The 115343-nt window shown below is 34.6% G+C and carries 105 protein-coding genes, 1 tRNA gene, 1 pseudogene and 1 riboswitch (2 of these 108 running past the window's edge); of the genes and pseudogenes, 18 read left to right on the top strand and 89 right to left on the bottom strand.

The genetic code is table 11. The annotated features are described in order from the left end of the window. On the bottom strand, window positions 1-1374 hold the 5' portion of the coding sequence (locus tag ACYSNW_RS04480; RefSeq protein ID WP_461743257.1) for a CTP synthase. The gene continues 228 nt to the left of window position 1, outside the view; 1374 of the gene's 1602 nt are visible here — the first part of the coding sequence; the start codon lies at window positions 1372-1374; its stop codon lies beyond the left edge, outside the window. 419 nt (window positions 1375-1793) lie between these two features. Here ACYSNW_RS04480 and ACYSNW_RS04475 point away from each other — a divergent pair, with 419 nt between their 5' ends. Beyond that, window positions 1794-3089 carry an ISL3 family transposase gene (locus tag ACYSNW_RS04475; RefSeq protein ID WP_461743256.1) on the top strand — a complete coding sequence of 432 codons (1296 nt, stop codon included), beginning with the start codon at window positions 1794-1796 and terminating at the stop codon, window positions 3087-3089. A 150-nt stretch (window positions 3090-3239) separates the two neighbouring features. On the opposite strand, the gene rpoE is transcribed toward ACYSNW_RS04475, so the two are convergent. The 5 genes from rpoE to ACYSNW_RS04450 all read right to left on the bottom strand — a co-directional run bounded on the left by rpoE (window position 3240) and on the right by ACYSNW_RS04450 (window position 7296). Further along, window positions 3240-3851, bottom strand: a complete 612-nt coding sequence (gene rpoE, locus ACYSNW_RS04470) for a DNA-directed RNA polymerase subunit delta (protein WP_461743255.1) — start codon at window positions 3849-3851, stop codon at window positions 3240-3242. Window positions 3852-3925: 74 nt separating this feature from the next. Next, the gene (locus ACYSNW_RS04465) at window positions 3926-4360 is read right to left on the bottom strand and encodes a YwiB family protein (RefSeq protein WP_461743254.1); all 435 of its coding nucleotides are present in this window, start codon (window positions 4358-4360) and stop codon (window positions 3926-3928) included. A gap of 17 nt (window positions 4361-4377) precedes the next feature. Then, on the bottom strand, window positions 4378-5319 hold the full coding sequence (locus tag ACYSNW_RS04460; protein ID WP_461743253.1) for a sugar-binding transcriptional regulator: 942 nt from the start codon (window positions 5317-5319) through the stop codon (window positions 4378-4380). Beyond that, window positions 5306-6301, bottom strand: coding sequence for an alpha-ketoacid dehydrogenase subunit beta (locus ACYSNW_RS04455; RefSeq protein WP_461743252.1), 996 nt, complete (start codon window positions 6299-6301; stop codon window positions 5306-5308). Before ACYSNW_RS04455 ends, ACYSNW_RS04460 begins: the two co-directional genes overlap by 14 nt. Further along, on the bottom strand, window positions 6298-7296 hold the full coding sequence (locus tag ACYSNW_RS04450; RefSeq protein WP_461743251.1) for a thiamine pyrophosphate-dependent dehydrogenase E1 component subunit alpha: 999 nt from the start codon (window positions 7294-7296) through the stop codon (window positions 6298-6300). The genes ACYSNW_RS04455 and ACYSNW_RS04450 overlap by 4 nt, the downstream gene beginning before the upstream one ends. Before the next feature lie 182 nt (window positions 7297-7478). Here ACYSNW_RS04450 and ACYSNW_RS04445 point away from each other — a divergent pair, with 182 nt between their 5' ends. The 4 genes from ACYSNW_RS04445 (at window position 7479) to yidA (ending at window position 11704) form a co-directional block, all read left to right on the top strand. Then, window positions 7479-7844 (top strand): hypothetical protein, encoded by a 366-nt coding sequence (locus ACYSNW_RS04445; protein ID WP_461743250.1) that lies wholly within the window; start codon window positions 7479-7481, stop codon window positions 7842-7844. Further along, window positions 7837-8688, top strand: coding sequence for a lipoate--protein ligase family protein (locus tag ACYSNW_RS04440; RefSeq protein WP_461743249.1), 852 nt, complete (start codon window positions 7837-7839; stop codon window positions 8686-8688). Before ACYSNW_RS04445 ends, ACYSNW_RS04440 begins: the two co-directional genes overlap by 8 nt. Before the next feature lie 820 nt (window positions 8689-9508). After that, window positions 9509-10873, top strand: coding sequence for an HD domain-containing protein (locus ACYSNW_RS04435; RefSeq protein ID WP_461743248.1), 1365 nt, complete (start codon window positions 9509-9511; stop codon window positions 10871-10873). A gap of 21 nt (window positions 10874-10894) precedes the next feature. Next, the gene (gene yidA, locus ACYSNW_RS04430; protein WP_461743247.1) at window positions 10895-11704 is read left to right on the top strand and encodes a sugar-phosphatase; all 810 of its coding nucleotides are present in this window, start codon (window positions 10895-10897) and stop codon (window positions 11702-11704) included. Between the two features lie 93 nt (window positions 11705-11797). Here yidA and ACYSNW_RS04425 read toward each other — a convergent pair whose 3' ends face one another. From ACYSNW_RS04425 to ACYSNW_RS04390, 8 genes are all read right to left on the bottom strand, one after another. Further along, complete coding sequence (locus ACYSNW_RS04425; RefSeq protein ID WP_461743246.1) at window positions 11798-13861, bottom strand: BglG family transcription antiterminator; 2064 nt, start codon at window positions 13859-13861, stop codon at window positions 11798-11800. Window positions 13862-13910: 49 nt separating this feature from the next. Beyond that, window positions 13911-14537, bottom strand: a complete 627-nt coding sequence (locus ACYSNW_RS04420; RefSeq protein WP_461743245.1) for a beta/alpha barrel domain-containing protein — start codon at window positions 14535-14537, stop codon at window positions 13911-13913. A 19-nt stretch (window positions 14538-14556) separates the two neighbouring features. Next, complete coding sequence (dapA, locus tag ACYSNW_RS04415) at window positions 14557-15450, bottom strand: 4-hydroxy-tetrahydrodipicolinate synthase (RefSeq protein ID WP_461743244.1); 894 nt, start codon at window positions 15448-15450, stop codon at window positions 14557-14559. A gap of 9 nt (window positions 15451-15459) precedes the next feature. Then, window positions 15460-16074, bottom strand: coding sequence for a KpsF/GutQ family sugar-phosphate isomerase (locus ACYSNW_RS04410; RefSeq protein ID WP_461743243.1), 615 nt, complete (start codon window positions 16072-16074; stop codon window positions 15460-15462). 151 nt (window positions 16075-16225) lie between these two features. Then, window positions 16226-17485: a PTS ascorbate transporter subunit IIC gene (locus ACYSNW_RS04405; RefSeq protein ID WP_461743242.1), complete on the bottom strand. Its 1260-nt coding sequence runs from the start codon at window positions 17483-17485 to the stop codon at window positions 16226-16228. A 40-nt stretch (window positions 17486-17525) separates the two neighbouring features. Next, complete coding sequence (locus tag ACYSNW_RS04400) at window positions 17526-17804, bottom strand: PTS sugar transporter subunit IIB (RefSeq protein WP_461743241.1); 279 nt, start codon at window positions 17802-17804, stop codon at window positions 17526-17528. Beyond that, entirely contained in the window at window positions 17797-18261 is a 465-nt protein-coding gene (locus ACYSNW_RS04395) for a PTS sugar transporter subunit IIA (protein ID WP_461743240.1), read from the bottom strand. Before ACYSNW_RS04395 ends, ACYSNW_RS04400 begins: the two co-directional genes overlap by 8 nt. A gap of 564 nt (window positions 18262-18825) precedes the next feature. Beyond that, on the bottom strand, window positions 18826-19296 hold the full coding sequence (locus ACYSNW_RS04390; RefSeq protein WP_461743239.1) for an NUDIX hydrolase: 471 nt from the start codon (window positions 19294-19296) through the stop codon (window positions 18826-18828). Between the two features lie 178 nt (window positions 19297-19474). Here ACYSNW_RS04390 and gloA point away from each other — a divergent pair, with 178 nt between their 5' ends. Next, complete coding sequence (gene gloA, locus ACYSNW_RS04385; RefSeq protein WP_461743238.1) at window positions 19475-19849, top strand: lactoylglutathione lyase; 375 nt, start codon at window positions 19475-19477, stop codon at window positions 19847-19849. A 109-nt stretch (window positions 19850-19958) separates the two neighbouring features. On the opposite strand, the gene ACYSNW_RS04380 is transcribed toward gloA, so the two are convergent. The 15 genes from ACYSNW_RS04380 to ACYSNW_RS04310 all read right to left on the bottom strand — a co-directional run bounded on the left by ACYSNW_RS04380 (window position 19959) and on the right by ACYSNW_RS04310 (window position 40294). Further along, the gene (locus tag ACYSNW_RS04380) at window positions 19959-20783 is read right to left on the bottom strand and encodes an aldo/keto reductase (RefSeq protein ID WP_461743237.1); all 825 of its coding nucleotides are present in this window, start codon (window positions 20781-20783) and stop codon (window positions 19959-19961) included. A gap of 451 nt (window positions 20784-21234) precedes the next feature. Further along, window positions 21235-25584 (bottom strand): PolC-type DNA polymerase III, encoded by a 4350-nt coding sequence (locus tag ACYSNW_RS04375; RefSeq protein ID WP_461743235.1) that lies wholly within the window; start codon window positions 25582-25584, stop codon window positions 21235-21237. Between the two features lie 168 nt (window positions 25585-25752). Next, the gene (locus ACYSNW_RS04370; protein ID WP_461743234.1) at window positions 25753-27465 is read right to left on the bottom strand and encodes a proline--tRNA ligase; all 1713 of its coding nucleotides are present in this window, start codon (window positions 27463-27465) and stop codon (window positions 25753-25755) included. A gap of 91 nt (window positions 27466-27556) precedes the next feature. Beyond that, window positions 27557-28825 carry an RIP metalloprotease RseP gene (gene rseP / locus ACYSNW_RS04365; RefSeq protein WP_461743233.1) on the bottom strand — a complete coding sequence of 423 codons (1269 nt, stop codon included), beginning with the start codon at window positions 28823-28825 and terminating at the stop codon, window positions 27557-27559. Then, the gene (locus ACYSNW_RS04360) at window positions 28825-29982 is read right to left on the bottom strand and encodes a 1-deoxy-D-xylulose-5-phosphate reductoisomerase (protein ID WP_461743232.1); all 1158 of its coding nucleotides are present in this window, start codon (window positions 29980-29982) and stop codon (window positions 28825-28827) included. Before ACYSNW_RS04360 ends, rseP begins: the two co-directional genes overlap by 1 nt. Before the next feature lie 223 nt (window positions 29983-30205). Next, entirely contained in the window at window positions 30206-31006 is an 801-nt protein-coding gene (locus tag ACYSNW_RS04355) for a phosphatidate cytidylyltransferase (protein WP_461743231.1), read from the bottom strand. Beyond that, entirely contained in the window at window positions 31003-31815 is an 813-nt protein-coding gene (locus tag ACYSNW_RS04350) for an isoprenyl transferase (protein WP_461743230.1), read from the bottom strand. Before ACYSNW_RS04350 ends, ACYSNW_RS04355 begins: the two co-directional genes overlap by 4 nt. 342 nt (window positions 31816-32157) lie before the next feature. Next, the gene (locus ACYSNW_RS04345) at window positions 32158-33705 is read right to left on the bottom strand and encodes a PASTA domain-containing protein (RefSeq protein ID WP_461743229.1); all 1548 of its coding nucleotides are present in this window, start codon (window positions 33703-33705) and stop codon (window positions 32158-32160) included. Then, window positions 33698-34372, bottom strand: coding sequence for an ABC transporter ATP-binding protein (locus ACYSNW_RS04340; RefSeq protein ID WP_461743228.1), 675 nt, complete (start codon window positions 34370-34372; stop codon window positions 33698-33700). The genes ACYSNW_RS04345 and ACYSNW_RS04340 overlap by 8 nt, the downstream gene beginning before the upstream one ends. 12 nt (window positions 34373-34384) lie before the next feature. Beyond that, window positions 34385-35857, bottom strand: coding sequence for an ABC transporter permease (locus ACYSNW_RS04335; protein WP_461743227.1), 1473 nt, complete (start codon window positions 35855-35857; stop codon window positions 34385-34387). Between the two features lie 189 nt (window positions 35858-36046). Next, entirely contained in the window at window positions 36047-36604 is a 558-nt protein-coding gene (gene frr, locus ACYSNW_RS04330) for a ribosome recycling factor (protein WP_461743226.1), read from the bottom strand. Window position 36605: 1 nt separating this feature from the next. Next, window positions 36606-37328: a UMP kinase gene (pyrH, locus tag ACYSNW_RS04325; RefSeq protein ID WP_461743225.1), complete on the bottom strand. Its 723-nt coding sequence runs from the start codon at window positions 37326-37328 to the stop codon at window positions 36606-36608. Window positions 37329-37531: 203 nt separating this feature from the next. After that, complete coding sequence (tsf, locus tag ACYSNW_RS04320; RefSeq protein ID WP_461743224.1) at window positions 37532-38413, bottom strand: translation elongation factor Ts; 882 nt, start codon at window positions 38411-38413, stop codon at window positions 37532-37534. 147 nt (window positions 38414-38560) lie between these two features. Then, a complete protein-coding gene (gene rpsB, locus ACYSNW_RS04315; protein WP_461743223.1) occupies window positions 38561-39352 on the bottom strand; it encodes a 30S ribosomal protein S2 in 792 nt (263 codons plus the stop codon). A gap of 177 nt (window positions 39353-39529) precedes the next feature. After that, window positions 39530-40294, bottom strand: a complete 765-nt coding sequence (locus ACYSNW_RS04310; protein WP_461743222.1) for a TrmH family RNA methyltransferase — start codon at window positions 40292-40294, stop codon at window positions 39530-39532. A gap of 125 nt (window positions 40295-40419) precedes the next feature. On the opposite strand from ACYSNW_RS04310, the gene ACYSNW_RS04305 reads away from it, so the two are divergent. The 3 genes from ACYSNW_RS04305 to yidC all read left to right on the top strand — a co-directional run bounded on the left by ACYSNW_RS04305 (window position 40420) and on the right by yidC (window position 42686). After that, the gene (locus ACYSNW_RS04305) at window positions 40420-40695 is read left to right on the top strand and encodes an acylphosphatase (protein WP_461743221.1); all 276 of its coding nucleotides are present in this window, start codon (window positions 40420-40422) and stop codon (window positions 40693-40695) included. Window positions 40696-40738: 43 nt separating this feature from the next. Beyond that, window positions 40739-41200: a GNAT family N-acetyltransferase gene (locus ACYSNW_RS04300; protein ID WP_461743220.1), complete on the top strand. Its 462-nt coding sequence runs from the start codon at window positions 40739-40741 to the stop codon at window positions 41198-41200. Window positions 41201-41759: 559 nt separating this feature from the next. After that, the gene (gene yidC, locus ACYSNW_RS04295; protein ID WP_461743219.1) at window positions 41760-42686 is read left to right on the top strand and encodes a membrane protein insertase YidC; all 927 of its coding nucleotides are present in this window, start codon (window positions 41760-41762) and stop codon (window positions 42684-42686) included. 65 nt (window positions 42687-42751) lie between these two features. Here the strand turns inward: yidC and ACYSNW_RS04290 are convergent, their stop codons facing one another. The 12 genes from ACYSNW_RS04290 to ACYSNW_RS04235 form a co-directional block, all read right to left on the bottom strand. Further along, a complete protein-coding gene (locus ACYSNW_RS04290; protein WP_461743218.1) occupies window positions 42752-43555 on the bottom strand; it encodes a tryptophan-rich sensory protein in 804 nt (267 codons plus the stop codon). Window positions 43556-43682: 127 nt separating this feature from the next. Beyond that, window positions 43683-45767: a glycine--tRNA ligase subunit beta gene (gene glyS, locus ACYSNW_RS04285; protein WP_461743217.1), complete on the bottom strand. Its 2085-nt coding sequence runs from the start codon at window positions 45765-45767 to the stop codon at window positions 43683-43685. Between the two features lie 2 nt (window positions 45768-45769). After that, a complete protein-coding gene (glyQ, locus tag ACYSNW_RS04280; RefSeq protein WP_461743215.1) occupies window positions 45770-46678 on the bottom strand; it encodes a glycine--tRNA ligase subunit alpha in 909 nt (302 codons plus the stop codon). A gap of 296 nt (window positions 46679-46974) precedes the next feature. Further along, entirely contained in the window at window positions 46975-47772 is a 798-nt protein-coding gene (gene recO / locus ACYSNW_RS04275; RefSeq protein ID WP_461743214.1) for a DNA repair protein RecO, read from the bottom strand. Between the two features lie 211 nt (window positions 47773-47983). After that, window positions 47984-48886: a GTPase Era gene (gene era / locus ACYSNW_RS04270; RefSeq protein ID WP_461743213.1), complete on the bottom strand. Its 903-nt coding sequence runs from the start codon at window positions 48884-48886 to the stop codon at window positions 47984-47986. Window positions 48887-48898: 12 nt separating this feature from the next. After that, window positions 48899-49303, bottom strand: coding sequence for a diacylglycerol kinase family protein (locus ACYSNW_RS04265; RefSeq protein ID WP_461743440.1), 405 nt, complete (start codon window positions 49301-49303; stop codon window positions 48899-48901). Continuing rightward, complete coding sequence (gene ybeY / locus ACYSNW_RS04260; protein WP_461743212.1) at window positions 49287-49763, bottom strand: rRNA maturation RNase YbeY; 477 nt, start codon at window positions 49761-49763, stop codon at window positions 49287-49289. Before ybeY ends, ACYSNW_RS04265 begins: the two co-directional genes overlap by 17 nt. Then, window positions 49763-51961: an HD family phosphohydrolase gene (locus tag ACYSNW_RS04255; RefSeq protein WP_461743210.1), complete on the bottom strand. Its 2199-nt coding sequence runs from the start codon at window positions 51959-51961 to the stop codon at window positions 49763-49765. The genes ybeY and ACYSNW_RS04255 overlap by 1 nt, the downstream gene beginning before the upstream one ends. A 36-nt stretch (window positions 51962-51997) precedes the next feature. Next, window positions 51998-52957 (bottom strand): PhoH family protein, encoded by a 960-nt coding sequence (locus ACYSNW_RS04250; protein ID WP_461743209.1) that lies wholly within the window; start codon window positions 52955-52957, stop codon window positions 51998-52000. 170 nt (window positions 52958-53127) lie between these two features. Next, window positions 53128-53580: a GatB/YqeY domain-containing protein gene (locus tag ACYSNW_RS04245; RefSeq protein ID WP_461743208.1), complete on the bottom strand. Its 453-nt coding sequence runs from the start codon at window positions 53578-53580 to the stop codon at window positions 53128-53130. A gap of 27 nt (window positions 53581-53607) precedes the next feature. Further along, window positions 53608-53784, bottom strand: a complete 177-nt coding sequence (gene rpsU, locus ACYSNW_RS04240) for a 30S ribosomal protein S21 (protein WP_002356740.1) — start codon at window positions 53782-53784, stop codon at window positions 53608-53610. Between the two features lie 251 nt (window positions 53785-54035). Continuing rightward, on the bottom strand, window positions 54036-54473 hold the full coding sequence (locus ACYSNW_RS04235; protein ID WP_461743207.1) for a Fur family transcriptional regulator: 438 nt from the start codon (window positions 54471-54473) through the stop codon (window positions 54036-54038). Between the two features lie 99 nt (window positions 54474-54572). Between ACYSNW_RS04235 and ACYSNW_RS04230 the strand changes: the two genes are divergently transcribed. Next, entirely contained in the window at window positions 54573-55430 is an 858-nt protein-coding gene (locus ACYSNW_RS04230) for a pyruvate, water dikinase regulatory protein (RefSeq protein WP_461743206.1), read from the top strand. Window positions 55431-55579: 149 nt separating this feature from the next. Here the strand turns inward: ACYSNW_RS04230 and thrB are convergent, their stop codons facing one another. The 13 genes from thrB to purC form a co-directional block, all read right to left on the bottom strand. After that, complete coding sequence (gene thrB, locus ACYSNW_RS04225) at window positions 55580-56443, bottom strand: homoserine kinase (protein WP_461743205.1); 864 nt, start codon at window positions 56441-56443, stop codon at window positions 55580-55582. Then, on the bottom strand, window positions 56440-57498 hold the full coding sequence (gene thrC, locus ACYSNW_RS04220; protein ID WP_461743204.1) for a threonine synthase: 1059 nt from the start codon (window positions 57496-57498) through the stop codon (window positions 56440-56442). The genes thrB and thrC overlap by 4 nt, the downstream gene beginning before the upstream one ends. 3 nt (window positions 57499-57501) lie before the next feature. After that, the gene (locus tag ACYSNW_RS04215) at window positions 57502-58791 is read right to left on the bottom strand and encodes a homoserine dehydrogenase (protein WP_461743203.1); all 1290 of its coding nucleotides are present in this window, start codon (window positions 58789-58791) and stop codon (window positions 57502-57504) included. Window positions 58792-58922: 131 nt separating this feature from the next. Then, window positions 58923-59210: an ArsR/SmtB family transcription factor gene (locus ACYSNW_RS04210; RefSeq protein ID WP_461743202.1), complete on the bottom strand. Its 288-nt coding sequence runs from the start codon at window positions 59208-59210 to the stop codon at window positions 58923-58925. A 524-nt stretch (window positions 59211-59734) separates the two neighbouring features. Further along, a complete protein-coding gene (gene purD, locus ACYSNW_RS04205; RefSeq protein ID WP_461743201.1) occupies window positions 59735-61000 on the bottom strand; it encodes a phosphoribosylamine--glycine ligase in 1266 nt (421 codons plus the stop codon). Window positions 61001-61012: 12 nt separating this feature from the next. Continuing rightward, on the bottom strand, window positions 61013-62554 hold the full coding sequence (purH, locus tag ACYSNW_RS04200) for a bifunctional phosphoribosylaminoimidazolecarboxamide formyltransferase/IMP cyclohydrolase (RefSeq protein WP_461743200.1): 1542 nt from the start codon (window positions 62552-62554) through the stop codon (window positions 61013-61015). Between the two features lie 35 nt (window positions 62555-62589). Further along, the gene (gene purN, locus ACYSNW_RS04195; RefSeq protein ID WP_461743199.1) at window positions 62590-63150 is read right to left on the bottom strand and encodes a phosphoribosylglycinamide formyltransferase; all 561 of its coding nucleotides are present in this window, start codon (window positions 63148-63150) and stop codon (window positions 62590-62592) included. A gap of 3 nt (window positions 63151-63153) precedes the next feature. Beyond that, window positions 63154-64191 (bottom strand): phosphoribosylformylglycinamidine cyclo-ligase, encoded by a 1038-nt coding sequence (purM, locus tag ACYSNW_RS04190; protein ID WP_461743198.1) that lies wholly within the window; start codon window positions 64189-64191, stop codon window positions 63154-63156. Between the two features lie 15 nt (window positions 64192-64206). Beyond that, entirely contained in the window at window positions 64207-65652 is a 1446-nt protein-coding gene (gene purF, locus ACYSNW_RS04185; protein ID WP_461743197.1) for an amidophosphoribosyltransferase, read from the bottom strand. Continuing rightward, window positions 65637-67859 (bottom strand): phosphoribosylformylglycinamidine synthase subunit PurL, encoded by a 2223-nt coding sequence (purL, locus tag ACYSNW_RS04180; protein ID WP_461743196.1) that lies wholly within the window; start codon window positions 67857-67859, stop codon window positions 65637-65639. The genes purF and purL overlap by 16 nt, the downstream gene beginning before the upstream one ends. Then, entirely contained in the window at window positions 67856-68539 is a 684-nt protein-coding gene (gene purQ / locus ACYSNW_RS04175) for a phosphoribosylformylglycinamidine synthase subunit PurQ (RefSeq protein ID WP_461743195.1), read from the bottom strand. The genes purL and purQ overlap by 4 nt, the downstream gene beginning before the upstream one ends. A 1-nt stretch (window position 68540) precedes the next feature. Next, complete coding sequence (purS, locus tag ACYSNW_RS04170) at window positions 68541-68789, bottom strand: phosphoribosylformylglycinamidine synthase subunit PurS (protein WP_461743194.1); 249 nt, start codon at window positions 68787-68789, stop codon at window positions 68541-68543. A 20-nt stretch (window positions 68790-68809) separates the two neighbouring features. Beyond that, complete coding sequence (purC, locus tag ACYSNW_RS04165; protein ID WP_461743193.1) at window positions 68810-69526, bottom strand: phosphoribosylaminoimidazolesuccinocarboxamide synthase; 717 nt, start codon at window positions 69524-69526, stop codon at window positions 68810-68812. A 298-nt stretch (window positions 69527-69824) separates the two neighbouring features. Between purC and ACYSNW_RS04160 the strand changes: the two genes are divergently transcribed. Further along, on the top strand, window positions 69825-70211 hold the full coding sequence (locus tag ACYSNW_RS04160; protein ID WP_461743192.1) for a hypothetical protein: 387 nt from the start codon (window positions 69825-69827) through the stop codon (window positions 70209-70211). 60 nt (window positions 70212-70271) lie between these two features. Here the strand turns inward: ACYSNW_RS04160 and purB are convergent, their stop codons facing one another. The 9 genes from purB to ACYSNW_RS04115 form a co-directional block, all read right to left on the bottom strand. Further along, a complete protein-coding gene (gene purB, locus ACYSNW_RS04155; RefSeq protein ID WP_461743191.1) occupies window positions 70272-71570 on the bottom strand; it encodes an adenylosuccinate lyase in 1299 nt (432 codons plus the stop codon). A 16-nt stretch (window positions 71571-71586) separates the two neighbouring features. Then, window positions 71587-72717, bottom strand: coding sequence for a 5-(carboxyamino)imidazole ribonucleotide synthase (gene purK / locus ACYSNW_RS04150; protein ID WP_461743190.1), 1131 nt, complete (start codon window positions 72715-72717; stop codon window positions 71587-71589). After that, complete coding sequence (purE, locus tag ACYSNW_RS04145; protein ID WP_461743439.1) at window positions 72701-73165, bottom strand: 5-(carboxyamino)imidazole ribonucleotide mutase; 465 nt, start codon at window positions 73163-73165, stop codon at window positions 72701-72703. Before purE ends, purK begins: the two co-directional genes overlap by 17 nt. A 550-nt stretch (window positions 73166-73715) precedes the next feature. Then, window positions 73716-75032 (bottom strand): nucleobase:cation symporter-2 family protein, encoded by a 1317-nt coding sequence (locus ACYSNW_RS04140; RefSeq protein WP_461743189.1) that lies wholly within the window; start codon window positions 75030-75032, stop codon window positions 73716-73718. A 4-nt stretch (window positions 75033-75036) separates the two neighbouring features. Further along, window positions 75037-75618 (bottom strand): xanthine phosphoribosyltransferase, encoded by a 582-nt coding sequence (locus tag ACYSNW_RS04135; protein WP_461743188.1) that lies wholly within the window; start codon window positions 75616-75618, stop codon window positions 75037-75039. Window positions 75619-75692: 74 nt separating this feature from the next. Further along, window positions 75693-75790: riboswitch (purine riboswitch) on the bottom strand. Between the two features lie 88 nt (window positions 75791-75878). Continuing rightward, window positions 75879-76556, bottom strand: a complete 678-nt coding sequence (locus tag ACYSNW_RS04130; RefSeq protein WP_461743187.1) for a beta/alpha barrel domain-containing protein — start codon at window positions 76554-76556, stop codon at window positions 75879-75881. Between the two features lie 29 nt (window positions 76557-76585). Then, entirely contained in the window at window positions 76586-77212 is a 627-nt protein-coding gene (locus ACYSNW_RS04125) for a glycoside hydrolase family 73 protein (RefSeq protein WP_461743186.1), read from the bottom strand. 90 nt (window positions 77213-77302) lie between these two features. Next, window positions 77303-77512 (bottom strand): hypothetical protein, encoded by a 210-nt coding sequence (locus tag ACYSNW_RS04120; protein ID WP_461743185.1) that lies wholly within the window; start codon window positions 77510-77512, stop codon window positions 77303-77305. A gap of 19 nt (window positions 77513-77531) precedes the next feature. Further along, window positions 77532-78050 carry a hypothetical protein gene (locus ACYSNW_RS04115; protein WP_461743438.1) on the bottom strand — a complete coding sequence of 173 codons (519 nt, stop codon included), beginning with the start codon at window positions 78048-78050 and terminating at the stop codon, window positions 77532-77534. A 192-nt stretch (window positions 78051-78242) separates the two neighbouring features. Here ACYSNW_RS04115 and ACYSNW_RS04110 point away from each other — a divergent pair, with 192 nt between their 5' ends. Next, on the top strand, window positions 78243-79202 hold the full coding sequence (locus tag ACYSNW_RS04110; RefSeq protein WP_461743184.1) for a Gfo/Idh/MocA family protein: 960 nt from the start codon (window positions 78243-78245) through the stop codon (window positions 79200-79202). A 171-nt stretch (window positions 79203-79373) separates the two neighbouring features. Here the strand turns inward: ACYSNW_RS04110 and ACYSNW_RS04105 are convergent, their stop codons facing one another. The 7 genes from ACYSNW_RS04105 to ACYSNW_RS04075 all read right to left on the bottom strand — a co-directional run bounded on the left by ACYSNW_RS04105 (window position 79374) and on the right by ACYSNW_RS04075 (window position 88840). After that, the gene (locus ACYSNW_RS04105) at window positions 79374-80480 is read right to left on the bottom strand and encodes a DUF916 and DUF3324 domain-containing protein (protein ID WP_461743183.1); all 1107 of its coding nucleotides are present in this window, start codon (window positions 80478-80480) and stop codon (window positions 79374-79376) included. 689 nt (window positions 80481-81169) lie between these two features. Then, window positions 81170-82006 carry a WxL domain-containing protein gene (locus ACYSNW_RS04100; protein WP_461743182.1) on the bottom strand — a complete coding sequence of 279 codons (837 nt, stop codon included), beginning with the start codon at window positions 82004-82006 and terminating at the stop codon, window positions 81170-81172. Between the two features lie 16 nt (window positions 82007-82022). After that, a complete protein-coding gene (locus ACYSNW_RS04095; RefSeq protein WP_461743181.1) occupies window positions 82023-82751 on the bottom strand; it encodes a WxL domain-containing protein in 729 nt (242 codons plus the stop codon). 166 nt (window positions 82752-82917) lie between these two features. Continuing rightward, a complete protein-coding gene (locus ACYSNW_RS04090) occupies window positions 82918-83745 on the bottom strand; it encodes a WxL domain-containing protein (RefSeq protein ID WP_461743180.1) in 828 nt (275 codons plus the stop codon). Window positions 83746-83768: 23 nt separating this feature from the next. Continuing rightward, window positions 83769-84074, bottom strand: a complete 306-nt coding sequence (locus ACYSNW_RS04085) for a hypothetical protein (RefSeq protein ID WP_461743179.1) — start codon at window positions 84072-84074, stop codon at window positions 83769-83771. A gap of 12 nt (window positions 84075-84086) precedes the next feature. Next, entirely contained in the window at window positions 84087-87389 is a 3303-nt protein-coding gene (locus tag ACYSNW_RS04080; protein WP_461743178.1) for a hypothetical protein, read from the bottom strand. A 491-nt stretch (window positions 87390-87880) separates the two neighbouring features. After that, the gene (locus ACYSNW_RS04075) at window positions 87881-88840 is read right to left on the bottom strand and encodes an aromatic acid exporter family protein (protein WP_461743177.1); all 960 of its coding nucleotides are present in this window, start codon (window positions 88838-88840) and stop codon (window positions 87881-87883) included. Window positions 88841-88957: 117 nt separating this feature from the next. Between ACYSNW_RS04075 and ACYSNW_RS04070 the strand changes: the two genes are divergently transcribed. Further along, complete coding sequence (locus tag ACYSNW_RS04070; protein WP_461743176.1) at window positions 88958-89578, top strand: FUSC family protein; 621 nt, start codon at window positions 88958-88960, stop codon at window positions 89576-89578. 128 nt (window positions 89579-89706) lie between these two features. Here the strand turns inward: ACYSNW_RS04070 and ACYSNW_RS04065 are convergent, their stop codons facing one another. The 4 genes from ACYSNW_RS04065 to ACYSNW_RS04050 all read right to left on the bottom strand — a co-directional run bounded on the left by ACYSNW_RS04065 (window position 89707) and on the right by ACYSNW_RS04050 (window position 96255). Then, window positions 89707-91182: a flotillin family protein gene (locus ACYSNW_RS04065; protein ID WP_461743175.1), complete on the bottom strand. Its 1476-nt coding sequence runs from the start codon at window positions 91180-91182 to the stop codon at window positions 89707-89709. Window positions 91183-91198: 16 nt separating this feature from the next. Next, on the bottom strand, window positions 91199-91723 hold the full coding sequence (locus ACYSNW_RS04060) for a hypothetical protein (protein WP_461743174.1): 525 nt from the start codon (window positions 91721-91723) through the stop codon (window positions 91199-91201). 394 nt (window positions 91724-92117) lie between these two features. Further along, window positions 92118-95543 carry an FtsX-like permease family protein gene (locus ACYSNW_RS04055; protein ID WP_461743173.1) on the bottom strand — a complete coding sequence of 1142 codons (3426 nt, stop codon included), beginning with the start codon at window positions 95541-95543 and terminating at the stop codon, window positions 92118-92120. A 10-nt stretch (window positions 95544-95553) separates the two neighbouring features. Continuing rightward, complete coding sequence (locus ACYSNW_RS04050; RefSeq protein ID WP_461743172.1) at window positions 95554-96255, bottom strand: ABC transporter ATP-binding protein; 702 nt, start codon at window positions 96253-96255, stop codon at window positions 95554-95556. A gap of 472 nt (window positions 96256-96727) precedes the next feature. Between ACYSNW_RS04050 and ACYSNW_RS04045 the strand changes: the two genes are divergently transcribed. Continuing rightward, entirely contained in the window at window positions 96728-97387 is a 660-nt protein-coding gene (locus ACYSNW_RS04045; protein WP_461743171.1) for a DNA/RNA non-specific endonuclease, read from the top strand. Window positions 97388-97401: 14 nt separating this feature from the next. Then, entirely contained in the window at window positions 97402-97782 is a 381-nt protein-coding gene (locus tag ACYSNW_RS04040) for a hypothetical protein (protein WP_461743170.1), read from the top strand. Between the two features lie 70 nt (window positions 97783-97852). On the opposite strand, the gene nagA is transcribed toward ACYSNW_RS04040, so the two are convergent. Together nagA and ACYSNW_RS04030 are read right to left on the bottom strand one after the other, a co-directional pair. After that, window positions 97853-99007, bottom strand: coding sequence for an N-acetylglucosamine-6-phosphate deacetylase (nagA, locus tag ACYSNW_RS04035; protein ID WP_461743169.1), 1155 nt, complete (start codon window positions 99005-99007; stop codon window positions 97853-97855). Between the two features lie 416 nt (window positions 99008-99423). After that, window positions 99424-100251, bottom strand: a complete 828-nt coding sequence (locus tag ACYSNW_RS04030; protein ID WP_461743168.1) for a helix-turn-helix domain-containing protein — start codon at window positions 100249-100251, stop codon at window positions 99424-99426. A gap of 191 nt (window positions 100252-100442) precedes the next feature. On the opposite strand from ACYSNW_RS04030, the gene ACYSNW_RS04025 reads away from it, so the two are divergent. Then, window positions 100443-100622 carry a hypothetical protein gene (locus ACYSNW_RS04025; RefSeq protein ID WP_461743167.1) on the top strand — a complete coding sequence of 60 codons (180 nt, stop codon included), beginning with the start codon at window positions 100443-100445 and terminating at the stop codon, window positions 100620-100622. 75 nt (window positions 100623-100697) lie between these two features. On the opposite strand, the gene ACYSNW_RS04020 is transcribed toward ACYSNW_RS04025, so the two are convergent. Continuing rightward, window positions 100698-101915, bottom strand: coding sequence for a pyridoxal phosphate-dependent aminotransferase (locus ACYSNW_RS04020; RefSeq protein WP_461743166.1), 1218 nt, complete (start codon window positions 101913-101915; stop codon window positions 100698-100700). A gap of 248 nt (window positions 101916-102163) precedes the next feature. On the opposite strand from ACYSNW_RS04020, the gene ACYSNW_RS04015 reads away from it, so the two are divergent. Further along, window positions 102164-102820 carry a DUF1361 domain-containing protein gene (locus ACYSNW_RS04015; protein WP_461743165.1) on the top strand — a complete coding sequence of 219 codons (657 nt, stop codon included), beginning with the start codon at window positions 102164-102166 and terminating at the stop codon, window positions 102818-102820. 100 nt (window positions 102821-102920) lie between these two features. Here the strand turns inward: ACYSNW_RS04015 and ACYSNW_RS04010 are convergent. The 7 genes from ACYSNW_RS04010 to licT form a co-directional block, all read right to left on the bottom strand. Beyond that, a tRNA-Leu gene (locus tag ACYSNW_RS04010) sits at window positions 102921-103002 on the bottom strand. Window positions 103003-103421: 419 nt separating this feature from the next. Then, window positions 103422-103547, bottom strand: a complete 126-nt coding sequence (locus ACYSNW_RS04005) for a hypothetical protein (protein WP_461743164.1) — start codon at window positions 103545-103547, stop codon at window positions 103422-103424. A 27-nt stretch (window positions 103548-103574) separates the two neighbouring features. Next, window positions 103575-103811 carry a hypothetical protein gene (locus ACYSNW_RS04000; RefSeq protein WP_461743163.1) on the bottom strand — a complete coding sequence of 79 codons (237 nt, stop codon included), beginning with the start codon at window positions 103809-103811 and terminating at the stop codon, window positions 103575-103577. A 296-nt stretch (window positions 103812-104107) separates the two neighbouring features. Further along, window positions 104108-105145: an FUSC family protein gene (locus ACYSNW_RS03995; RefSeq protein WP_461743162.1), complete on the bottom strand. Its 1038-nt coding sequence runs from the start codon at window positions 105143-105145 to the stop codon at window positions 104108-104110. A gap of 249 nt (window positions 105146-105394) precedes the next feature. After that, window positions 105395-106822, bottom strand: a complete 1428-nt coding sequence (locus tag ACYSNW_RS03990) for a 6-phospho-beta-glucosidase (protein WP_461743161.1) — start codon at window positions 106820-106822, stop codon at window positions 105395-105397. A gap of 30 nt (window positions 106823-106852) precedes the next feature. After that, window positions 106853-108733, bottom strand: coding sequence for a beta-glucoside-specific PTS transporter subunit IIABC (locus tag ACYSNW_RS03985; RefSeq protein ID WP_461743160.1), 1881 nt, complete (start codon window positions 108731-108733; stop codon window positions 106853-106855). 116 nt (window positions 108734-108849) lie between these two features. Further along, window positions 108850-109686, bottom strand: coding sequence for a BglG family transcription antiterminator LicT (gene licT, locus ACYSNW_RS03980; protein WP_461743159.1), 837 nt, complete (start codon window positions 109684-109686; stop codon window positions 108850-108852). A 274-nt stretch (window positions 109687-109960) separates the two neighbouring features. On the opposite strand from licT, the pseudogene ACYSNW_RS03975 reads away from it, so the two are divergent. Beyond that, a pseudogene (locus ACYSNW_RS03975) lies at window positions 109961-110196 on the top strand (transposase); the annotation flags it as partial. A 157-nt stretch (window positions 110197-110353) separates the two neighbouring features. On the opposite strand, the gene ACYSNW_RS03970 reads toward ACYSNW_RS03975, so the two are convergent. The 5 genes from ACYSNW_RS03970 to ACYSNW_RS03950 all read right to left on the bottom strand — a co-directional run. Beyond that, window positions 110354-110818, bottom strand: a complete 465-nt coding sequence (locus tag ACYSNW_RS03970) for a SprT family protein (RefSeq protein WP_461743437.1) — start codon at window positions 110816-110818, stop codon at window positions 110354-110356. Window positions 110819-110862: 44 nt separating this feature from the next. Next, window positions 110863-113055 carry a Tex family protein gene (locus ACYSNW_RS03965; protein WP_461743158.1) on the bottom strand — a complete coding sequence of 731 codons (2193 nt, stop codon included), beginning with the start codon at window positions 113053-113055 and terminating at the stop codon, window positions 110863-110865. A 127-nt stretch (window positions 113056-113182) separates the two neighbouring features. Next, entirely contained in the window at window positions 113183-113917 is a 735-nt protein-coding gene (locus ACYSNW_RS03960; RefSeq protein WP_461743157.1) for a metallophosphoesterase, read from the bottom strand. Between the two features lie 132 nt (window positions 113918-114049). Next, the gene (locus ACYSNW_RS03955; RefSeq protein ID WP_461743156.1) at window positions 114050-115033 is read right to left on the bottom strand and encodes an alpha/beta hydrolase family protein; all 984 of its coding nucleotides are present in this window, start codon (window positions 115031-115033) and stop codon (window positions 114050-114052) included. Window position 115034: 1 nt separating this feature from the next. After that, window positions 115035-115343, bottom strand: partial view of a GNAT family N-acetyltransferase gene (locus ACYSNW_RS03950; RefSeq protein ID WP_461743155.1) — the 3' portion only. It continues 288 nt past the right edge of the window; the window shows 309 of its 597 coding nt (coding positions 289-597); its start codon lies off the right edge, out of view — the gene reads right to left on this strand; it ends in the stop codon at window positions 115035-115037.

The raw sequence follows: 115343 nt of genomic DNA, 5'->3' as shown, positions 1-115343 counted from the left end.
TTCTTGAACGACTTCTTCTCCTAAATAAGCTTCAGCCGTCGTTGTATTTTTCTTAATTTTACATGGATATAATCCTAAACGTAACGTTCCCCCAAGGTTTTCAATATTTTCTTGATCTGCCATTAAATCGATAATATTATTGGTAATTTCAGGATTATTTTCAGCAGAGCCTGCATCTTCTAACCCTACTACATTGCGAGCAAATTCAACACAAGCCATTTGCATTCCTAAACAAATACCTAAGAAAGGCACATCATTTTCACGAGCAAAACGAATAGCTTCGATTTTCCCTTCAATTCCTCGATCACCAAAGCCACCAGGAACTAAAATGCCATCTGCATCCCCTAAAATGCTTGCTACATTTTCAGCAGTCAATTTTTGAGAATCAATCCAATCAATATCAATATCTGAATCAAAGGCAAATCCAGCGTGTTTTAATGCTTCAACAACTGAAAGATATGCATCTGGTAACTCAACATATTTTCCAACAAGAGCAATTTTAGTTTTATTTTTAAGACTCAATACTTTTTCTTCTAACGCACGCCATTCTGTCATATCCGCAACAGGCACATCTAATTTCAAATGATCACAGACAATTTGATCCATATTTTGAGCTTGAAGCGCTAATGGAATAGAATACAATGTTTCCACATCACGAGATTCAATTACTGCTTCAGGCGCTACATCACAGAATTGAGCCAATTTATTTTTAGTTCCTTGAGAAACAGGTAATTCAGTACGAACAACTAAAATGTTTGGCTGAATTCCTAAACTACGTAACTCTTTTACACTATGTTGCGTTGGTTTAGTCTTCATTTCACCCGCAGCTTTTAGATAAGGAATTAACGTTGTATGAATATACATGACATTATCCGCACCAACATCAGCTTTCATTTGTCTTAGAGCTTCTAAAAATGGCAAGGATTCGATATCTCCTACGGTTCCACCCACTTCAGTGATAATGATATCTGAATCTGTCATTTTCGCTGCACGCATGATTTTTTCTTTGATTTCATTTGTAATATGAGGAATTACTTGGACTGTTGCGCCTAAATATTCCCCTTTTCTTTCTTTTCTCAATACTTCAGAATAAATTTTACCTGTCGTAACATTTGAGTATTTGTTTAAATTAATATCGATAAAACGCTCATAATGTCCTAAATCCAAGTCTGTTTCGGCACCATCATCTGTGACAAACACTTCTCCGTGTTGATATGGACTCATCGTTCCTGGATCCACATTGATATAGGGATCAAATTTTTGAATCGTTACTTTTAAGCCTCGATTTTTCAATAAACGTCCTAATGATGCTGCGACGATTCCTTTTCCGATGGATGAAACCACGCCACCTGTAACAAAGATGTATTTTGTCATAATATAAAAAAACCCTTTCCTATAATATATTTTTAGAGAGAAGTTCCTTTTTCTATAAAAAAAGAAAAAGCCCCTATCCAAAATGAATAGGGAGCTGGAATTCAACTTAAAACTTCTGACCTGTTCAAAGGTGCCCAAGTAGTATAATACAAGCAAATGAGATTCAGGTCAAGTGTTTCTATTGAAAGAAAAAAATAAATTAGTATTCTATTCATTTTACAGACAAAATAAAATGGGAGAAAAAACAAGACAAACTATATAACAATCAATCAGCTGATTTTTATGGCTCTATAATTTATGGGACTGATGAATCAGAAATGATTCTTCAGTCCCATTTTTCATATTAAGTAAAAAAAACATATCGTTCTCATGTATGATTAATCTACGACAAAAAACAAACAGAGAGGACGATATGCTCTATGTCAAATGATATCAAAAAAATGCTAAGAATTACAGATAAAAATCTAGTAATTGATGATGTTTCTTACGAAACCTTCCATAAACAAAAAACTTTAGTAATCCATGCCAGTTTATCTTCTGCACCTTGTATCTGTAAAAATTGCGGTTCTACTAGCTATGATTCGCAAGGAAAAAAAAGAATTGTCAAGAATGGAAAAAAGTTAGTTACAGTAAGACTTGAGCAATACAACCATATGCCGACAATTATGAAACTAAAAAAACAACGAGTTACCTGTAAAAATTGTCGCACTCATTGGACTGCCCAAAGTTACTTTATACGACCGAAACAATCGATTGCTAATCAGGTCAGATTCAAGGTCATTGCCTTGCTCAAAGAAAAGGTTTCTCTTACCTTTATCGCAAAATTAGCCAATATTTCGATTACTACTGTTATTCGTATATTGAAAGAACTCAAAACTTATTTACCTAATACAAGAAAAACGACTCTTCCTAGAGTCTTAATGGTCGATGAATTCCGTTCACATGCTAGTGCTGAAGACAAAATGAGTTTTATCTGTGCGGATGGTGAAACGGGACAATTAATCGATATCCTACCTTCTAGAAAATTATCAAAGTTAACCACTCACTTTAAACAATTTTCTACTACAGAAAAGGTCGAATTTCTAGTGACCGATATGAACGCCGCTTATTTCCAACTACTCAAGCACGTGTTCCCAAATGCACAATTAGTCGTTGATCGCTTCCATATCATTAAACATTTAAATAAAGCATTTCAAGACTTTCGTATAAGAGAAATGAAGCGATTAAAGCAGGAGTATCACCTTGAAGCCTATCGAAAAATCAAAGCCAATTGGCGTTTTCTTACTAAAAATAGAATGAACATTACTCACTCTGAATATAAAAGCTGGAGGAGCTTTCGCTCCCCTAAATATCCTTACTTAACTGAAGCTATGATGATTTATCGCTTATTAGACTATTCTAAACCTTTAAAAGAAGCCTACGATAGTTTTCACAACTTGACTGATACGTTTAGAACAAAAGATCCTGATGAATTTTTTACATTACTTAACGAGCTTCCAACTACTTTAGATGATGAGTTTCGAAAGAAACTACAAACCCTTTTTAAGTTTGAAGAAGGGATTCGCAATGCCATGATTTATCCATACTCTAACGGTAAATTAGAAGCAAAAAATACACATATTAAAACCCTTAAGCGCATTTCCTATGGATTTAAATCATTTGAGAACATGAAAATACGAATTTTTCTGATTAACGGTTTGATTGAGATAACATAACAAAAAAATCAGAATGAAAGAGTCGTTCCTCCATTCTGATTTTCAATTAATCTTGCTTATCAGTCCTAGTTGACAAAGAGCCATTTTTATATAGATTCTCTTGTTTAAAATGGTTGACTCTTAAATTAATTTCTCATTTTAGTAAAAAACTTATTCTTCTTCATCCAAGTATTCATCATCATACTCATCGTCATCAACATCATCGTCATCAATAATGGTTAAGTCCTCTTCGATACCTGGCAATTCTTCCTCTTCATCATCACTATCAGCGCCGATTTCTTGCAAGTCAGAATTGTATGCTTTGATTTCTTCATCTTCATCGTCATCATCTTCATACATTTCATCATCTTCTGTTAATTCAGCGTCTTCTGGATCATCGTCATTGTAATCAATCACGTCTTCATCATTTGCATCAATAATAAATGCATTGACTTTCTTACGTTTTCTGCGACGTGGTTTATCTTCCTCGTCATCTTCTAAACCATGAGTAACTTCTTCATCAATAGAATCGATTGGATACCATGAACGTAAGCCCCAGCGATTATCTCCTAATGAGATAAAACTTCCATCAATATTTAAATCAGTATAAAATTGGGCCAAGGAATCACGAATTTCGCTGTCAGATTTCCCAAGATAGTTTTGAATTTGGTTTACTAAATCAGAGAAGTCCATCACATCTTCACGTTGTTCTAAAATTGCATGTGCAACTTCAATCATGGATAATTCAGCTTTATTTAACCCATCAAATGCATTAATTTCCAAACGGTACACGTCCTTTCACAGTCTACTCTTTATCATACAAAAACCTGCCGAAAAAATCAATTAATTCTTAAAATTTAAGCGGTAAATTCTAATTCTAAATGATATTCACCGATTTTTTCATTTTGAGAAAACAAATCATAGTCAATCAAGATTGAACCAGAAACAGGTTGATCTTTCAAACTAAAACGTAAATTTTTTGTGAATGTAGTAATTTGAAATAAGCCATACGGCGTTTTATAGGTTGTTTCTAACCGTTCTTGGTACCCAAATTTCAAGCGCATCCTTAATTCTCCAGCTCGAATTAATTGAATTTTCCCATCTGGTTCTACCTTAATCGTAACAGCCGCAGGACTACCTTCCTCTAATTCTTCTTTATAACGAATATAAAGAGTATCTCCCATTTTAACGATTTGACCAGTCAAATCAAAGAAAAATTCTTTTTTTTCGTCTTCTTGACTCACTATTGTTTTTAATTGAATCGAAACAGTCGTTCCTTGTGATAAGTCCATCAGAAATACTCCTTTATTTATATTAACGCTTCAGCTAGTAGTTGATCAACGACAAGAATCGAACAGCAATGACCAATCAATAATGGTAAAATACTCGCTGCTTTTTCTTGTCCTGAGCCAATAATCATCACATCAGGAATTTCTGTTAAATCTTCTACTTTGATTCCAAGCATTCTTTTACTAATCTCATTGTTCACTGTTTTGCCATTTTTGTCAAATAAGGACGCTACCGCATCTCCTTTGACTTTCGTATTGGCAATGATTTTCATATCTTGTTCATCCATGTACCCCAGTTGTCTCCAGGTAGAGTGTTCATTCGGATTCCCTACTCCAATAATAGCCAAATCAACTTTTTTAGCAGCCTCAATAGCCGTTCCAATCAGTTTAGTTTTAGCTAATATTTCAGCAAGTTCAATCGACTCAGCTAGTGCTGGTGCGTAAAAATAACGACAGCGGCTATTCATTTTTTCTGCTAACTGAAAAACTAAGTGGTTTGTATCAAAATAAAGATGTTCATTTGAGACACCCCCGACTAAAGGACAAACCTCTATTTGTGGAAAAGAAGAATAAGGAATCGCTTCAATCATATCAGCTAACGTCGTTCCCCAAGATAAGCCAATTTTCATTTCTTGTTTTAATTGTTCATTAAGATAGTAAGCAGCAGCTTGGCTAACAACTTGTTGGGTTCGTCGACTATCCTCCGTTTCTTTTGAAGGAACAACAATTACCTCTTTTAAATCATACTTTCTTTCTATTTGGAGAGCTAAATTAGTTGTATACGCTGATTCATCCTTTATAGAAATAGAGACGACCCCTGTTTCTTTTGCTTGTTGTAAAATTTTAGAAACGACTGGACGTGAAATACCCATTTTTTTAGCAACTTCCGATTGAGTAAGTCCTTGCTCATAATACATTGTAACAATTTTCAACATTTTACGATGATTTTCACTTGTCTTCATTAGTTACACTCATCAATTTGCGGGCTGTTTCAACCAACGTTTCGACTTGGGGAATTGCTAAGTATTCTAAATGTTTTTCAGCTGGCATTGGGACAAATGCTCCGCCTAATCGAGCGATTGGTTTCTTTAGTTCTGTCATAATCTTATCTTCTGCAATAATCGCTGCTAATTCACCACTAAAACCGCTGTTTTTCACCGCTTCTGTTACGATAATCACTCGTTTAGTTTTTCGAACAGAAGACAAAATCGTTTCTGTATCCAAAGGGACTAATGTTCTTGGATCAACGACTTCTATAGAAATATTTTCTTTTTGCAATAAGTTAGCAGCTTCAATTGCTTTGGCAACCATAATTCCAGTAGCTACAATTGTAATATCCGCACCTTGACGCTTAATATCCGCTTTTCCGATTGGTAGCACATATGAATCTTCTGGAACAGACATTTTTGTTTTATAAAGTAATTTGTGTTCATAAAACATCACTGGATTGTTATCTGTAATCGCAGCATGCAACAAACCTTTGGCATCATAGGCATTAGACGGCTGAATCACTTTAAGACCAGGAATATGAGCCAGCCAATTTTCTAAACTTTGAGAATGTTGAGCTCCTGCCCCTGTTCCAGAACCGCCTGCCGTTCTCATTACCATTGGTACACTTGCTTTTCCAGCATACATATAATGAATTTTGGCGGCTTGATTCACTAGTTGATCTATTGCTACTGTAATAAAATCTGAAAATTGCAATTCCATAATTGGACGCATCCCAGTCATCGCAGCACCTACTGCAATTCCTGTGATTCCGCTCTCTGAAATTGGTGTATCTCTAACACGAGATTCACCATATTTTTCTTGCAAGCCTTTCGTTGCTCCAAATCCACCACCATAGATGCCAATATCTTCTCCCAATAAAAAAACTTTCGGATCCGCAGCTAAGGCTTCATCTAACGCTTCATTAATGGCCTGTAAATAACTTATTTCTCTCATTTAGCATCCTCCGCATAAACATGATTGAATAACTCTTCTTCCGCCGGAGTATCATCTAACTGAACACTTTCAGCAATATCCTCAATTTCTTGACGTAAGGATTGTTCTAGCACTCGAAAATCAGATTCTGTCATAATTCCTTGATCAATCAACTGCGCCTCTAGTCGATAAATAGGATCATTATTTTCTTGCCAATTTTGACATTCCTTTTCTGAACGATACAAAAGTGAATCGGATTTCGAATGTCCTTTGTGACGATACGTTAAGGCTTCAATTAGCGTAGGACCTTGATTATTACGCGCTTTTTCAACAGCATAAGCTACTGTCGAAGAAACTAACGCAAGATCATTACCATCAATTGTAATTCCTTCAATGCCATAGCTGGAACCGCGATCAGATAATTTTTCAATCGCCACCATTTCTTTAATAGAACTACTCATTCCGTATTGATTATTTTCAATAAAGTAAACCACAGGTAAGTTCCAGATTGCAGCTAAGTTAAGGGCTTCATGGAAACTCCCTTCATTTGTAGCGCCATCACCTGCATAACAAAGAACAACTTGACCAGTCTCTTCCATTTGAGCGGTTAATGCTGCGCCAGCTGCAATGGGAAACCCTGCACCTACAATACCATTAGAGCCTAAATTACCAACGGATAAATCAGCAATATGCATACTGCCGCCCTTTCCTTCATTGGTTCCTGTTTTTTTGCCTAACATTTCAGCCATCATACTACGAATATCGGTTCCCTTTGCAATACAATGACCATGATTTCTATGAGTTGAAATGATTAGATCTGTTTCTTTTAAAGCACTCGCACTTCCCACGGCAGTTGCTTCTTGACCAATACATAAATGCATAGTTCCATAGAGCGCTCCTTCGTCAAATAACGCTTGAAGTTTTTCTTCAAAAGCACGAATGCGCCACATTTGCTTTAATGATTCTATCAGATTTAAAGAATTCGAAGTTGGCACATTCTCTATTTTTTGGTTCACATTACTATCCCCTTTACATTTGTTCGCTACTAAATCATATGTAAACATTTTAGCTTTTTCAACTATTTATAGCAAGAATTAATCAAAACTTTCTCTTTTTTATAAAATTTTTCCAGAAATCAGTCAACACAAGCATTTTTTTCTAATCAAATCGTATATAATAGAAAATGGAGGTGGAACAGATGTTATTTCACGATGAAGAAGCGATGCTTTTTTGCATGCATTGTCAAAAGGAAACACTTCATGATATTGAATACATGGACAAAATCATTTCAAATATTGAATGTGAAAGTTGTCATAACCGAATGAGCATTGATATTGATGCAATGAACCAGTTTTATCATTATTTATATGAACGATTAATTTCAAAACCTGGTCGCTTATCTGAAGAAGCACGACAAGATTTCAATAAATTTCTATCCACTATGCCAATGAGGATCATTAGTAAGCCCGTTCGTTTCACAAGCGAATATAATCAAATGAATAAAGAAGTTAAAGATTATGTGTTGCGATCAAAGCATAATCATGAGGATGAATATGATGAATGATTTCAAAAAACTTGTTTCAGCTGAACAGTCTATTTATTTAGTTGATCAAGGTGTATTAACTGCTCAACAACATTTTGATCCTTTTATTCTGACAGATATTTTTACAGAACTAGCAGGAAACCAAAAAAAAATCATTCTTCATTTTTGGCAACTTAGTCAGACAATGATTTTAGGAATGAAGGATACACGTGTCCTTGATTTAAAAAAAGGATTACTTTCGTTAAAAAATAATCATTATGATGTGGTTGTCCGTAATGCTGGCGGTTTAGGTGTGATTGCCGATTCAGGCATTTTGAACGTATCACTTATTCTTCCTAATTCAGAAGATCATAAACATTCAATCGATCATGCCTATCTTCTTATGCTAGAGTGGATTAAACTTGCTTTCCAAGATTTCCCAATAAAAATCGAAGCCTTCGAAATTCCAACATCTTATTGTCCTGGAACTTATGATTTAAGTATTAACGGGAAAAAATTCGCTGGTATCGCTCAGCGTCGTGTAAAAAATGGTTTAGCTGTTATGATTTATTTGAGTATTACTGGAAATCAATTTGCCCGTGGCGAAACGGTTAAGGCTTTTTATAAAGATAGTTTAGGCGCTCAATTTGGAGAAAACGGCTATCCAGCAGTTGATCCAGATAGCATGGCGAATTTGGAAGATCTTTTACACACAACACTTACTATTGCTGAAGTTAAAAATCGTTTAAAAAATGCAATTGATCAGATTAATCATGAGTCACTGGACACAACTACTCTATTAAAGGAAATCAGTCGTGATTGGTTTAAAAATGAGAAAAAAAGACAATTTGACCGAATGGTACAAAGAAATGAGCTTATTGAATGAGATTGGGACAAAAGCGATTAGCTTTGAGAACCGAGTAAGTATTGTGCAACCTCAGCTCATTTCATTCTCTGTGTTTTACAACAATTTCGGCTTATTTTATAAGAAAGTGAGCGATTCACTTTCTTAGTTGAGATTGCCAGTTGTATGACTGGCTGATTGTTTCTGAAGCCTTTAATTCTTAGAGCTTTAGCTCTTAGAAATTGTTGTGATCGAAGCGTAGCGTACTTTTGCACCACCGTTTATCAGGTCATAAAACAATCGTTTAGAATCGAGCAATTGGACGAACTAGCAGTTATTGCGTTCTTGGCAATGAATGATGGTTTGGAAATTGCCGAGATTCTGATTGTTTTCTGCCGTTTATTCAGGTCATAAAACAATCGCTTAAAATCGAGCAATTGGACGAACTAGCAGTTATTGCGTTCTTGGCAATGAATGATGGTTTGGAAATTGCCGAGATTCTGATTGTTTTCTGCCGTTTATTCAGGTCATAAAACAATCGCTTAGAATCGAGCAATTGGACGAACTAGCAGTTATTGCGTTCTTGGCAATGAATGATGGTTTGGAAATTGCCGAGATTCTGATTGTTTTCTGCCGTTTATTCAGGTCATAAAACAATCGCTTAAAATCGAGCAATTGGACGAACTAGCAGTTATTGCGTTCTTGGCAATGAATGATGGTTTGGAAATTGCCGAGATTCTGATTGTTTTCTGCCGTTTGTTCGGTTTTAAGAAATCAATCAAACGTGGTCTTTACTTTTGTCTCATCCACTATTCGTTAAACGTTAATAAAAAAATACTATAGATAGGAGGTCGTGCTATTCATGTTATACAAAAATCAATTATTGCCTATTGAAAAAGTCTTTAGAGATCCTGTGCATAATTATATCCATGTTCAACATCAAGTAATTTTAGACTTGATTAATTCAGCAGAAGTACAACGTTTGAGAAGAATCAAACAACTCGGTACGTCCTCCTTTACTTTTCATGGGGCAGAACATAGTCGTTTCTCTCATTCCTTAGGTGTCTATGAAATCACTAGACGAATTTGCGATATTTTCCAAAGAAACTATTCTTGTGAAAAACTAAATGAGGATGGGTGGAACGATGATGAACGTTTGGTTGCCCTATGTGCAGCCTTGCTTCATGATATTGGACACGGTCCCTATTCCCATACATTTGAACAAATTTTTAAAACAAACCATGAAGAATTAACAGTTGAAATTATTACCTCACCACAAACTGAAGTATTTCAGATTTTAAATCGTGTCTCAGAAGATTTTCCGTTTAAAGTTGCTAGTGTAATTACTAAAGAATATCCTAATCCACAAGTTGTCCAAATGATTTCTAGTCAAATTGATGCTGACCGTATGGATTATCTATTGAGAGATGCATACTTTACTGGTACAGAATACGGTACTTTTGATTTAACAAGGATTTTAAGGGTTATTCGACCGTACAGAGGTGGGATTGCTTTTGCGATGAATGGGATGCATGCAGTTGAAGATTATATTGTTAGTCGTTATCAAATGTATGTACAAGTATATTTTCATCCTGTTTCTCGTGGGATGGAAGTTATTTTAGACCATCTACTTCATCGAGCAAAAGAACTCTACCATTATTCTAAGGAAACACAAGATTTAAACGCCCAATTCCTAACGCCTTTTTTTAATGGTCATTTCACACTTGATGAATACTTAAAATTAGATGATGGTGTTTTGAATACCTACTTTACTCAATGGATTGATTTACCTGATTCGATTCTTAGTGACTTATCAAACCGCTTTTTATTTAGAAAACCATTAAAATCGGCAACTTTTTCTGGTAATGAGAACGCGCCATTGATTCATTATCTAAAATCTCTGATTGAAAAAGTTGGTTTTAATACAAAATACTATACAGCAATCAATTCAAGTTTTGACTTACCTTACGATTTCTATCGACCTGAAAAAAATAGTCACCGAACACAAATAGAAATCATGCAAAAAGACGGAACATTGATTGAATTATCAAAAGTTAGTCCATTAGTTTCCGCTCTTGCTGGTCAAAGTCAAGGAGACGAACGTTTTTATTTTCCAAAAGAAATGGTTGACCCAACGCAACAACACCATTATGATTTATTTGATGATACCTATCGTGAATTTGCAGCTCATATTCATAATGGGGCATTAGTCGAAAATATAAAGTAATTGGATTTTTAGGAGGAAACTATGTCAATCAAATTAGTAGCAATCGATATTGATGGAACCTTACTTAATTCTGCTCATCAAATCAGTCCTAAAGTTAAAGAAACAATAAAAAAAGCAAATAGCCAAGGCGTTTCTATTGTTTTATGTACAGGTAGACCTTTATTGGGTGTGACTGAGCAACTAAAAGAATTAAATTTGTACGGAGACAATGATTATGTCATCACTTACAATGGTTCGCTTGTTCAGGCAACGAAATCAAAAGAAGTCATCTCAAAATATACCTTAAGTTATGAAGATTTCTTGGACATTGAATTTATGTCACGCAAAATCGGTACACATTTACACACAACAGATGAACATGCTCTTTATACTGCGAATCGTGATATTAGTAAATACTCCGTTTATGAGGCTTTCTTAGTAGATATGCCTTTAAAATATCGTACCATCGATGAAATGACCCCTGATATGAGTATTATCAAAATGATGTTTATTGATGAACCAGCGATTTTAGATGAAGCAATCACTAAAATTCCAGCTAGTTTTAAAGAAAAATATACAACGGTTAAAAGCTCGGATTTCTTTTTCGAAATTCTTAACAAAGAAGTTAGCAAAGGAAATGCTCTCGCTCGTTTAGCAAATCATTTAGGAATTGATCAATCAGAAACAATGGCAATTGGTGATAATGAAAATGATATTTCTATGATTGAATATGCAGGTGTGGGTGTAGCAATGGGAAATGCTACAGCAAATGTAAAAAATATTGCTAATGAAATCACCACAACAAATGATGAAGACGGTGTTGCAGTCGTAATCAACAAATATTTAGCTTAAATCAAATAATAAAAATCATGTATACCTCGCAGCAAAACGTTTTTTGATTCAACGTTTTGCAGTGAGGTTCTTTTGCATAACGATATCGATTTTTTACGCCAGTTTCATTTTCAAGTAATCATAAATTTGCTTTGGATCTTTACTACTATCAAGCAAATGATAAAATTGGGAATCATCTAAAAGTTGCACTAGTTCCGCCATTGCATTTAAATGGCGATTTTCTTCTGTAGCTGCTAAACAAAAAATATATTTTACCGGGTCGTTCTCCTTATTGCCAAAAACGATCGGAACACTAAGTGTCGCAATACTAATCCCTAATTCATTAACTCCATCAATTGGCCTCGCATGTGGTAAAGCAACATGTTTAGTAATTACCATATATGCGCCTTCCACTTTTGCTGTTTCAATAATTGTCTCAATGTAACTTCGAGTTATCTTACCCTTTCTTAGTAGCGGCGCAGCAGAAATTCGAATCGCTTCCTCCCAATTATTTGCTCGAACATTTAACTGAATCAAATCTGGCTCTGTAATTTCAAACAAAGAAGGCCCTTCATCCCCTCGTTGCTCGTCCTCTTGCTTATGAATCAAATAATCATATAATTCATTTTCCAAGGAAAGAGAATCAGTAATTGCCGTATGTTTCGCAACAATCTCTAAAATTTTTGCTACACTAGGCAATTTAAAGTTTAGCGTACCAATTTGACTGTATACGTCACTGATTAATCGATATTTTTCACTCGTATTCATAATTGGACTAACCACATAAACTGGTTTTTTAGTATAAAAGAGCCGAATATTTGGAACTGTTGAAAAAATCAAATCGTATGAATTTTCAAGCGCAGCAATCCCTTTTGTTTCTACTGGACCTAAAAAAGAAAATTCTGGAAATAAATTTTTTAATTCCGTATAGACAATAGAGGAACTTCCAATACCATTTGGACAAACAATCAAAGCGACTTTTTGTGGAATTGTATATTCGTCGAAACGTGAGCACAAAGAAGCGAAATGCATTGTTAAGAAGGCAACCTCATCTTCTGGAACATTATGATCAAATAAAGAAGAAATCGGTTTTAACGTCTCTTCCACAATATTATAAAGATCCGAATATTCTGTGCGAATTTTTTTGTGTAACGGATTAACAATCGGAAGCCTGAAATATAAGCGATAATAGGCAGGTCTAAAATGAGCGTATAATTGATGAATTACAACATCCCTATTGTTAAAGCGAATGCCTGAAATTGTCTCAAAACGAATTAAAATTCGTTTAACTAATTCCATAATGGTTTCAAAATCTTTTGTCACTGGATCTGGATCACCTAATGATAATCCTAAAATCCAAGCACAAAGATAAATCGCAGCTGAATAATCATCAATTTTATATTCAGTTAACAAAGCCCGCGAAAACTGGAATTCTTTCATGGTAATCAATATCGATTGATTGTATTTATTTTCAAAGACAGTCGTCGTTTGGTAGAGACGCTGCTTCAAGAAAATAAACGTATAAATGAATTCTCTTAACCGATTTTCCACAAATGAAATGTTATAACTTAAACAAAAATGTAGAACAACTTTTTTAGTTTCATCAAAATCATTTAGTTGATTTTTCTGAATAAAATAATCATAAATAAAAGTTGTATTATTTTCAGCTGTATCAAAAATAATCATTTTCATTAAAAAGTAACGAATTTCTGCTTCATCTCCAGATAAATGATACCCACTTTTTCTAGAATAAGAAATTGAAATATCAAACGTTTCAAGTTGAACGGCTAGGCTTTTTAAATCATTTAAAATAGTGGTTTTCCCCACACCAAAAGCGTCAATAAAATGATTGATTGAAAGATAGTCATCTACATAATAAAACATTAATAAATACAAGTATTTGAGCCGTTCAGAAGCATTCATCACGTAATTTTTGGTCATTGATTTATCAACTAATAGATCAATCAATTGGTCTTTGGTATTATTTTTTAAAACTAGTCGATTATTTTCAATCACTATTTTTTGAACGGCTTCTTGCTCTAACTCTTCATTTATCTTTTCCAAAGTATAATCCAATTGTCTGCGACTCAAATTCGTCTGATTTTCTAAATCTTTTATCTCATGAATTTGTCGTTCAACTAAACGTTTCATTACAATTCTTGACCGTTCATCTATCATAACGTCAACTTCATCTCCCTACGTTTGAATGAGTCTAATTACTTGTCTATTATAAGCGAGCAGCGATGATTTCCGTCAACTTTCTAGCATTTTCAGTGATCATTTCTTTGGAACCTTTTGTTAATAATGTTCCAATCCCGATACAATCGACTCCAGCATCTAACCATTCATCAATATTTTCGATTGTTGCTCCGCCTGACGACATCACAGGTAAATATGGTAATGGTGTTTTAAAGGTTGATACTAAACTTGGACCATAATAATTAGAAATCGGAAAAGCTTTTACCATAGCAGCACCATTTTCAATTGCAGTAATCGCTTCGGTCACACTTGTACAACCCGGCATGTAAGGAATTTGATATCGATTGCATAATTTTGCTACATCTTCTGAATAATTAGGTGCAATGACAAATTTAGCCCCTGCTAAAATCGCTAGACGAGCGGTTTCACTGTCTAAAATAGTTCCCGCACCAATCAATAGTTGATCACCATAGGATTCGCTTAAAAATTGAATCATCTCTCCTGCGTTAGAAAGTGTATAACTGATTTCTAAACAATCTACCCCACCTTCTAAACAGCCTTGAGCAATTTCAAGGGCACGGTCTTTTGTTTCTACTCGAACGATAGCCATAATTTTTGTTTTTTCAATTCGATTTAAAATATCATTTTTAAACATCTTTTTCCACCTTTCGAGTTTATAAATCACTAAATAAGTTTCGGTAATTTTCAATAACTGTTTTAATTTCTTTTTTATGTTCAATTGACAGCTGACTGACAGGCAATCTCGCTTGTCCGACATTGATTCCTTCTAAACAAATAGCTTCTTTCAAAACTGAAGGAATTGTACCAAATTTTAAAACACGTCTAAATTCTTCAATGCTCGCTTGACTGACTTGAGCAGCTTCAATATTTCCTTCATTAAAATAATTTATGATTGAGCCATCAATTGTGGTTAGTACATTGGATGTAGCTGCGACTGCTCCTTTTGCTCCAATCTTCAACCCCTCTAAAATTAATGAGTCAGAGCCAGATAGGACATTAAACGCTTTATCTTTTGTCTTCTCAATATACTCTTTCATATTTGTTAAATCTCCACTACTATCTTTAATCCCAATAATATTTTCATGATCTGCTAAATAGTCAACAGTACTTAAACTAATATTAATTCCAGTATTTTTGGGAATATTGTATAACATAATCGGAACTGATACCGCATCTGCAATCATCCAATAATGTCGTTTCAATTCTTCCTCCGTTGGTGTCACAAAATAAGGTGTAATAACTGATAAAGCATCTGCACCAAGCAAACTCATTTCCTTTGATAATTCAATAACATGATCTGTACTATTTCCACCCGTTCCTACATAAACTGGGACTCGACCCGCTGTTTCGTTGATCACTATTTCAGCAAATTCAAGTTTTTCTTTTATAGTAAGTACATGGAATTCTCCATTTGTACCAAGAATAAATAAACCGTCAATTTTTTTCCCAATTAATTTATTAACCAATTGTTTGGTTGCCTCTACATTTATTTTTCCTTTTGCATCAAATGGGGTTACCATTGCTGTAATTAATCCTTTAACTTCCATATTCATTCCTCACTTTTGATTATTGATCGATTTTCCTAAAGATCCGCCAGGATGCCATTTTACATACTCGTTGGGCGTTAATTTTTTTTCTTCTTGCAGTAAAACACTTAGGGACTGTAAAATCAACAGTTCAGCTAAAATTGATGCACGTGGCGGTTTATTTAGAGAATCCCCTTCTTTATCCACTCCAGCAAATAGAAAACAATCACTATTTTGAGATAACCACGAATTTTCTGCTCCAGTAACCGAGATAATTTTAGCGCCATTATTTTTCAATGTTTGTACCGTTTTAATCAGTTCTTCAGTTTCACCGCTATTGGATATTGAAATAACCACATCATTAGATCGAACCTGTCCTGCTGAACCATGAATAGCTTCAGTTCCGTCTAAAAAATAAGCAGGGGTTCCTGTAGATGAAAATAGGGAAGCCATATATTCAGCAACATGACCTGGTTTCCCTATACCTGTAACATGAACACGACCACCTATTTTTTCTGATTCAATAATCAAATTTTTTGCTTTTTGTAAGGCATCAACAGAAATCGTTCGCATAAATTTTTCAAGCTCTTCTGATGTATTAGTACAAAATGTGGTTAAAATTCTTTTTGTTTGTTGTTCACTCATCCTATTCCTCCTGATTAATTTTATAGAATCTATTAATAGTCAGACTAAAAAGGCAAGTGGAAATCATAGAATTGAAAAACCTTTTAATGCTATGATTTCTAACTCAAATATTTTGATTTCAACTATCTGACTCACCTTTTTAGCAAATATATTAAGAGAAAAGACTTAATATTTTTTCTAGTAGTATGCCAATGACATTATAATCAATATTTGGGAAAGTAGATCCTTCTAATCCCATACTTCCATAAACTGGATATAAAATGGTTGGCAAAAATGCTAACAACAAGCCCACAACGAATGATCCAGCAACGGCTCCACGCCAACCACCTGTTGAATTTCCAAACACCCCTGCTGTTCCTCCTGAAAAGAAACAGATATGAGCCGCTGGAATAATGACTACTGGAAATTTAAAAATCACCATCACAGCTACACCAACCAAGCCTGCTGCATAAGCGGATATAAAACCAACAATAACGGCAGTTGGTGCATATGGAAATACTGTCGGAACGTCTAAGGCAGGACGAGAATTCGGAATAAATTTTTCTGATATCGAAACAAAAGCAGCCGTAATTTCCGCTAAGAACATTCGAACACCTGTCATTAAAATGGACATACCAGCCGTAAAGGTAAAGGCTTGAATCATCGGGAAAACTAACCAGTGTGTTGAACCAGCAAGTTCTTCAGTTACTGCACGCCCCGCTTTTAATGCAGATACATAAAAGAGAATTAACATTATAACAGCTACACCCATTAGAAAATCTCTAAAGAAAGAAAGCCATTTAGGAAAGTTAATATCCTCAGTGTTTTTGTCTTCGTATTTACTAAATAATTTCCCGATATAACCAGATAATGAATAGCCAATCATATTAAAATGACCGATTGCTACATCATCACTTCCAATGATTTTACGCATAAACGGTTGACATAATTGTGGTAAGGCAGCTGAACAAAATCCTAAAATCGTTCCACCCAAAATAATAGCTGCTACATCAGATAGTCCATGTGATTTAATAATCAACGACAACACGCATGCAAAGAATAAACTATGCCCAGTTGTAAAAAATATATTTTTCATCGGTGTAATTCTTGCAAAAACTAAGTTCATTAAAAATCCTAGAATCAATGTACAAGAGGTTACTAACGCATATTTTTCTTGTGCTAGGGCTGTTGCAGCTTCTGGTGATGCCACAACGCCTACAATATTAAAGCCAGTTTGAAATAGTTTATTAAAGTTTTGTAAGGCACCCGTCATTAAACCACCACCAGCACTAAAAACCATAAAACCAATAATTGTTTTAAAGGTTCCAGTCAATACCTCTGTTCCTGTTTTCTTTTGTGCTACCAAACCTACAAACGCAACAATCCCAAGTAAAATTGCTGGTGTACTTAAAAAACTAATAATAAAATCCACTCAATTCATCTCCTTTGTCACATAATCACTTCTTCAGTTCTTAACTATTTAAAAAATCACTTAATTTATTTTTTATCTCTTCTTTATCAACAATATTATTGATGCCAATAATTGTTTGAGTCAATCCTTTACTTTCTAGTTCCTTAGCTACATCTGACAAGGTAATTAGTAAGTCACCATCAAATCCTGGAACTGCATCCAACGACGAATGTTCGATTTGAATAGGAAATCCATTTTCTTTAACTACTTGCTCCGTTTTTATTTTCAACATTAAACTTGAACCAACTCCTGCTCTACAGGCTACTAGTGCTTTATGCATAATTATCTGCTCCTTCTTTTGTTTGAATATACGCTAATATTTCATTCGCATCCTTTGCATGATCTAGAAGATCATAAAATTCTGGATTACTTAATAATTCGACCAATTCAGCCATCGAATCTAAATGTGTTTGACTGTCTTTGGCACTCATACAAAATAAATATTTAACAGGATCATTCACTTCATTTCCTGATAGTACCGGCTCTTTCAATATAGTGATGCCCATCGCTAAATCTAGCGCTCCATATTGAGAGGGTGCATGTGGTAAAGCTACATGTTTAGTCACAACCATATAGGGCCCAGTTGTTTTTGTTGTTTCAATAATTTTATTAATATATTCTTCTGTAACTTTGCCGTCTTCTAATAAAGGTTCTGCAGATTTTCTAATCGCATCTTCCCAATTATCAGCTTCAACACTTAGTTGAATAAATTCTTTTTTTATCATTTCGCTTAACAATATGCAACACCTCTTCTTTTTTTCCAAGCGTACGACTTGTTGTTTTCGATCACAATTTCAATATAAGTGTTTTAGTAAGGGTTTTCAATCTAATTTGATTCCTACTTTTGTATAGAGCTTAAACAAAAAGTGTTCTGAAAAATGAATTAACTAGTCACTCACTATAAAAAGTAAATGTATCATTTTTCTGATTAATGTTTAAGTCTCATATGTGTAGCATCTTCCATGTTGTGGGTGGGATAAAAGCAGCGCCTTAGGAAATAAGTCGAAATTTACAGCTCGCTGAAATCGAAGACAAACAAAAAAAGCCTAACTTTAGAAAGGATTTGAAAACGATAGTGGCGAATATTTTTGTAATTCAGCTAGAATTCATGATCATAAAGCCCCGCTTATGACAATGAGTCTCAGCTGAATTTCCAAAAAATTCGAATTCCTCAATCGTTTTCAGACACTCCCTAGTTACGACTTAATTTTATTCATTATATTTATTAATCAACCAAAATAAAACAATCAAATCTTCGTACTTTTTTTCTATAAAAACGAAACAAAAATTGGTTAGTTTTCTCACTTAATTTTATTTTTCCGTCCTAGCGAAAGATATTTTTTCCACTCTTTGACTGCCCATTTGTGACTACCTCTTTTTAATAACTCAATTCCTGCATCTACCGTTACCCAATGCAATTGATTGGTCTTTTCCAAAGGATCTCCTACTTGCTTCCAATCATCTGCTACATAAAAATAGCCTGGATTAAAATAATCTGTACTGCGATGTCTTGAATGGAAAAACTCATTCGCTTGGCCTAAATAACGACCGATAACAACTTCTACTCCTAGTTCTTCTAGCATTTCTCGATCAATTGCTGCTTCTTTCGTTTCCCCTGCTTCTATCTCCCCACTAGGTAAAAAATAAGATCCGTTTGGTGCTTGAACTAAAATAATCTGTTGTCCATCGTCTCTACTTACGATAATATAGGCACCTATTCTTTTTTTATAGGTAACATTTTCTAATTTTTCTCCAAATGTTGGTTTCTCCACGCAAACAACTCCTTTTCATTTAAACTAATTTTACATGAGAAATTCCTCATAAACAAGTTTGATCTTATCATTTTATTCACAATTTTATTTTCATCTATGCTACTATAAAGTCATACCTCATTCACTAGACTATTTGAGTTTAGATTTTAAATGAGGAAAAGAAAGGAAGTTGATCCAAATGAAAATGGCTCACACTTGTGTCCGTGTAAAAGATTTAGAAGCATCTTTAGATTTTTATCAAAAAGCTTTTCATTTTGAAGAAAGTCGTCGTCGTGATTTTCCAGAAAATAAATTTACCTTAGTTTATTTGACACTTCCTGGAGATAGTTATGAGCTAGAATTAACTTATAATTATGACCATGAAGCATATAATTTAGGAGATGGCTATGGACATATTGCTATCAGTTCTGATGACATCGAAGGCTTGCATAAAGAACAAGAAGCAGCTGGTTTTAATGTAACAGATATGAAGGGGTTACCAGGTACACCTCCATCTTACTATTTTATTACTGACCCAGATGGTTATAAGGTTGAAGTGATTAGAGCAAGATAAGAGTCGATAATTCTATAAAACCAAATAATCAGTATAAAAAATCCTCTGAACGTTTTTAAACGGAAATCATCCGTAAAATCATTCAGAGGATTATCTACTTTAGAGTCTACTAAAAATCAAATTTATCTGGGTTGGAACCAAAGCGTTCATTTTTATTTAGTTCGTTGATTTTAGTCATATCTTCTTCGGATAACTCAAAATCAAAGACATCAAAATTTTCATCTATTCTCTCTTTATGCGTTGATTTTGGAATAACTATTGTATCATTTTGAAGATGCCAACGAATAATGACTTGGGCAGATGTTTTACCGTACTTTTCACCAAGTTCAACAAGGACCGGATGTTCCAAAAGCTTTCCTTGCCCTAGAGGAGACCACGCTTCAACCGCAATATTTTTTTCTTTCAAAAAATCACGTAAGGGTTCTTGAGTCAAGCTAGGATGTAATTCGATTTGATCCACCATAGGTACTACTTTTGCCTCTTTTAGTAAATCATTGATATGGTGTTCATGAAAATTAGATACACCTATCGCCTTAGCTCTACCGCTCTCATAAATCTCTTCCATTGCTTTCCAAGACTCTTCAAATTTACCACCGACAGGCCAATGAATCAAATACAAATCAACATAATCTAATCCTAATTTACGTAAACTTTCATCAAATGCTTTTAGCGTTGATTCATATCCTTGATCAGAATTCCATAACTTAGTCGTAATATAAATTTCTTCACGTGGGATTCCAGATTGACGAATTCCTTCACCCACTCCCGCTTCATTTTTATAAACTGCAGCAGTATCAATTAACCGATATCCAGCTTCTAATGCCCATTTAACAGATGAAACAACCTCATCTCCATCTTCTACTTTCCAAACACCCAGACCAAGGCGTGGAATTTGGGTTCCATTAGATAATTCCTTATTGCTTTTTAGTACCATACAATAATCCCCTTTCAAACTCAATCTTCCTTATTGATTATTATACTACGATGAAGATTAAGAAGAAAATTTAAAGTATTAAAAAAATAAAAAATATAAAAAATTACTAGCTCTTAGACTACCCTTGAATTAGTATCAGTATGGTAACCATTGCTTCTATTTAAAACATAACTGAGATAAAAGAGGTTGGGACAAAAGTGGTTAGCTCTGAGAAATAAGAAGGAATTTCCGAAAATTGTTCTTCAAATTTTTGGTAAATTTCGGCTTATTTCCGAAAGAGCTACTTTTGCACCACCGTTTGTTCAGTTTTAAAAGATAAAACAAAAGTGGTTTTTACTTTTGTCTCATCCACCATTTCAAAAAAAACAAATAGTGAGGCAGGAAATAAAAACTCCTGCCTCAACCACGTTTAATTAATTATTTTCACTATATTTTTTTAAATTTTATTTAATCACAACATATCAAATAAAGATAATTGATTTTCATCAGGTAAATCTTTTAACACACTATTTTCAGTCATATATTCAATCAATGTTTTAGAGACCTTCCCTCGACTAGCAAGATCTTCTTTAGATAAAAATGGCTCTTTTCTAGCTTCAACAATTGATTTAGCCACGTTTAAGCCTAGACTGGGAACCGCTCTAAAAGGTGCGATTAAGGTATTCCCTTCAATAACAAAATTTTCAGCATCAGATTTATATAAATCAATCATACCGAATTTATACCCTCGCTCAATCATTTCATTAGCCAATTCCAAAACGGTTAAAAGATTTTTCTCTTTTGTAGAAGCCTCTAAACCTTTATCTTGAATTTCTTTCATGCGAGCCTTAACTGCCTCTTTGCCTTGAGACATCGCAACCAAATCAAAATCATCTGCACGAACTGAGAAATAGGCACAATAATAAAGGATTGGGAAATAAACTTTAAAATAGGCAACCCGCAGAGCCATCAATACATACGCTGCCGCATGTGCTTTCGGGAACATATATTTGATTTTAGAACATGAATCGATATACCAATCAGGTACATTATTTTCTTTCATCGCTGTTAAATAGGTTTCACGTAAATCGTCTGGAATTTTATTCCATAAGCCTTTACGCACGGTCTCCATAATCTTAAAGGCCATCCCACTATCCAAACCAGCATGAATCAAATAAACCATAATATCATCCCGACAACCAATTACTTCTGCCAGATTTGCTTCACCACGTCGGATCAATTCTTCTGCATTGCCTAACCATACATCCGTTCCATGTGATAGTCCTGAAATTTGCAATAATTCAGCAAACGTTGATGGATGCGTCTCTTCTAACATTCCACGAACAAAACGAGTCCCAAATTCCGGAATTCCCAATGTTCCCGTTTTTGAATAAATTTGTTCAGGAGTTACGCCCAATACTTCTGGTCCAGCAAAAATCCGCATCATTTCAGAATCATCGGTCGGGATTGTCTTAGGATCAATTCCAGATAAGTCTTGTAGCATCCGAATTACAGTCGGATCATCATGTCCAAGTATATCAAGTTTTAAAATATTATCATGGATTGAATGGAAATCAAAGTGGGTCGTCTTCCATTCTGATTCTTGATCATCCGCAGGATACTGAATCGGTGTAAAATCATAGACATCCATATAATCAGGGATAACAATAATTCCACCTGGATGTTGCCCCGTTGTTCGTTTTACACCAGTAGAACCTTTAGCTAAACGGTCGATTTCAGCAGCGCGAAAATTCAAATTGTGATCTCGTTCATATCCCTTAACAAAACCATACGCCGTTTTATCTGCTACCGTACCAATTGTTCCTGCTCGATAAACATATTCTTCTCCAAATAATACTTTCGTATAGTTATGAGCTTCTGCTTGATAATCTCCAGAAAAGTTCAAATCAATATCGGGTACCTTATCACCATGAAACCCTAAGAACGTTTCAAAAGGAATATCATGACCATCCTTAAATAGGCGATGATCACAATTTGGACATTTTTTTTCTGGCATATCAAATCCAGAACCATAAGAACCATCCTCGAAAAACTCTGAGTATTGACAATTTGGACAGTAATAATGTGGAGCTAAAGGATTTACTTCTGTAATCCCAGTCATTGTAGCCACGAAACTTGAGCCAACTGAACCACGCGATCCCACTAAATAACCATCTTCCATACTTTTATGCACTAATTTTTGTGAAATTAAGTAGATTACTGAAAACCCATTTCCAATAATACTGTCTAATTCTTTTTTTAGTCTTTTTTCAACAATATCGGGTAGTGGACTTCCATATAATTCTTTGGCACGATCATAACTCAAATTGCGAATTTCGTCTTCGGAACCTGAAATTTTCGGTGTATATAAATCATCTTTAACCGGAGTGATTTCGTCACACATATCAGCAATTGCATTGGTATTTTCTACCACAATCTTATGAGCAACTTCTTCACCCAAAAATTGAAAAGCAGTCAACATCTCATCCGTCGTTCTAAAATGAACTAAAGGTAAGCTGTGGCGATTTAATGGATTCGCCCCTCCCATCGAGCCAACTAAAATTTTACGATACACGCGATCTTCTTCATTTAGATAATGAACATTTCCTGTTGCCACAACTGGTTTATCTAATTCAGTACCGATTTGAACTAAATTTCGAATAATTTCTTCTAAATCTTGTTCACTTTTGACTAATTCTTGTTCAAGTAACGGTGCATAAACTGCCTTTGGCATTACTTCGATATAATCATAGAATTTAGCGCGATTCTTCGCTTCTTCAACCCCTTTTTGCATCATAGCTTCAAAAATTTCTCCACTTGAGCAGGCAGAACCTACAATTAGGCCTTCTCTTAGTTTACTTAACTGTGAGCGAGGAATTCTTGGAATTCTGAAAAAATAATTAACATTAGACATTGAAATTAATTTAAATAAATTTTTCAATCCCGCTTGGGTTGTCGCTAAAATCGTTGCATGAAAAGGACGCGCTCGTTTATAGGAATCTCCTTCACCAATATGTAGATTCAATTCATCATGATAATGCATATTGTGATTTTCTTTAGCATCCTTTAAAAAAATCCAGCACAAATGGCCAGTTGATTCTGAATCATAAATCGCACGGTGATGCTGTTCTAAGTTGACACCAAACTTTTTGGATAACGTATTTAGACGATGACTTTTAAATGTAGGATGTAAAAATCTTGAAAGCTCTAGTGTATCAATTACGGGATTATCTGCTTCAGGAATTCCATATTTTTCATAACTTGTATTTAAGAATCCCATATCAAATGAAGCATTATGCGCAACTAAAATTGTTCCTTTTGAAAACTCTTTAAACATAGTTAATACTTCTTCTTCTGATTTTGATCCTCTAACCATTTCATCTGTGATTCCAGTAAGATTAATCGTGGTTTGGGATAAAGGATGTCCTGGATCAATAAATTGTTCAAACGTTTCAATAATATTCCCTTTATGCATTTTTACAGCAGCTAGTTCAATAATGGTATCATAAACAGCTGATAACCCCGTCGTTTCCACGTCAAATACAACATAGGTTGCATCTGTTAATTCAATATGAGCTTCATTGTAGGCAATTGGGACTCCATCATCGACAATATTTGCTTCAATTCCATAAAGAATTTTAACGCCGGCTTTCTTCCCTGCACTATGCGCATCTGGAAAAGCTTGCGCGCCAGCATGATCTGTGATTGCGATTGCCTTATGACCCCATTTACCAGCTTGTGTTACAAAATCAGCCACATTATTTGTCGCATCCATTGTACTCATATTACTATGCAAATGTAATTCTACTCGTTTATCATCTTCTGGTGCATAGTCTTTCCTAGGCGCATGTTTCACTTCAGCTAAATCCTGACAATTCATAACTAAATCACGCATAAAGGTATCTTCTTGAACACTCCCACGCACACGAACCCAACTTTTACTTTGAATGGCATCAAAAATTTGTTCATCTTTTTCACCATTAGAAAATTTCTTAACAATAAAAGATGAAGTATAATCAGTTATTTTTAAAATCAAAATTTTTCGCTTAGATCGAAGTTCACGAACTTCTTTATCAAAAATAAAACCCTCGATTGTTACACGGCGTTCTTCTTCAAGAATATTCGCCATTGGCATGATTGGTTCATCATTTGGAATATTACGACCTAATCGAACTGGACCATCTATCACAGGATTTTGCTGTTTTTCCTTTTTCTTTTGTTCCAATTTAACAAGAGAATCTGCCGCTTGTTGTTGGAAAGCTGCTGCTTGTTCTAACTTACGTTCTTCAAATTGTTCCAGAACTTTTTTCGCTTGTTGCTCGTCCATTCTTGGTTCAATATGAAATTTTGGAAAACCATAGTCCATAAATAATTTTTCGATTATCGGTAAATACTGTTGTTTAAGATACGGGATGACTGCATCATTATCAACAGGTAAAATGACTTTTTTATCCTCTAAAATAGGGACTTGAGTCTTCATCACTCGTTGAACAAGAGGCGTATCACATTGGTTACTTAACAGTGCTAGTTGCCAATATTGAGCTAATTGTTCTGATGTAAATTCTTTTGTATTGGTTGATATGCTAACAGTAACACTCGCAATTTCGCTAAAAGCTAAAACTAACCGTTGCATAAAAGATTGATAGAGCATGACAGGTAAAATTTCAGAGAATTCTAAATGAAATTCCCACACACGGCTTTGTTGATGAACGACTACTTTTTCAATGCTTCCTTGCTTGATCAATGGATGCTCACGTTCATTTCCATCTAACTGAATTTGATCAATCAGTTTCGCAAATAATTCTTGCTTGTTTTCAGCCATAAATTGAACCTCCTTACTTAATTAGAAAAAGGCCCTCAGACATTTCTGTCCAGTGCCCAACATTAATAAGTATACTATTATTTTGCTTGAAATACAATCTGAGGTCTGTCTGAAAACTATAGCAATGACTCGTTTTCAGACAGACCAAAACTTTATGATAAACGCTTATTATTCTTTATCCGCATTCAATAAAATAGATAGGGTACTTTGTAATTCTTCTTTACGTACCTCGACCATTTCACCCGTACGTTTAATTTTTACTTCTACGACGCCATCGACAGCTTTTTTCCCAACGGTTATTCTAACAGGACAACCAATCAAATCAGCATCAGCAAATTTCACACCTGCTCGTTCGTTGCGATCATCAACTAAAACTTCATAGCCAGAAGCAGTCATCATTTCCTCAACTTCCAACGATAACTTAGTTTGATAATCATCTTTGACATTCATTTGAACAATGTGCAAATCAAATGGAGCAATTCCAGCTGGCCAGTTAATGCCATTTTCATCCGCATTTTGTTCAACAATTGCAGACAATAAACGGCTGACACCAATCCCATAGCAACCCATTGTTACTAATTTTTCACGACCATTTTCATCTAAAACAGTTGCGTTCATCGATTCGCTATAACGCGTTCCAAGTTTAAAAATATGACCAATTTCGATTCCTTTTGTAAAAGTCAAAACACCGTTACCATCAGGAGACGGATCTCCCTCTTGAACAAAGCGTAAATCTTCATAAGAAATCGCAGTAAAATCACGTTCTGGATTAATATTAATTAAGTGGAAGCCAGTTTCATTTGCACCAGCTACTGCATTCGCCAAATCTTGGACATGAACATCCGCATATAATTTAACTTCTTCTGGTAAATTTACAGGTCCAATAGATCCGAAATCAGCACCAATATATTTTTTAGCTTCTTCATCTGTAGCTTCTTCTAAGAAGTCCACACCTAATTTATTTTTTAATTTGACTGTATTTACTTCATGATCACCACGAACTAAAACCAACACAGGTTCTTCATCCGCAATAAATAAAATTGATTTGATAATTTTTTGTGGTTCAATAGCCAAAAATTCTGCTACTTCAGCAATAGAAGCTACATTTGGTGTTGCTACTTTTTCAATCTCTAATTGCGTTTCATGAGATTTTTTAGCTGTATAAAGACTTGTTGCCATTTCTAAATTCGCTGCATAATCACTTTCAGTTGAATAACAAATCGTGTCTTCACCAATCGCTGAAATTGCCATAAATTCTTTCGAGTCTTTTCCGCCCATTGCACCACCATCTCCAATGATAGCTAGGAAATCTAAGCCACAACGGTCAAAAATATTACTGTACGCTTTTTCATAATCTTTGTATGTCTCATCTAAACTTTCATCACTTGAATGGAAAGAGTAGCCATCTTTCATGATAAATTCTCTTCCTCTTAACAAGCCAAAACGAGGACGTTTTTCATCACGGTATTTAGTTTGAATCTGGAATAGATTTAATGGTAGTCGCTTATATGAATTTACTTCATCACGAATCAATTCAGTAAACGTTTCTTCGTGTGTAGGGCCAAGAATATAGTCACGACCATTACGATCTTTTAAACGATACAAATTAGGACCATAAGTTTCATATCGACCAGATTCTTTCCACAATTCTGCAGGTAGTAACATTGGCATCAACATTTCAACTGCATCGATTTTTTCAAATTCTTCACGCATGATTTTTTTCAATTTTTCTAATACACGATTAGCTAAAGGTAAATAACTATAAATTCCTGCTGAGACTTGGCGAATGTATCCAGCTCGTAATAACATTTGATGGCTGATAACTTCCGCATCATTCGGTACCTCTCTTAAAGTGGGAATTAACATTTTTGACTGTTTCATTAAAACTCTCCTTTGCGTACTATCTATAAAAGTTACGTGACAAAAATCCCCCAAAGTTCAATTCATCAAACAACCTTATTTTTAATTTGATTTAAAAGAAAAATCGTTGAATATCATTCCAAGTAACTAAGACCATTAATAGCATAATCAGTCCAAAACCAATAAGGGTAATAATGCCCTCTTTTTCTTGACTCAAAGGTTTTCCTCTGACTCCTTCGAAAATATTTAAAACAATCTTTCCACCATCTAATGCAGGAATTGGCAATAAATTGATAATTCCTAAGTTAACGGACAACATAGCCATTAATAAAATGACTGTTTTGATCCCTTCTTGAGATGCCTCTGCAGAAAGCTGGAACATCATCACTGGACCGCCTAATTTATTTAAGCTAAAGCCAGTCACTAGCGAGCCTAATGCTTTAAAAATTTGCATCGAACTACTAACTGTTTCTTTTAAGCCACCCGTTACTTTATCGAAAAAGCCTGTTTTCATTGGTCTAGCAACACCGATTATACCGATTTCTTGGTCGCCAGATTTCTTTTTCTCAGGGACAACGTTCACTTGTTCTGTTTTACCTGAACGCTCTACTTCAAATTTTAACTCTTTACCAGGATTCTTCTGCACAATCGAAGTAAAATCATCCCAATCATGAATCTTTTCACCATCAATTGAAACAATATGATCATTACTTTGCAACCCAGCTTTTTCAGCCGCACTATCCGGTTGTACTTTGCCAATCTCATTCGTATTTGTATAGGTTGCTCCACCTTGCATAAACATAAAAACAGTAAACAAAACAAATGATAAAATAAAATTGTTCATCGGTCCAGCAAAATTAGTTAAAATACGTTGCCAAACTTTCGCAGATTGAAACTGTACATCGATGGGTGCGATTCGAACTTCCGTTCCGTCAGATTCGATGATTGTTGCATCATGATTTACTTTATAGGTAGTTTCTTCTGTCTCATTCCCATTGACATATCCTTTAATAAATAACTCTTTTTCAAGGTCTGAATCCAAAACTTCCATCGGGATACTGTTAGTTAACTGAACTTTTTTACTGGTATTTATTTTTACCACTTCATTTTGATCATTCAATTCAACAGATAACGTCATCCCAGGTGGTAGTTCCGTCTCATCTTCTCCCGCACCAGCCATTCTTACATACCCACCGATTGGTAAAATTCGAATCGTATAAGCCGTCCCGTCCTTGCCTTGGTGAGCGAATATCTTCGGTCCCATTCCAATAGCAAATTCTCGTACCAAAATACCAGAGCGTTTAGCAAAAAAGTAATGTCCAAATTCATGAACTAAAACCAGTATGCCAAATACAATAATAAATGTAATAATTGTTTTCATTATTCCCCTTCTTTCTCTATCCATTTCACGACTTTGATTCTAGTCTCTTTATCGATCATAATCACTTCATCTAATGAAACTTCATGTGATTCGTTATACTCATTCACGGCTTTTTCGACAAAAAATTCGATTTGAAGATAACTTATTTTTCCTGCAATAAACGCTGCAGCTGCAATTTCATTGGCCGCATTGTAGACAGTCGGGTACGCACCGCCTTTTTTACCTACTTGAAAAGCTAAGGCTAACATCGGAAAACGAACCAAATCCATTGGTTCAAAATTTAACTGTCCAATAGTAGTTAGATCAAATGTCTTTTCATTTTTGATTGGCATACGTTTAGGATAAGTTAAAGCATATTGAATCGGTTCCCGCATGTCACTAGGTCCTAATTGAGCCAAATAGGCACCATCAGCTAACACAATCATTGAATGAACGATGCTTTCTTTATGTAAAACAACTTTTATTCTATCATACTCTACCCCAAATAACCAATGGGCTTCAATAACCTCTAAGCCTTTGTTCATCATAGTTGAAGAATCAATCGTTATTTTTTGTCCCATAGACCAGTTTGGGTGTTTTAACGCCTGGTCTAAAGTAACCTGTTTCAATTCTTCACGGGTCAAATCTCTAAAACTTCCTCCAGATGCAGTAATCACTATTTCTTTAAGATCTTTCTGTCTCTGTCCTTGTAGACACTGAAAAATCGCTGAATGTTCGCTATCAACAGGTAAAATTTGTACGTTATTTTTTTGGGCAGCCTCCATCACCCATTTACCAGCCATGACTAATGTTTCTTTATTTGCTAGAGCGATGTCCTTCTTTGCCTCGATTGCTTTTAACGTTGGTGCTAAACCAATACTACCACTTACAGCGGTCAAGACAACATCCACTTCTGGAAGTATGCTCGCTTCGATCAAGCCTGTTTCTCCAACGCCAAATTGAATTTCAGGAAATTGAATGGCTAGTTCCGCTTTTAGTTCTTCAGAACCGACCCCAACATAACTAGGTCTTATTTTTTTTATCAACTCAACTCCTTTTTCTTTATTACTATTAAATGTCATAGAAACGATTTTAAAGCGTTCTGAATGAGCAAGTACAACATCTACCGTACTTGCGCCAATAGAACCAGAAGCACCTAATAAGGCAATATTTTTCATAAATAAAAAAGATGCTATATCACAAATATCCTAACCTCACAAATAGACCGAACGTTCCGAAAGCAACTCTTTTTTCGGAATCGTTCGGTCTATTTTAAGCACTCAAAAAATCAATTAATTTCAACTTTGTAAGCAAGTGACCAATTAATTTGAGTATCTTATCAGCTATTTTATTTTGATTGTTTGATACAGCTTCTTATTCCCTTCCTCTCTTAGTTAAAATTTAGAATAATCCAAATAAATGCATGATTGGAAAAACAAAAAGCAAACTATCAAATCGATCTAAAATACCGCCATGACCTGGTAAAATAGTACCAGAATCTTTTACATCATAATGTCGTTTAATTGAAGACTCAACTAAATCACCAAATTGACCGACAATTGAAAAGACTACCGTCATGACTAATAAAATAGGTAAATCATAGGCAAAAACAAATCGTTTAGATACGAAAAATAAATAGACAAAAGCAACAACAACTGCACACAAAATTCCTCCGATTGAGCCTTCAATCGTCTTATTTGGTGAAACTTCAGGCATCAATTTTCGTTTACCATATTGTTTACCAATAAAATAAGCGCCAATATCTGTTGACCAAACAACTAATAAGCCGTACACAAGAATTTCTAAACCAGCATTTCGTGCGCTCACGAAATTTTGAAAACCAACACCAACATATAAACTGGTGATCACAGGAAAACCAGCTTGAGAAATCGTATAGGTATTCTTAGAAGCCACTAAACCACCTAAGAGAATCATTACTGTCAAATAAAAAAGAATAAAGTTATCCGTTTTATCTGGTAAAAAGAAAAACCATTGATTTTTTGGTAATACTAAAAAGACCGCACCAAGCGCTGAAAGTACTCCCTCAAAACTTGTGATTTCAAGTCCTTTCATTCTAAATAATTCATAAATTCCAATAACTGCCAAAATCGCAGTTGCCAATTCGACTACAATACCGCCATACCATACAATTGGGATAAAAAGCACCAATGCAATAGCTGCAGTAATTATTCGTTGCCTCATTCTTTCTCCTCCTTAATCTCTTCAGTCATTTTCAAACCACCAAAACGACGGTTTCGATTTTGAAAAGATGCGATTGCAATTTCTAATAAGTTATCATCAAAATCTGGCCAAAGTGCTTCTGTAAAGAAAAATTCACTGTAGGCAATTTGCCAAAGTAAAAAATTACTAATTCGTTCTTCCCCACTTGTTCGAATCAACAGCTCTGGATCTCTTAATTCCTCTGCTAAGAATCCAGTCATCAAATGGTCTGAAATCATTTTTTCGTCAATATCTTCAATCGAAATATTTTGGTTAGCCACATTTGTCGCTATTCCTTGAACAGCAGTAACAATTTCGGCACGTGAACCATAATTTAAAGCAAAATTCAACACCATTCCAGTATTTCCTTCGGTTTGTTCGATGGCTCTTTTCACCGCATCTTGGGTGTGTTCGGGTAAAAATTCTTTATAGCCCATTACATTTACCTTAACATTTTCCTTAATCAATTCAGGAACAAACGTATCAAAAAAATCAACTGGTAATTGCATCAGAAAATTTACTTCCTCAGAAGGTCTTTTCCAATTTTCAGTTGAAAAAGCATATAAAGTCAAAACCTTAACACCAATATGGCTTGCATGCTTTGTAATTTTTTTTACAGTATTCATTCCTTCTTTATGCCCCGCGATGCGTGGTAAACGTCGGTTTTGAGCCCAACGACCATTTCCATCCATAATTATCGCTACATGTTTGGGAATTTCTCCCGATTTATTAAAAGTAAATGAGCTTTCTTCTTGTACATACTTATTTTTCTGTGGAAAAAAACGTAACATCTTTCCTCCTCCAATCAAAAAATCTATCTAGCCTATTATAACAATAAGTTTTAGAAAAACCTATGCAAATGGCGTTTTTTTTCAGATTTATTAAGAATTTCATCATGGTTTTCTCGTTTTAGGCCTTTTTATTTCAGTCTATATGGAATAAAAAACAGAACAAAAGTATTTTCTTGATAAAATAAGAGCAAATTTCTAAAAAAGTGTTCCATCGTAAGAAATTCGACTTATTTTTTAAAGAAAAACTTTTGTTCCGAGAGTAATCAATCAAAATCCTTGATTCCATTTTAGAATGAGGATGAAAAATATTGTTACTTTTTTTAATTCATCTTCAAAAAGTGTTTAATCAGAAGTTTTATTAGTATCTGGAGATAAATTCCCTTTACTTATACCTATTTGAATCACACAAGTTGTGGGAACAAATTCGTTAAAATTACTCATTTTAATCACCGTTCCTTTAGTGACTGAAGAATCTAAGTAATAAACTTGATAGGTAATGTTTGCCCCTTTTGATTGGTACTCTTCATAAAAAATTTTTTGAAGATCTCCTTCTAAAGTACTATCACGTAAATCCTTCATATATGGTTTCCCTGCAGAATAGGTCACTTCCACCACTGGTTTCTCTTCTTTAGCGACAAATTTTTGCCCAGCTTCAACAGATTGACTGATAAAATGACCATATGGAACGGTATCACTATAGATTTGTTTTGGTTGGGCACTTATTTCTGGCGCCCTTGTTTGGACTTCTTCTTGAGCAATTTGAGAAAAGTCTGGCATTAAAATAGCTTTGCCTTTTGATACATTAATGGTAAAGCTCTCTTTTTTAGCAACCATCGTTTCCTTAGGAACACTTTGAGAGATAACTTTGCCAGCTTCAACAGTATCCGAATCAGATTCATCTACTTTCAAGGTCAATTCATTTTTCTTTGCCCACTCCACAGCCTCTTCTTTTGTTTTACCAATAAAATCTGACATAGAAATATTCTTTTCATAAGTCTCTTTTCCTTTAGAATAATAAAGTTTGGCTTTATCTTTTCTTTTATAGGCTTCTGGTTTTACGTCTTTAGTGACCATTTCAAATTTAGAATAATCCCCCGCAGGAATTTTATCGCTGTACTCTTCAATAATCGTCAAATTATCTGCTTTTTCTTCCTTAATCCAACTCTGAGCTTCTTGCAATTTCATCGTTTTAAAATCTGGTAATGGCAGCTCATCATCAGGATTTGGTCCCAAACTAGCATCAACCTTGAGTTCATTGCCTTTTTTCATCTTCTTATTTTTAATATTTTGACTAAAAACTTCATTGACTGGTTCGTCAAAATTATATTTTTGTTCAACTTTAAGTTCTACACCATTTTCAGTAGACCAAATACGTACTTCAGATAGTTCTTTGCCTTCAAAATTTGGCACTTTCACATGTGTATATTCATAATAAAAATACGCTAAACCGGCTACCGCTAAAAGGGTTAAAATAATAATAATTATTAATTTCCGTCGTTTCTTTTTCTGATATGTCGTATCTGTTTCAATCAGTTCTTCAGAATTCTGCTCTATAAAATCAGGTTGAGATTGACTGACTTGTTGGGGTTGGGCTACAGCGAATTTTTTTTTTCTTTTTGAATATATTTCTTCTCTCGCTTTTCGTTCTGTTTTCGTTTGCTCTACGAACTCTGGTTCCTCATTAGCTTTTCGTTCTTCAGTCACAATATTATTACTTGGCCCAATTGGAACTGCTCTTTCTTTCGATTCATCGTTCAATTTTTCGTTATTAGCTGTGTTTTTTCGCGGTTTATTTTCTGATTTTTTCTTATTCGATTCTTTTGTTAAACTCTTTTCTTGCCTAGTTTTTTCATAGTTGTCACCACTAAAATTAGATAAGAAATCACTCATGCTTTTTCAACACACCTTTTTTAAGATAGTAAGCTTCATCAGATTGATCCGCAATATCATTTGAGTGAGTAACTACAATTACACATTTATTATGCTGCTCAGCTAATTTTTTAAAAATATCAACAATCTCTTGTTCCATATCTTCGTCCAAATTCCCTGTAGGTTCATCGGCTAAAATAATATCAACATTTGTTGCTAAAGCTCTTGCGATAGCTACTCGTTGTTGTTCTCCACCAGAAAGTTGATTCACTAAACGATTGGCTTTTTCTTTAGTAATGCCAATATAATCCAACAAATTATAGGCGACCTCTTTTTGATCACTCGGTAATTTATTATCGGTTATTGACATTGCTACTAAAACATTTTCCAACGCAGTTAAGTAAGGAACTAGATTATAACTTTGAAAAATAATACTGATATCATTTCTGCGATATTTTTCATAACCAATCTGCTTGATATCTTTTCCATTCAACAGTATTTTACCTTCTTTTGGCGTATCCAAAGCACTAATCAAAGATAGAAAAGTCGTTTTACCAGAGCCAGATTGTCCTAAAATTGTATAAAATTTCCCTAAATCAAAAGAAATATTCGTGTCTTTTAAAATGAAGCGGCGACGATCGCCATCTTGATAAAAATAACTCAGTTTTTTTGTTTCTAAAATTGCCATTTCATTTTCCCCCTACATCATTATTTTCTTTGGATTTAAACGAACAATATAAACTAATGGTAATACTGCTGAAAGCAAGACCGTACCTAAGCCTACTAATAAATAACTGATAATATAGGCTAGTGAGAATTTCACTTCATATGCACTTAAAATTTCTTGGCTAGTCAAATCATTCATTCCTAAAGTGTTACTAATGCCATAGTACATCATATCTGTCTGATTTTGAGCAGTACTTAATAAATCACTATTTAGTAACGACTCAGAAACAGCTTTTCCTAAGAAATTACCCGTAATCAATGAAAGAACTAAAGCAAGTCCACTAATCAAAAGCATTTCAATAATAATTTGTCCCATTACGTGACTTCTTTTATCCCCTAATGAAAGATAAATACCTAACTCATGCTTACGATCTCTCATAAATAAGAGAACAACGAGAGAAATAATCAACAATGCAGCAAAAACTGCAATGAATACTACATATCCTGAAATTTTTGCCATTTTTTTCATGCTGCCACCGACTTGATCGTATTGATCAGTAGAAGCTCTAACTTTATACATTTTAGGCAATAATGGTTCGGTTTCTTGTTTAAAGGCGTCCACATCATCTGGACTATTTAAAACGTAGGTAGGAACATAGGTATTTTCCATTTGGCCAATATCTTCAGATCTTTCTTTTGCATCTTTTTCCATTATTTGCTTATTGATATCATCGACTTCTTGATTTGTCATGTAAATTGTATTCATCTGTTCCATTGAAAGAAATTGTTGATTCATCTGTTCCTGCTCATTTTGTTCCTTCTTCTTGTCTTTTAATTCGACTGTTGTTGGTTCAAAAATACCGATAATTTTAACTGGCAAATCGAGTGAATATAATTTTTTCGCTTCATTTTCACTATTGTATTCAAAAGAACAATAATCTATAATCATTTGATCACCTACGGAAAGTCCATTGGTTTCAGCTACTTTAGCAGAAATCAACACATTATTAGTGCCTTTATCGATATCTTCTTGCGTAAAAACAGAGCCATCTACTAGTTGAATTTTCTTTTCTTCTATGTCTAATATTTTATTAAAATTTGAGCCTTTTAAACTAAATTGATCTTGCGAAAAAAACGTACCACCTTCCTCTTCAGATTGCTCAATTGTTGCAGACTTCAATTTTTCAGTTTGTACCCAACCTAATGAATTGTAATCATAATATTTCACATAGGGTGAGTTTCCAATTTTGTTAATCAATTCAGGGGTTAAATTTTCTGGTATAAATTCTGGATCCATCATCTCATCTTGATTATTTTCATAATCCATTTCAACTGTTGCTAATCCACCTAATTCTCGTTTAATATTTTTTTCAACATTTTGTGTAGATTGTTGAATCGCAATCGCTCCAGCAATGACATTTCCTAAAACAAAAATCACTGCAAATAAAATCAAGGATTTACCTTTTTTTCTTGTTACACTGCACAACGCTCTTTTAATAAAATTCACTTTCTCATCTCCTTATCAGAAATCTACTGATTGTCTAATTATTTCATAAGTAGGATATAGAAACAAGGCATTTTTTCAAAATTATTGAATCTACACCATTTATTTGATAGATACCTAAAAAATTTGATATATTGTTTAAACAGAGCCAAAAAAAAAGAAACTCCTCATGAGAAGTTTCTTTTTTTCATTTTATACTTCTAACAATTCTTTTTCTTTCTCAGAAGTAATTTTATCGATTTCATTTACACTATCATCTGTTAATTTTTGAACATCTTTTTCAAAAGAACGTAATTCATCTTCAGTGATTTCATTACTCTTTTGTTTTTTCTTCAAATCATCCATTGCATCACGACGAATATTACGAACCGCAACTTTCGCATTTTCAGCTAATTTTTTCACTTCTTTAGCTAATTCTTTTCTACGTTCTTCCGTAAGTTGAGGAATCACTAAGCGAATAACATTTCCGTCATTAGTAGGACTAATGCCGATATCGCTTGCTTGAATTGCTTTCTCAATGTCTTCTAATGAATTTTTATCAAAGGGTGTAATCATCAAAATTCTTGCTTCTGGAATATTGATAGAAGCAATTTGGTTTACAGGCGTCAATGCACCATAATAGTCAACTTGAATACGATCTAGTAAACTAGCATTTGCGCGTCCTGCACGAATTTGACCAAATTCTCTTTGTAAACTTTGTTCCGCTTTATTCATCTTTTCTTTTGCAGTTGCTAAAATTGTAGCACTCATTTTATTTCCCCCTTACAGTTGTTCCGATATTTTCTCCAAGACATGCGCGGCGAATATTACCTGATTCATTCAAATTAAAAACGACTAGTGGAATATCATTGTCCATACTTAACGAGCTGGCTGTTGAATCCATCACTTGAAGTCCTTTAGAAATCACATCAAGATGAGTTAATTCTTCAAATTTCACAGCATTTGCATCTAATTTAGGATCAGCAGAATAAACACCATCCACATTATTTTTCGCCATTAAAATAACATCTGCACCAACTTCAGCTGCACGTAAGGCAGCTGTGGTATCCGTTGAAAAATAAGGATTTCCAGTTCCACCGGCAAAAATAACAATCCGTCCTTTTTCTAAATGTCTTTCCGCACGACGACGAATATACGGTTCTGCGATTTGACGCATTTCAATTGATGTTTGAACACGAGTTGGTACACCGATATTTTCTAGAGTATCTTGTAAAGCTAAAGCATTCATTACAGTTGCTAACATTCCCATATAATCTGCTTGTGCTCGTTCCATTCCCATTTGAGCGCCAATCTGTCCGCGCCAAATATTTCCACCACCAACAACAATCGCCATCTCGATCCCTAATTCGTGGACCTCTTTAATTTCTTTTACAATATCTGTGATTACGGGAGGTTTGATCCCAAAACCCTCTTCTCCAGCTAAAGCTTCGCCACTTAACTTTAATACAACGCGTTGATATTTAGGTTTTACCATTTGCTTTTACCTCCACCATTCTCTATGAACATTTTACCATAACTTTGTTTTTCTATCAGTCTATTTTAAGTAATTGCCTAAAAAAAGGGAGCGCATTTGCATGCGTTCCCGATAGGAAAGTAAAAATTACTAGCTTAAATTATTTAAGTCACTTCACTAACTAAATAAGCATCCTATCTTCTACTTTACCTAATTGATTTTAATTATTTTTTCACTTGACTCATAACTTCATCAACAAAGTTATCTTCACGTTTTTCAATTCCTTCGCCAACTTCGAAGCGAGTAAATGATTTAACTGTAGCTCCTTTAGAAGCAACATATTTTTCAACAGTCATGTCAGGATCTTTAACGAAAGGTTGGTCAACTAATGAAATTTCCGCTTTAAATTTATTCAAACGGCCAATAACCATTTTTTCAACGATGTTCGCTGGTTTGCCTTCATTTAATGCTTGTTCAGATAAAATTGCTTTTTCATGCTCTAATTCAGCTGCAGGAATTTGTGACTCATCTACATAACGAGGGTTAATCGCTGCTACATGCATTGCAACATCTTTAGCAACTTCTTCGTCAGTTGTTCCATCTAAAACAGTCAATACCGCAATACGTCCACCCATGTGCAAGTATGAACCAAATGCTGCATTATCTGCTTTTTCAACTAATTCAAAACGACGGAAATTGATTCTTTCACCAATTACAGTTGTTGCTTCGATGATTTCAGATTCAATTGTTCCTTTGTCTGTTTTTAATGCTAATGCTTCTTCCATTGATTTAGGTTTATTTGTTGCAATTTCAGTTGCAATTTTTTTAACTAAATCTTGGAACATTTCATTTTTAGAAACAAAGTCTGTTTCAGAGTTTACTTCAACGATTGCAGCAAAGTTGCCATTTGTTGCAACATTTGCTAAACCTTCAGCTGCTACACGATCATTTTTCTTAGCTGCTTTAGCCATTCCTTTTTCACGTAAATAGTCAACAGCTGCATCCATGTTTCCTTCTACTTCTACTAATGCTCTTTTTGCATCCATCATACCGACACCAGTCATGTCGCGTAATTCTTTTACTAATTTTGCTGAAATATTTGCCATTTTATTATGTTCCTCCTCAAGTAGTCGTTCATTGTTTAAAAAAAGCTACCTCAAAGGAGAATCAGGCTTTTTCGCCTAGCCTTTGAGATAGCTCCAGTTCAATTTCTTAGTCAAACGAATAGCTTCGCTTCTCTATCTTTTGTTAAATTATTCAGCTGCTTCTGTATTATCGCCTTCAACAACATCAACGATTTCTTCGATAGAAGTTGCTTCGTCAGTTGTTGCTTCAACAAATAATTCTTCAACTACTTGATCTTCACCTTGGTTTCCTTCGATGAACGCATCAGCCATTTTAGCAGTAATCAATTTAACGGCACGAATTGCATCGTCATTTGATGGAATCACTACATCGATTTCATCAGGATCACAGTTTGTATCAACCATTGCTACGATTGGGATGTTCAATTTTTGAGCTTCTTGAACAGCAATACGTTCTTTACGAGGGTCAACAATGTACATTACATCTGGAATTCTAGGCATATCAGCGATACCGCCTAAGAATTTTTCTAAGCGATCACGTTGTTTGTTTAATCCAACAACTTCTTTTTTAGGAAGAACGTCAAATGTTCCATCTTCTTCCATTTTATTGATATCTTTCAAACGTTTGATACGTTTTTGGATAGTATCCCAGTTTGTCAATGTTCCACCTAACCAACGGTGATTAACGAAATATTGACCTGAGCGAATTGCTTCATCTTTAATTGCTTCTTGCGCTTGTTTTTTTGTTCCTACGAACAAAGCAACTCCGCCTTCTTCAGCAACATTTTTCATGTAATCATATGCAGCATCTACTAATTTAACTGTTTTTTGTAAGTCAATGATGTAGATTCCGTTTCTTTCTGTGAAGATATATCTCTTCATTTTTGGGTTCCAGCGACGAGTTTGGTGACCAAAGTGTACGCCGGCTTCTAGTAATTGTTTCATGCTAATTACTGCCATTTTTGTGTTTCCTCCAATTGGTTTTTTATTTTTCCCTCTCCTGTTCTCAACTTTATCAAGAACTGCTTGAATCGCAGCACCGCTCAATAAATCAAACAAGGATGTGGATTTTAGTGCGTATAATTATCACACCTTTAATAGTATACAATAAATAATTGTCAATTTCAACTTTTTTTATTATTTTAATTGATACATTAAAATCCCAGCAGCAATAGCCACATTCAATGATTCCGCTTGTCCTTTGATTGGAATGTATATATTTTTGGTAGTCTTTGCCAACAATTCTTTTGAAACCCCTTGACCTTCGTTGCCTAAAATTAGACCAAAAGATTCTTGTTTAGGAATTGTATTATAGATAACTGCTTCTTCGTTCAATTCCGTACCATAAATTGGTTTATTCTTTGTTAAAAAAGAATCTACTACAATTGATAGATTACTTCTTAAAATTGGAAGATGAAAATTACTTCCTTGCATGGATCGTAGGACTTTTGTACTGTAAATATCGGCTGTCCCTTCGCCTATTACAACGCCATTAAAACCAGCTGCATCGGCTGTTCGAATCATAGTGCCAACATTTCCTGGATCTTGAACATTATCCAACAAAAGCCAGCTACCTTCAAAATCCCCACTAAACTGATCTTCATTCATTGTCACAACTGCTAAAATTCCTTGAGACGTTGGTAATTCAGATAAGGACTTGATGACCTCTTCACTTGCAAAAATTATTTTTTCATTATCTTGTTGTTCAAGCCATGGGAGCCATTCAGCGTTTCTATTTTTACTTACAAAAATCCAGTTTATTGCAGCATTGGCTTTGACTGCTTCCTCGATTAGGTGAAACCCTTCAATTATAAATTGTTTTTGGCTATCACGATTTTTTTTCTTATGTAACTTTTTGATTTCTTTCACTAATTCATTTTTATTAGACATAATTTCTTTCAATTGTATACACCTCATTTTTATTATAGCATGAATTAAGGGAAATTCTAAAGTTTGTCTGCTACTTGCAGGAAAGAGAAAAAGTCGCTATCATGATTATAATAATAATTGTAAAGGAGTGTCCTCTAATGAGAAAGATTCGCATGAATGTTCAAGGAAGAGTTCAAGGTGTCGGTTTTCGCTATATGACTAAAATGGTTGCTGATCAATTAGATATCTATGGTACAGTCAGAAATGAAGATGATGGTTCTGTTTCAATTGAAGCAATTGGTGATGAGGAACAAATACGCTTATTTATCGAAAAAGTAAAAGATTCACCTAGTCCAGCTGGTCGAGTAACTTATGTTGACATTCAAGAAGATCCTTTTTTAGATGATTTTCATTCATTTAAAGTAACTAATTAATTTTTGAAATCTATTAAATCAATTTACGAAGCGAGGAATTTTTATGACAACTATTTATACTATCAGATCTTATGTAGAAGAGGATTTTGATTTAGTAGTTGCTAGTTACATTGATGTTTTTTCTTCTGAACCTTGGAATGATGACTTAACAGTTCCTCAGATTGAAAGTTATCTAAAACAACTATCTAAGATGAACACCTTTCTAGGCTATATTTTTGAAGATCGTTTAGAAAATCGTATTGTGGGTTGCGCACTTGGTTTTGTTCGACCTTGGTATAAAGGAATAGAGTATCACATGGATACTTTTTATATTTTGACTGACCATCAACAAAAGGGACTTGGGAAAATTTTTTTGAGTGCTATTAAAACAAACCTATCGGAAAGACAGATTCCCACTATTATTTTGGATACAGACCGAGAAACTCCAGCAGAAAAATTTTATTTACAAAATAATTTCACCTCATCTGAAGACTCGCTTATATTGTTTGCATCGACATCTATTTGAAAAATTGGGTAGTCAAAAATAGAATGAATTTTCTTCAAACTCTATATGTACATTGGATCAACTATAAGGCAATTACAACCGTTTTTCACCGGCTCAGTTCCAAATAATTTTCAAGAAATAAACGGTAACTTGGAAAATGATTAACTTATCTGGAATAACTATACTAGTATATATTGTTAGATCTGCCTAGAAGCATAAAAAATTTCTATTCAACATTAAATCATTTTAATTTATCTTTTTCAATCTATCGCTATCTAGTATTTGTTCTGTATAAATTTTCCCCTCGATTTAAAATCAATTATTTTCACTAAAAGCAATACATCAGAGAATCAAACTGATAAGGAGTTTCTATCCATAAAAACTTTAGATGCAATTAATATTTAACAAAATTTAATCCTTTTGCGAGTAACTCTTCTCACAAGTAGAACCTCAAAAAGAAATTATTTGTTTTCGATTATCTTTGGATAATTTGAAGTCAATTTTCATTTTCCATTGAAAAAAGACCCGTTTTCAAGTATAGTTAACCTTGTGTAAATTTTGATGTAAAGGAAAGAAAAAAATGCGAAAACTAAACAAATGGTTATTAAGTTCTGGTTTATTCACGCTCCTTTTATTTTTATCAGGCTGTGTAAAAACTGGTAAAGATGGTCAGCCTACAGGCGAAGGAATTGTTTACAACTTTTTAGTTAAACCTATGAGTAACATCATTACCTATCTAGTAGAGAACTTCAATTGGAATTATGGTTGGGCGATTATTTTTATCACCATCATTGTTCGAATCATCATTATGCCGCTTGGATTAAGCCAATCCAAGAAAAGTCTAGTTCAGACAGAAAAAATGCAAGCGATCAAACCACAGCTAGATGTGGCACAAGCAAAATTAAAAGCAGCAACAGATCGCGATGAACAAATGAAAGCTCAAGCCGAGATTCAACAGATTTACAAAGAAAATAATATGAGCATGATGGGTGGTATTGGTTGTTTACCATTATTAATTCAAATGCCTATTTTCTCAGCTCTATTCTTTGCAGCTCGTTACACTCAAGGGATTTCTGATGCACAATTTTTAGGGGTCAATTTAGGTGATCCTAGTTTAGTCTTTGTTGCTTTAGCTGGTATTTCCTACCTAATTCAAGGCTATATTTCAACAATTGGTATTCCTGAAGAACAAAAGAAAACAATGAAATCAATGTTGATTGTCTCCCCGTTGATGATTGTTTTCATGTCATTTAGCTCACCAGCAGGAGTAACCTTATACTGGGTAGTCGGTGGTATTTTCTCATGTATTCAAACATTCATCACAAATGTTTTATTAAGACCGAGAATCAAAGCCCAAGTAGCGGAAGAATTAAAAAATAATCCGCCAAAACAAGTGGTAACACCAATCAAAGATGTTACGCCAACTGAAAAAAGTAGTCCCAAAAATAACAATCTAAATACCAATACAAAAGGTAGAAATGCAGGAAAACAAAATAGAAATAAATAATTCATGAAAAAAGCGACGAGCTCGAAAATTAGAAAATAATTTTCCGACTCGTCATTTTTTTTAAATCAATCAATATCATTACTTGTTTTAAATCGTAAATACACTTGCGTTAAACATAAAACAATCAGTGCCACTAAGCAAATCATCACAGTTATACTGACAGCTGGATACTCTTTGTTCCAACCTGAGCTGGACTGGTGCTTAATCAAAATTCCTGCATAAGCCCAAATGACTGTCAATCCATAAGCTATATTTTTATTTTTCAAGATAGTGGCTCCCGCAATCACAAGGCCAACTAGTAAAATAATGATTGTCCATAAGACTTGGTGATCCTGAAATAGTGTAATATTTTTACTTACTACAAAAGCTGTAATATTTGCGATTGTTGCTACGGTTATCCAACCAAAATAAATGCTAAAGGGTAAACGAACGAGAATGTACTCTTTTGTATTAAACCGATACTTTCCTATTTCTAAATTAATTATAATTAAGGTAACTAATAACGCTAACATAATAATGACTGACAAGCTTAAAAATAGATATTGCCAAGCAAATAACCAAATACTATTTAAAATAGATGAAATAATAACTAATATTCCCAGTCTTCTTTTCAAGTCTTTATTCGCCAAAACTGAATCACTTGAATCTTTCCAAAAATAAATAGTAAATCCTGCAACAAAAAGATAAATGATTGACCAAATTGAAAACGTAATTCCTGCTGGCGCAAAAAGATTCGCATATTTATCAGATACTTCTTGCGTTGTTAGTCCGTTTACTGGCAATAATACTGCTGCTGCATTTGCTAAAATCATTGCTATAAACGTAATAGTGACCATTAACTTAGTTCCAAACAAATTATTTTTCTTCATTTTTTTTGACTCCTTTCTGATGTTTAGCTAATCATGCAACGTTATTTTGCACAAAAAATACGATTACCTTATCTATTGATAAAATAATCGTATCACAGTTCAAAATATTATAAAAAAATTCAGCTTTTTATTTTACAATCAGCAAATCTAAGCTTGCAACAGAAAGAGCCATTTTAGCAATTCTATCAAGTTGATTCAAACGATTTTGACGAATTTTTTCATCTTCCGCCATAACCATGGTTTGATCGAAATACGCTTCAATTAACGGTCTCAATTGAACCAATGCTTGATAATTTTCAGCTACTGTATTGTCCTTAAACTCAGCTTCTAACTTAGTAACCGCTTGATACAACGCTTTTTCTGAATCATTTTCAAATAATTCAGGAGTAACAGTTAGTGAAGTAGCGCCATTCTTTTCACGCGCTTTTTTAGCTAAATTAATCACTCGAGTTAATGCTTCAACAGAAGGTCTAAATTCGTCATCAACTAAGTGTTTTTTCAAAATCCTAGCAGACTCAAACAATTTAGATAAGTCTTTTTGTTCAGCATTAATTACTGCCTCGATGACATCATGACGAACATCTTTTGAAAGTAATAATTGACGTAATCTAGCTTTAACAAATTCAATAACTTCTTCTTGTCCACTCAATAATTGGATCCCAAATGTTTGGACATCAGCATTTACGACTTGATCAATTTCTTGCTGTAATTGAACCAATGGGAATTCCCAATCTCTATCTTCAACAATTCGAATGACTCCATACGTTTGACGACGAAGTGCATACGGATCATTAGAACCACTCGGCACCATGCCAACAGCGAAGAATGAAAAGACACTGTCTAATTTATCTGCGATTGCTAAAACAGCCCCGATTGTTGAAACAGGTAGCTCTCCTTCACTAGAAGTTGGCAAATAATGTTCACGAATTGCTGTAGCAACACTCGCTTTTTCGCCTTGAAGTAGAGCGTATTTTTCACCCATAATTCCTTGTAATTCAGGGAATTCACCAACCATATTTGTCACAAGATCAAATTTATAAATTTCTGAAGCACGTTTCAAATCTTCTAATTCTTCTGTTGATAAGCCGATTTCTTCCCCTAAGATTTGGCTTATAATCCCAACTCGTAACATTTTTTCATAAATCGTACCGATTTTTTCATGGAATGTCACTTGTTTTAATTTTTCAACACAATCATTGATTGTTAATTTTTTATCTTCATTATAGAAAAATTCAGCATCTTCTAAACGAGCAATCAGTACTTTTTCATTTCCTTTAATAACATTTTCAAGATGGACATGGTCACCATTACGAACCGAAATAAAATTCGGTAATAACAAGCCTGTTTCACTGTGAACATCAAAATAACGTTGATGTTCTTTCATCGAAGTAATCAAAACTTCTTCAGGTACAGAAAGATATTTTTCATCAAAGCTGCCCACAAAGGCTGTTGGGTATTCAACCAAATTGGTCACTTCTTCTAATAACTCTTGATCTAAATCTAAAGACCAACGATTTTTTTTCACAATTGCTTCAGCTTGATCAACAATTAATTGTTTTCTTTCCACTGGATCTACAATTACAAATTGAGCTTTTAACGCTTCCTCATAATCTTTAGGGGTTGAAATTGTTACTCGATCTCCCAAAAAGCGGTGACCTTCTGAATGATTACTTGTTTCAACATCCAAAATTGAAAATGGAATCACTTGATCATCTAACAAAGCAATAATCCAATGAATTGGACGAATGTATTCAAAATCATGATTACCCCAGTGCATAGTAACTGGGAAAACAAGGTTTGTAATAACCTCTTTCAAACCTGTTAAAACATCAATTGATTCTTTCCCATGATTGTATTTCGTTACATAAACATACTCGACACCATTTAATTCTCTAAAGATAATCGCATCTGTTGTTGTCCCTTGACCACGAACAAAGCCTTCTGCAGCCTTTGTCCAATTCCCCTCAGCATCCAATGCGATTTTTTTAGCAGGACCTTTAACTTCTTCTTCTGTATTTTCTTGGCGTTCAGGAAGTTGAGTAACGCGGATTGCTAAACGTCTAGGTGTTGAAAAACTTTGCACTGTTTCATAAGCTAAATTATTTTCATCTAAAAATTTGACTATTTTTTGTTCTAATTGTAAACGACTTGGTGTAACTACATGTGCAGGCATTTCTTCTAAGCCGATTTCAAGTAATAAGTCTTTTGCCATCTTTATTCAGCCTCCTTAACAACGGTAGAATCTTTCGCTAACAATGGATAGCCTAGCTTTTTACGTTCAGCAACAAATATTTTTGCGACTGCTTTCGCCATATTACGAATTCTAGCTAAATAACCTGCTCGTTCCGTCACAGAAACAGCTCCTCTGGCATCCAGTAAGTTAAATGTATGACTACATTTTAAAATATAATCATAGGCTGGATGAACTAGATTTTCATCAATACAACGTTTCGCTTCAGTTTCAAATTTTTCAAAATTTTCTAAAAGCATTTCTTGATTACTAATTTCAAATGAATATTTCGAATGTTCATACTCCGGTTGATTGAAAATTTCGCCATATTTAACGTCATTTGTCCACTCTAACTCATAGACACTCTCTACTTCCTGAATATACGAAGCAAGTCGCTCAATACCATAAGTAATTTCAGAAGTTACCGGATGGCAAGGTAAGCCGCCCACTTGTTGGAAGTAAGTAAATTGAGTAATTTCCATCCCATCTAACCATACTTCCCAACCTAAACCAGCACATCCCATTGAAGGATTTTCCCAGTTATCTTCGACAAAACGAATATCATGAGCCAATGGATCGATTCCTAACAAACGTAGACTCTCTAAGTAAAGTTCTTGAATATTTCCAGGAGAAGGTTTCATTACTACTTGAAATTGGTGATGTTGGTAAAGTCGATTAGGATTTTCACCATATCTCCCATCAGCTGGACGTCTTGAAGGCTCTACATAAGCAGCATTCCAAGGTTCTGGTCCAATTGCTCGTAAAAAGGTATAAGGGCTCATGGTTCCAGCTCCCTTTTCCGTATCATAAGCTTGCATCAACATACAGCCATTTGAAGACCAAAATTGTTGTAGCGTTAAAATCATTTCTTGTACAGTCATTGTTTTTTTCACTATAATCCTCCTCGAAATAGTTAATAAAATATAAAAAAGTCCCTATGTCTATCTAGACATAGGGACGAATAATCGCGGTTCCACCCTACTTCCGATTACCAGTAATCGGCAGCTTCATTGCTCGTACTCAAAAGCGCCTGTTCAAAAGTCGTTATTGTTTGGCTTACACGACCCCAAACTCGCTTGAATAACAAAATCTTTTTACTTTTCTTTCTCATCATACTTATTCAATTACTATTTATAATAAACGTAGATTCTCTGATTGTCAAACGGTTTTTATAGAATTGTCCGACCTATCATTGATCTAGCTTATTTCCCTCTTCTCGGGGTGGTAATTTTAATACATCTTCCCATTGCTTCATCTGATCAATAAACTTTTTACTTTTCAAATAGATTCCAACATATTCATCATATAATTCATCAATCGTCGTTCGAATTGCTGTTTTCGTTTCAGATTTCAACGTAATATTTTGAACATTGTCATAGGAAATAGCTGCAAAAAGACGGATAAAATGAATTGCTTTAGGATCCGCATGGTATCGATGATCATCAGATAACCAATGTCGTTCACACAAAACACCACTATATTTAGAAGAATAATCAAATTTGCCATTTGTTTCACCGCAAATACTACAATGACTCCAATTTGGTGAGACTCCGAAGCGATTTAGCAATTGGATTTCAAAAATATTGGTAATAATTTCAGCATCTTTCCCGTCATTCAGTAACATCAGCGCTTGTTCAACAAAATGAAATAGATTGGGATCATAGACCCGATCCTCAATCGCTACATCGACCAAATTTAAAAGATAAGTCGCGTAGGCACTGATAAAAATATCTTGTTGAATCGTTAAAAACGGCTTCACTTCTTTGCTACTATTTAGAAAAGATAACCCTTGATCTTTAAATTCACCAATAAAAACAGCTTCTGTAAAAGGTAAAATTGCTGCAGAAATCGGATTATTTTTTCGGTGCGCCCCTTTTACAAAAAACATTAACTTACCATATGATTCAGTAAAAATTTTTACTAGTTTATCTTTTTCTTTATAATCCTTCGTGAACAAAATAATTCCTTTCGATTCACCAGCAACCAACTACTTCACCTCTTTGCTTCCTATGGTTGAAAAAAGGTTGGGTCAAACCTTGAATGTTTGATCACAACCTTTTCATTCTTTATGATGAAATTGAGACACACCTGTTTCACTTCAAAAACCAAGCCGCTATCAAGTGTCATCGACTCACTTTATTTTCATGAGTAATCACAAACAAAACAGGTTACGTTCATCACAACATTCTTTAGCTTAATTAATAATCGTCTTTACGATACCCAAAATCTTGCAGATAAATTTTCTTATCACGCCAATCCTTTTGGACTTTCACCCATAGTTCTAAATAAACTTTATCATCAAGTAAGTATTCAATATCAAGACGAGCTTTTGTACCAACTTGTTTTAACATTTTACCGCCTTTACCGATAATAATTCCTTTTTGACTATCCCGCTCAACAATAATTGTAGCTTGGATATGAACTTTATCATGCTCATCACGTTTCATAGAATCAACCACAACAGCCACTGAATGAGGAATCTCATCACGTGTCAGTAGCAATACTTTTTCACGAATCAACTCAGAAACAATAAAATATTCTGGATGATCTGTGATTTGATCGTCTGGAAAATATTGTGGTCCCTCTGGCATTTGCTCAACTAAAAGAGACATTAAACGGTCAAAATTATTGCCTTCTGTAGCAGAGATTGGGACGATTTCAGCAAAATCCATTTGATTAGAATAATCTTCTATAATCGCAAGTAAATCATCTGGATGAATTTTATCGATTTTATTGATAACTAGATAAACTGGACTATTCATCGCTTTTAGGCGCTCAATGATAAAGTCATCGCCCTTTCCTCTTTTTTGATCCGCACTAACCATAAATAAAACTGCATCGACTTCTCTTAAAGCGCTATAAGCAGTCTCTACCATAAAATCACCCAAGCGATGTTTTGGCTTATGAATCCCTGGTGTATCAATAAAAACAATCTGAGCTTCAGGAACTGTATAAATTCCTTGAATTTTATTTCTTGTTGTTTGTGCTTTATCGCTCATAATCGCAATTTTTTGTCCGACAATACGATTTAATAGCGTTGATTTCCCTACATTAGGTCGACCAACGATGGCTACAAAGCCGGATTTATGTGCTTCTGTCATATACGTTCTCCTCTAAAATAAATTTAATACGATTTGCCAAATTTTCGGTAAAAATAAAAGAGTCCCAACGATTAAAGCAAAGCATGCTGTCAATAATACTGCCCCAGCAGCCATGTCTTTTATTTTCTTTCCGATAGGATGAAAATGAAAATCAGTTACCATGTCCACCACATTTTCAAAAATGGTATTAATGATTTCTACTAACCAAACTAAAAAAATCACCAACAACAACCATAACCACTCCATCAAATTCAACTTAACGATAAAACCAAGAATAATTGCGACAACCCCCATCAAAACGTGCGTACGCATATTCCGTTCTTCAGCAAAAACGGTCTTGATTCCTTGAAGAGCAAATTCTAGTGAAGAAATAAAATGTTTGTTTTTTCCTGTTTGTTTATTATCTTTTAAGCCCATAAGCATCTAAAATCTCTTTCTGTAGATCGAACATCTCTTTCTCATCTTCTGGATTCATGTGATCATAACCATTCAGATGTAAAAAGCCGTGAACAGCCAAAAAGCCAAGTTCTCGTTCATAACTATGACCATACTCTTCCGCTTGTTCTTGCGCCCTTTCGATGGAAATCATGATATCACCTAGATTTCTAGGAAAATAAATCCCTTCATCTTCAAAAAGAATAGGTATTTCATGCTCTCCTTCTTCTTCTAAAGCAAAACTAATCACATCCGTCGGCACGTCTTTATTACGATACTCACGATTAATCATTTGGATTGCTTGGTTATCCATAAAGGTAACAGACATTTCTGTATCTTCCGCTATTTTCAAACGATCTCCAGAAAACTGTAAGAGTTCTTCTACTTCTTTAAGTGTTTCATCAGAAACTTGTTTTGTCTCATCAATAAAAGTAATGTCCATTAAGCTTCTCTCTTTTCTTGTTCTTCTTTCATTTCTTCCGCTTCAGATTTCATTTTTGGATACTTGATTCTAGAATGGAAAGTGCTACACAAGCCACTAACAAGTGATTTTTCAACTAAACGAATTTCTTGCATAGTTAATCCACATTCATCAAGTTGACCATCAGCAATTCGATCTTGAATCACATTATGAACAAAAGCTTTAATTTTATCATTAGTTGGTTGATCCATCGCACGAACTGCCGCTTCACATGTATCTGCAATACTTACAACCCCTGCTTCTCTTGTTTGCGGGCGCGGACCTGGATAGCGATAGTCGGATTCTGCCACTTCACTATTCCGTTCTTTAGCCTTCATATAGAAAAATTTCATCAAAGTCGTCCCATGATGTTGACGACAAATGTCAATCACCATCTGCGGCATATGATAGTCCTCTAAAATTTTTGCCCCATCCGTTACATGACCGAAAATAATTTGTTTGCTGTCTTCTGGCAATAAAAAATTATGCGGATTTTCAGCTCCAGCAGGTAAATTTTCCACAAAGAAATTCGCATGTTTGATTTTGCCAATATCATGATAATAACATGCCACACGAGTCAATAATGACCGTCCACCAATTTCCGCGACGGCATTTGCACTCAAACTAGCAACCATCATACTATGATGATAAGTCCCAGGCGCTTCTTCTAGTAGTTGTTTTAATAATTTATGATTAGGATTACTTAACTCATTTAATACAATAATACTGTCATCTGTCACTAACAATTCAATGTATGGATGAAGTCCCATCGTTCCCAAAAAAGAAAAGACAGCTCCTGCAAAAGAACAAATTAACATCGTCCAAGCTTTTCCATCGAACAAAGTCATCCCTTGATAAATCACTAAAATAAAATCGATACATACCGGAAAAATAATCACCCAAAAAACAGCCGTCTTTCCCTGTTCACTGATTCTAGTTCGTTTTACAACAGTTGCCAGCAATCCAGAAAACGTATAAACCATTAAAACAATCGTTAATGAGTTTGTTCCGATTAAACTGTAATACATAAATAATGAAAAAACGACTTGAAAAACGGCAGCCAGAATTCCAGCCCTTCGATTGACAAAATAACTCAGTACCAAAGGTGTAAAAGCCGCTGGATAAAATAAAGAAATATACATCAATTGTTCCGATTGAAAAATCTGGAAAAATTTCATCAATAAAATACTCAACGTCATCGCTGCCACGTAAGACAAGATAAAATAGCCTCGCTCAGTACTTCTAGAAACTTGTTTCGAAAAGAACAAAAGAACAGCGATTTGTAAACCAATCGCTAATGTCAGTGCAACAATTGGAAAAATCGACGTATTTTGATTCGTCATTCCCAATAGTTCCAGTTTCTCCATTGCTTTTGAATCAATTTGAGAACCTTCTCTAACGATGATTTCACCTTGATAAATCATAACAGGTTGAACAGCGTCCATTGCTGCTTGACGCAATTCTTCCGTTTTCTTATCATTTGCAAAATCATTAGCTACAATCCCTTCGTTAACAATATAACGAATCTGCTGTTGCATCGTACTGGTCACATCAAGAAATTGAATTTTCTCAATCGCATCTTTACGTACATTTTCTAAATCAGAATTTCGCACATGATCTTTCATTTTTTCATCAATGATTTTTAAACTTTCTATTTCCACTGTATTTAGTTGATCTGAAGTAAGTGAGAACATATTTTGATAAAAAACAGTAGGGAATTTTTGATAGAATGTCACTTCATCTTGATCTAAAGATTCAAACTCGGCCTTTAGAGCAGCAACGCGCTCTTCTATGGTCGGTTGCGGAATTGTTTCATCTTTTTTCGCTTTAGAAACTTTATCCTTATAATCTTTATCTACTTTTTCATTTGCAGCCTGAATTAAATCAAATAATTTTTCAATTCTTTTGTGTTGAATGTCTACAGTGTCTGATTGATAAGTATATTCTGGAGTCACCGCTTCAGCTGCTAGTTGTTTCTTTTGTTTTGTTTCATAGGTATTCTCGATATTTTTATTAGCTCGTATCGCTTTTTCTGCTAATTGACCTTCCTTAATTTCAATCTGCTTTTGGTTGACATTTGAAAACATCACCCCAAACAGGAAAATTGAAAAGAAAATCAATAAAACTGGGATGTAAGCTTTTCCTAAACGGTCACGAAGCTTAAAAAGAAATTGCTTCAAAAAAACATCCCCCTTTCCTAAAGTTGCATTATACGTTTATTCTTGTTCGTAGGCTCGTATAATATCTGCTACTACTGGGTGTCTAACTACATCTCCGGCATCAAATTTAATAAAAGATATTTTCTTGATTGGTGCCAACATTTTTTCAGCATGAACCAAACCGCTCATGACTCCTTTGGGCAAATCGATTTGGCTTGTATCACCATTGACAATCATTTTTGAATTAAAACCTAGTCGAGTTAAAAACATTTTCATTTGAGCTACAGTTGTATTTTGCGCTTCATCTAAAATCACAAACGCATCTTCTAGTGTTCGTCCTCGCATATAGGCCAAAGGAGCAATTTCAATTACACCACGTTCCATTAAGCGATTTGTATGCTCAAGGCCAAAAATTTGATACAAAGCATCATAGACTGGACGTAAATATGGATCTACTTTTTCTTTTAAATCACCTGGTAAAAAACCTAAACTTTCTCCTGCTTCTACAGCAGGTCTAGTCAAAATGATTTTTTGGACTTCACCTTTTTTCAAAGCGGATATCGCCATTACAACAGCTAAAAAGGTTTTTCCTGTTCCTGCAGGACCAATACCAAAAATAATATCATGAGATTTGATTGCTTCTACATATTTTTTTTGACCAACATTTTTAATGCGAATCGCACGACCATGATGATCTTTAAGAATTTCCTCTTCATACATTACTAAAAATGAATCCAACTCGTCTTTTTGAGCTGATTTTAAGGCAGAAACAACATCTGGTGTTGCAATTTTAATCCCACGATTAATCAAAATTTGGAGAACCTCCAAAATTGACGCAATCATCTTGATTTCCTTTTCTTCACCAATAAGTTGGATTGTTTCGCCTCTGCTATTAATTGTTACGTTTGTATTATCTTCCAAAAATTTTATATGCTTATCATGTGTACCCAAAAGCATACTAATGTCGGCTGAACTATCTAGTTTAAGTTCCAACATTGTTGACTGGTTTTCTGTCAAAAAAAGTCCATCTCCTTTATGTTTACATTCCTTATAATAATACCACAATTTATGAATAGAAAGAAACCCTTCCCCTCAAGAGTTATCTCAATCTGTTAGAGCAAAAAAAATCTGTTCTCAATAATCCGAAACAAAAAAAGTAACAGATGAATAATCATCTGTTACTTCTTTTAGACATTCTTTTGTAACGTTTGCTTAACAATCGCGTTAACTAGGTTACCGTCTGCTTTTCCTTTAACTTTCGGCATCACAGCACCCATAACTTTACCAAATTCACTTGGAGACGTAGCTCCAGTTTCCACAACCGCTTCTTGCACAATTGCTTGAATTTCTTCTTCAGAAAGCTGTTTTGGCATGTATTTTTCAACAATCGTTATTTCATTTTTCGCTTTGTCGGCAAGATCATCACGTCCCGCTTTTTCAAACTCTGACAAAGAGTCTCTACGTTGTTTCATCTCGCGAGATAAAACTGTTAACTCTTCTTCTCCGTTCAAATCACGGCCACTTTTAATCTGCTCATTTTGAATGGCTGCTTTCAACATACGTAAAACGGATAAAGTCTCTTTATCTTTAGTCTTCATCGCAGTTTTGATATCGTCATTCAATAGATTCAATAATGACATAGTCATAAGCTCCAATTCATCGAAAAACTAGAATTTTTTACGTTTTCTAGCTGCTTCAGATTTTTTCTTACGCTTTACACTTGGTTTTTCGTAGAATTCACGTTTACGTGATTCTTGTAAAGTACCCGCTTTTGAAACGGAACGTTTGAAGCGACGAAGAGCATCATCAAGAGATTCGTTTTTACGAACGACAGTTTTTGACATGTTAATTCCCTCCCTCCGAGCTTAAAAAGTAACCGTTTTTCTTATTTATGAAAAAATATTTCATAAACAAAATACTGTTCTTATTTCATTATAGCTAATCGTTATTTTAACGTCAACCTTTGTTGTGAAAATATCTGAAAAAAATTTTCAAATTAGAAAAAAATTCTGTTTTTTTGCTGAAACATAGGCAAGAGTATTATCAATTGCTCTTTTTCTTAAAATACAGATTTAAGAAAACACGAAAGATACTACTATTCAGTTGATTGGCTACATTCCTCACAGCGTCCATATATCTCAAAACGATGACCTTCTATTTCGCAATCGGTTAATTGTTCCTTAAAAAAGTTCATCGGGCACATATGAATTTCCTTCGTTTTACCACAAATTGTACAAATAAAGTGATGATGGTGTCCGATTTCTTTGCAACAATGGAAACGAAATTTTTTTTCTCCATTCAATTCTGTCATCTCAACAAGATGAAATGATTCAAAATCATTTAAATTGCGATAAATTGTATCATAGCTGACACCTTTATATAATTGATTCATATATTCATAAACTTCTCTCGCCGAAACATAGCGATTTCGTTTAATTAAATACGTAATCATAGACTCTCTTTTTTTCGTATATTTAAGTCCATTATCTTTCATGATATCTAAAGATTGTTCTACTTGGGTTTTTTTTTGCATAAAATCCACTCCTTTTTCTAAATCAGAAGCATTACGAATAAGATTCATAAAGGTATGGTATACTAATAAGTGAAAAAAAGCAAGAAAGGAAGAGAATCTATGACTCAAAATGAACAGTCTAACGCAGTAACGATTTTTGTAATTTCTGATTCAGCAGGGGAAACGGCTTCGAAATTAGCAGCAGCCTCCATGGCACAATATCCAACTGTTGAATTTTCTTTGTACCGCAGAACTTTTGTTAAGGAGGAAGAACGTTTAATCAAAGCATTAGAAGATGCTAAAGAAGCAAATGCAATGGTTTTACATACAATTGTTAGTGATCACTTAGTAAAAATTGCCAATAAATTTTTCACTGAACATCATCTTTATCATTTCGATATTTTGACACCGCCAGTTCTTGAAATCGAACGGTTAACCGGTGTTTCACCTTCAAGAGAACCAGGTGCTTTGCATCATTTGAATGAAAATTATTTCAAACGAATCGAAGCTATGGAATTTGCTGTTAAATACGATGACGGAAAAGATCCTCGTGGTTTCCTAGAAGCAGATGTTTTATTATTAGGTGTTTCAAGAACTTCAAAAACACCATTAAGTTTGTTCTTAGCAAATAAAAATTTGAAAGTGGCTAACTTACCATTAATTCCTGAAGCACATTTACCAAAACAATTATTTGAAACGAATCCTGAAAAAATAGTTGGCTTAACTAATGATCCTAATATTTTAAACGGAATTCGAAAAGAGCGCATGAGAACTTATGGATTACCAGCTGATACTTCTTATTCTGATATCGAGAAAATCCGTAAAGAATTGGCTTTTGCCAATGACTTATACGAAAAATTAGGTTGTGTTGTTATCAATGTAGCTTCGTTGTCTATTGAAGAAACAGCTTCTATGATTTTGAATGCATTGAATTTAGAAGATCATAGTTATTATTCTACTGAAACGGTAGAAAATTGATTTTTTCTTTTCAGTATCCTCTTTATTTTGTTATTTACTTTGATAAAATTTTACTTTTTTAAACAATCAAAAAAATTCAGCTTTGATAATCAAGTTAAAATTTCCAACTTGCTCAAAGCTGAATTTTTTAGTTAATGAATCACATTGGTTTAAAAATATTGTACGCCTTCTTGATCGACAGATAGGACACTAATTTCTGCTGAACTGTCTAACTTCTCTAGTTCTTTTACCATTTGATTCGTCTTTCCTTCTGGTGATAAAACCAACACTGTCGGTCCAGCGCCACTTAAAAACGCCCCATATACCCCGACTTGATGGCTTAACTGACGAATTCTATCAAGATGAGGAACTAATTTTTTTCGATACATTTCATGCCAGCGATCCTGTTCCATCATTTGACCTGCTAAAGGAAGATTCCCATTCAAAATTGCCGCAATCATTACATTAGCAATTGCACTGGCTTGAACGGCTTCTTTGTACGGTAACTCTATCGGTAAAACACTTCTACTTTCTGAGGTAAGCAAGTGAGTGGTCGGACTATAAGCAATTACGTCGCATTGAGGAAAATGGTGTTTCACATAATGAACTTTCCCATCAACATAACTGGCAACGACAAAGTCACCACAAATCGCTGGTGCCACATTATCAGGATGCCCTTCAATTTCAGTAGCAATTTGTAATTTATCTTGTTGAGATAAATTTAATTGCCCTAAACGATTAGCCAATTCAATTCCTGCGACAATCACACTTGAACTACTTCCCAAACCTCTAGCTAAAGGTATATCTGAAGTCATTTTTAATACTTTTGGCGTTAAATTGGGCGCCAGTTTTAATGCCGTTTGAAGTAATAAATTCGTTTCATCGGAAGCAATATCTACACCTAAATCATGCTCGATAATCCATGTATCAGAATTTTTCAAGACATTGATATTTAAGTACTGAGACAAAGCAATTCCACAAGAATCAAAGCCCGGACCAAGATTTGCGCTGGTTGCGGGTACTCTTATTTTCATAGTTTTGCCACTCCGTTACGTAAATGCAAGCGCATATCTTCTAAATCACTCATTTTAGAAATTTTAACATCGGTTGCATTGATGGCCGTGTCTGGATCTTTCAAGCCATTTCCAGTAAATACAGCAACAACAGTTTCGCCTGATTTGATTTTTCCGCTTTTGACATGTTGAATTACTCCGGCTAAAGAAGCTGCTGATCCAGGTTCAATAAACACACCATCTTGAGCCGCTACTTTACGATAAGCGTTCAAAATCTCTTCGTCAGTAACCGCATCGATATATCCTTTAGATTCATCACGCGCTGCTTCAGCTAACTTCCAGCTTGCAGGATTACCGATTCTAATTGCCGTTGCAATCGTTTCAGGTTCTTCAATAACTTCTCCTTTAACAATTGCCGCTGCACCTTCGGCTTCAAATCCATGCATTCTTGGAAGTAACGTTCCTTTCTTATCGTGCCATTCTTTAAATCCTTTCCAATATGCCGAAATATTTCCAGCATTCCCAACAGGAATAGCTAATACATCAGGTGCTTGACCTAACTGTTCACAAACTTCAAATGCCGCTGTTTTTTGCCCTTCTAGACGGTAAGGATTCACTGAATTAACTAAAGCAACCGCTTCTGTTTTCGCAATATCGCGCACCGCTTTTAGTGCTTCATCAAAGTTACCAGGAATTGAAATAATATCAGCACCATAAACAATCGCTTGTGCTAATTTCCCCATTGCAATTTTACCATCTGGAATCACAACATACGCTTTAATGCCTGCTCTTGTAGCATAAGCCGCAGCTGCGGCACTCGTATTTCCTGTTGAAGCACATACGATTGCTTTCGCCCCTTCTTCAACCGCTTTTGCTACAGCCATTACCATCCCACGGTCTTTAAACGAACCAGTTGGATTTAACCCTTCATATTTTCCATATAATTGAATACCTAATTCTTTTGATAGGTTATTCAATGGAATCAGCGGTGTATTCCCTTCTGCTAAACCTAGCATTGGTGTTTTATCTGTGATTGGTAAATATTCTTTGTATTGTGTTAATAATCCTTCGTACATCTATTAATCCCCCAGTACTTTAAATGTATTTAATAAATCAAACTCAGCAACCGCTTGAATTTCTTGGCATACTGTTTGCATTTGTTCTTTGCTGATTGTGTGAGTAATTGCTACTATTCGAGCTCTAATACCATCAGATTTTTGCTGAACTAACTGATCAAAGCTAACATTTGCTTGAGTCATAATCTGTGTCAAAGCTAAAATTTGTCCTTGTTTATCTGGCACTTCAATCGAGAAATAATATTTGCCAGTAATATCTTGATTATCTGCAATCTTCGTCTCATGCTTGTAAGCATTGAACATATGTCCAGTGGTTCCTAAACGAATGTTTTTTGCAATCGTGATAATATCACTAACTACACTAGTTGCTGTTGGTTTAGCCCCAGCTCCTGGACCATAATACATTGATTCACCAACACCAGAACTTTCGATAAAGACTGCATTAAATTCATTACGAACTGCAGCAATCGGATGAGATTTTGCAACGAGCATTGGACCAACTTCTACCGAAATACTTTCTTTTTGCTTTTCAGAAGAACCAATCAGCTTGATTTCATAACCTAAGTGATTCGCCATTTCTACATCATCTAAAGAAAGACCGCGAATTCCACGAGTATCGACCTGATCTAATGTAATGTTCATTCCAAAGGCGAATTGACTTAAAATTACCATTTTATATGCAGCATCAATTCCATCGACATCATTTGTCGGATCCGATTCAGCAAATCCTAATTCCTGAGCTTCTTTAAGCGCTTGGTCATACGATTTTTTTTCAGAAACCATTTGTGTCAACATGTAGTTCGTTGTTCCATTAACGATTCCTAAAACCTTTTGAATATCATCTGCTGCTAAACTATTAGAAATTGTGCGTAAAATCGGGATACCACCCGCAACACTTGCTTCGTAATATAAATCACAATGATGCTTTTGAGCGAGTGCAACTAGTTCGCTACCGTGTTGTGCTAACAAGTCTTTATTCGCAGTAACAACATGCTTTCCATTTTCTAAAGCTCTTGTGATGAAGGTTTTTGCTGGTTCCACTTTTCCAATCAATTCCACGACAATTTGAATTTCGTCATCGTTAATAATCTCATTGATATCCGTCGTAAGTGTAATGCCTAAATCTTTAGACTGACGTTGCATTTCTGCCTCATCGCGTACCAAAGCTTTGGAAATCACAATATCCATACCTGTGACTTGAGAAATCTTTTCTCTGTGTTCTTGTAAAATGGTAGGTACACCAGATCCGACTGTTCCCAAACCTAATAACCCAATGTTCAACTTTTCCTTCATTTTTTGAGCCTCCAACTTTAATAATTAGAAATATTTCATCATTTTCTAATAAAGATGTTTCTAGTATACCGAAACGCCATAAAAAAAACTAGCCTTTTCTTATAATTTTCACAGAAAAAAGAAAAGGAGTTTCATTGATGTTTTATATGTTCAAATGTTTGATTCAATAAATCAATCACATGATGATCATCTAAACTATAAAAAATAGTTTTTCCTTCACGACGAGATTTGACTACATGGTTTTCTCGTAATAATTTCAATTGATGAGAAACAGCTGATTGTTCCATGTCAAGTTGTTCACTGATTGAACTAACATTTAATTCATTTGTTTTCAACAAAATCAAAATACGCAATCGGGTCGGATCACTCAATACTTTATAAAGTTGACTAACTTTTAGTATTTCATCTATTTCTTTCATCAAAAATCTCCTCTCTTACTCTTGCTTATTATATCAAAGAATTACAAAAAATTGCCAAATTTTTCATTCCAATGTTCAATGAGTGGTTTCTACAACTTGTTTTTATAAGAAAGTGAGCGAGTCACTTTCTTAGTTGGGATTGCCAGTTGTATAACTAGCTGATTGTTTACGATAAAAAATACACGTCTCTATTTAGTTTGTACTCCTCTTGTCTTTCCGCTTACGTCAACTAAAATTTTTCATAAAAAAATAAGCTTAAAATCACAAAAACACTTCGCTCTCTTTTTGTGATTTTCAACTTATTTTCTTAGGAACTAGAGCGTTTCATTTTCTAATGTGAATGGGTCTAAAAAAATTACTAGTGTTTTATCTCCTAAAAGTGAATAGACAAATAAAACAAGCAAAATCTCGGCACAGAAAATTTCTTCTTATTACGATAAATTAAACAGCACCAAGCGATTCGATGACTTATTGTATCCAACCAACTTTAAAGAATTTACTACTTTTGCTCTAAATTCAATTCATTAATTTAAAGCTTTTGCGCCAATATCTTTACGATAAAACAAGTTAGGCATATCAAGTTTATCCAAAACATTATAGACTTTCGCTTGAGCTTCACTAAGCGTTTCGCCAGATGCTTCAACCAGAAAAACACGACCACCATTTGAAACTAATTTTCCAGCCACTTCTTTAACCCCTGCATAATAAACTGAAAACTCTTCCGAAGTGGTAATTTCAGGCAACGGAATCTCTTTTTCATACGTCCCTGGATATCCTTCAGCAGCAACTACAACCCCTAAACTAAAGCTATTTTTGCGCCAATGAATTTGTGGCCTTTTTCCTTTTAATAGATCATCAATCACTATTGCAAAATCACTTTCTAAATGAGGTAGCACAACTTGTGCTTCTGGATCACCAAAACGAGCATTAAATTCAATTACTTTTGCCCCTTCATCTGTTGCAATTAATCCCGCATATAAAATACCAGTAAAAGAACATCCTTCTTCCACCAAAGCCCTTGCTGTCGGTTTAACAATCGTGTCGATGACTTCTGCAATCATATCGTCAGGAATTTGAGGAACTGGACTATACGCTCCCATTCCGCCAGTATTTGGGCCTAAATCATTTTCATAAGCTCTTTTATGGTCTTGAGCGATAATCATCGGATAGACTTCTGCTCCGCGCACAAATGACAATAGTGAGAATTCTTGCCCAGCAAGAAAATCTTCAATCACAACTTTTGCACCACTATCACCAAATTTATTTTCTGCTAACATATCTTGTAAGGTAACCGTCGCTTGTTCTTGTGTTTCTGCCACAATAACACCTTTACCAGCCGCTAAACCATCTGCTTTGATAACAATTGGTACGCCTTGTTTCTCAATGTATACTTGCGCTTCTTTTAAATCCGTAAAAGTTTGATGATTAGCAGTCGGAATTTGGTACTTTTTCATGATTTCTTTAGCAAAATCTTTTGATCCCTCAATCCGAGCAGCCGCCAAATCAGGACCAAAAACTAGCAGTCCTGCCGCAGAAAAATCATCGACAATGCCATTCATTAAAGCTACTTCTGGACCGATAATTGTCCAGTCGATTTGGTTTTCTTTGGCAAATTTAATTAACGCATCATGGTCATCTTCTCCAATGTCCACTATTTGAATGCCATCTTGTTTCATACCTGGATTTCCTTTTGCACAAAAAACTTCAGAAACATTTTGACTTTGAATCAATTTTTTGCCAAGCGCATGTTCTCTTCCACCACTACCGATAACTAATAGTTTTAATTGCATGTTCTTCTCCTTTTAATGTTTAAAATGTCTCACATTCGCAAATACCATTGCAATGCCATATTTATCAGCCATATCAATAGATTCTTGATCCTTAATACTGCCGCCTGGTTGAACAATTGCTTTAATCCCATGTTTTGCTGCAACTTCTACACTATCACCCATCGGGAAAAAAGCATCACTAGCTAAAACAGCCCCTTCCACACGGTCTCCAGCTTGTTCCAACGCAATCTTAACAGATCCAACACGATTCATCTGACCTGCGCCAATTCCGATTGTTTGATGATTATTCGCTACAACGATAGCATTACTTTTAACATGTTTGACTGCTTTAAAGGCAAAATCAAGAGCGTCCATTTCGGCTTCAGTTGGTTGTCGTTTGGTGACAATTTTCCAATCATCTGATTGATCATTCGACAAATCCTGTTCTTGAACTAATAAACCACCTAAAACAGTGACCGCTTCATCTTTAGTTGCTTGATTTTTATTAGAAAAATCTAATGTCATCAACCGGAGATTTTTTTTACTTGCTAAAATCTCAAAAGCTTCCTCTGTAAAACTCGGCGCAATAATTATTTCTAAAAACAATTGATGCATCGCTTCAGCTGTCAGTTGATCTACTTCTCGATTTAAAACTACAATACCACCAAAAATAGAAACTGGATCCGCTTCATAAGCATACTGATACGCTTCAAAAATAGTTTCTCCAATACCAATTCCACAAGGATTCATATGTTTTACAACAACAGCTGTCGGTTGATCATATTCTCTAGAAATTCGAATCGCAGCATCTGCATCCCTAATATTGTTATACGAAAGTTCTTTCCCATGAAGCTGCTTCGCACTTGCAATAGAAAAGTCAGTGGCTAAACTATCTTGATAAAACAACGCTTTTTGATGATTGTTTTCTCCATAGCGCAATGTTTGTTTTAATTCATAAGATTCTGTCAAACTTTCAGGTGTTTCTTCCCCAACTAGCTCAGTCATATAATTAGCAATCAACGCATCATAAGCTGCCGTATGACGAAAAACTTTCGCTGCTAAACGCTGTCTAGTTGCAAATGTTGTTTCCCCATTCGCTTCTATTTCTGCTAAAACTATTTCGTAATCTTTAGGATCTACCACTACTGTCACAAATTGATGGTTCTTCGCTCCACTTCGCAACATACTTGGTCCACCGATATCAATATTTTCAATCGCTTCGGCTTCCGTCACATCGGGTTTAGAAATAGTCTCTTTAAATGGATATAAATTCACACAAACAAAATCAATTGCGGCAATTTCATAATCATTCATCGCTGTCATATGACTAGGTATATCACGTCTACCTAGTAATCCTCCATGAATTTTAGGATGTAAAGTTTTGACCCGTCCATCCATCATCTCAGGAAACTTGGTCACTTCATCAATAGAAAGCGTTGGAATACCAGCTTCATCTAAAACAATTTTCGTTCCCCCAGTTGAAATAATTTCAATTCCCTGCTCTACTAATCGTTTAGCAAAAGGAATAATTCCTGTTTTATCTGAAACACTAATCAATGCTCTTTTTTTCGCCATATACGTTTCTCCTTGTAATCAATTTTTCATCTATCTTAATTCAAAATGCGGGCAAGCGTTTTAGGATACAATTCATGCTCAACTTTATGAATTTTTACTTCTAACGATTCAAGTGTATCCGTTGGTTCAATCGGTATTTGTTCTTGTGCAATAATAGGACCCGTATCGACTCCGTTATCCACATAATGAATGGTTACACCCGTTTTGGAAACATTCGCTTCAAAAGCATCTTTAATTCCATGAAGTCCTGGAAATTGTGGCAATAAAGACGGGTGAATATTGATAATTCGCTTTTCATAGACTTCCAACAAGGTCGGCCCAATAATTCGCATATAGCCTGCCAGTATCACCCAATCAATGCGTTCTTCTTCTAATAAATGTAATAATTCGGCTTCATAATTAGCTTTCGAGCCAAAACATTTAGGGGAAAAAGTTACCATAGGAATATTTAATTTTTTTGCACGCTCAATGACATAAGCATCTTTTCGATCACAAAAAAGCAGCGCTAGTTCTGCTTTTATTTCACCACTTTGTATCCCTTTAGCAATCGCATCAAAATTACTACCATTGCCTGAAGCAAGCACTGCTATTCTCATTTTCTACACCTCTTTAAACACAATTGACTGATCTTGTTCGATTGTAACCTTACCAATAATGTATGATTCACCTTGTTTATTTAACATTTCCTGCACAGTAGCTACTTTTTCTGGCGCAACAGCTAAAACCATTCCAATACCCATGTTGAATATTTCAAACATTTCTACTTCTGGAATGGCACCATATTTTTGTAAACAATCAAAAATCGGCAAATTAGGCCAAGTTCCTAGTGAAATTTCAGCAGTTAATCCAGCTGGTAACATCCGTGGAATATTTTCTACAAAGCCTCCGCCAGTAATATGAGCCACACCATTTACTAAAGATTCTTTCACTAGTGGCAAAAGTTGTTTGATATAAATTTTCGTCGGTTTCAATAATTCTTCACCTAACGTTTCCCCATCTAATTCAGCTAATTTATCTGAACCTGAAAACTGATTCATTTCAAAAAAGATTTTCCGAACCAATGAATAGCCATTAGAATGAATGCCGCTAGATGGTAATCCAATCAAGACGTCTCCTGCTTGAATTTTCTCACCAGTGATTAAATGACTTTTTTCTGCAACTCCTACTGCAAAACCAGCCAAGTCATATTCCTCTTCACTATACATTCCCGGCATCTCAGCGGTCTCTCCGCCAATCAAAGCAGCGCCTGCTTCTGTACATCCTTGAGCAACGCCAGCGACAACTTTTTCTAAACGTGCAGGAACATTTTTACCTGTAGCAATATAATCCAAAAAATAAAGCGGCTCTGCTCCTTGAGCAATAATGTCGTTCACACACATTGCTACACAATCTATGCCAATTGTATCATGTTTTTCTTCTTGAATCGCTACTAATAATTTTGTTCCCACGCCATCTGTTCCAGAAACCAATACAGGTTCTTTAACATCAAGTAAACTTAAATCGAAACAACCTCCAAATCCACCAAGTGCTCCCATCGCACCGATGCGTTCCGTTTTTTTTACATGTTTTTTAATTCGCTCAACTACTTCATATCCAGCTTCGACATCTACGCCAGCTTTAGCATACGCATTTCCCATCACGATTCCTCCTGGTCAAACTTTTTTATTTGAGTGATTTTCTTTTAAAGAAGCTAAATATTTTGCTTCATAGTCATACAGCGGCGTTGGATAATCGCCATTAAAATAAGCCATACACAACCCTGTATAAGGTGCGTCGTATTTTAAGCCGATTGCATCAATCAATCCTTGTTCACTCAAGAAATTTAATGAATCTGCTGTGATTAATTGACCAATTTCTGCAACTGAATGATTTGCGGCAATCAATTCTTTTCTTGTTTGAATATCAATTCCATAAAAACAAGGAAATCGTAATGGCGGAGAAGCAATTCGAACATGTACTTCACTTGCGCCTGCATCTTTTAATAATTCAACAATCCGACGACTTGTTGTGCCACGAACAATCGAATCATCAACCATAATAACTCGTTTACCTTCTACCACGCCGCGAACAGCAGATAACTTCATACGAACACCTTGTTCTCTTAGTTCCTGAGTTGGTTGGATAAACGTTCGTGCAATATATTGATTTTTGACTAAGCCCATTTCATAAGGAATACCACTTTCCTCCGCATAACCACTCGCAGCAGAAAGCGAAGAATTCGGTACACCAACAACCATATCTGCTTCTACAGGTGCTTCTTGAGCCAGCCTTCGTCCCATATTTTTTCGAGCCGTATGGACATTGACTCCTGCAATATTAGAATCTGGTCGTGCAAAATAAATATATTCCATTGAACAAATCGCATATTGAGTGTCTTCGGTATATTTCTCTACTCGGTATCCTTCATCATTAATAATGATTACTTCTCCAGGTCCTACATCACGGATAAAAGTGGCACCAATCACTTCTAAGGCACAGGTTTCACTGGCTATAACAAAAGCACCATTTTTAGTTTGACCAATTGAAAGGGGACGAAATGCATTCGGATCCAATGCAGCCACCATCTCGGTTTCAGTCAACATCAAGTAGGCAAACCCACCTTTGACTGTTCTTAGCGATTCTTTTAGTTTTTCAACAAACGTTTCTTGCTTACTTTGACGAATCAAATGCATCAAAATTTCAGTATCTGAATTGGAATGGAAAATTGCTCCATTCTCCTCCAATTCTTTCCTTAAAGTTTTGGCATTTGTCAGGTTCCCATTATGAGCTAAACCAAACGAGCCATCATAAAATTTGAATAGAAAAGGTTGGATATTATCTACACTACCATTACCAGCAGTCGCATAACGAACATGACCAATCGCCGACTGTCCTTTTAATGCTTCCAAACAGCGATCATCTTGAAACACTTCTGACAGCAGACCTAAGCCACGATAGCCATTTAAAACGCCATCTTGATTTGAAACAATCCCAGCGCCTTCTTGTCCTCTATGCTGCAAGCTATGCAAGCCAAAATAAGTTACGCGAGCCGCATCAGGATGTCCCCAAATACCAAAAACACCACATTCTTCATTTAAACTTCTTACTTCATAAGACACGGAATCGCATCCTCCCATAAACTTTTCGCTACTGTCGTTTCAACTTGAAGCTGTTCATCTTGCGTTTGAATAGCCAGCTCACCTGTTTGGGTCACTTGACCAATTTTTCGACTTTTTTCTTGCATTAATGTTTCAAAATCAGCTTGATATTTTTTTTTCACTGATAGAACGAAACGAGATTGAGTTTCTGAAAACAATAAAGCTGTCGGTAAATCTATTGTCACTTCGATTCCTAATTCATTTTTGAAAGCTGATTCTGCTAAAGCAACTCCTAGGCCACCCTCCGCACAATCATGAGCGCTAGCTAAATACCCTTTTTTGATTGCTGCTAAAACTAATTGTTGATTTTCTTTTTCTGTTTCTAATGAGAAATTCATTAATTTTCCTGCAATTTTTCCTGTTTGCATTTTTTGCAGTTCACTTCCATTAAAATCAGCCTTTGTTTCGCCGACAACATAAATTAAATCGCCAGCTTTTTTAAAGTCTTGTGTCGTAATATGAGCTAAATCTTCAATCAAACCAACCATCCCAATCATCGGGGTTGGATAAATCGCTTGTCCATTTGTTTCATTATATAAAGAAACGTTCCCTGAAATAACAGGTGTATCTAAAGCACGACAAGCTGCTGCAATCCCATCAGCAGAAGTCCATAATTCCCAAAAACCTTCTGGCTTATCCGGCGAACCATAGTTCAAACAATCTGTGATTGCCAAAGGAGTTCCTCCACTAGCAACAATGTTTCTAGCCGCTTCAGAAACAGCGATTTGTCCACCAATTTCTGGATTTAAATATAAGTAACGCGCATTACAGTCGGTAGTCATTGCTAAGGCTTTATTCGTGCCCCTTACTCTTAAAACAGCCGCATCACTTCCAGGTAATACAATTGTATTCGTCCTCACCTGAGAATCATAGGTTTGATAAATCATTTTTTTCGAAGCAATCGTTGATTGTTGCAGTAAATCAAGCAATACTTTTTTCCCATCGGTAATTTCCGGTTCAAAGTCTGGTAAATCAGCAAATTCTTTTATTCTTTTTGGTTCACATTTTTCTTTTTGATAGACAGGCGCATCTTCAGCCAAAGCATCAACCGGCAAATTAGCAACTTCTTTTCCATGATGATTCAAGCGATACAGTCCATCATCAGTTACTTTCCCAATCGTTACTGCTTCAAGATCATATTTTTTAAACAATTCGACAACGGTTGCTTCGTGCCCTTTTTCGACACAAATCAGCATCCGTTCTTGCGATTCTGAAAGCATCATTTCATAAGGCGTCATATTTGTTTCTCGTTGCGGCACATCGTCTAAATCTAAAATCAAACCAGAACCAGCTTTCGAAGCCATTTCAGCACTAGAAGAAACTAGCCCAGCTGCTCCCATATCTTGGATTCCAACTAAAATATCAGCATGCTCTAAGATTAATTCTAAACAAGCTTCTAGTAGCAGTTTTTCCATAAAAGGATCTCCAACCTGAACCGCTGAACGTTGCTGTTCTTCTCCTTCAACAAATTCTTCTGAAGCAAATGTCGCTCCATGAATGCCGTCACGTCCTGTTTTCGCGCCGACATACATGATTGCATTTCCGACTCCCTTAGCCTGACCTTTTTGAATATCCTTATGATCAATTAACCCAACGCACATCGCATTTACTAATGGGTTCCCTTCATAACAAGCATCAAAAGCAACTTCTCCGCCAACTGTAGGGATCCCGATACAATTACCATACCCGCTTATTCCAGCAACAACTTCTTCTAACAAGTATTTCGTGCGGTCATTATCTAGTTCACCAAAACGCAAGGAATCTAAAATTGCGATTGGTCTAGCTCCCATACTAAAAATATCTCTAATAATTCCACCAACGCCTGTCGCTGCCCCTTCATAAGGTTCAACCGCAGAGGGATGATTGTGACTTTCAGCCTTAAAAACAACCGCTTGTCCGTCACCGATATCTACAATCCCAGCCCCTTCACCTGGACCTTGTAAAACTTGCGGACCATCAATTGGAAATTTTTTCAAAACAGGTTTTGAATTTTTATAGGAACAATGTTCACTCCACATAACTGAAAACAAACCAGTTTCGGTATAGTTAGGCATACGACCTAAGATTTCTTCTTCAATCAGGCGATATTCTTCATCAGTCAATCCCCATTGAGCGTAAATTTGTTGCTCCTTGATTTCTTTTGGTGTTGGTTCATAAGCTGTCATCATGCGTTTACCCGTCCCTTTTCATAATTTTTAACGATTGATTGAAAGAATCTAAGACCATCGGCAGAACCCAACAACGCTTCAACCGCTCGTTCAGGATGAGGCATCATACCAAGAACATTTCCCTTTTCATTTATAATTCCTGCAATATCTTCCACGCTACCGTTCGGATTATCATTCTCATAAGTAAAGACAATTTGATTGTTTTCTTTGAGTTTGTTTAACGTTTCTTGATCACAGTAATAATTGCCTTCTCCATGCGCAATTGGAATTTGAATCACTTCATCTTTTTCATAATCTGAAGTAAACATTGTTTGATTGTTCACAACTTTTAGTGGCGCTGTTTTACAAACAAAATGTAAAGACTCGTTGCGAATCAATGCTCCAGGTAATAAACCAGCTTCTGTTAAGACTTGAAATCCATTGCAAGTACCAAAAACAGGCTTGCCTTCTTCAGCAAACCGAATAATTTCATCAATAATTGTTGAAAAACGCGCAATCGCTCCGCAACGCAAATAATCTCCATATGAAAAACCACCAGGTAATAATACACCATCAAACCCTACTAAACTCGTTGCATCATGGCGAACATACTCAGCCTCTGCTCCTAAAATATCTTTCACAGCCCAAAGCATATCCATATCACAATTAGACCCAGGAAAAACAATTACCGCAAATTTCATTTTAAGCTTCCTCCAAAATTTCATAACGATACGTTTCCATATTGACATTCGCTAACAACTTATCACAAATTTCTTCAATCGTTACTTCAATTGGTTTATCCGCTTTTTTAGCCTTAATTTCAAAGTATTTTCCAATTCGAATTTCTTCGATTTCATTAAAACCCATCCGATGAACAGCTCCTTTAACCGCTTCTCCTTGAGGATCTAATACAGAATCTTTATAAGTAACATAAACTTTTACAGTATACATAATCAATTAACGCTCCCTTTTTATTTAAACTTATTTTCTAAACGAGTCAAAACTTCTTGATAAACTGGAATAATTTCACCTAAATTTCTTCTATAAACATCTTTATCTAAATGTTCATTCGTTTCTTCATCCCATAAGCGACAAGTATCTGGCGTAATTTCATCTGCTAATAAAATCGTTCCATCTTCACGTTTTCCAAACTCAATCTTAAAATCAATCAAACGGATACCGATTTCTTTAAACAACTTAATCAATTGCCGATTGATTTGATGAGCGGCTTCTTTAATTTCGTGGATTTCTGAATCAGTGGCGATTTTCAAAAAGCGAATATGATCTTCATTGATAAAAGGATCGTCCAACGAATCTTCCTTAAAATAAAATTCTAGAATCGGAAAAGTTAATTTCACCCCTTCGTCAACAGCCAAACGCTTTGAAAAACTACCTGCGGCGTAATTTCGAATAACAACCTCTAAAGGTAAAATAGTTAACTTTTCAATCAATTGTTCGTTTTTAGATAGTAATCGTATAAAATGATTTTCAACCCCATTTCGCTTCAACTCATTAAAAATCAACGAAGTAATTTGATTATTCATAATTGATTTTCCAACAACAACATCTTTTCTAACACCATTCAACGCTGTAGCTTGGTCTAAATATTCTACCCAAACAACTGATGAATCCTCAGTTTTAAACAATTTCTTTGCTTTTCCTTCATAAATAAGATCTTTTTTTTCCATAAACCGCCAACGCCTCTTTCCGTTTTTTGTGTCGTTAAAAGCATCTCTGACTATTATGTATCTTTCACTTACAGTGTAACAAGCTCACATTATTACGTCAACGATTAAATTAACAATAAACATAATTACGCGATTATTGTTCGTGTTTCAAATAGTCAGGGATATAAATATTAAGAATAAATAAAATTGAAAGCATTTACAAAATAAAATAATGGTGGTATGCTCAAATTAAATCAAAATGTGGTAAAATAAGAATATGTTTTAAGAGCGGGTTGCATTTTTAGGAGGGAACAGTTACATGACGAACGATTATGATAGTATAGCTGAACATTTTTTATCAGGATTAACTATAAACGATAAAACAACTTTGTATAACCAACTTTTAGCTTTGGAAGAAGTACATAGAATTAACCAAAATAGCAGTTATTATACATTCAGAAACTTGAAGCGTGCTGTTCATAGAAACTCTGAAAGAAGAAAGCGAACAATTACTTACAAAACAAAAACAAATGAAGAATTAAAAATCCATCAACTACATGAGCAACACTTTTTCAAAAATTGTTACAAAATCGAAGTTTATTTGAACCAACAAAAATACAATTTCGAATTGATTAATAGTTTATTACATCATTTAAAAGAACCTGTTTATTCCACAACGATGGTTTATCAAGAAATTACTGTGTAAACAAATAAAAATCAGAATTAAATCAACCAAAAGCTGATTTAATTCTGATTTTTATTTAGTTTAGGCATCTAATCCTACTCGTGCAAAAATAAGGTCTACATTTTTCAAATGATAATTATAATCAAATGCATCATTCAATTCCTCATTAGATAAAACAGACGTGATTGCCTCATCTGCTTCTAATAACGGTCTAAATTGTGTTTGATGATCCCAAGCATAAGCCGTTTTAGGTTGGACTAAATCATATGCTTCTTCTCTTGTCATCCCATGATCAATCAATTTCAATAAAACTCGTTGACTATAAATCAAGCCAAATGTTGCATCCATATTTCTTTTCATATTATCTGGGAATACAGTTAAATTCTTAACAATCGTTGAAAAACGATTCAGCATATAATCCAATAGAATCGTTGTATCTGGAATAATAATTCGTTCTGCTGAAGAATGAGAAATGTCTCTTTCATGCCATAGAGAAACATTTTCATAGGCCGTTACCATGTGACCACGAATCACTCGGGCCAAACCAGACATGTTTTCAGAACCAATTGGATTTCTCTTATGCGGCATAGCAGAAGACCCTTTTTGCCCTTTAGCAAAAAATTCTTCCACTTCTCTCGTTTCAGATTTTTGTAACCCTCTGATTTCAGTTGCAAATTTTTCAATACTTGTTGCAATCAAAGCCATAGAAGCAATGTATTCAGCATGTAGGTCGCGTGGCAATACTTGAGTTGAAATTTCTTGCGCTCGAATCCCTAAATGATCACATACATATTCTTCTACAAAAATTGGAATGTTAGCAAAAGTACCCACGGCTCCACTGATTTTTCCAGCTTCAACCCCTTTAGCCGCATGATCAAAACGTTCAATATTGCGTTTCATTTCTGAATACCAAAGAGCTAATTTCAATCCAAAAGTTGTTGGTTCTGCATGAACACCATGCGTACGTCCCATCATTACCGTATGCTTGTATTCTTTAGCTTTTTCGCCAATAACACTTAAAAAATTCGTTAAATCTTCTCGTAACAAATCATTCGCTTGTTTCAAAAGATAACCATAGGCAGTATCAACCACGTCGGTACTGGTCAGACCATAATGAACCCATTTACTTTCTTCGCCAAGAGATTCAGAAACCGCACGAGTGAATGCAACTACATCATGACGTGTTTGCTCTTCGATTTCAAGGATGCGAGCCACATCAAATGAAGCATTTTTTCTAATTTTCGCTACATCTTCTTTTGGGATTTCTCCCAGTTCCACCCATGCTTCATCAGCCAAAATTTCCACTTCCAGCCAAGCATTATAACGATTTTCATCTGTCCAAATTTTACCCATCTCTGGTCTAGTATAGCGATCAATCATTTATTTATTCCTCTTTCTAATCCCAAATTTGTGTTTGATAAACATCTTCTAGCGTTTCATAAATATCATCTGTCAAAATAGTGATATGACCCATTTTACGTCCAGGAACTGCTTGCGCTTTTCCATAATAATGGAAATGCCAGTAAGGTTTCTTCTCAATAAAATCCATCGTGTCATAGATTTGGTCGCCCATAACATTAACCATAACCGCTTTAGATAAAAGTGAAACTCGAGGTAATGGCCAACCACAAATTCCCCTGATGTGCGCATCAAATTGACTGATTGAACAAGCCTCAATCGTATAATGCCCAGAATTATGAGGTCTTGGCGCTAATTCATTCACATAGATACTGCCGTTGTCTGTTAAAAACATTTCGACCGCGAGTGTTCCTGCTAAATTAACTTCTCTTGCAATCACTTTAGCAATACGCTGAGCTTCTATCAAAACTTCTTCATCTATTCTAGCTGGAGCAATCGTTTCATGTAAAATATTTTTTCTATGCACATTCTCAACAACTGGAAAAACAGTAATATCTTCTTTGCCGTTTCCAGCAACTAGTACAGAAATTTCTTTTGCATAAGGAATAAATGCTTCCAAAACACATGTCCCTTGACGTAATAAATTCATTGAAGGAGCCAAGTCAGATGGACTATATAATACAAATTGACCTTTACCGTCATAGCCTCCTCTAGTGGTTTTCAAGACACATGGATAACCGATACTATCAATTTCTTCTTGTATATCAGTCGGACTCACAATTGTTGCATAAGGAGCAATCACAATATTATTATCTTCTAAAAATGTTTTTTCCATCAATCGATCTTGCGTAATAGCTAACAAATCAGTTCCTTGAGGAATTTCAACAAAATCTTGAATATGTATTAACGCATCAACATCGACATTTTCAAATTCATACGTGAGGACTTCAACACGTTGTGCCAATTCCTCTAAAGCGTCCAAATCATTGTATTCAGCAATTAAATGCCAATCAGCAACTTGTGCTGCTGGACAATCTACTGTAGGGTCTAAAACACCTACTCGAAAACCCATTTCTTTTGCACTAAGGGCCATCATTCTACCTAATTGACCGCCACCGACGATTCCAATCATTTGACCTGGCAAAATTGGTTTATCCAAGTTCATCACTACTTTCCATTACTGTTTTTTCAAGAGATTTCCGACGGTCGTCTAAATTCCCTGCTAATTCTACATCATACATGGAAAGCATCTGAACTGCAAGTATCCCAGCGTTTATTGCACCTGCTTTTCCGATAGCTGTCGTTGCAACCGGAACTCCACCAGGCATTTGTACTATTGATAACAATGAATCCAAGCCATTTAGGGCTTTTGACTGAATAGGTACTCCAATAACTGGTAAAGTCGTCTTAGCAGCGACCATCCCTGGCAAATGAGCTGCTCCGCCAGCACCCGCAATAATCACTTTAACTCCTCTTTCTCGTGCTTTTTCAGCAAAAGAAAACATATAGTCTGGTGTTCGATGAGCAGAAATAACTTTTTTCTCATACGAAACCCCGAATGCTTCCAATTCCGAACAGGCATGTGCCATTGTTTCCCAATCTGAAGTACTTCCCATAATCACTGATACTAAAACAGACAATAAATCCGCCTCCTCTATTTATTACCTTAATTTTATCAATAGAGATTCAGAGTGTCAAAGGAAAAATCGAATGTTATAAAAATAAACAAAGAAATCGTTCGTGTTTAAACAAGATAATAGTTGTTTTCTTATTGATTTTTCACCACTTATTTCCTATTATATATTTATAATCTTTGCATTAGACAATAAAATCTACATAAACACAAATTCCGAAATGAGCCAAAAATTCTGTTTTTTATCTTATTTGGCAGAAAAACGGGCGAGTCAAAAGTAAAAAAACATTTATTTCATCTCCTAAAACCGAGCAAACGCCGAGAGCAGAAGCAACGCTTATTTCTTGGCGTTAAACACCGCAGTTCCCCACTTTCATTAATAGAATTTATTTATTTTTCCTAACCACTATTTTTTTGAACCTGATTCAATTAAGTTTGGATCACGTCTCCATATGTCATTAGCTATTATTTCGTTTCTAGTTTAATAATTTTATTTCTTCAGCTTTGCTAAGAACTCGCTTGTAAAAATCTACTTAGTTTGTTCTTTGATTTTTCATCCCATTAAACACTACATTTAATATAATAGCGGTCAAACTACTCATAACAATCCCATTTCCAGTAAACATTCTAACCGTTTCTGGAAACTGATTAAATAGTTCAGGGAAACTATTGAATCCTAAACCAAAACCAATAGAAATAGCAATAATCAGCAAATTTTTATCGTTATCAAAATCAACTTTTGACAACATCTTCATGCCCTGCACAGCTACCATACCAAACATTACTAGCATACCGCCCCCCAAAACAGGTTCAGGAATAATTTGAGCAACTGCGCCAACTTTAGGTAACAAACCTAAAGCAATCAAGAAAAATGCAGAAAAATAAATAGGTCTGCGTGTTTTGATTCCTGAAAGTTGAACTAAACCAACATTTTGAGAAAAACCAGTATATGGAAATGTATTAAATATCCCACCCAGAATAACAGCTAATCCTTCAGCTCGATAGCCTTTTTCTAGTTCTTTTTTACCGATTTTTTTTCCAACAATATCACCTAAAGCAAAATAAACGCCCGTCGATTCAACCATACTTACAATCGAAATAATGATCATCAACACTATTGAAGAAACATCGAAGGTGGGTTTACCAAAGTAAAACGGTTGTGGAAAATGGAACAAAGTAGCTTCGGCAACGGGATTTAAGTCTACTTGACCCATTAAAGCTGCCAACAGAGTACCACCGACCAAACCAATCAAAACTGCAATCGATTTTATAAATCCTTTTCCCCATACTTGAACAACAATAATCAATAAAATAGTAATAAATGCTAACAATAATTGAATCGGATCACCAAAGCTTTTATCCAATAGATTTCCACCACCCATTTTTTGAACAGCTACAGGGATCAAGGTCAATCCAATAACTGTAATGACAGTTCCAGTAACTAAAGGCGGGAATAATTTTTCTACTTTTGAAAAAACATTTGCAATCAACACAATAAAAATACCAGAAGCAATAATCGAGCCGTAAATTGCCCCAATCCCTTTATCGTTACCAATCATAATCAGTGGCGCTACAGCTTGGATGGCACATCCTAATACAACGGGTAAACCAATTCCACAAAATCGATTTACTGTCAATTGTAATAATGTTGCAATTCCACACATAAAAATATCGATAGAAATCAAGTAAGTCATTTGCTCTGAATTAAACCCTAGTCCAGTCCCAATCAAAAGTGGAACAGCAACTGCACCTGCATACATTGCCAAGAGATGTTGTAAACCTAGTACAGCGGCTTTACCGTTCTCTTTTTTTTCGATATCACTCTCTGGCTTTACACTATTTTTCCCCATCAGTTTAGGCATCTCCTTCAAGAAATTCAATTTGGCCATTTTTTAACGAACTGATTCGAGCCAAAGAGACAACGCGCATGCCCATTTCTTCTAACAATTGTCTACCATCTTGAAATGATTTTTCAATTACGATACCAATGCCATCTACTTCTGCTCCAGCTTGAATACATAGTTCAACCAAACCTTTTGCTGCTTGTCCGTTTGCTAAAAAGTCATCAATAATTAATACTTTATCTTTTTTAGTAAGAAACTTTTTTGAAATAGAGACCTGACTAGTAACTTGTTTCGTAAAAGAATAAACAGAAGCAGTCACCAATTCTTCATTCATCGTCAAACTTTTAGATTTGCGAGCAAATATCATTGGAACTTTCAATTTTTGAGCAGCAAACAAAGCCGGTGCAATTCCAGACGCTTCAATCGTTACTACTTTTGTAATTCCAGCATCTGAAAATACTTCGGCAAATGTAAACCCAATTGCAGCCATCAAATCAGGATCTACTTGATGGGTGATTAAACTATCAACTTTTAAAACACCTTCCCCTAATACTTGTCCATCACTTTTAATTCTGTTAACTAACTCTTTCATCTAATTACTCCTCTTCTAGTTGCATTTCTTCCTTAAAAAACAAAAAAAGACCCTTTTTACGTAAGCAAAAAAGGGTCGTACTCTTTTTCACTTATAGACCAACATTTACGGTGTTGGGTAGAGACGGTCATCCATATTATGACCATATATAAGTTTATCTTTTTATTTATACAATAGTATAAAACTATTTAAATATCAATTGAATAAAAAAATATTCTAAAATTATAGTGTACTGAGGGACAAACTATTAAACTATAGCATTAATGTGGTTTTTCTTGATCACGATATTTAGTCATTTTTTTACTAAACAATTCTCCATTTGTTGGCGGAGTATAGGTTATAGCGTTTGCACCTGCATCAATCGTTTCTTTGATTGATTCATCTGTTGGTCCACCTGTAGCGATAATTGGTAATTTCGGATATTTTTTTCGGAAATGGGCTACTGTTTTGGCCGTATCTTTCCCCGCGCTAATATTAATCATGGTAACACCTGCCGCTAGTTTTTCTTCCAAAGGTGTATACACTGACGTTACCGTACTAACAACTGGAATATCTACTGCTTCACAAACCATCTCAATCGTTTCAACAGGAGTAGGACCATTTAAAACAACACCTATTGATCCTTGGGCTTCAGCAAATAGACTCATATATGCTGAACGCATGCCTTGAGTTAATCCGCCACCTACTCCAGAAAAAACTGGAATATCAGCCGCTTCAATGATACTTTTAGTAATTGCAGGATGAGGTGTAAAAGGATATACTGCTATGACTGCATTCGCATCCGTATTTCGAATAATTGCAATATCTGTAGTAAAAATAATTGAGCGAATTTTTTTCCCGAAAATTCGAATACCACTTGCTTGACTAATAATTCTCGGTACACGTACCAAGTCTTGTCTTAAATCTGTTTCAATTTCAGGAACCCATTTTTCTGTCATAGTTAGTAACATCCTCTCGACTAATTTTATTATTTATCGTATTGATCTAAATTGTAGGTTTCAATCACATTGATGACTTTTTCCGCATAGGTAGGATCTGTCGCATACCCTGCATCTTGCAACGCTTGAGCTGCCTCAGAGTATTCTGCAGCTAAGAGCACTGATTCATAGAGTCGCGGATTCCAAGTCACACCATTGACAAATAATCTTGTATGGTCATCCATCGATTCTTCCCATGTATCATAAATTTTAAAATCTCCCTGGATTGTTACCCAAACTTCATTGATATATTCTTTCGTTTCTAAATTGATTTTCTTCTGATCACCATATGCCTTGATTCCAAATAAATTATTATATTGTGAAGCAAGCGTACTTTGTCCCCAGTTTGATTCTAAAATTGCTTGCCCAATAATAATACTTGGTAAGACACCATAAGAACTTTGAAGTTCTTTCGCATGCGGAACAAGTCGATTGATAAATTCTTTTTGAGTTAACTGCTCTTGATTTTCACTGCTTTTAGTAACTTTTTTGGGCTCCACGTTATCGGATAATACAATGATTGACAAAATAAACACTGCACCAACAATCAGCATACCTGCAAGTATCGCTGGTAACATCGCATTTTTCTTTTTTTTCTTATAATACTTTTTTGTCATAGATTCCCTACTTTATTTGTTTTTTCATATGTATCGTTCTTCCATAATTGAAGCTATTTTAATACATTTTTTTATATAAACTAATCCTAATCAATCAGCAGTTGATTCAGTTGTTGATTGACTTGTTAGAGTCGAACTTGTGCTGCTAGTTGATTCAATTGATACTGAACTACTTTCACTTGTCATTGTCGTTGTTGTACTCGTTTGATTTTTATCATTAGAGTTGGTTTTTCCAAATAAAACGAAAATCACTGCACCAATCACTATGATAACTGACAAAATTCCTAAAATTTGTTTCATAAACTACTCCTATGATCACTTATTCACCAACATACGTTTCTGTAAGATTCTCATTGACCCAATCTAGCAATTCCATTTTTGACCCTTCTAATTGTGGTTGTAATACAGAGGGTAATCTAAAGGTTACAATATCATCAAAACCCCATTCGCCATATGCAACCATTACTTTAAGATGAAGAGAAAGTTGTTCTCTACTCTCATCTTTGTTTTCTTTAATTAATTCGACCACACCAGCTGATGTTTGAAGCCATTTTTTAGCAATCAATGTTTTCAACCGTTTATAATCCGATACAGCAATATTTCTTTTTTCTGGAAATAAAATTGTTTGCCGTAATATTTTTTGTGTTAGCATCCATTCGTAATCCGTGAAAAGATTTTTAATTTTTTGCATTTCTTCTCCACTAAGATTTACGTGTCCATTTTTCCAATCAAACCATTTTTCCTCAGACAACTGTAAATATTCCTCATAAAACGTTCTTTCCGATTCAAATTGCTCAATAATAGCGTCAATAATAATATCTATATATACTTGATGCATCATAAATCGCCTCCTTTATTCATTTTACTTAAAATAAGCAAAAAAAGCATCCTTTTTAGTCTCTAATTGAATTTTTTTTAATAAACTACTGCTTTTTTTCTTTTTATCAATTTTTTTTATGATCAAAATAGTCCTCTCAACTTGGGAAGTCATGTATAATAAAGATATATCTACTTGCTAGGAGGAATACATTTGAATAATTATCAATGGGGAATTATTGGTCTTGGAGATATCGCAAACCAATTCGTTGAAAGTTTCCATCAAGAAAATAGTTCTATCGCAGCTGTCGCATCTCGAACACTGGAAAAAGCTGAAGCATTTGCTGAACGGTATAAAATTCCCAAAGCTTACGGCTCGTATGATGATTTATTAGCCGACGAACAGATAGATATCATGTACATTTCAGTGCCAAATAAACAGCATTTTTCACATATTAGTAAAGCACTAGAAGCAGGTAAACACGTCCTTTGTGAAAAAGCAATCACTATGAATCATTTTGAACTTAAACAAGTAATGGCTTTAGCCCAAGAAAAAGACCTAGTTCTTGCCGAAGCCATGACAATTTTTAATATGCCTTTATATAAATCCTTGCGTCACCAAATAGATACTGGTAAATTTGGCAAACTAAAAATGATTCAAGCCCCTTTTGGCAGTTATAAAGAACCCGATCCTAAAAATCGTTTTTTCAATCCTGATTTAGCAGGTGGAGCGTTGCTTGACATCGGTACCTATGCTGTTTCATTTGCTCGTTGGTTCCTTAATGCACAGCCTCATGTTGTTGCTTCAACTATGACTCCTTTTTCAACAGGAGTTGATGAACAATCAGCAACCATTTTACAAAATACCTTAAATGAAATGGCGACTATCACACTGACTTTCCAAGCGAAAATGCCTAAAAAAGGTATTGTAGCGTTTGAAGATGCTTATATCACGATTGATGATTATCCTAGAGCTGATCGTGCTGACGTTTTCTACAATGACGGAACAACAGAAACCATTATTGCTGGTAGTGAGTCTCAGGCGCTAAACTATGAAGTCACCAATATGATTGAGATTATTGAGAAAAAGCAAGCCAATACTTCACTTTATTTAACCAATGATGTAATTAAGTTGTTAGATGAGATGCAAAAGGCTTGGCATTCAAGTAATTAAAATAACTAATAAAAGCGGAAATAATTCGACGAACACATCGGTTATTATTTCCGCTTTTTTTTGTGAATTAGAGCTATGATTCGGATAAGAAACCTCAGGACTTCTTACTCTCATCTATACAATTAGCCAGTTAGCTAAATTTAAACAGCTACTCTTTTGCTACTCGATAAATTATTTTTCTTTTTTCGTACTCGTTTTTTTCTTCTTGTTACGTTTCAATTGTTTTTGCTTTTGTTGTCGTTCAAGTTCAGCTTGATGTTTTTTCTTTTGCACGATGATCCAAACAACTAAGGCAATAATAATTAATAATAGAATCACACCGCCAAGAATAAAATAGATTAAATTATTGTTTGACTCTTCTTCTAACTCAACCGCTTCTTTATTAAATTTTTCAGCTTCATCTGCTTTAATTTCAAATTCTTTTTCAAAATCCCATTTTTCGCCACTTGATTCTACATGCATCGTTAAACGATATTTCCCTGCTTTAAATGCTTTATTGTTCAAAGGTACTGCATAATCAAAGTTTGAGTTTGGTGCCATACTTAAATCTGATTGTTTTTGCTGATACAGTACTTCGTTACTACCTGATGGATAAATTTTAGCATCAATGGACATTTTACTTAAAATTCGAGCAGTAGGATTTTGCAAATTAGCTAAAACGACATTGCGATAATTTCGTTGACCAGGCTTAACATCAAAAAGTTTAAGATCTGGTTTGATTTCTGTATCATTTTCGGAAAGTCTAACCCCAATCACATAAGCAAATTTATTTTCGATTTGTACGCCTGTTTCGGTGCTCTTTTTATCGTCACTATCTTTTTGTTTAAAATGTAACCCACCTAAAATAATTCCATCAAAAGGATTATTCGGAACCGTTACTTTAACTTGAATCATTTTACTCTCATTAGCCGCTAATTCCACTTCGTTTTCCGTTTCAGCAAGCTTAGAAAATGGATATTTTAGTGACGGATCAAGTTTGGGATCTACTTCACTATAATCGATTACACCATTTTTATTAGTGATTGCCGTGTTTGCATTGACTAAAACAGTAACAGCTTTATTTGTATTATTTCTTAAAGCTACCTCTAAATCCTGAACCTCACCCGGTTTGACTGTCAAATCGAAATAGGTCTTATCCTTATCTCTTTGATTATTAGGTATTTTTGCTTCTACTGAAAAGCTCATTTCTTCTGCAAAGGCTACTTTTCCATCTGAGTAAAAAAATAATGCGCCTAAAAAGAACACACCTAAAGCCAATAAAGATTGTTTTATTTTCATTTTTTCCTCCTACTTAAGCAACTACTTTTAATAAATGAAAAATATACCTAGTCTCTCTTTATTTTAGTAGTTTTATTTTTCTATAGCTTCAATAATAATCAAAAAACAAAATAATTGCGTTTTTAAAATAAGTTATTTTAAAACAATAAAATGATTACTTCGCTATCTTGAATATATTTTACAATAAAATCTAGAAAATCACTAAAAATTCGCCTTTTGAAAGATACAATTACTAAACAATTTAAGCAAAAAAATAAAATTAACTATTTTTGAAATAAGCCGAAATTCACCCAAAATTCAAAAAGTAATTTTCGAAAATCTCAGCTTATTCTCTCAAACCTAAGAATGTCTAAAACATAGTGAAGAGTACTTTAATAATTTAGCTGAGATTGGATTCATCCTATAAACATTTTATGGTTGAATCTCTCGGAAATAAGTCAAAATTGTTGTGAATGAAATAAACGACTATAGCACAATACCTACTTGGTTATCAAAAATTTAAAGATCACCAAGTAGGTTTCATTTAATGACAAAAAAATTCTTTCGCGTTTCTTGTCATTTTTGGAGAAAATTTCTTCTTGTTGCGATATTTTTCGAAGAACACTATAAGTCAGTGATAAATCGTATCTACTTATTTCTTAAAATTAATAGTGTTAACTCATAATAATTAGTATCTAGTAAAAAAACTATTAGTCCGCAGGAGCGTCAGCCAAGGTCCATGTCAAAGTAGATTTATAGGCTGCTCCATCTTTTGGTAATGCAGAAACAGGAACTGAGATTCTAACCCCAGCAGAAGGTAGGCCGTTTGCAGTTTGTAACAAAGCAGGGGCAGCAGTTGTTCCACCCCAAGCTAATGACCAAGTTCCTTGTCCCTTTCCAGCATCAGCACTAAAAACAGTACTTGAAGAACCAACGTTTGAAAGAATATCCATGTTATTATTCGTCCCAAAAGCTACAATTGTTGGTGTGAAAGCACTCATTTCTGAAGAACCAATCACATTTCCATCCGTTAAATAAATACTTGCTCCAGTCAATGTCGCTGGTGTTGCTCCTTGTGCTACATTTTGTTCTACAAATTCAGTTCCTGTTACACTCACGTTCCAGCCAGTGCCTTTTCCACGATTATCCGTCACTTGTAAAAATGGTGCCAAATTTTCTGTTGGGGTCGGGGTCGTCCCAATCCCAGGAGTAGCCCAAGTTAATGTAGTCGGTTGCGCATAAGCACTCATCGCAGTCCCTTTAATTTTTATATCACCAAAATGAAAATTAGAAATCCAGTTGATATTAAATGCTTTTGTTCCATCTCCACCAGATCCGTTATCTCCTGGATCTACTTCTTTATCTGGACCATCTGGATCCGTTGGGTCAACAACCTCTGGTTTTGTAGGGTCAACAGGCGTATCATCCAAACTAAACGTAACGTCTGCTTCGCTAGTCGCTTTAGGGTCATCTGCATAAGCAGCTGTCCCGATTGTTACAACTCCTAATATTACTGCGGATAAACTAATAAAATGTATTTTTTTCATTGAAATCGCTCCTTTTCTATTCAGCAGGCGTGTTGGTCAATGTCCAAACTAAATCTGTTTTATACATTCCTGCAACTTTTTTTGAAGAACCTGGTACAAAAAGACTAATACTCTTTTGTGTTTCAGCCACATCTTTTCCGAATAAAGACAACCAAGTTCCCATTCCTTTGTTTTCACCAGCTGTAATCACTGGTTGATTACCTTTACCAGGTTCGATTACAATTTGTGTAGCTGGTGTCGGTGCATAAGAGGCACCATCAGCATTCGGTGATTTTAATACGAGGTTTGAAAATGTTAATTTTGTTCCAGTTAAAGTATTAGCTCCGTTTGTAAACGGACTGCCTTGCTTAACGAATAATGTCCATCCTGCATTTTTCCCTGTATTATCTGTGACTTGTATATAGTTTGGTAAGTCAACAGGTTGATTTGAGCTATTTTGTGTATTTCTATCAGGCAATGCATAATAAGTCGTATCATTCCCTGTTGCCTTTTGATTTCCAAAAGCTATATTAGAAATATAATCAATACTCAAGGGTCCTTCAGTATGCGGATAATCGGGGTCGATTGGATCCACTGGTATAGTTGGATCTGTTGGATTTAATGGATTTTCACTTTCATCATTTTTTTGAAATGTTATTGTTGCATTACTTTCTCCTACAGATTCATCGGCATTAGCTACAATATTACCTACAAAAAGACCCATTAAAGAAAGTAACCCAAAACCAAGCAATATTTGCTTTTTCATCAAAATACTCCTCTCTATTCTAAAACAAAAGCAGAAAACTGAGAGAACCGACTAGGTAAATAGCTTATCGATTCTCTACGTTCATTACTAACCATCATAATATAATTCAGGTATAGCTATTGCTTTTAGTTCATCATTTGTCTTAATTTTTTTATTGGAAAAGTAATTAATTTGCTGGCGCATCCACCAGTGTCCAAGTCAAATCAGCTTGATATTTAGTATTCACTTTAGGTGTTGAAGTACTTGGTACAGTAAGTTTTACCCCTTGATTTGCTTGGTAAGTCGTTTTATCTGCTGTCGCTCCCCAAGTCACTGACCAAGTTCCTTGTCCTTTGTTGGCATCCGCTGAGAACACTGGAACTCCTTGAGCACCTGCATCTAATATATCTGTTGTACCAGCAGCATTTAATGCAACTGGAGCAATTGAATCAGGAGATGTATCTACTCCAACAATTTGAGCTCCACCTAAGAAGATCTTCGCTCCTTTTAAAGTTGTCGTAGTTGGATCACCATTTTCATCTAATTCTAAAAACTCAGTTCCACTTACGCTCACATTCCAACCCGTCCCAGTCCCACGATTATCGGTCACTTGCAAGAACGGTGCCAAATTCGAAGTCGGAGTAGCACCATTACCACCTTCTGCTTCTGATTTCCAAGTCAAAGTAGTAGGTTGTGCCCAAGCTTCCATTCCACTACTAGCTAAATTAATGGTGCCAAATTTAAAGTTGGAAATCCAATTGATATGGAAACTTTTCGTACCTGAACCTCCTGATCCTTCGCCTGGATCGGTACCTGGATCAACAGGAACTTCTGGTTGATCTGGATTAGTTGGATCCACAACCTCAGGATTGGTTGGATCGACGGGGGTATTATCTACGGCAAAATCAACTGTTGCTTTTGAATCGGCAATAGAATCGGCGAAAACAGTTGTTGCTCCAGCACCTAAAATTCCTACACTCAATAAACTAGCTGTAATCAATTTGATTTGTTTCATTTTACATTCTCCTCTCATAACCTCTATTGTCTTTTATGTTTTTTTCTATTTCTAAAATATAGGTAAATAACAACTACTATAAGAATAATCCCAATATATGGAATACTTTTTGTAACCATTTCTCCCATGTTCGGATAGGTTGTTTTACCATTATTGGTTGGCTTCGTTGGCTGCTTTGAATTATTATTTGGCGGTATATAATCATTTTCAAAATAAATACCTACACTGCTACCTGATTGATTTGAATCAGCAAAAGTTTTAGCGGGAAAACCGAAGCTAATAAACAAAGCAATTAGTAGCATAGTTACTACTATTTTGTGTTTTTTCACTTGTTTTCCCTCCTATTCCTCAGGTGCATTAGTCAAAATAAAATCCACCGTCGTACTGTATTGCGCATTTTTATCAATCGCTCCTGGAGGAACTTTTAAAAAGAAACCATTACTTTGATCCCATGAAATAGTATTTTCTACCTCAGGATTTTCTTTCGTATAAATTGTCATAAAACTATCATTTAAACTTTGAGTAGCCGCCCCTTGTTTCACTTGAAGGGTCGCACCTCGCAATTCCTTGACCGATCCAGGAATACCTGTTTGAAACGGCTCACTCACTTTCGCTTGGATAAGCCATGGACTTTTCTCAGAACGATTATCTTCTACTACCATATTCCAACCAGTATCTTCTCTACTTAGGGTTTGGGTATATGATTGAATGGTCGCATTAGTAAAGTTCAATGTTGGAGTGATACTTGTAATATTCAAATCAGGTCCTGTGGCAATGACCGTAATCGAATAAGGATATCTTAAAAATTTCTGATTTGCTGCAGTAGCATCAGGATTGGTTGCTGTTGCGACTGAAATCACACCAGACGAACTCTCTCCTACACTCAAATTAAGTTTTGGATACGTTACAAAACCATTTACTTTTATATTATCCAAATATTCTTGCGAAATAGTAGAGTTCGTTACATCAAAATAATCACTTAATTGTTGATAAGTTTGATCATAAGCAGATTCCGAAGCTGTATCACTTACTAATAACGATTTATCGATTGTATCTAAATGATCAAAAAATAATGGTTGATAACCATCGGGCGTAATGACTGCGAAAATTGTACTATCTCTTGGCAAGCCCTCGATTGGTCTTATTGGACCCTGACCATTTTGGAATAAACCACGATAGCTTTGATTTTTAACATAAAACTTAATAACATCGCCATAATTGACCTTTAATACGCCTTCTGTCCCCCATTGATTGATCACCTGAGCAGGTGTTTGACTGCCTAATGCTTGAAAAGTTACATCGTTTTCAGAATTAGGACCATCCGATACTGCTTTAGCATTTACTTGCCCAGTTGCTTGCTCAGACATATCATAATAAGTTATTTGATAAAGCGGATCATTCGGTGCGCTACTATTAAGCGCTGTACTTTTTTGCGTATTAGTGATATTTCCGTAACTTGAAGATAAATACGGATTTCCATCACTATCCTCATGAATTGTAATCGCCATCGTTGACTCTTTATTGAGAACATTGGTGCCACTTCCACCTAAAACAGTTGTATTTCCCCACGTTACGGAATATGGAATCACTATATCTGCACTATATTGGCGACCTTCTTGTGTAGCTGTAACAGTAACTGTTGCATTCCGTGTACTTGAAGTTGTAACCGTACTCGTATCAATTGAATCATTAAGTTGAACTTGATAATCAGTTACAGCAGAACCTGCTATTTGAACATCTTTGACCCAATTTTTCAATGTTTCTTGACTAAAATCCGCTAATCTTTCCCCGACTGTAAAACTTGGAGCTGTATCTGAAGCTTGTGCCGTTAACGGATTATCAATCATTCTAATTGGAATAATTGCTGAAACTCGTTCATCACTATCCGTTACTCGTATCGTACCTGAAGTACCGTTAGGAAATTGACTAAAATCAACCTCGGCATTTGAAAACGACCACAAGCCATTTTTGTCTGTAGTTGTAGTAAAAGTTTTACTGCCTATGATCATGGTTACCGTCCCATCAACTACTTTTGAACCAGAGATATCACCATCTGGCGTATAATAAATACTTGAACCATTGACTTGACTATACGTATTGATAACATCATAGATTCCATTTGTTTGATAGAACGCAGAATCCATTATTAGTTTTGGTAAATCAATATCATTTGAAATACGACTGTAACTATTTATATCAAATTGAGAGGCAATACTGGTTGGGTTTGAAGTAATCGTTCCTTTATTGGAACTATAAAAATTTGCAACATTTACAAAATTGACATTTTCCCAAATTTCTATAGGATTTCCAATTCCTAAAGAAATTTTATCCCAAACTGCTAGATTAGAATTTTTTATATTTAAATTACTTCCGCCTCTATTATTGTATGAATAGAAAAATACCCCATTACCAAAGAAACGAATATCGAATACTTTTGGTGTATCAATATTGATATTTGTAGCATACGTATAAATAGTTCCACGACCAACATTGGTTCTGGCGGTCGTAGCAATTTTGAAAGTCGATTGAGGATCTGCATTAATTTCAGCAAAATCACTCGGTGTTCCTGAACTACCAGCGACTTGAGAAGCAGTCGTTCGTAACGACGTCCCAATTGCAGTAGCATCAAACACAGCATTTTGCTTTACATTAATTTGTGCGAAATTCCCGACATTATTTGAGTAGGCACGATTACTACCTGTTGTATTATTATCATTTTTCAAAATAACTTGGGCATTTTCATTAACATTCAAAATTCTCGTATTGGTTCCAGATACATCACGATACCCATCAAAACTCAAATTAATCCCGCCATTACTTCTAGCTCGATCCCCTGGATTACCATTTGCTGAAGTATATCCATTAAAAATACCGTTAAAATCCATATTTAATGCACTGACATTAAACTGATCATTGGTCAAACTAACCGTACCATTGAAAATCGCTTTACTTCTTCTTCCAAAAAAGAAACCGCCTGTTGAAGTATGCGAAAGATTTTCAAAAGTAGCGACTAAATTCGTACTTGTATTCGTTGCTAAGAAAAAACCAGGTCCTGAAACTCCAGTATTCGAGGATGAATTCCCCATCCCTCTAGAATCACCACCAGTTATCGAACCATTTTTTATAATGACACTAGTTACAGCTGCACTATTAACAATTAATTTTCCCGAGGTAGTAGCACTTGAAGCTGTTGTAGCAGTAATCGTATGTTGATTCAAATCAAGCTCTTTGTTTGCAGGAATCGTTATTGCTTTAGTAAGAGGAATATTCTGAGTTAGGATATAAGAACCAGCTGTCGTACTAGTTAAGTTATCAATTAAATCTTGTTCAGATGTTATCTCAACCGGATTAGCCAACGCAACGATTGCTTTACTTTCTTTTGAAACTACACTAGAAGATTCCTTGGAGTCACTAGTTTTAACATTCTCTTTCGGTTTTATCTCATTTTCATCTATAGAACTAGTATTTTGTTCGCTAGTTGACTCACTTAACGAATAAGTAGTTGTAGTTGTAAGAGGCGATTGTATTTCACTAGAAGAAGTGATTGTTTCTTCTTGAGCTTCAATAGGTTCATTAAAACTAATTACCTTAAAAAAAAGAAATAAAATCAATAAAATTACTATTTCATAACATTTTCTTTTCATATTCTTCTCCTTTCCTTCATATTTAGTTCATTAATTACCCATAGTTTATTTTAATCTACATTTTTTTTCAAATAATAAGTATTAAAATATTCAAAGTAATAAAAAGCGATAAATTAAGCGCATTATTTAAATAAACAAGATATAATAGTCAATTTCTGAAACAATAAATATACCTATATTGACTTAGAAACACTAGAAAAAATGATAACTAACGGCGGAAAACAGTAGAAAGCATACGTAACATTAATCCAACTTATTATTCATTACTAAAAACTTTTTTTGTTAAGAAAAATACAATTATGAGTATTTTTAATTTAGTTTTTAAAATAAAAAAAAGAGACTTTAATCAATTTGTTGAACTGATTTAAAGCCTCAATAAATAAAAAGAGAGATTTTTTTTATATTACAAATTATTTAATTGAAAACTAAGCTAAATTTGTGATTTTTTTCTTAATTAATTCATCTGAACATTATTATCAACTTATTGTAAACTAATTTTTATATTGTTGTTTTGAGAATTCTGACTTTATTTCAATAAATGCTTGGAAAATTTGTAAAAATTGAAATAAGTTTGCACGGTTCTCAAATTCTGCACGAGATTTTGGTAATTCTTTTTCTTTATATTCTTTGTATACAAAATCAATTTTATTCAAAATCACTGTACCATCGTTACTTTCAGAAAATGTAGTGGCGGTTAATTCTAATAATTGCCGAATATTTGTTACTTGCTCTGATTCGACTGAAATTTTTTGTAAAATCATCAGCATTTCGGTTAATAAACTTCTTTGAATTTTGCGCATAGTAAAATATTCTATGTAATAATAATCGGGTGAAACTAATTGATTCTCGGTATGTTCCTTTGCCCACTGTTCACTTTTATTAATTATACTTTTTAATTCATCACACTGACTAATCAATTGAAATTCCTGCTGTTCTTGGTTCAAGTATTCAGCCATTCTTGTAAGAATTTCGCGAAACATTTCTTCAATTAATTGCTGGTCTTCTTTTAAGCGTTGTTCAATGTTTGGCATGTAGCTGTTCACTACTAGTGCAAAACCAACTCCAATAACCATTAAGAGAAATTCATTTTGAATAATTTGCCACGAAAGTGTATTTTCAATCCAATAATGTGTCACTAAAACTGAACTTACGACAATCCCATCTGATAATTTAAAATAAACAGCTACTGGAATAAACAAAAGTAAATAAATACCAAAAGCTATCGCATTAAATCCAATGATTGAAAAACAAATGAAGGCTATTACTGTAGCGATAGCAAGTGAAATTAAACGATAAAAACCAGTATAAATTGAGGTCTTTTTTGTATTTGCAACACTCAGAATAGCAATAATTCCAGCCGAAGTTGGATAAAGCAAACCTAGTGATTGTGCAACTATTGAAGCTAATGTTGCACTAATTGCTGTTTTAACTGTTCGTAACCCTATTTTCATATAAAAACTCCTTACATTATTCTTAATCTTTTCATCTAGCACTAGTAATTTTACCTCTAATTCGGTTATGATTAAATAAAAACATCTTGCAAAAATTATTTTAGGAGAGAATGAAAAATGAAAATTGGCCCCTTTCGGTTAGGAATGCGGACAACGAAAACGGCTCTAGCCGTCATGATATGTATTTTTTTGTTTAAAATTTTAGATCGTGGGTCCCCAATGATTGCGGCTTTAGCTGCTGTATTTTCCTTAAGGCAAGACCTTTCAACAAGTTTATCTTTTGGTAAATCAAGAATATTAGGAAATACTTTAGGTGGTTTTTTAGCCATTCTATACTTCTTGGTTCAAGGATTATTTGTTCATGATTTTTTAGTAGAACTATTCTTTTTACCATTTTTAGTGATTGTTGTGATTGTAGTTTCAGATGGAATTAATAATAATTCAGGAATTATTTCTGCGATTGCGACATTATTACTAATTTCTTTAAGTATTCCCCAAGGCGAATCTTTTTTATTCGCTTTATCACGTGTGATTGATACGTTCATTGGAACTTTTATCGGGATTGCTTTGAATTTCTTTGTAAAACCCAAACCAATAGAAGAAAAAAATGAAATCGATGAAGATCTCGCAACGCTTGAACTAAAAGAAAAAGAGCTAGAAGAACTCAGAAAAAAAGTTCAACTAAAAATTGCCAAGAAAAATGAAGCAGATAAATCTGACCCCCCAGCTAACGAGTAATAAAGCTTTGAACTAATAGCTATCACAATCGAACAGAAAAAATAAGTGCATTTCCTAGCAAACAAAGATAGGAATTTGCACTTATTTTTGATTTCAAATAAATTTTCAAACAACGTTTTTAATTCGTTTTATTCTTCAGTATTTTTCTCATCGTTGTAAAAATGAACATTACTATTCGTTCCTTTTTTCGAGAAGTTTTCAATCAATTCTTTCACATCAAGACCTGTTGTTTCTTTTAACGTTTCTTGCGTGCCCGCTAATAAGTTAGTTGCATAATTAGTAATTCGATTTGCTCCTGAATTTTCATTTCCTGAGCCAGTATCAACAACAGAAATTTTATCAATATTTCCTAATGGCTGAGCCGCTTCTTTCATTAATTGAGGCAACATTTCCATCACCATACTTAGAACAGCTGCTTCGCCATACTCTTTAAAGGCATCCGCAATTTTTTGTTTTGCTTCGGCTTCCGCTTTACCACGAGCTAAGATTGATTCTGCATCTGCTTGACCAGCTAAGCGTGTTTGATTTGCTTGTGCTTCTGCTAATGATTCAACACGGAAACGTTCCGCTTCTGCTTCTGCTACTTCACGTGCTTTATGAGCCAATGCTTCTTGTTCTTTTGAGTAACGATCCGCATCTGCTTTTTTCTTCACTTCTGAATCATATTGTTTTTCACGTCTGATGATTTCTTTTTCTTCTAATTCAATTTGTTTTTGACGTTCAATGACTTTAACTTCCATTTCTTGCGCTACTACTTGTTGTTGCGCTTTCGCCGTTTCAAGGTTATACGCTTGGTCGGCTTTCGCTTTAGCAATATCTTGTTCTTCTTTATAGATTGCTAATTTTAATTCTTTTTCTTTAGACGCTTCCGCAATTTCGGTTTGACGTTCTAGTTCAGCTTGTTGTGATTCTTTTTCAGCTTGAGCCTTTTTGATACGCGTTTCTTTCAGTGCTTCTGCTTCAGCAATATCAGCATCACGTTTCACTTGAGCAATCCTTGGTTTACCTAAAGAATCCAAGTAACCATTTTTATCGCGAACTTCTTTAATAGTGAATGATACGATAATCAATCCCATTTTTGCTAAATCCACACTTGCCACTTCTTGAACACTTTGGCTAAATTTATCACGATTTTGATAAATTTCTTCAACTGTCATTGAACCCAGAATCGAACGTAAATGACCTTCTAAAACTTCACGCGCTTCATTTTCTAGCTCTTCTCTTGTTTTGCCTAAAAATTGTTCTGCAGCCGTTGCTATTTCTTCTACTGATGAACCAATTTTAATAATTGAAGTTCCATCACACATAACAGGAACCCCTTGTTCAGTATAAACTTCAGGTGTCGAAACATCTAATTTAATAGATAGTAAGCTGATTCGATTTGATCGTTGAAAGACTGGTAAAACAAATGCTCCCCCGCCTCTAACAATTTTTATCTTATTGCCACGTTCATCTGAATGAACATTTTTACTACCTAAATAACTCCCACTGATAATCAACGCTTCATCCGGTTTTGCTGTTTGATATTTTGAAACAAATACAATCATCAGCATCAACAAAATAACCGCTACTAAAACAATTGGTACTAAAATCCCAAATTCCATTTTCAAACATCCTCCTTTATATTTTTAAACTACTTTCATAAGGTATCACATAGCACACACGTTCTTTAATTTCAATAATTAATACTTGCTCCCCACGTTCAAGTTGCCGCTCTTGTGGCGTATAAAATGTTGCCGGGCGACTCATCGAACCAGTCACGCTTGAAAAGCTGATTTCGCCCATTCCTTTAACTGGTATCGGAGTAACAACTGTCGCAGTATTGCCTTCCATATCTTTTTCAGAAATCGAAATCGTGGACTCTGCGTTTTTCATTGGCATCAAAATATAGAAATTTAATAAAAAAACGACGACGGCACTAATTGCTGCGCTAATGATAAAGACTGTTAGATAACTTAACGTAAAAAAACTATTTCCGAGATAACCAAATAAAGAAGTGAAGGCTAACCAAGGTATAATCAACATCGGATCAATTGGTCCATCAAAATGAAATATATCGCCAAACAAAACCAATAGAAAAGCAATTACAGCACAGCCAATCAATACATAAATATAAATCGTGTCGATTGGAATCCCTTGAATCATTTTTCATCTCTCCTTTCGTCACTCAGTCAGCTACCTACCAAACCTTATTTTTTAATGCTGCTATCATCCATTTTAGCAATTTTCTTGTAAAAATAACAGAGCATTTTAATGATTTTTAAAATAAAATGACGAATTTTCTAATGAAATTAGTTCATCAAAAAATTAGCTTCTATTTGAACTTCTCTGAAACTAGAATGATTACTGAAAGAAAACTGTAAAAGATTTCAACCTTTAAGAAAAACTAGCTGGTTTCTCTTCACATCAACTCTCTATCCTAAAAAATACCGATCTACAAAAAGGTTAACTGTTTACGCTAACTTTTCGAGATCGGTATAAAATCTTTTTTTAAGTTTTCTTGCTTCTTTAAATATTGTTTCGCTAGCTGCTATTCTAATTATTCATTCGACTTCAATGCTTCAATCATATCCACTTTTTTCAGTTTTCTATGAATAATCAACATAACTAATAATGAGAAGATAAAGGTAATCGCAGCCGCATATAAATAGCTAAGCCAATTAATTGTTGGTGAAAACATTAGCATATCAACTTCCACGGTTTGAAGAACATAGCCATGAACAATTTTCCCGAAGAAACAACCAATTATAATCCCGATTAATGTTAAGGTAATATTTTCTCGATAAACATACATCGTCACTTCTTTGTTATAAAAACCTAAAACTTTGATTGTAGATAATTCGCGAACACGTTCTGATACATTGATGTTGGTTAAATTATAAAGAACAATAAACGCTAATAACCCCGAAACAATGATTAGAACCCAAATAACAATATTTAAACTGCCAATTGTATCGTCTAAAGCATCACTTAATGAAGATAAGAAAGTAACATTCAATACTTTTCCATTTTCCATCAATACTTTTCCAATCGTTTCTTCATCTTTGGTCGTTAATTTTTTATCAAATTTTAAAAATTCTGTATTATAAACTGGTTTCTGGTTGAAAATTTTCTCATAATACGTCGGTGACATATATGCATAATGCCCAGTATAGTTTTCCGAAATAGCAACAATTAACAATTTATACTCTTGATGATCAGCATTTTTAAGTGTAATATAGTCCCCTTTTTTATAATCAAAAAGTTTGGCCAATTTCTCGTTGATAATCACCCCTTGATCAGCTAGTTTATATGCTTCTTTTGTTTTACGATCTTTCAAAGAGATAAACTGATTGAGGCTCTCTGGTTTTTCTGGAACATAAATAGGAACATCCTGTGCCGTCTTTTGTTTATTTGTCGTAGTCAGTGTTTCGGTATAAAGAGGCATCACATCATTTAATTGCTTGATTTTCGCTAAAGAAGATTCATAGGATTCGGTTTCTTCCTTACTAGCATCCTCTTTAAAAGTCACAACTGCTTCATAATGCCAGATTTTATCAAATTGAATCGCAACAATATCAGAAATCGAATCTCTAATCCCAAAGCCAGTGATAATTAAAGCCATACAACCAGCAATTCCTAAGACAGTCATCAGCATCCGTTGCTTGTAACGGAATAAGTTTCTCGCTGTTACTTTTTGAATAAAGCTCATTCTGTTCCAAATAGGTTTAATTCTTTCTAAGAAAATGCGTTGACCCGCTTTTGGTGTTTTAGGACGTAATAAACTAGCTGGTGTGTTGAATAAATCAATTCTTAAAACGATCATTGCAGCACCTGCAGTACACAAAATAGCGACTAATAATGCCATCACGCTATAACTTAGGTACCAAGGGGTAACAAAGTTAGGAATATCATACAATTGTCCATACGCATTGAAAATAATCGTTGGAAACAAATAATAGCCTAAAACTAGTCCAATAATACTGCCACATAAACTAGCAGTCACCGCATAAACTAAAAATTTAAATGCAATTTGACCATTTTTATAACCTAGAGCTTTTAAGCTACCGATTTCCATTCTTTTTTCTTCAACCATTCTTGTCATTGTTGTCAAACTAACAAGAGCCGCAATCAGAAAAAAGAAAATTGGAAACACTTGTGCTAAGGAAGCAATTCGATTCGCATTCTCTTCATACTCCGTATATCCAGGGTTGTCATCTCGATCAAAATAATAGTAATCAGCTGATTTCAAATCAGCCAATTCTTGCCTTTTCTCAGCTAATTCTTTTTTAGCTGATTCTAGCTTAGGCTGATTTTCTTTTTTCTTCGCTTGAAATTCTGCTAAACCTTTTTCATACGCTTGTTGTCCTTCGACCAATTTAGCTTGTGCTTCGTCTAATTGAGCTTGTCCATCAATTTTCGCCTGCTCCAATTGCTCTTTTCCAGCAGCTAATTGTTGTTTTCCTTGGTCGATTTGTGTTTGTGCAGCTGCCAATTGATTTTCTGCAACCGTTAATTGATCTTGACCATTGTGATATTGATCAATCGCACTGTTAATTGAATCAATCGTCTGATTGATTGTCGCAATCCCTTGAGTAACTTGAGCTTGTTGCGATGATAGATTGTTTAATACGGCGTTGATTGTTCCCATCACTACAGCAATATTATTTTTGGTAGGGTCAGCAATCAACTGATTTACTGCATTTGTAACTTCAACTGGACCTCCTAACGCTTGAACAGAAGCTTGCAAAGAACCTGCTTCTTGACCGACTACTACTGGTAATTGATCATCAGGATATTTTTGAAAATCTGCTATAGATGACGCTAAAGTTTGATAACCAGCAGTTGCTTGTTCTAATTGTGTGTTAGTAGTTGAAAGTTCCGTTTTTTGCTGATACAACCCATTTAGAGCATTTTGGCCTTCTGTTACTTGATTGAACGCTGTTGCCAATTCATTTTTTTTGCTTTCCAGTACAACTCTTTGACTTTCTAGTTCAGCTTCACCATTGTTAAGCGTTTGTGCATTTTCAGCAAGCTCACTTTCACCAGCGGCAATTTTTTCTGCATACGTATTTTGCGCCTCTGTAAACTGTTGTTTGCCAGTTTCCAATTCTGCTTTACTTTTATCTAACGTTTCCTGTCCATCTTTTAATGCGTTTTCACCATCTGTTATTTCTTGCTGCGCTTTATCTAAAGCTTCTTTAGAATCTTCACGAATTTCTGCTACTCTTTGCTCTGGACGTTCTTTCAATGCTTTTTTAACTATATCGATTGACGTTTCACGTTCTTTTTTATAGGCATTTGAATAGCTATCTAATCCTTTGGTATTTTTAAATGTGACTAAGGCTTCAGTATAAGCTGACAAATCAAAGTCTTCCGCTGGCACTACTGCAAAAAAGTCCAATGATCCTTTTCCAATTGTTGTATTCCCACGAGACGTACTTTCTATATACTCTGGTGATTGAACAAAACCAACTACTTTATATGAGTTTTTCTTTAGTGCATGGTCTTTATTATCTTCATCAGATAACGTAACCGTATCGTTCAGCTTATAGTACCCATTCGTTTTAGCCAGTTCATCTAGCACAATTTCGCCACTTTTTTCAGGCATGCGTCCATCAACTAATAAAAAATTATTCAAACGCCTTTTTTGATCCGCATTATAGCTAATAAATTTCACTGAGGCATTTTTATCATTGATATTAATATCTTTTGTATAATTAGCTTGTACCTGATCAACTTCTTTGATGGCTTTTAGTTCATCAATATCTTTCGAGACCAATCCTAGTGAAGAAACGATACGAGCATCTGCTAAATTTTCTTTTTCAAAATAATTTGAAGCTGTCAATGTCATATCTGGACCCGTTGCCCTTAGACCAACGAATAACATAACTCCTAAAAAAATAATACCTAAAATCGATAAAAATCGTGTTTTGGATTGACTGATTTCTCTTAAACTGGTTTTCAATAATGCTGTCTTTTTCAACTTCTTCCACCTACCATTCTATATCAGAAACTGGTTTAGGATGTTCATTAATAGTCATACTACGAACTTTTGCATCATTTATTTGAATCACTCGATCAGCCATTGGAGCAATCGCAGAATTATGGGTAATAATAATAACTGTTGTCCCTGTTTTACGTGCCGTTTCTTGCAAAATCGTCAAAATTTGTTTACCAGTCTCATAATCTAAGGCTCCCGTTGGTTCATCACAAAGCAATAATTTAGGTCTTTTAGCAATTGCTCGAGCGATTGTTACTCGTTGCTGTTCCCCACCAGATAATTGCGCTGGAAAATTATCTAACCGATGGCCCAACCCCACAGATTCTAATACTTCTTTTGGATCCATCGCATCCGCCACAATTTGAGAAGCTAGTTCGACGTTTTCTTTCGCAGTCAAATTAGGGACCAAATTATAAAATTGAAAAACAAAACCTACATCATTTCTACGATAAGTAGTTAATTTTTTTTCATTAAATGTTGTAATATCAGTATCATCAATAATTATTTGCCCTTCATCACAACTATCCATTCCTCCTAAAATATTTAAGACAGTTGATTTTCCTGCACCACTCGGGCCTAAAATAACCGCTACTTCGCCCTTTTCCACGGAAAAAGTAATGCCATCATTTGCAGTAATCACGCTATCTCCCATACGATATCGTTTATATTCATTTTTCACATCAATATAAGCCATTAAACTTCCTCCTATTCTCACAAATTTTATCATAGAAAACTAAACAAGTCTGCAAAAGTATTCTTTAATTGATTTTGCATTTCTTTTTACTTCTTATAATGATAAAATGATTATTCGGTTGATTTCTAAAAGTATTTTATCAGTTAAATAGATTGTTGCCAATCAATTAAATGTGTCAAGCAGAAAAAACATTTTAGTTTATCCTTTAAAATCGAACAAAGGAATTAAAATCAATCAGAAAATTACTTCTAAAGCTTGATTCTTAGTAATTTTTGTTGAAAAATAAGGTTGGACTAAAAATTATGCTAATAAGCAACTAAGGATTTTTTAACATCCGTCGATTCAAGTTCTTTCTGAAATTTTCAATGTGGGGGAAACAAATGGATTTGCGATTCTTCCTATTCATGCTATAAAATTTTAATTATGCCCAAACAAAACTACTATCTTTTAATTTATAAAAAAGGAGTCTATAATGGCAAAAAAGAAAAAGAAATCTAATGTAAATTCAACAACGATTTTAATTGTTTCCCTGGTCGTGTTAATGCTAAGCGCACTTGGGATTCAAGTTCCAGAAATATTTGATACTTTGTTTGGCTCATCAACGGAACAAACTACAACTAAGAAAAAAACGTCTAGCTCTTATCAAAATCCTGGACCTTCCGAATTAGGACCTGCAACATTTTCCGCAGAAGAGTTAAAAGATAGTCCTAAAGGATGGATCACCTATCATTCACTAGATAACTTGGACAGAGCAACTGGCGCTGATGCTTTACTTAAACCTGAAATGGTTGGTACAGGGACTGCAGCCAACAGAGATATTCGACCAGCAGGTTTTATTTCTGGTGATGCGAATCATGCTAGAGGGCACTTAATTGGTAGACAAATGGGCGGTTCTGGTGATGACCCTCGAAACTTGACTACTCTCTATCAAAACCCAGTCAATACGCCTTTTATGACGAAGTATGAAAATCAAATCAGAAAAGCCCTTGATCAAGGAGAAACGATTCGTTATCGAGTCACACCTATTTATGAGGGAAACGAGCTATTATGTAAAGAAATTAAATTAGAGGCAAAAGGGTTAAATGCAGATACAACTGTCGATTTTGATGTGAATATTTTGAATGAAGAATAAGGAAGTGATTGCTGATGGATTATGAAAACATCAAGACTAAACTAGTAAATTCAGCGCCACAAACTTTTTTAACAGCCGTACTCGATTCTTCAGAAACCGATGATTTCTTTACGTTTAGTCCAACGATTAATAGCCAATTCAAAAAAAATTGTGGTTTTTTGGCTTCGGAAGAAACGATTTCTGAAAGTGATTTACTAAGTTGGCAAAATGAAGATTTTTTAGTCGTTGCTCAAACAATTGATGGGGATTATATTGCAGGAACAAAAAAAGAAACCATGATTATCCCTGCTTCCTTATATAGAAGTGATATAGAATCCTTTGATCTTCCGCTTTGTGATTTCTTTATCGCCTATTACAAAGGGAAAATCACCTCAACTATTTTACCAGAAAATTAATAAAAAAAGAAACAGAATCTGACGATTATCTGCCAGTCGCTCTGTTTCTTTTTTATTAATTTTGTCGTTATTAGTTTTCAGCTCTATAGCGTTCTACGCCATCTAAATAAGTAGCTTCTAATTCCATTGATGGATTTAAAACGATAAAATCAGCTTCTCTTCCCTGACTAATCATGCCACATGTATCATCAATTTTACAGCTAATTGCTGGAACTAAAGTCGCCATCATGATTGCTTGTTCCGGTGTCGCAATTTCCCAATCGACAACATTTTTGATTGCTTCTTTGAGTTTTAAAATGCTTCCCGCTAAGTTTCCAGATTCTAGACGAGCCGTTCCTTCAGCAACCACTACTGGAAATTCACCTAAGTTATAGTTTCCATCTGGCATTCCACCAGCCATCATACAATCAGTAATTAAAGCGACATGATCATGCCCTGCTTTTTCCATTAAAATATCTGCTGCATTTGGATGTACATGATGTCCATCACAAATTAATTCAGAAAAGACATGTTTTAATGACATCAATGCGCCCACCATACCAGGTTCACGATGATTCAAACCACGCATTCCATTATACGCATGAACAAAAACACTTGCTCCTGCTTCTACCACTTCAGTCGCCTCGTCCAAAGTAGCATTACTATGCCCTAAAGCTACGACAACTCCTTCATCAGTGATTGCCTTGACAAATTCTTTTGCACCTTTACGTTCTGGTGCCAACGCAATTTTTTTAATCAATCCACCAGATGCATTTTGCCACTCATAAAAAGTAGCTAAATCAGGATCACCAAAATATTCAGGATTTTGCGCACCCTTATGTTCTTCAGTAAAAAAGGGACCTTCAAAATAAATTCCTTGGATTTTTGCTCCTGGAACATCTCTATAAACCTCGCCAATTGTTTGAGCTACATCTTTCAAACGTTCTTTGCTAGAAGTTAGCGTAGTTGGTAAGAAAGAGGTCACACCACAAGATAATAAGCCTTCTGACATTGCTTTGATTCCTTGAGCATCATTATCCATTACATCATGATTTAAATAACCATGGATATGCGTATCAACTAAACCGGGAGCAATCCATTTTCCAGTCTCCTCGATCAAATTTACTTTTTCATCAGGTAATTCACGGTAAAATTCTCCAAATAAGCCATCAGTAATTTCTAAATACCCTGGGCCTTTGACATCACTTTTTAAAAAGAACTTTTCAGCAAAGATAAACGTTCTCATCTTCATCCTTCTTTCTTTATTTTTCTACTTTAAAAATACTATTAAAATCAAAATAAGTCAAGAATGGTGTAGACCTTTTATCCCGAAATAAACATTCTTTTATAATTTATTTTATCAAATAAGTTTAATGGAAAAATCAATAAAAATACTATACAAAATAAAAACTTAGATTATTAAAAAAATCATTTCCCATCAAGTAATTGGATAAAACTTCAGTTATTACGCTCTTTTTACTGAATAAACTTAACAAAACATTCTAATTGCTCAATCATTTGCAGATACTCCTTAAATTCTTGCGGACTATTCCGATTAGTGAAAAAAATCACAAATAGAAATATTTAAAATTTTTATTTCTATTACGCCGCAAAATTTTACTACTAAACAAAAAATCTCTAAAAATACTCCTATTCTCTCTCTTATAATTGAATCGTTTCAATCATTTTCACATGCTCAGAAAGAGCTTGAAATTTTTTTGCTTCAAAACAATTGTCTTGCTTCAGATACACTTTACTTTGCAATTCAAAAATGTCACTTAAATAATAATAACTACTTTTTGATCTAGCACATTCAATGCCCTCATTAAGATAAGATTTTGCTTCTTCCAAGCGATTATGAAAAAACAGAAAATCAGCATAATTATAAAAAACTTTAATTAGTTCATCATTTATACGCTCACTTGGTAATTTATAAAAATAATGGATACTTTGTTTCAAATGTTTTTCAGCTTCTTCATAATTACCTAAATAATGACATGTAATCCCTAAGCAACTAAGTAGCTGAATTTCAAAACTTGACAAATTGGGTTTATTTACTTGGTAAGTATAAGATAAACTTTTTCTCAAATACCCTAATGTTTTATCATAATTGTGATTTAAATAAAATTCACAACTTCCTAAATAGTAGAAATAACGTTGCCAATCTGTATCTAAATAAATAGTCTCTTCAATTGCCTTAGATTGAATATAACACAAAATTTCTTGGTATTTTCTATGGCGGTAATAATTAGCCAGTTCTTCAAAATTATGAGTCACCTTCAAAACTTCTTGCGATTTTAATTGCATAATTTGATCCATTGTCACACCAAGTCTTTGACAAATTTGTTGCATCACAACAACATTCGGTAACTCCTCATCATTTTCAATCCGGCTTAAAACACTTTGAGAACAGATATCCTCAGATAACATTTTTTGTGTTAATTTTCTATTCTTACGAATTTCTTTAATTACAGCTCCAAAAGTACTCAATATATTCACTCCTATGTAATTTTTTAAAAAAAATTGAAAAAAAGGTATGAAAACTATGTAATTTTACACGAATATGCGAATTCGCATTATGAATTTATTTTACTTTATTGCATAATATACTGCAAGAACAATACACGATACATATAGACAAGGTATTTCAAGCACTTAATTCAAAACGAGGGGTATTGATTATGATGAATGAAAGACAAATTAGTTTCAGTTGGGAAAAAAAAGACTATACAGGATATATTGAAAAGGAATATGAGAACTCGTTCCTAATCGTAGTAGCCGAACCTAGTCGTGACATGGAAGAAAAGTATACAAATCGGATGGTAATCAGTAAAAAAGCTTGCGAGCTTGCTGCTGAATAATCAAACCTTCCTTGTCTAAAATCAAAAAAGTACGTAACGACACAGAAAAGTCATTTGTCGTTACGTACTTTTTGTTTATTTTTGTCGATAAGTAGCTAAAAAGTCGGTTAGTTTTTCTGCAGTAATCATCAAATCTTCCATTTTTGGTAAGTAAACAATCCGGAAATGATCCGGTGTTTGCCAATTAAATCCGCCACCATGCACAAGAAGAATATGATGTTTGTGTAGAAAATCTAAAACAAATTTTTCATCATCATAAATATTGAATTTCGCACTGTCTATTTTAGGAAAAATATAAAAAGCTGCTTTGGGTTTTACCGCCGATAATCCAGGAATATCATTAATTGCATTGTAAATGAATTCCCTTTGTTCATAGATTCTGCCGCCTGGTAATAATAAATCATCAACACTTTGATAACCGCCTAAAGCCGTTTGAATGATTTGCTGTGATAATACATTCGAACAAAGACGCATTGAAGAAAGCATATTTAGTCCCTCAATATAGCCTTTAGCACGTGATTTGTTTCCACTTAAGACCATCCAGCCACAGCGAAAACCAGCTACACGATGAGATTTTGATAATCCATTCAGCGTAATCACAAATAAATCAGGTGCTAGGGTTGCAATCGGAATATGAGTAAGTCCATCCATCACTAAACGATCATAAATTTCATCTGAATAGATAATCAAGTCATTTTGTCTAGCAATCTCGACAATTTCTTGCAAAATTTCTTTTGGATATAGAGCGCCTGTTGGATTATTTGGATTAATAATTACAATCGCTTTTGTATTTGAAGTGATTTTTGATTTGATGTCGTCGATGTCAGGATACCATTCAGCTTGTTCATCACAAATATAATGAACGGGCGTTCCTCCTGCCAAAGATACTGAAGCAGTCCAAAGTGGATAATCGGGCATTGGAATCAACACTTCATCGCCAGTATTTAGCAATCCTTGCATACACATCGTAATCAATTCACTAACACCGTTTCCAGTGTAAATATCATTGATTGTTACATTCGGAAATTTTTTAAGTTGACAATATTGTTCAATCGCCTTACGAGCTGAAAAAATTCCTTTTGAATCCGAATAACCTTCAGAATTTCTTACATTCATAATCATATCTCGAACGACTTCATTTGGTGCCTCAAAACCAAATGGTGCTGGATTTCCTGTATTCAGTTTTAAGATGCTAACTCCTTCTTCTTGCATTCTATCCGCTTCTTCTAAAACGGGCCCACGAACATCATAACTGACATCATTCAACTTACTAGATTTTTCAAAGTTTCTCATACAAAATCCCTCATTTTTTACAAATTTATATTCTTTAAGTTACGCTACACTTGTTGAAAAAGCAATAAAAATTTCAATTTTTCAGAAAAAAAAACTCATTTCACTTATCCTATTTTTATACGAACAAAAACAGTGAAAAAGGACTATTCTGGTTTAAAAATTATAATTACGATATAATCAAGTTTATTGACTAGATGATAAAAATTTAGGCTTAACTTACTTATATTTTTTGAGAAAGAGGACTCATTATGATGCTGAAACATCCCATCACAACCATAAGAATCTTATTTATTGGTTATATTTGCTTAGTATTTTTTTTCTTCCATGCTAATTCACCCATCCGCTTTCTATTCATCGATAGCTTATTGGCTTATATTCCTCTAGAACTATTTTTTAGTCTAAAAAAAACAAAGCATCCAATGTTGAGCGTCATTTTAACCTTTTTGTATCTACTTTTTTTACCAAACAATGCCTACTTATTGACCGATTTGATTCATTTAAGCAGAATTACTTTTTATACGCAAGCGGGACCCATCATGACAGAAAATAGTTTGGCTTGGCTCATGTTTGCTCTAGTTATACTGGGCGTTTCTTGTCTTGTCTATTTAGGATTTCAAACAGAGGCAACTCTGTTAAATAAAATAAGTAGCACTCGAGCTTTAACAAAAAAAACACTATTTTTTAGCAAATTATGCTTATTCGTTATTGTTAGCGTTGGTGTTTTTTTAGGTCGTTTCGTACGTTTCAATAGTATTTCCTTATTCACTGAACCAGCCAAGGTTGTAGATTCTTTTACGGTCTTGTTTTCAGTTCAAGCATTTGTTTTCATTCTGCTGTTTTCTTTAATCCAGTGGGTACTGTTTGCTCTGGCAACAACAAAGTTCGCTTTAATTGAGGAAAAATAAATCAACTAGCATTTCGTTGCCAACCACATGCAACTATCGTTAAAAAACAGCATAAAAAAACAGTTGTAAGTAATTTGAATCCTTTCAACTGCTTTTTTTATGCGGACGATGGGATTTGAACCCACACGAGCTATGCTCACAAGACCCTCAATCTTGCATGTCTGCCGTTCCATCACGTCCGCTACAAGCCTAAAAAGTTAAACAGCTAAATTCTATCTTAAATTACGGCTTGTCTTTTGTCAATCCACTCCAAAAATAATCGGAAATTTCTGGCTTAGACTGACCAAACACTAATACAAAAAAACTCTTTTTGCTACAACCTATTTTACATTTCGTTTTTAATGTTTGTTTAAAGCTGCTCGAACCACCAGTATTCCTGAAGCAATCATCATTAATCCTCTAACTAATTTTACTGCATCTACTTGTTCTGATTTTCTTTTTTTACTCATCATTTATTCCTCCATCTTTTAATAGGTCTATTGTAAACCGCATAAAAGAAAAATACTAATTCAAAGAAGATTTTTTCTTAAATTTAATAAAATTGTAAATTACGTTTTACTAACGTACTAACTATTAAAAAAGCAGGGGAGATTTTGAGTTATTAACGTTCTTTTTGATAGTGAAATTTACTAACCAAACGAGTATATGCCTCCTCCACTTCGTTAGGGATGATTAACTCATCAATGTATTGCCGTCCTTTAGGACCATAGCCATCTATCTTTATCATTTCTAAGTCAGGGAATTTCGCCTAATACTAATGAAAAAAATACTCTTTAGACCACAGCTTATTTAAACGATTATCATTAAATATTATTTCTTTATCAAGTGTATACGATTGGAACAAATATAAATAAGCTGGGTAAAGGTCAACCACGCTTTCTTTAGCTAATTCAAAACCTATTTTTCTAAGATTTTCTTTTAAAAATCTTGTTGCATGCTCAGCGCCGCCAGTAATCATGATTTGTTTTACTTTTTTTGTTTGATACAACATAAATAGCTCATCGATAAGATAGGGTAACCTGTTCCCAGTTAAAATCCCTAAATCATCAGTTTCTTTCGCATCTTCTTACTCTACTAAAAATCTACTAACTATTTTTTTCGATAAAAAACTCTTCAAGGTACGACAAACTAAACGTAGTCTAGTAGATAATATCTTAAAGAATTACAATATTTTTTGTTCTATTGAAAAAAAAACGCACTTAAATTTAATTTTTGTCAATAGTTTTATTTTTAATTTGTTAAATTAAATTCATATTCTCTGAAATTCATTTTCGTAATCAATATTTATTAATAATTCCTTTTAAAGATTTTCAAACTGTAATCGAAAATTAGGACTAAGGCAATCGTCAGGCTGACTCCTATAATTAAGTTAAAAAAACGATAATAAACAAAATTATATCTGTTTGTTGTTGATACTAAACTAACTAAAAGAAGTACTAGTGGGTTAATGAATACATTAGCAACAGCGTAATTCCGTGGCATAAAATATTCAACACCTACATTTAAAGGAATCAACAATATAAGTTTGACAACGTTTGGGAAATCAAGAGTAATCAATAGAAATCCAACCATTAATCCTAGAATTGTTCCAATAACGCGGTGGAGTGAGCGCTCCTTTATTTTCTGAGTATTCTCTCCAGCAAGGACCGAAGAAGCCGATATCAATATCCAATGACCATTATAATCTCTTAGTAAATATGATAAATAAGCTGCTAAAAAGAGAATTGTCGAAAAATTGATGGCTTTAATAAATACATCTGGGAACTCATAAATAGTCACATAATATTTATCTTTGAAACTCAATCTCTCATATGGTTCAATTCTTGTCTTTATTGGTAACCCCTCGATGAATGAAACTAAAAGACCAGAAATAATAGCTCCAATAATTCCGTAAAGTAAATAATAGCTGGTTTGAACTACATAATGAGTCTCAGGTAACGTAATTCCTGTAGCAAATAACATAATGATGAATGAATAGCTGGGTTTAGGAATTCGATAAATCTTCGTTATTAAAAATGCCACAAAAGAAATAAAACTGATAATGAGAGGAATTGCCCAAGAACTAGAGGCAGCGTACATTCCTAATGAAAAAGAAAGGAATAATAAAATGCCGTGCACACAAATTGCTTGAACATTATATAAAACTGATCTTCTTTGAAATGATAAGTACGCAAATGAGCCCAATACACCTAATGAAGCAATTTGAATATCTTTTAGAAAAAAAGAAAGTATCACCGGAATGGCAATTGACAACCCAGAACCTAACGGGCGAAAAAATGTATCCTTACTCTCATTAAACAAAAATAAACTCTGAAAATGACTCATTAATAATTTCTCCTAATTTTTATTCCTAGTGATTTGTTGATTTGAAAAATAAAGTACCGTATTTATTCTGCCACACGATACAAATGTTCAAATCATTCTCAAAACTCTAAATGAGACAATTATTGTGAACGATTTTTTTCATTCAACAATAATCATCTCAGCTCTTATTCTGCATTTTGCTATTAAAATTACTAATAATTTTTTTTGTAACAATTTATTACAATTTTATCTACCAGCCAACATCTTAACTTAATCTATTTCTTCACCGTTCGAAGCGATAACTTTCTTATACCACTCGAAAGATTTTTTACGACTACGTTTCAACGTACCTTTACCTTCATTATCTCGATCAACATAGATGAACCCATACCGTTTTTTCATTTCTCCTGTGCCTGCTGAAACTAAATCAATACAGCCCCATGATGTGTATCCCATCAAGTCAACACCATCTTCTTCAACTGCAGCTTTCATTGCGTAAAGATGAGCTTTCAAATAAGAGATTCGATAATCATCGTTAATGGTACCATCATCCGCCACTTCATCGACAGCACCTAAACCATTTTCTACAATAAATAATGGCTTTTGATAACGGTCAAATAATTCATTCATGGTAATTCGTAAACCAAGAGGATCGATTTGCCAGCCCCACTCTGAAGTTTCCAAGTATGGATTTTTAATAGTTGGAAAAAGATTTCCCGCTGTTTTTTCAACACCAGAATCTGCACTAGCAGCTACTCGAGAGGCATAATAAGAAAAAGAAATGAAATCCACTGTATTTTCTTTCAATATATCTGCATCACCAGCTTTCATTTTGATAAATACACCTTTACGTTCTAATTCTTTTAGAGCATAAGACGGGTAAGCCCCCCTTGATTGGACATCGATCAAGAAATAGTTCCCGCGATTTCCTTTCACTGACTCCCAGACATCTTTAGGATTACAACTATATGGATAGTAACTACCAGCAGCTAACATACACCCTATTTGATTTTCTGGATCCACTTCACGGGCAATTTTCGTAGCCAGTGCACTGGCTACTAACTCATGGTGTGCAGCTTGATACTTTACTTGCTCTTGATTTTCATCTTCTTCAAAAACTAAACCAGCTCCTAAGAACGGTGCGTGTAAAATCATATTGATTTCATTGAAAGTCAACCAGTATTTTACTAACCCTTTGTAACGATTAAATAATACTCGTACTAATTTTTCATAAAAATCAATCATTTTACGATTTCGCCAACCACCGTACTCCTTGATTAAGTGAATAGGACAATCAAAATGAGTGATAGTTACTAAAGGTTCAATCCCATACTTATGGCACTCTCTAAATAAGTCTTCATAAAATTTAAGTCCTTCTTCATTTGGCTGTTCTTCATCACCCTTAGGAAAAATTCGTGTCCAACCAATCGATAAACGATAGGTTTTAAACCCCATTTCGCCAAATAAGGCAATATCTTCTTTATAGTGATGATACATGTCGATAGCTTCTTTTGCTGGATAAAAATAGCCATCTTCAAAAGCTAACATTTTTCTTTGACCTGTAATAACTTTGCGACGATCAGCTCCAGTAGGAATCACATCAACATTTGCTAAGCCTCGTTGTCCCTCATTGTAACCACCCTCACATTGATTGGCTGCGGTAGCGCCACCCCATAAAAAATCTTTTCTAAAGCTCATGAATTTCCCCCTACTCTCGTTCGTCTATTTTTAGTTCATAATCCGAATGATTTGTCCACCAAAATCAACTGCACCCTCATTAGCAGTAAGAATATCGCCAACTTCTTGAGAGTTAGTAATAACGACTGGTGTAATGATTTTAAAGCCCTTCTCTTGAATTCCATCTAAATCAAAAGTAATCAATTCATCGCCAATATTAATTTTTTGGCCTTTTTCAACACGATAGTCATAGCCTTCACCATTTAATTGTACCGTATCAATTCCTACATGAATCAAAATTTCTAAGCCATCATCACTAGTGATACCAATGGCGTGCTTTGAATCAAACAAGGCGGACACTACTCCATCAACTGGTGAAACAACTTTCCCTTCTTCAGGTTGAATCGCTACCCCTTGACCTAAAATCTCTTCAGAAAACATGCCATCATCAACAGTTTTCAATGACTTTAATTGTCCTTTGATTGGTGCCAATATTTGTGCATCATTGATACTAACTGTTTTATCTTTAGCTAATTCTTTTTCTAATTCCTTTGTTTCTTCTTCAACTTCTACGGTATCACGATATAAAATTAAAGTCGCAATAAATGTAACAACAATACTAATCGCAGCTCCAATACAAGCATTAATAAAATAACTCAAAGTATTGTCACCGATATAACTTGGTAAAGTTAATAGACCTGGTGAACCACCCGAAAAGTTGCGAACTCGCATAATTCCCATAAATAAACCACCAACTCCACCGCCAATCATAGCTGCATATAAAGGCGTTTTAAATCTTAAATTAACCCCATACAAAGCCGGTTCAGTAATCCCAAAAAGTCCAGTTAAACCTGCAGAAAACGCTAATTGTTTGATGGCAGAATCTTTTGATTTCAGACCAACACCAATTGCTGCTGCCCCTTGACTGACGTTTGATGCCAACATTCCTGGATAAATAACCGTATCAAAACCATTGGTCATTCGATTGTTAATTCCAATCGGAACTAACCCATAATGAGTTCCCGTAGCAACAAAAAGTGGTGTTAATGTCCCAATTAACAATGGTACAATCCAAGGACTCACTGATTCTAATGTAGTAATTGCTGCAGAAATTCCTGAAGAAATCAAATAACCTAAAGGACCTAAGGCTACTAATGTGACAATCCCTACTACGAAAATTGTAATCAATGGTTTACTAAAAAATTTAATTGCTTTTGGTGATACACGATCTGCAATTGGTTCAACATAAGACATAAACCAAACTGCTAAAATAATCGGGATAACCGAGGATGAATAACTTACTGCCGTAATTGGTAGTCCAAACAAATTAATTGAGCCACCTGTTTCCTTTGCAGTAGTCACCATACTGACAAAATTTGGGTGTAATAAAATCCCCCCCATCATAATTGCCAAATACATATTTGTTTTAAATTTAATTGCTGAAGAAGCAGCCAATAAAACTGGTAAGAAATAAAAAGCAGCATCTGCCATAAAGTTTAAAATCTGATAGCTTTGTCCTTCTGTTGACAATACATTAAAGACTACTAGAAGCGATAAGACTGCTTTCAACATCCCAGCTGCCGTAATTGCTGGCAAAATTGGTGTAAAAATACCTGTAATCGTATCAATCACTTTTGCAATTTTACTACGATTATCTTTTTCATCAGTCTCACTTGCCTTTTCTGATAAATGAAACTCTTGATTAATTTCCTTGTAGACATTTCCCACATCACTACCAATAATCACTTGGTACTGTCCACCTTTATTGACAACTCCCATAATTCCAGCTGTATTTTTTAAAACTTTTTCTGATGGTTTATTATCATCCTTTAGCACAAAACGCAAACGAGTTGCGCAATGGGTAAGTGACTTGATATTTTCTTTTCCTCCGATATTTTCGACGATCGTTGTAGCTAAATCTTTGTAGTTCATAGTTTTCCTCCTATTTTATAATCTACATACTAGTATCATTTCATTTTGAGCATAAAAAATACCTAAACGTTCCTTATCAGAACATTTAGGTATAGCCTGCATAATCAGTAACAATCCTATTCAGTAGTTATTCTTTTTATGTGGATAGTTAAATAAATCAATTCATCTTCTTCCAATGTACGACCGAATTCTTTATTCACATACTCGCTAATTTTTAGCGAACAGGCATATTCATTGGAAAAACGTTCCTTCAAGCCAAACATGAAACTTGCTGTGCCACTATCATCTAACTTAGTACCATTGAACAATCGCTGTACAAAAAATTTCAAGTGCGTAATAAAACGTTCGTAATTCAGTGAATATTCATCTAAGTCTACTTTGAAATGATACTTGATGATATTCAAAACATTTTGAATAATTTTGGTCATCTCAGAAACTTGGTTCATCTGATTCATATCTAATTCTGCATTAACGATATGGAAAGCAATAAAACCTGCTTCATCTTCAGCAAATCTAATTCCTAAACGCCGTTCGATAATATTAAGCGCTTCATTTCCAATCAAAAACTCATGATTGTAAAAACGTTTAATTTCCCAAAGCAAGCCATTTTTAGTTTCCATGCCTTGTTCGTATCGTTCAATTGCAAAATTAATATGGTCTGTCAAAGTTAGATTTAGATTATCACTTAACCGTTTGCCTAATGACGCTCTCGCGAAGCTAATGATTTCATTTACCACTTGAATATACTCGATAGGAATAGAGGCAAGTAACTGAGTTAATTTATTGACGTTCCACTCTTGGGTGCTGAGGTAGACTTTTTCTATCTTCGTTTCATCAATACTGTCTCCAGCCTTTTTCTTAAAGCCTAAGCCTTTTCCCATCACAACAATTTCTTGTTGGTCAGCGTTTTCAGAAATAACAATATTATTGTTGATTACTTTTACGATATACATATATCTATCCTTTAAGATAAATTTTAGGTCTAGCCCACGTAAAGCGGTAACAATCCTTAGACACATGATAGCATGATAAAAATCATTTTGTCAATTGCTGTTTTTTATTTCGCTATTTTACAAGCGAAATCTCAGCTCTACTATTATTTCATCGCATTTTATACTCTCTTACAATTCCACTTTCAATTCTTGAAAAAAGACAAAGCAAATAGTCATCCGTTATGCACTCCGAAAAAAGGTAAAGAGCTAATAGTTACAATCGCAAGTACAATTTGATGCGTTTAGAATCAAAGATCCTGACGATTTTTTTACACTACTTAACGAACTTCCAACTACTTTAGATAAGAGTTTTGAAAGAAACTACAAACTCTTTTTAAGTTTAAATAAAGAATTCGCAATACAATGATTTATCCGTACTCTAACGGTAAAATAGAAGCCCAAAATACACATATTAAAAACTGTAAGCGTATTTCCTATAGATTTAAATCATTTGAGAACATGAAAATATGAATTTTTTTGATCAACGGTTTGATTGGGATAACATAACAATAAAAACCAGAATGAAAGAGTCGCTCCTCCATTCTGATTTTCAATTAATCTTGCTTATCAGCCCAATTGGATAAAGAACCTAAATTAAAATTCAGACCTTTTATCGAACAACAAAAAATTAACTGCTTAACTTCTCTGTTTCTATTTTAACTAGGTGTCCATGGCATTTTCCACAAACATAGCGACTTGTATTAATTCGACGTTTGCGCAAAACGAATGTTCCACAATTTTCACATTTGTATTGATGATAAGACTGAGTCTTACGCTCTACCAAAGGTTGCACATAACGACTGCCGCCTGTTTTTTTTAATAATTGTTTAAAATCCACATCCTTATGTTGGTAACCACGACCTTCAAGGTGAAGATGATAATGACATAATTCATGCTTAATGACTTTTATTAGCTCTTCTTTACCGTAAATTTCAACAACTTTAGGATTAAAATCTAAATGATGAGAATTTAAATGATACCGTCCACCTGTTGTTTTTAACCGCCGATTAAACGTTGCCTGATGCAAAAAAGGCTTATCAAAAAATTTTAATGAAATAAACGAAACTAATTCCTGCAGTTCTTTTTGATCCATTGTCATTTTTGATTGTTGCTTTTCACGAGTCATTTCATTCAAACTTATTTTTTCCCTCCAGAATTTGGCAACATCGTCAAACTAATGCGACCTTTTTTCTGATCAACTTCTTCTACCCAAACTGTCACTACATCGCCAACAGCGACTACATCAGTTGGATGTTTAACAAATTTTGTACTTAGTTTTGAAATATGCACCAAGCCATCTTGTTTCACGCCAATATCAACAAAAGCACCAAAATCGATGACATTCCTTACGGTTCCTTGCAGTTCCATTCCCGATTTTAAATCTTCCATTGAAAGAACATCTTTTCTTAACAGTGGCGCTGGCATTTCATCACGCATATCTCTTCCTGGTTGAATCAATGCTTCGATTATATCTTTCAATGTTTCTGCACCGATTGCTAATTCAGACTCAAGTTCAGTCAGAGAAAGAGCTTTGATTGCTTCAGTCGCTTCATTTGTGCCTAATGATTTTAAATCTACTTTAGCTTTTGCTAAAATTTCTTTTGCTTGATCGTAACTTTCAGGATGAATTCCTGTATTATCTAAAATATTTTTACCATTGGGGATACGTAAAAATCCAATCGCTTGCTCAAACGCTTTTGGCCCCAGTCGAGGAACTTTTTTCACTTGATTTCTCATCGTAAACGCCCCATTTTCATCACGATAGGCAACGATATTTTTGGCAGTGGTCTTATTCAATCCTGAGATGTGTTGTAACAGCTCTGAACTTGCTGTATTGATATTGACCCCAACTTGGTTAACTGCCGTTTCAACCACGAAATCTAATTGTTCTGCTAATCTTTTTTGTGAAACATCGTGTTGATATTGACCGACACCAACTGCTTTCGGGTCAATTTTTACTAACTCAGCTAATGGATCTTGTAAGCGACGAGCAATACTTACTGCACTACGTTCTTCAACTTGTAACTCTGGGAACTCAGCACGAGCGATATCACTAGCTGAATAAACAGAAGCCCCTGCTTCATTAACGATGACATAAAAAACATCTCGTTTGATTTGTTTTAATTGTTCTGCAACAAATAATTCAGATTCGCGACTCGCAGTTCCATTACCAATTGCGACCATTTCTACATTATATTCTTCAATTAATTGATTGAATGCAGGACCAGCAGTCGCTCTTTTTTCTCCTGAAGCTGGCTTATGAGGATAGATTACTTGGATTGCTAAAACTTTCCCAGTTGGGTCAACAATAGCCAGTTTACAGCCTGTACGGTACGCAGGGTCAAAACCTAAAACAACTTTCCCTTTCAATGGAGGTTGTAATAATAAGTTACGAAGATTCTCACCAAAAATCGCGATGGCTTGTTCATCTGCTTTTTCTGTCAACTCGGTTCTAAGTTCTCTCTCAATAGCGGGACCTATAAAACGTTTATAGCTATCCTGATATGCCGTTTCAACAAATGAAGCTGTTGGTGATTTTTTTTGCTTACCAATCAATTGACGATCTAAATAACTATTGATTTTTTCTTCATCAATTAGAAAAGAAATTTTTAAGATATCTTCTTTTTCTCCACGATTAGTAGCTAAAATCCGATGAGAAACGATTTTATTGATGGGTTCAGAAAACTCATAGTACATTTCATAAACCGCTTTTTCATCTTTTTCTGCATCTTTTACAGTACTAACATACTGCCCAAAATTAAAGGTAAAATCTCGAATCCAAGTTCTAAATTTAGGCTCATCACTTACTCGCTCAGCAATGATTTCATGCGCCCCTTGAAGAGCCTCGTCAGCAGATGCTACTTCTTTTTCTGTATCAATATATTTCTCTGCTTCGGCTAAAACATCTCCTTGTTCTGGGAAACTTAACAGCCATTCAGCCAGTGGTTCTAAACCTTTTTCTTTAGCGATCGTTGCTTTTGTTCGGCGTTTTTGTTTATAAGGACGGTAAAGATCCTCTAATTGCTGCATTTTTGTTGCTCGTACAATATTTTTCTCTAGCTCTTTTGTCAATTTTCCTTGTTCATCAATCAAGCGTAAAACTTCTTCTTTACGTTTTTCTAAATTTTCAAGATACGTATAGCGTTCTTCAATTTCACGAATTTGAACTTCATCTAGGCTACCCGTCATTTCTTTTCGATAACGCGCAATAAAAGGAACTGTATTTCCTTCTTTTAATAAAGTTAAAACGGTTGTCAATTGATTAGGACGATATTCAGTCAATTCTTTTTTTAATAAATCGACTACTTCTTGATTATAAATTTCAGCCATTCTTGTACTCCCTCTTTCCTTAACATCTCTACCATTCTAGCATATTCTAATTCTTTTTTATAGCTGTTAACGGTTTAAGATCAAGAACTAGCTGTTCCAGTACTTCATTTTTGACTAAACCAAACAACTAAATGCTCGGTTGCCAAGGACCTTTTAAATTTTGATATTCAATATCTTGGACAATTCCTTTTTCATCAAAAATAACACCATGAATCGAACCGCCAAATACTCCGCCGCCATCGATTCCAATTTTATGATCTGAAAACCAAAGATTCGTTGTTTGCATATCCCCATGGAGCATTGGAGTAATAGTATGACCAAAAACAATGGTTTTCCCAGTCTGATTTTTACCTTTATGAAACGCTTCTCTAATCCAAATAAAATCATGCGGACTAGTCTTTTTCCAATCTTGTTTTTCTAAATCAACTCCTGCGTGAACAAAGATATAATTATGCCACTCATAAAATAATGGACGTTCCATCAAAAAATTAATTAACTCCTTGTAATGGCTACGAATCATCATCGCTATTTCAGTTGGTGAATATTCTTCAATCGCTCCTTTATGTAGTAAACTTTCCATCGTTTCTTTTCCGCCATTATGAACATAACTTGGAAACCAATCTTCAGGACTATTCAAAAATTGTAAAAAATATTCTTCATGATTCCCTCGCAAATAAATGGCACCATATTTTTCAACTAATTCTTTTCCACGCAAAAAACATTGTTTTGTTCTCGGCCCTCGATCATTTAAATCACCAATCAGAACAAGTTGATGCTGTTGTTCATCAAAATCCTCTAAGAGCTTTTCAAAAAGATCATATTCTCCATGAATATCACCAATGGCATATAGATATTTTTTCAATTTTCTTCACTCCCCTACACTTGTTTATTTAATTATAGACTATTTTAAAGTACTAGCAATATAAATCCCATGATCCATTCAAGCAAAAAAATATATATTCAATTCTTAAAAATGGCTACTTTTGATCGCATCTTATTGGTTCGCTACATACTTTTCACAAAACTCCAAGTATTCTTTATCAATTAATAAATACTTAGGTACCATTAATCCAACTATATTAATTAATAGATTAGATTGAGCAATGGCGGAATTGATCATTTGATGGTCAACCTTATTGATTATTTTAGTATCTAATAGTTTGGCCTTTACATTGTCCTCATAAACTTGAATCGTTTCTTTTGAATCCACATTTTTATCATTTTCAGCTAAAATGAGAGCAATGGGTTGACTTGTTTCCTTAAGATCTTCAGTAATATCCACTTCCATATTTCTTTTTACAAATTGATATCGATTCTCTGTCATAGTATCAGTTCCACCATTTCTTTTATAAATATCGAATGTATCAGATTTTTTTATTATTTCAACATCACTTTTAAAATTCTGTTGCGCTTCCTTTAATGATTCATTGTTATCTTTTGCTTGCCAAATAGTATTATACTCCCCTTGCCTAATCCAATTGATAGCTGGTGCAACAAGAAGAGCAAAATCAATAGTATTTTTAGAATCATTCATCACTTTTGGGACTACCCATCCCGCTTGACTTGCACCCCAAAGTCCAATACTTTTTGTTACATCTCTGTGCTCTGATTTCAACCAACTGATTACTTGTGAGACTTCGTTTGCTCGATCATTCATAGATTGACTTAACCAGTTTCCTGACGACCCGCCAACACCTAACTTATCCCAGGAAATTGAAACATACCCCTGCTTAGCAAATCGTTCCATTAAAGGATAATAACCACCATCTTGAGTTGCCAACTGAGCTCCATCTCCATGAACAAAAATAATCACTCCTTTTATTTTTTTCTTTTTAGGAAAGGTCATTACCGCCGATAGATTGCCTCCCGTTGTTGAAATAGAAACTTTTTCTTCCGTCATTTGATAATTATTTCCAACTAGAAAAATGCCAAATAGGAAGATAACACAAAGAAAAATAATCCATATTATTTTTTTCATATTATTCAATCCATTCCATAAAATACCAGCTAGTAATACCTGTTAAATAGTTACCACTTCTGCTAGTCATTTTATTCTTTATTTGAAATAGCTGTTTCTTATATAAATTTATTGCAATCTTATTTTCTTTTGCTACATATAAAGTAATTTTGTTTTTAGAATTCATTTTTTTACACTGTAGAATCAATGCTTTTCCGATGCCATTTCCTCTAAATTTAGGAGAAACAGTAAGAAAATCTATATACGTTTCATTTCGTTTAGGTTTATGTTCTAAAAAAAATAGGAAAATATATAATTTTAATCGTTTGCA

This window comes from Enterococcus sp. LJL99 (assembly GCF_054871725.1).
Note: the sequence above shows the minus strand (reverse complement) of the source record. Positions and strands in the feature narration are given on the sequence as shown.

Coding starts and splice junctions, on each gene's coding strand:
- ACYSNW_RS04020 (WP_461743166.1), bottom strand. CDS start 101,915: ATGAGAAACTTTGAAAAATCTAGTAAGTTGAATGATGTCAGTTATGAT.
- ACYSNW_RS04105 (WP_461743183.1), bottom strand. CDS start 80,480: ATGAAAATAAAACAATCTTTATTGGCTTTAGGTGTGTTCTTTTTAGGC.
- licT (WP_461743159.1), bottom strand. CDS start 109,686: ATGTATATCGTAAAAGTAATCAACAATAATATTGTTATTTCTGAAAAC.
- purE (WP_461743439.1), bottom strand. CDS start 73,165: ATGGGAAGTACTTCAGATTGGGAAACAATGGCACATGCCTGTTCGGAA.
- ACYSNW_RS04340 (WP_461743228.1), bottom strand. CDS start 34,372: ATGGCAATTTTAGAAACAAAAAAACTGAGTTATTTTTATCAAGATGGC.
- ACYSNW_RS04375 (WP_461743235.1), bottom strand. CDS start 25,584: ATGGCTGAAAACAAGCAAGAATTATTTGCGAAACTGATTGATCAAATT.
- ACYSNW_RS04465 (WP_461743254.1), bottom strand. CDS start 4,360: ATGGACTTATCACAAGGAACGACTGTTTCGATTCAATTAAAAACAATA.
- ACYSNW_RS04475 (WP_461743256.1), top strand. CDS start 1,794: ATGTCAAATGATATCAAAAAAATGCTAAGAATTACAGATAAAAATCTA.
- pyrH (WP_461743225.1), bottom strand. CDS start 37,328: ATGGTAAAACCTAAATATCAACGCGTTGTATTAAAGTTAAGTGGCGAA.
- ACYSNW_RS04160 (WP_461743192.1), top strand. CDS start 69,825: ATGACGAACGATTATGATAGTATAGCTGAACATTTTTTATCAGGATTA.
- thrB (WP_461743205.1), bottom strand. CDS start 56,443: ATGAAAATAAGAGTACCCGCAACCAGCGCAAATCTTGGTCCGGGCTTT.
- purC (WP_461743193.1), bottom strand. CDS start 69,526: ATGGAAAAAAAAGATCTTATTTATGAAGGAAAAGCAAAGAAATTGTTT.
- ACYSNW_RS04360 (WP_461743232.1), bottom strand. CDS start 29,982: ATGAAAAATATTGCCTTATTAGGTGCTTCTGGTTCTATTGGCGCAAGT.
- frr (WP_461743226.1), bottom strand. CDS start 36,604: ATGAGTGCTACAATTTTAGCAACTGCAAAAGAAAAGATGAATAAAGCG.
- ACYSNW_RS04025 (WP_461743167.1), top strand. CDS start 100,443: ATGATGAATGAAAGACAAATTAGTTTCAGTTGGGAAAAAAAAGACTAT.
- ACYSNW_RS04400 (WP_461743241.1), bottom strand. CDS start 17,804: ATGCATAAAGCACTAGTAGCCTGTAGAGCAGGAGTTGGTTCAAGTTTA.
- ACYSNW_RS03965 (WP_461743158.1), bottom strand. CDS start 113,055: ATGGCTGAAATTTATAATCAAGAAGTAGTCGATTTATTAAAAAAAGAA.
- ACYSNW_RS04235 (WP_461743207.1), bottom strand. CDS start 54,473: ATGCAAAAAAAAACCCAAGTAGAACAATCTTTAGATATCATGAAAGAT.
- ACYSNW_RS04265 (WP_461743440.1), bottom strand. CDS start 49,303: ATGGGCTTAAAAGATAATAAACAAACAGGAAAAAACAAACATTTTATT.
- ACYSNW_RS04420 (WP_461743245.1), bottom strand. CDS start 14,537: ATGTTTAAAAATGATATTTTAAATCGAATTGAAAAAACAAAAATTATG.
- ACYSNW_RS04350 (WP_461743230.1), bottom strand. CDS start 31,815: ATGTTACGTTTTTTTCCACAGAAAAATAAGTATGTACAAGAAGAAAGC.
- ACYSNW_RS04435 (WP_461743248.1), top strand. CDS start 9,509: ATGTTATACAAAAATCAATTATTGCCTATTGAAAAAGTCTTTAGAGAT.
- ACYSNW_RS04040 (WP_461743170.1), top strand. CDS start 97,402: ATGGATTATGAAAACATCAAGACTAAACTAGTAAATTCAGCGCCACAA.
- ACYSNW_RS04410 (WP_461743243.1), bottom strand. CDS start 16,074: ATGAGTGAACAACAAACAAAAAGAATTTTAACCACATTTTGTACTAAT.
- purS (WP_461743194.1), bottom strand. CDS start 68,789: ATGTATACTGTAAAAGTTTATGTTACTTATAAAGATTCTGTATTAGAT.
- ybeY (WP_461743212.1), bottom strand. CDS start 49,763: ATGGACATTACTTTTATTGATGAGACAAAACAAGTTTCTGATGAAACA.
- ACYSNW_RS04045 (WP_461743171.1), top strand. CDS start 96,728: ATGGCAAAAAAGAAAAAGAAATCTAATGTAAATTCAACAACGATTTTA.
- ACYSNW_RS04070 (WP_461743176.1), top strand. CDS start 88,958: ATGAAAATTGGCCCCTTTCGGTTAGGAATGCGGACAACGAAAACGGCT.
- thrC (WP_461743204.1), bottom strand. CDS start 57,498: ATGTACGAAGGATTATTAACACAATACAAAGAATATTTACCAATCACA.
- ACYSNW_RS04140 (WP_461743189.1), bottom strand. CDS start 75,032: ATGGGGAAAAATAGTGTAAAGCCAGAGAGTGATATCGAAAAAAAAGAG.
- purM (WP_461743198.1), bottom strand. CDS start 64,191: ATGGGAAATGCGTATGCTAAAGCTGGCGTAGATGTCGAAGCTGGATAT.
- ACYSNW_RS04355 (WP_461743231.1), bottom strand. CDS start 31,006: ATGAGGCAACGAATAATTACTGCAGCTATTGCATTGGTGCTTTTTATC.
- rpsU (WP_002356740.1), bottom strand. CDS start 53,784: ATGTCAAAAACTGTCGTTCGTAAAAACGAATCTCTTGATGATGCTCTT.
- ACYSNW_RS04245 (WP_461743208.1), bottom strand. CDS start 53,580: ATGTCATTATTGAATCTATTGAATGACGATATCAAAACTGCGATGAAG.
- ACYSNW_RS04455 (WP_461743252.1), bottom strand. CDS start 6,301: ATGAGAGAAATAAGTTATTTACAGGCCATTAATGAAGCGTTAGATGAA.
- era (WP_461743213.1), bottom strand. CDS start 48,886: ATGACAGAAGCACATAAATCCGGCTTTGTAGCCATCGTTGGTCGACCT.
- ACYSNW_RS04015 (WP_461743165.1), top strand. CDS start 102,164: ATGATGCTGAAACATCCCATCACAACCATAAGAATCTTATTTATTGGT.
- yidA (WP_461743247.1), top strand. CDS start 10,895: ATGTCAATCAAATTAGTAGCAATCGATATTGATGGAACCTTACTTAAT.
- ACYSNW_RS04065 (WP_461743175.1), bottom strand. CDS start 91,182: ATGGAATTTGGGATTTTAGTACCAATTGTTTTAGTAGCGGTTATTTTG.
- ACYSNW_RS03955 (WP_461743156.1), bottom strand. CDS start 115,033: ATGAAAAAAATAATATGGATTATTTTTCTTTGTGTTATCTTCCTATTT.
- purH (WP_461743200.1), bottom strand. CDS start 62,554: ATGGCGAAAAAAAGAGCATTGATTAGTGTTTCAGATAAAACAGGAATT.
- ACYSNW_RS04230 (WP_461743206.1), top strand. CDS start 54,573: ATGACTCAAAATGAACAGTCTAACGCAGTAACGATTTTTGTAATTTCT.
- ACYSNW_RS04445 (WP_461743250.1), top strand. CDS start 7,479: ATGTTATTTCACGATGAAGAAGCGATGCTTTTTTGCATGCATTGTCAA.
- ACYSNW_RS04440 (WP_461743249.1), top strand. CDS start 7,837: ATGAATGATTTCAAAAAACTTGTTTCAGCTGAACAGTCTATTTATTTA.
- ACYSNW_RS04050 (WP_461743172.1), bottom strand. CDS start 96,255: ATGGCTTATATTGATGTGAAAAATGAATATAAACGATATCGTATGGGA.
- rpsB (WP_461743223.1), bottom strand. CDS start 39,352: ATGGCAGTAATTAGCATGAAACAATTACTAGAAGCCGGCGTACACTTT.
- ACYSNW_RS04370 (WP_461743234.1), bottom strand. CDS start 27,465: ATGAAACAGTCAAAAATGTTAATTCCCACTTTAAGAGAGGTACCGAAT.
- ACYSNW_RS04425 (WP_461743246.1), bottom strand. CDS start 13,861: ATGATAGATGAACGGTCAAGAATTGTAATGAAACGTTTAGTTGAACGA.
- ACYSNW_RS04090 (WP_461743180.1), bottom strand. CDS start 83,745: ATGAAACAAATCAAATTGATTACAGCTAGTTTATTGAGTGTAGGAATT.
- purB (WP_461743191.1), bottom strand. CDS start 71,570: ATGATTGATCGCTATACTAGACCAGAGATGGGTAAAATTTGGACAGAT.
- ACYSNW_RS04000 (WP_461743163.1), bottom strand. CDS start 103,811: ATGTTGTATCAAACAAAAAAAGTAAAACAAATCATGATTACTGGCGGC.
- ACYSNW_RS04305 (WP_461743221.1), top strand. CDS start 40,420: ATGAGAAAGATTCGCATGAATGTTCAAGGAAGAGTTCAAGGTGTCGGT.
- ACYSNW_RS04135 (WP_461743188.1), bottom strand. CDS start 75,618: ATGAAAGAGTTAGTTAACAGAATTAAAAGTGATGGACAAGTATTAGGG.
- purQ (WP_461743195.1), bottom strand. CDS start 68,539: ATGAAATTTGCGGTAATTGTTTTTCCTGGGTCTAATTGTGATATGGAT.
- ACYSNW_RS04060 (WP_461743174.1), bottom strand. CDS start 91,723: ATGATTCAAGGGATTCCAATCGACACGATTTATATTTATGTATTGATT.
- ACYSNW_RS04125 (WP_461743186.1), bottom strand. CDS start 77,212: ATGACAAAAAAGTATTATAAGAAAAAAAAGAAAAATGCGATGTTACCA.
- yidC (WP_461743219.1), top strand. CDS start 41,760: ATGCGAAAACTAAACAAATGGTTATTAAGTTCTGGTTTATTCACGCTC.
- ACYSNW_RS04290 (WP_461743218.1), bottom strand. CDS start 43,555: ATGAAGAAAAATAATTTGTTTGGAACTAAGTTAATGGTCACTATTACG.
- purL (WP_461743196.1), bottom strand. CDS start 67,859: ATGATGACAGCTTATGAACCAACACCAAAAGAAATCAAGGAGCAACAA.
- nagA (WP_461743169.1), bottom strand. CDS start 99,007: ATGAGAACGTTTATCTTTGCTGAAAAGTTCTTTTTAAAAAGTGATGTC.
- ACYSNW_RS04075 (WP_461743177.1), bottom strand. CDS start 88,840: ATGAAAATAGGGTTACGAACAGTTAAAACAGCAATTAGTGCAACATTA.
- ACYSNW_RS04130 (WP_461743187.1), bottom strand. CDS start 76,556: ATGACAGAAAAATGGGTTCCTGAAATTGAAACAGATTTAAGACAAGAC.
- ACYSNW_RS04080 (WP_461743178.1), bottom strand. CDS start 87,389: ATGAAAAGAAAATGTTATGAAATAGTAATTTTATTGATTTTATTTCTT.
- ACYSNW_RS04100 (WP_461743182.1), bottom strand. CDS start 82,006: ATGAAAAAAATACATTTTATTAGTTTATCCGCAGTAATATTAGGAGTT.
- ACYSNW_RS04300 (WP_461743220.1), top strand. CDS start 40,739: ATGACAACTATTTATACTATCAGATCTTATGTAGAAGAGGATTTTGAT.
- ACYSNW_RS04120 (WP_461743185.1), bottom strand. CDS start 77,512: ATGAAACAAATTTTAGGAATTTTGTCAGTTATCATAGTGATTGGTGCA.
- ACYSNW_RS04005 (WP_461743164.1), bottom strand. CDS start 103,547: ATGATAAAGATAGATGGCTATGGTCCTAAAGGACGGCAATACATTGAT.
- ACYSNW_RS04345 (WP_461743229.1), bottom strand. CDS start 33,705: ATGAGTGATTTCTTATCTAATTTTAGTGGTGACAACTATGAAAAAACT.
- rseP (WP_461743233.1), bottom strand. CDS start 28,825: ATGAAAACAATTATTACATTTATTATTGTATTTGGCATACTGGTTTTA.
- ACYSNW_RS03995 (WP_461743162.1), bottom strand. CDS start 105,145: ATGAGTCATTTTCAGAGTTTATTTTTGTTTAATGAGAGTAAGGATACA.
- tsf (WP_461743224.1), bottom strand. CDS start 38,413: ATGGCAAATATTTCAGCAAAATTAGTAAAAGAATTACGCGACATGACT.
- ACYSNW_RS04380 (WP_461743237.1), bottom strand. CDS start 20,783: ATGGTACTAAAAAGCAATAAGGAATTATCTAATGGAACCCAAATTCCA.
- ACYSNW_RS04115 (WP_461743438.1), bottom strand. CDS start 78,050: ATGCATCAAGTATATATAGATATTATTATTGACGCTATTATTGAGCAA.
- ACYSNW_RS03990 (WP_461743161.1), bottom strand. CDS start 106,822: ATGAGCTTTAGAAAAGATTTTTTATGGGGTGGCGCTACCGCAGCCAAT.
- purN (WP_461743199.1), bottom strand. CDS start 63,150: ATGAGAATAGCAGTGCTTGCTTCAGGCAATGGTAGTAATTTTGATGCG.
- ACYSNW_RS03985 (WP_461743160.1), bottom strand. CDS start 108,733: ATGAACTACAAAGATTTAGCTACAACGATCGTCGAAAATATCGGAGGA.
- ACYSNW_RS03970 (WP_461743437.1), bottom strand. CDS start 110,818: ATGGATCAAAAAGAACTGCAGGAATTAGTTTCGTTTATTTCATTAAAA.
- purD (WP_461743201.1), bottom strand. CDS start 61,000: ATGCAATTAAAACTATTAGTTATCGGTAGTGGTGGAAGAGAACATGCG.
- ACYSNW_RS04215 (WP_461743203.1), bottom strand. CDS start 58,791: ATGAAGGAAAAGTTGAACATTGGGTTATTAGGTTTGGGAACAGTCGGA.
- gloA (WP_461743238.1), top strand. CDS start 19,475: ATGAAAATGGCTCACACTTGTGTCCGTGTAAAAGATTTAGAAGCATCT.
- dapA (WP_461743244.1), bottom strand. CDS start 15,450: ATGGAAGTTAAAGGATTAATTACAGCAATGGTAACCCCATTTGATGCA.
- ACYSNW_RS04210 (WP_461743202.1), bottom strand. CDS start 59,210: ATGAAAGAAATAGATGAAATACTAAAAGTTAGTCAACTTTATAAAGTA.
- ACYSNW_RS04460 (WP_461743253.1), bottom strand. CDS start 5,319: ATGAAGACAAGTGAAAATCATCGTAAAATGTTGAAAATTGTTACAATG.
- glyS (WP_461743217.1), bottom strand. CDS start 45,767: ATGGCAAAAGACTTATTACTTGAAATCGGCTTAGAAGAAATGCCTGCA.
- ACYSNW_RS04095 (WP_461743181.1), bottom strand. CDS start 82,751: ATGAAAAAGCAAATATTGCTTGGTTTTGGGTTACTTTCTTTAATGGGT.